Annotated in this window: 103 protein-coding genes (1 of these 103 running past the window's edge); 32 read left to right on the top strand and 71 right to left on the bottom strand. The window is 58.3% G+C overall.

Going from position 1 to position 115,343, the window contains the following annotated elements; translation table 11 throughout:
- Positions 1–619: the 5' portion of an outer membrane protein assembly factor BamC gene (bamC, locus tag AB8804_RS03320; RefSeq protein WP_371183076.1), read on the bottom strand. Its footprint begins 416 nt before the window's first position; 619 of the gene's 1,035 nt are visible here — the first part of the coding sequence; it begins with the start codon at positions 617–619; the stop codon falls past the left edge of the window.
- Between the two features lie 16 nt (positions 620–635).
- Positions 636–1,514, bottom strand: coding sequence for a 4-hydroxy-tetrahydrodipicolinate synthase (gene dapA, locus AB8804_RS03315; protein WP_371183074.1), 879 nt, complete (start codon positions 1,512–1,514; stop codon positions 636–638).
- A gap of 145 nt (positions 1,515–1,659) precedes the next feature.
- On the opposite strand from dapA, the gene AB8804_RS03310 reads away from it, so the two are divergent.
- Both AB8804_RS03310 and bcp read left to right on the top strand, forming a co-directional pair.
- A complete protein-coding gene (locus tag AB8804_RS03310; RefSeq protein ID WP_112010258.1) occupies positions 1,660–2,229 on the top strand; it encodes a glycine cleavage system transcriptional repressor in 570 nt (189 codons plus the stop codon).
- Positions 2,229–2,699 (top strand): thioredoxin-dependent thiol peroxidase, encoded by a 471-nt coding sequence (gene bcp, locus AB8804_RS03305; protein WP_131634760.1) that lies wholly within the window; start codon positions 2,229–2,231, stop codon positions 2,697–2,699. Before AB8804_RS03310 ends, bcp begins: the two co-directional genes overlap by 1 nt.
- A gap of 85 nt (positions 2,700–2,784) precedes the next feature.
- Here the strand turns inward: bcp and AB8804_RS03300 are convergent, their stop codons facing one another.
- Entirely contained in the window at positions 2,785–3,849 is a 1,065-nt protein-coding gene (locus tag AB8804_RS03300; RefSeq protein ID WP_371183071.1) for an AI-2E family transporter, read from the bottom strand.
- A 220-nt stretch (positions 3,850–4,069) separates the two neighbouring features.
- Between AB8804_RS03300 and bepA the strand changes: the two genes are divergently transcribed.
- A complete protein-coding gene (gene bepA / locus AB8804_RS03295; protein WP_371183069.1) occupies positions 4,070–5,533 on the top strand; it encodes a beta-barrel assembly-enhancing protease in 1,464 nt (487 codons plus the stop codon).
- Between the two features lie 18 nt (positions 5,534–5,551).
- Positions 5,552–5,908, top strand: a complete 357-nt coding sequence (gene arsC, locus AB8804_RS03290) for an arsenate reductase (glutaredoxin) (protein ID WP_371183067.1) — start codon at positions 5,552–5,554, stop codon at positions 5,906–5,908.
- Here arsC and AB8804_RS03285 read toward each other — a convergent pair.
- Positions 5,905–6,729 (bottom strand): XRE family transcriptional regulator, encoded by an 825-nt coding sequence (locus AB8804_RS03285; RefSeq protein WP_371183065.1) that lies wholly within the window; start codon positions 6,727–6,729, stop codon positions 5,905–5,907. The genes arsC and AB8804_RS03285 overlap by 4 nt on opposite strands.
- A gap of 146 nt (positions 6,730–6,875) precedes the next feature.
- On the opposite strand from AB8804_RS03285, the gene celB reads away from it, so the two are divergent.
- From celB to AB8804_RS03270, 3 genes are read left to right on the top strand one after another with little or no spacing between them, the layout of a single operon-like run.
- A complete protein-coding gene (gene celB, locus AB8804_RS03280) occupies positions 6,876–8,195 on the top strand; it encodes a PTS cellobiose transporter subunit IIC (protein ID WP_371183063.1) in 1,320 nt (439 codons plus the stop codon).
- A 3-nt stretch (positions 8,196–8,198) separates the two neighbouring features.
- Positions 8,199–9,158, top strand: a complete 960-nt coding sequence (locus AB8804_RS03275) for a N(4)-(beta-N-acetylglucosaminyl)-L-asparaginase (protein WP_371183062.1) — start codon at positions 8,199–8,201, stop codon at positions 9,156–9,158.
- Positions 9,155–10,576 carry a M17 family metallopeptidase gene (locus AB8804_RS03270; RefSeq protein WP_371183060.1) on the top strand — a complete coding sequence of 474 codons (1,422 nt, stop codon included), beginning with the start codon at positions 9,155–9,157 and terminating at the stop codon, positions 10,574–10,576. Before AB8804_RS03275 ends, AB8804_RS03270 begins: the two co-directional genes overlap by 4 nt.
- Positions 10,577–10,664: 88 nt before the next feature.
- Here AB8804_RS03270 and AB8804_RS03265 read toward each other — a convergent pair whose 3' ends face one another.
- The 4 genes from AB8804_RS03265 to AB8804_RS03250 form a co-directional block, all read right to left on the bottom strand.
- Entirely contained in the window at positions 10,665–11,366 is a 702-nt protein-coding gene (locus tag AB8804_RS03265; protein WP_220092922.1) for a DnaA inactivator Hda, read from the bottom strand.
- Between the two features lie 94 nt (positions 11,367–11,460).
- Positions 11,461–12,750 carry a uracil permease gene (gene uraA / locus AB8804_RS03260; RefSeq protein ID WP_371183057.1) on the bottom strand — a complete coding sequence of 430 codons (1,290 nt, stop codon included), beginning with the start codon at positions 12,748–12,750 and terminating at the stop codon, positions 11,461–11,463.
- Between the two features lie 83 nt (positions 12,751–12,833).
- Positions 12,834–13,460, bottom strand: a complete 627-nt coding sequence (upp, locus tag AB8804_RS03255; protein WP_371183054.1) for a uracil phosphoribosyltransferase — start codon at positions 13,458–13,460, stop codon at positions 12,834–12,836.
- A gap of 217 nt (positions 13,461–13,677) precedes the next feature.
- Positions 13,678–15,108 (bottom strand): 6-phospho-beta-glucosidase, encoded by a 1,431-nt coding sequence (locus tag AB8804_RS03250; RefSeq protein ID WP_371183051.1) that lies wholly within the window; start codon positions 15,106–15,108, stop codon positions 13,678–13,680.
- 266 nt (positions 15,109–15,374) lie between these two features.
- Here AB8804_RS03250 and purM point away from each other — a divergent pair, with 266 nt between their 5' ends.
- From purM to ppx, 4 genes are all read left to right on the top strand, one after another.
- A complete protein-coding gene (purM, locus tag AB8804_RS03245; RefSeq protein WP_371183047.1) occupies positions 15,375–16,412 on the top strand; it encodes a phosphoribosylformylglycinamidine cyclo-ligase in 1,038 nt (345 codons plus the stop codon).
- Positions 16,409–17,050: a phosphoribosylglycinamide formyltransferase gene (gene purN / locus AB8804_RS03240; RefSeq protein ID WP_371183045.1), complete on the top strand. Its 642-nt coding sequence runs from the start codon at positions 16,409–16,411 to the stop codon at positions 17,048–17,050. The genes purM and purN overlap by 4 nt, the downstream gene beginning before the upstream one ends.
- Before the next feature lie 229 nt (positions 17,051–17,279).
- The gene (gene ppk1 / locus AB8804_RS03235; RefSeq protein WP_371183043.1) at positions 17,280–19,340 is read left to right on the top strand and encodes a polyphosphate kinase 1; all 2,061 of its coding nucleotides are present in this window, start codon (positions 17,280–17,282) and stop codon (positions 19,338–19,340) included.
- Between the two features lie 3 nt (positions 19,341–19,343).
- Complete coding sequence (gene ppx / locus AB8804_RS03230) at positions 19,344–20,885, top strand: exopolyphosphatase (protein WP_371183041.1); 1,542 nt, start codon at positions 19,344–19,346, stop codon at positions 20,883–20,885.
- Positions 20,886–20,889: 4 nt separating this feature from the next.
- On the opposite strand, the gene AB8804_RS03225 is transcribed toward ppx, so the two are convergent.
- On the bottom strand, positions 20,890–23,130 hold the full coding sequence (locus AB8804_RS03225; protein WP_371183039.1) for an EAL domain-containing protein: 2,241 nt from the start codon (positions 23,128–23,130) through the stop codon (positions 20,890–20,892).
- A gap of 349 nt (positions 23,131–23,479) precedes the next feature.
- Between AB8804_RS03225 and AB8804_RS03220 the strand changes: the two genes are divergently transcribed.
- Entirely contained in the window at positions 23,480–23,671 is a 192-nt protein-coding gene (locus AB8804_RS03220) for a YfgG family protein (RefSeq protein ID WP_371183037.1), read from the top strand.
- Positions 23,672–23,674: 3 nt separating this feature from the next.
- On the opposite strand, the gene AB8804_RS03215 is transcribed toward AB8804_RS03220, so the two are convergent.
- Positions 23,675–24,559, bottom strand: a complete 885-nt coding sequence (locus AB8804_RS03215) for a LysR family transcriptional regulator (RefSeq protein ID WP_371183034.1) — start codon at positions 24,557–24,559, stop codon at positions 23,675–23,677.
- A 97-nt stretch (positions 24,560–24,656) separates the two neighbouring features.
- Here AB8804_RS03215 and AB8804_RS03210 point away from each other — a divergent pair, with 97 nt between their 5' ends.
- Complete coding sequence (locus tag AB8804_RS03210) at positions 24,657–25,886, top strand: MFS transporter (RefSeq protein ID WP_371183031.1); 1,230 nt, start codon at positions 24,657–24,659, stop codon at positions 25,884–25,886.
- 151 nt (positions 25,887–26,037) lie between these two features.
- Here the strand turns inward: AB8804_RS03210 and guaA are convergent, their stop codons facing one another.
- Together guaA and guaB are read right to left on the bottom strand one after the other, a co-directional pair.
- Positions 26,038–27,615: a glutamine-hydrolyzing GMP synthase gene (guaA, locus tag AB8804_RS03205; RefSeq protein ID WP_148242436.1), complete on the bottom strand. Its 1,578-nt coding sequence runs from the start codon at positions 27,613–27,615 to the stop codon at positions 26,038–26,040.
- A gap of 68 nt (positions 27,616–27,683) precedes the next feature.
- Positions 27,684–29,150, bottom strand: a complete 1,467-nt coding sequence (gene guaB, locus AB8804_RS03200) for an IMP dehydrogenase (RefSeq protein WP_371183026.1) — start codon at positions 29,148–29,150, stop codon at positions 27,684–27,686.
- 159 nt (positions 29,151–29,309) lie between these two features.
- Here guaB and xseA point away from each other — a divergent pair, with 159 nt between their 5' ends.
- The 3 genes from xseA to AB8804_RS03185 are packed head-to-tail and all read left to right on the top strand — an operon-like array spanning position 29,310 to position 32,112.
- On the top strand, positions 29,310–30,683 hold the full coding sequence (gene xseA / locus AB8804_RS03195) for an exodeoxyribonuclease VII large subunit (RefSeq protein ID WP_371183024.1): 1,374 nt from the start codon (positions 29,310–29,312) through the stop codon (positions 30,681–30,683).
- Between the two features lie 58 nt (positions 30,684–30,741).
- Positions 30,742–31,761 (top strand): M4 family metallopeptidase, encoded by a 1,020-nt coding sequence (locus tag AB8804_RS03190; protein WP_371183022.1) that lies wholly within the window; start codon positions 30,742–30,744, stop codon positions 31,759–31,761.
- Entirely contained in the window at positions 31,762–32,112 is a 351-nt protein-coding gene (locus tag AB8804_RS03185; protein WP_024908659.1) for a protealysin inhibitor emfourin, read from the top strand.
- Here the strand turns inward: AB8804_RS03185 and AB8804_RS03180 are convergent.
- From AB8804_RS03180 to AB8804_RS03085, 20 genes are all read right to left on the bottom strand, one after another.
- The gene (locus tag AB8804_RS03180) at positions 32,109–32,330 is read right to left on the bottom strand and encodes a zinc ribbon domain-containing protein (RefSeq protein ID WP_371183020.1); all 222 of its coding nucleotides are present in this window, start codon (positions 32,328–32,330) and stop codon (positions 32,109–32,111) included. The genes AB8804_RS03185 and AB8804_RS03180 overlap by 4 nt on opposite strands.
- Positions 32,331–32,378: 48 nt before the next feature.
- Positions 32,379–33,407, bottom strand: a complete 1,029-nt coding sequence (locus tag AB8804_RS03175) for a Gfo/Idh/MocA family oxidoreductase (RefSeq protein ID WP_371183018.1) — start codon at positions 33,405–33,407, stop codon at positions 32,379–32,381.
- A 60-nt stretch (positions 33,408–33,467) separates the two neighbouring features.
- Entirely contained in the window at positions 33,468–35,009 is a 1,542-nt protein-coding gene (locus AB8804_RS03170) for a peptide MFS transporter (protein WP_371183016.1), read from the bottom strand.
- A 314-nt stretch (positions 35,010–35,323) separates the two neighbouring features.
- Positions 35,324–35,596: a hypothetical protein gene (locus AB8804_RS03165; RefSeq protein WP_371183014.1), complete on the bottom strand. Its 273-nt coding sequence runs from the start codon at positions 35,594–35,596 to the stop codon at positions 35,324–35,326.
- On the bottom strand, positions 35,580–36,080 hold the full coding sequence (locus tag AB8804_RS03160) for a DUF2778 domain-containing protein (RefSeq protein ID WP_371183497.1): 501 nt from the start codon (positions 36,078–36,080) through the stop codon (positions 35,580–35,582). Before AB8804_RS03160 ends, AB8804_RS03165 begins: the two co-directional genes overlap by 17 nt.
- 44 nt (positions 36,081–36,124) lie before the next feature.
- Complete coding sequence (locus AB8804_RS03155) at positions 36,125–36,616, bottom strand: Hcp family type VI secretion system effector (RefSeq protein ID WP_371183012.1); 492 nt, start codon at positions 36,614–36,616, stop codon at positions 36,125–36,127.
- A gap of 205 nt (positions 36,617–36,821) precedes the next feature.
- Positions 36,822–38,300 carry a ribosome biogenesis GTPase Der gene (gene der, locus AB8804_RS03150; RefSeq protein ID WP_371183010.1) on the bottom strand — a complete coding sequence of 493 codons (1,479 nt, stop codon included), beginning with the start codon at positions 38,298–38,300 and terminating at the stop codon, positions 36,822–36,824.
- 112 nt (positions 38,301–38,412) lie between these two features.
- Positions 38,413–39,591 carry an outer membrane protein assembly factor BamB gene (gene bamB, locus AB8804_RS03145; protein ID WP_371183008.1) on the bottom strand — a complete coding sequence of 393 codons (1,179 nt, stop codon included), beginning with the start codon at positions 39,589–39,591 and terminating at the stop codon, positions 38,413–38,415.
- A 10-nt stretch (positions 39,592–39,601) separates the two neighbouring features.
- Positions 39,602–40,222 carry a YfgM family protein gene (locus AB8804_RS03140; protein WP_371183006.1) on the bottom strand — a complete coding sequence of 207 codons (621 nt, stop codon included), beginning with the start codon at positions 40,220–40,222 and terminating at the stop codon, positions 39,602–39,604.
- Positions 40,223–40,235: 13 nt separating this feature from the next.
- On the bottom strand, positions 40,236–41,510 hold the full coding sequence (hisS, locus tag AB8804_RS03135) for a histidine--tRNA ligase (RefSeq protein ID WP_371183004.1): 1,275 nt from the start codon (positions 41,508–41,510) through the stop codon (positions 40,236–40,238).
- An 81-nt stretch (positions 41,511–41,591) separates the two neighbouring features.
- Positions 41,592–42,710: a flavodoxin-dependent (E)-4-hydroxy-3-methylbut-2-enyl-diphosphate synthase gene (ispG, locus tag AB8804_RS03130; RefSeq protein WP_020690022.1), complete on the bottom strand. Its 1,119-nt coding sequence runs from the start codon at positions 42,708–42,710 to the stop codon at positions 41,592–41,594.
- Positions 42,711–42,736: 26 nt separating this feature from the next.
- Entirely contained in the window at positions 42,737–43,738 is a 1,002-nt protein-coding gene (gene rodZ, locus AB8804_RS03125) for a cytoskeleton protein RodZ (protein ID WP_371183003.1), read from the bottom strand.
- Positions 43,739–44,031: 293 nt separating this feature from the next.
- On the bottom strand, positions 44,032–45,198 hold the full coding sequence (locus AB8804_RS03120; protein ID WP_371183001.1) for a bifunctional tRNA (adenosine(37)-C2)-methyltransferase TrmG/ribosomal RNA large subunit methyltransferase RlmN: 1,167 nt from the start codon (positions 45,196–45,198) through the stop codon (positions 44,032–44,034).
- A gap of 168 nt (positions 45,199–45,366) precedes the next feature.
- Complete coding sequence (ndk, locus tag AB8804_RS03115) at positions 45,367–45,798, bottom strand: nucleoside-diphosphate kinase (protein WP_371182999.1); 432 nt, start codon at positions 45,796–45,798, stop codon at positions 45,367–45,369.
- 133 nt (positions 45,799–45,931) lie between these two features.
- Complete coding sequence (locus AB8804_RS03110) at positions 45,932–46,795, bottom strand: 4Fe-4S binding protein (protein ID WP_371183495.1); 864 nt, start codon at positions 46,793–46,795, stop codon at positions 45,932–45,934.
- A complete protein-coding gene (locus AB8804_RS03105; RefSeq protein WP_371182997.1) occupies positions 46,792–47,595 on the bottom strand; it encodes a dimethyl sulfoxide reductase anchor subunit family protein in 804 nt (267 codons plus the stop codon). Before AB8804_RS03105 ends, AB8804_RS03110 begins: the two co-directional genes overlap by 4 nt.
- Positions 47,588–48,217, bottom strand: a complete 630-nt coding sequence (locus AB8804_RS03100; RefSeq protein ID WP_371182995.1) for a DMSO/selenate family reductase complex B subunit — start codon at positions 48,215–48,217, stop codon at positions 47,588–47,590. The genes AB8804_RS03105 and AB8804_RS03100 overlap by 8 nt, the downstream gene beginning before the upstream one ends.
- Positions 48,214–50,592 (bottom strand): DMSO/selenate family reductase complex A subunit, encoded by a 2,379-nt coding sequence (locus AB8804_RS03095; protein ID WP_371182993.1) that lies wholly within the window; start codon positions 50,590–50,592, stop codon positions 48,214–48,216. Before AB8804_RS03095 ends, AB8804_RS03100 begins: the two co-directional genes overlap by 4 nt.
- Positions 50,593–50,748: 156 nt before the next feature.
- The gene (gene pbpC / locus AB8804_RS03090; protein ID WP_371182991.1) at positions 50,749–53,076 is read right to left on the bottom strand and encodes a peptidoglycan glycosyltransferase PbpC; all 2,328 of its coding nucleotides are present in this window, start codon (positions 53,074–53,076) and stop codon (positions 50,749–50,751) included.
- A gap of 1 nt (position 53,077) precedes the next feature.
- Positions 53,078–58,030: an alpha-2-macroglobulin gene (locus tag AB8804_RS03085; protein WP_371182989.1), complete on the bottom strand. Its 4,953-nt coding sequence runs from the start codon at positions 58,028–58,030 to the stop codon at positions 53,078–53,080.
- A 202-nt stretch (positions 58,031–58,232) separates the two neighbouring features.
- On the opposite strand from AB8804_RS03085, the gene sseA reads away from it, so the two are divergent.
- Complete coding sequence (gene sseA / locus AB8804_RS03080) at positions 58,233–59,075, top strand: 3-mercaptopyruvate sulfurtransferase (RefSeq protein ID WP_371182987.1); 843 nt, start codon at positions 58,233–58,235, stop codon at positions 59,073–59,075.
- A gap of 34 nt (positions 59,076–59,109) precedes the next feature.
- Here sseA and sseB read toward each other — a convergent pair whose 3' ends face one another.
- The 11 genes from sseB to trmJ all read right to left on the bottom strand — a co-directional run bounded on the left by sseB (position 59,110) and on the right by trmJ (position 68,065).
- Positions 59,110–59,886, bottom strand: a complete 777-nt coding sequence (sseB, locus tag AB8804_RS03075; protein ID WP_371182985.1) for an enhanced serine sensitivity protein SseB — start codon at positions 59,884–59,886, stop codon at positions 59,110–59,112.
- A 112-nt stretch (positions 59,887–59,998) separates the two neighbouring features.
- The gene (gene pepB, locus AB8804_RS03070; RefSeq protein ID WP_371182983.1) at positions 59,999–61,285 is read right to left on the bottom strand and encodes an aminopeptidase PepB; all 1,287 of its coding nucleotides are present in this window, start codon (positions 61,283–61,285) and stop codon (positions 59,999–60,001) included.
- A 180-nt stretch (positions 61,286–61,465) separates the two neighbouring features.
- Entirely contained in the window at positions 61,466–61,666 is a 201-nt protein-coding gene (iscX, locus tag AB8804_RS03065; RefSeq protein WP_003860650.1) for a Fe-S cluster assembly protein IscX, read from the bottom strand.
- A 1-nt stretch (position 61,667) separates the two neighbouring features.
- Complete coding sequence (gene fdx / locus AB8804_RS03060; protein ID WP_371182979.1) at positions 61,668–62,003, bottom strand: ISC system 2Fe-2S type ferredoxin; 336 nt, start codon at positions 62,001–62,003, stop codon at positions 61,668–61,670.
- A gap of 1 nt (position 62,004) precedes the next feature.
- Positions 62,005–63,855 (bottom strand): Fe-S protein assembly chaperone HscA, encoded by a 1,851-nt coding sequence (hscA, locus tag AB8804_RS03055; RefSeq protein WP_371182977.1) that lies wholly within the window; start codon positions 63,853–63,855, stop codon positions 62,005–62,007.
- Between the two features lie 15 nt (positions 63,856–63,870).
- Positions 63,871–64,386 (bottom strand): co-chaperone HscB, encoded by a 516-nt coding sequence (hscB, locus tag AB8804_RS03050; protein WP_371182975.1) that lies wholly within the window; start codon positions 64,384–64,386, stop codon positions 63,871–63,873.
- A 76-nt stretch (positions 64,387–64,462) separates the two neighbouring features.
- Positions 64,463–64,786 carry an iron-sulfur cluster assembly protein IscA gene (gene iscA / locus AB8804_RS03045; protein ID WP_003860659.1) on the bottom strand — a complete coding sequence of 108 codons (324 nt, stop codon included), beginning with the start codon at positions 64,784–64,786 and terminating at the stop codon, positions 64,463–64,465.
- Between the two features lie 13 nt (positions 64,787–64,799).
- Positions 64,800–65,186 (bottom strand): Fe-S cluster assembly scaffold IscU, encoded by a 387-nt coding sequence (gene iscU, locus AB8804_RS03040; RefSeq protein WP_015703172.1) that lies wholly within the window; start codon positions 65,184–65,186, stop codon positions 64,800–64,802.
- Positions 65,187–65,209: 23 nt separating this feature from the next.
- Positions 65,210–66,424: a cysteine desulfurase gene (gene iscS, locus AB8804_RS03035; protein WP_020883022.1), complete on the bottom strand. Its 1,215-nt coding sequence runs from the start codon at positions 66,422–66,424 to the stop codon at positions 65,210–65,212.
- A 183-nt stretch (positions 66,425–66,607) separates the two neighbouring features.
- On the bottom strand, positions 66,608–67,099 hold the full coding sequence (gene iscR, locus AB8804_RS03030; protein WP_006176693.1) for a Fe-S cluster assembly transcriptional regulator IscR: 492 nt from the start codon (positions 67,097–67,099) through the stop codon (positions 66,608–66,610).
- A gap of 237 nt (positions 67,100–67,336) precedes the next feature.
- Positions 67,337–68,065 (bottom strand): tRNA (cytosine(32)/uridine(32)-2'-O)-methyltransferase TrmJ, encoded by a 729-nt coding sequence (gene trmJ / locus AB8804_RS03025; RefSeq protein WP_371182966.1) that lies wholly within the window; start codon positions 68,063–68,065, stop codon positions 67,337–67,339.
- A gap of 131 nt (positions 68,066–68,196) precedes the next feature.
- Here trmJ and suhB point away from each other — a divergent pair, with 131 nt between their 5' ends.
- Positions 68,197–69,000: an inositol-1-monophosphatase gene (gene suhB / locus AB8804_RS03020; RefSeq protein WP_003860668.1), complete on the top strand. Its 804-nt coding sequence runs from the start codon at positions 68,197–68,199 to the stop codon at positions 68,998–69,000.
- A gap of 50 nt (positions 69,001–69,050) precedes the next feature.
- Here suhB and AB8804_RS03015 read toward each other — a convergent pair whose 3' ends face one another.
- Positions 69,051–70,031, bottom strand: a complete 981-nt coding sequence (locus AB8804_RS03015; protein WP_371182960.1) for a nickel/cobalt transporter — start codon at positions 70,029–70,031, stop codon at positions 69,051–69,053.
- The gene (locus AB8804_RS03010) at positions 70,022–70,660 is read right to left on the bottom strand and encodes a DUF1007 family protein (protein WP_371182956.1); all 639 of its coding nucleotides are present in this window, start codon (positions 70,658–70,660) and stop codon (positions 70,022–70,024) included. The genes AB8804_RS03015 and AB8804_RS03010 overlap by 10 nt, the downstream gene beginning before the upstream one ends.
- A gap of 125 nt (positions 70,661–70,785) precedes the next feature.
- On the opposite strand from AB8804_RS03010, the gene csiE reads away from it, so the two are divergent.
- Complete coding sequence (csiE, locus tag AB8804_RS03005; protein WP_371182954.1) at positions 70,786–72,063, top strand: stationary phase inducible protein CsiE; 1,278 nt, start codon at positions 70,786–70,788, stop codon at positions 72,061–72,063.
- On the opposite strand, the gene AB8804_RS03000 is transcribed toward csiE, so the two are convergent.
- Complete coding sequence (locus AB8804_RS03000) at positions 72,064–73,203, bottom strand: 3-phenylpropionate MFS transporter (RefSeq protein WP_371182952.1); 1,140 nt, start codon at positions 73,201–73,203, stop codon at positions 72,064–72,066.
- 230 nt (positions 73,204–73,433) lie between these two features.
- On the opposite strand from AB8804_RS03000, the gene AB8804_RS02995 reads away from it, so the two are divergent.
- Positions 73,434–73,856 carry a DoxX family protein gene (locus AB8804_RS02995; protein ID WP_371182950.1) on the top strand — a complete coding sequence of 141 codons (423 nt, stop codon included), beginning with the start codon at positions 73,434–73,436 and terminating at the stop codon, positions 73,854–73,856.
- 54 nt (positions 73,857–73,910) lie between these two features.
- Here AB8804_RS02995 and glyA read toward each other — a convergent pair whose 3' ends face one another.
- Positions 73,911–75,164 (bottom strand): serine hydroxymethyltransferase, encoded by a 1,254-nt coding sequence (gene glyA / locus AB8804_RS02990; RefSeq protein ID WP_371182948.1) that lies wholly within the window; start codon positions 75,162–75,164, stop codon positions 73,911–73,913.
- A 303-nt stretch (positions 75,165–75,467) separates the two neighbouring features.
- On the opposite strand from glyA, the gene hmpA reads away from it, so the two are divergent.
- Positions 75,468–76,658, top strand: coding sequence for an NO-inducible flavohemoprotein (gene hmpA / locus AB8804_RS02985; protein ID WP_371182946.1), 1,191 nt, complete (start codon positions 75,468–75,470; stop codon positions 76,656–76,658).
- Between the two features lie 81 nt (positions 76,659–76,739).
- On the opposite strand, the gene glnB is transcribed toward hmpA, so the two are convergent.
- From glnB to purL, 5 genes are all read right to left on the bottom strand, one after another.
- Complete coding sequence (glnB, locus tag AB8804_RS02980; protein ID WP_003860685.1) at positions 76,740–77,078, bottom strand: nitrogen regulatory protein P-II; 339 nt, start codon at positions 77,076–77,078, stop codon at positions 76,740–76,742.
- 79 nt (positions 77,079–77,157) lie between these two features.
- A complete protein-coding gene (glrR, locus tag AB8804_RS02975) occupies positions 77,158–78,495 on the bottom strand; it encodes a two-component system response regulator GlrR (RefSeq protein ID WP_371182936.1) in 1,338 nt (445 codons plus the stop codon).
- Positions 78,492–79,253 (bottom strand): two-component system QseEF-associated lipoprotein QseG, encoded by a 762-nt coding sequence (gene qseG / locus AB8804_RS02970; RefSeq protein WP_371182934.1) that lies wholly within the window; start codon positions 79,251–79,253, stop codon positions 78,492–78,494. Before qseG ends, glrR begins: the two co-directional genes overlap by 4 nt.
- Complete coding sequence (gene qseE / locus AB8804_RS02965) at positions 79,250–80,683, bottom strand: two component system sensor histidine kinase QseE/GlrK (RefSeq protein WP_371182932.1); 1,434 nt, start codon at positions 80,681–80,683, stop codon at positions 79,250–79,252. The genes qseG and qseE overlap by 4 nt, the downstream gene beginning before the upstream one ends.
- Positions 80,684–81,216: 533 nt before the next feature.
- Positions 81,217–85,104, bottom strand: coding sequence for a phosphoribosylformylglycinamidine synthase (gene purL, locus AB8804_RS02960; RefSeq protein WP_371182930.1), 3,888 nt, complete (start codon positions 85,102–85,104; stop codon positions 81,217–81,219).
- A 267-nt stretch (positions 85,105–85,371) separates the two neighbouring features.
- Between purL and mltF the strand changes: the two genes are divergently transcribed.
- Positions 85,372–86,922 (top strand): membrane-bound lytic murein transglycosylase MltF, encoded by a 1,551-nt coding sequence (gene mltF, locus AB8804_RS02955; protein ID WP_371182928.1) that lies wholly within the window; start codon positions 85,372–85,374, stop codon positions 86,920–86,922.
- Here mltF and tadA read toward each other — a convergent pair.
- The 4 genes from tadA to murQ are packed head-to-tail and all read right to left on the bottom strand — an operon-like array spanning position 86,810 to position 90,281.
- On the bottom strand, positions 86,810–87,316 hold the full coding sequence (gene tadA / locus AB8804_RS02950) for a tRNA adenosine(34) deaminase TadA (RefSeq protein WP_371183493.1): 507 nt from the start codon (positions 87,314–87,316) through the stop codon (positions 86,810–86,812). The genes mltF and tadA overlap by 113 nt on opposite strands.
- A 56-nt stretch (positions 87,317–87,372) precedes the next feature.
- Positions 87,373–88,008: a phosphatidylglycerophosphatase C gene (gene yfhb / locus AB8804_RS02945; protein ID WP_371182926.1), complete on the bottom strand. Its 636-nt coding sequence runs from the start codon at positions 88,006–88,008 to the stop codon at positions 87,373–87,375.
- A 3-nt stretch (positions 88,009–88,011) separates the two neighbouring features.
- Complete coding sequence (locus AB8804_RS02940; RefSeq protein ID WP_371182924.1) at positions 88,012–89,376, bottom strand: PTS transporter subunit EIIC; 1,365 nt, start codon at positions 89,374–89,376, stop codon at positions 88,012–88,014.
- 11 nt (positions 89,377–89,387) lie between these two features.
- Positions 89,388–90,281 carry an N-acetylmuramic acid 6-phosphate etherase gene (gene murQ / locus AB8804_RS02935; protein WP_371182922.1) on the bottom strand — a complete coding sequence of 298 codons (894 nt, stop codon included), beginning with the start codon at positions 90,279–90,281 and terminating at the stop codon, positions 89,388–89,390.
- Between the two features lie 118 nt (positions 90,282–90,399).
- Between murQ and AB8804_RS02930 the strand changes: the two genes are divergently transcribed.
- Positions 90,400–91,248, top strand: a complete 849-nt coding sequence (locus AB8804_RS02930) for a MurR/RpiR family transcriptional regulator (RefSeq protein WP_371182920.1) — start codon at positions 90,400–90,402, stop codon at positions 91,246–91,248.
- Between the two features lie 56 nt (positions 91,249–91,304).
- Positions 91,305–91,565, top strand: coding sequence for a YfhL family 4Fe-4S dicluster ferredoxin (locus AB8804_RS02925; RefSeq protein ID WP_014071370.1), 261 nt, complete (start codon positions 91,305–91,307; stop codon positions 91,563–91,565).
- Here the strand turns inward: AB8804_RS02925 and acpS are convergent.
- The 11 genes from acpS to rpoE form a co-directional block, all read right to left on the bottom strand.
- The gene (gene acpS / locus AB8804_RS02920) at positions 91,562–91,942 is read right to left on the bottom strand and encodes a holo-ACP synthase (protein WP_371182917.1); all 381 of its coding nucleotides are present in this window, start codon (positions 91,940–91,942) and stop codon (positions 91,562–91,564) included. The genes AB8804_RS02925 and acpS overlap by 4 nt on opposite strands.
- On the bottom strand, positions 91,942–92,673 hold the full coding sequence (gene pdxJ, locus AB8804_RS02915) for a pyridoxine 5'-phosphate synthase (protein ID WP_371182914.1): 732 nt from the start codon (positions 92,671–92,673) through the stop codon (positions 91,942–91,944). The genes acpS and pdxJ overlap by 1 nt, the downstream gene beginning before the upstream one ends.
- 33 nt (positions 92,674–92,706) lie before the next feature.
- Positions 92,707–93,414: a DNA repair protein RecO gene (gene recO / locus AB8804_RS02910; protein WP_371182912.1), complete on the bottom strand. Its 708-nt coding sequence runs from the start codon at positions 93,412–93,414 to the stop codon at positions 92,707–92,709.
- Positions 93,415–93,545: 131 nt separating this feature from the next.
- Positions 93,546–94,451 (bottom strand): GTPase Era, encoded by a 906-nt coding sequence (gene era / locus AB8804_RS02905; RefSeq protein WP_006176722.1) that lies wholly within the window; start codon positions 94,449–94,451, stop codon positions 93,546–93,548.
- The gene (rnc, locus tag AB8804_RS02900; protein ID WP_371183491.1) at positions 94,448–95,128 is read right to left on the bottom strand and encodes a ribonuclease III; all 681 of its coding nucleotides are present in this window, start codon (positions 95,126–95,128) and stop codon (positions 94,448–94,450) included. Before rnc ends, era begins: the two co-directional genes overlap by 4 nt.
- A 227-nt stretch (positions 95,129–95,355) precedes the next feature.
- On the bottom strand, positions 95,356–96,330 hold the full coding sequence (gene lepB, locus AB8804_RS02895) for a signal peptidase I (protein WP_371182909.1): 975 nt from the start codon (positions 96,328–96,330) through the stop codon (positions 95,356–95,358).
- A gap of 16 nt (positions 96,331–96,346) precedes the next feature.
- Complete coding sequence (gene lepA, locus AB8804_RS02890; RefSeq protein ID WP_371182907.1) at positions 96,347–98,146, bottom strand: translation elongation factor 4; 1,800 nt, start codon at positions 98,144–98,146, stop codon at positions 96,347–96,349.
- A gap of 185 nt (positions 98,147–98,331) precedes the next feature.
- On the bottom strand, positions 98,332–98,808 hold the full coding sequence (rseC, locus tag AB8804_RS02885) for a SoxR-reducing system protein RseC (protein ID WP_371182904.1): 477 nt from the start codon (positions 98,806–98,808) through the stop codon (positions 98,332–98,334).
- A complete protein-coding gene (rseB, locus tag AB8804_RS02880) occupies positions 98,805–99,758 on the bottom strand; it encodes a sigma-E factor regulatory protein RseB (protein WP_371182902.1) in 954 nt (317 codons plus the stop codon). Before rseB ends, rseC begins: the two co-directional genes overlap by 4 nt.
- Positions 99,758–100,408, bottom strand: a complete 651-nt coding sequence (gene rseA, locus AB8804_RS02875) for an anti-sigma-E factor RseA (protein WP_371182900.1) — start codon at positions 100,406–100,408, stop codon at positions 99,758–99,760. The genes rseB and rseA overlap by 1 nt, the downstream gene beginning before the upstream one ends.
- 31 nt (positions 100,409–100,439) lie before the next feature.
- Positions 100,440–101,015: an RNA polymerase sigma factor RpoE gene (rpoE, locus tag AB8804_RS02870; RefSeq protein WP_112010182.1), complete on the bottom strand. Its 576-nt coding sequence runs from the start codon at positions 101,013–101,015 to the stop codon at positions 100,440–100,442.
- Between the two features lie 427 nt (positions 101,016–101,442).
- Here rpoE and nadB point away from each other — a divergent pair, with 427 nt between their 5' ends.
- Positions 101,443–103,062, top strand: coding sequence for an L-aspartate oxidase (gene nadB, locus AB8804_RS02865; RefSeq protein WP_371182898.1), 1,620 nt, complete (start codon positions 101,443–101,445; stop codon positions 103,060–103,062).
- Here the strand turns inward: nadB and AB8804_RS02860 are convergent.
- Complete coding sequence (locus tag AB8804_RS02860; RefSeq protein WP_371182896.1) at positions 103,047–103,784, bottom strand: tRNA1(Val) (adenine(37)-N6)-methyltransferase; 738 nt, start codon at positions 103,782–103,784, stop codon at positions 103,047–103,049. The two genes, nadB and AB8804_RS02860, sit on opposite strands and share 16 nt — an antisense overlap.
- Positions 103,785–103,916: 132 nt before the next feature.
- Here AB8804_RS02860 and srmB point away from each other — a divergent pair, with 132 nt between their 5' ends.
- Positions 103,917–105,248 (top strand): ATP-dependent RNA helicase SrmB, encoded by a 1,332-nt coding sequence (gene srmB, locus AB8804_RS02855; RefSeq protein ID WP_371182895.1) that lies wholly within the window; start codon positions 103,917–103,919, stop codon positions 105,246–105,248.
- Positions 105,249–105,300: 52 nt separating this feature from the next.
- On the opposite strand, the gene grcA is transcribed toward srmB, so the two are convergent.
- Positions 105,301–105,684, bottom strand: a complete 384-nt coding sequence (gene grcA / locus AB8804_RS02850) for an autonomous glycyl radical cofactor GrcA (protein WP_112010178.1) — start codon at positions 105,682–105,684, stop codon at positions 105,301–105,303.
- Between the two features lie 316 nt (positions 105,685–106,000).
- On the opposite strand from grcA, the gene ung reads away from it, so the two are divergent.
- A complete protein-coding gene (gene ung, locus AB8804_RS02845; RefSeq protein WP_371182894.1) occupies positions 106,001–106,690 on the top strand; it encodes a uracil-DNA glycosylase in 690 nt (229 codons plus the stop codon).
- A 48-nt stretch (positions 106,691–106,738) separates the two neighbouring features.
- Here ung and AB8804_RS02840 read toward each other — a convergent pair whose 3' ends face one another.
- Positions 106,739–107,854 carry a tRNA/rRNA methyltransferase gene (locus AB8804_RS02840; protein WP_371182893.1) on the bottom strand — a complete coding sequence of 372 codons (1,116 nt, stop codon included), beginning with the start codon at positions 107,852–107,854 and terminating at the stop codon, positions 106,739–106,741.
- A 204-nt stretch (positions 107,855–108,058) separates the two neighbouring features.
- Between AB8804_RS02840 and trxC the strand changes: the two genes are divergently transcribed.
- The 5 genes from trxC (at position 108,059) to AB8804_RS02815 (ending at position 113,779) form a co-directional block, all read left to right on the top strand.
- The gene (gene trxC, locus AB8804_RS02835; protein ID WP_371182891.1) at positions 108,059–108,478 is read left to right on the top strand and encodes a thioredoxin TrxC; all 420 of its coding nucleotides are present in this window, start codon (positions 108,059–108,061) and stop codon (positions 108,476–108,478) included.
- A gap of 69 nt (positions 108,479–108,547) precedes the next feature.
- The gene (locus AB8804_RS02830; RefSeq protein WP_371182889.1) at positions 108,548–109,246 is read left to right on the top strand and encodes a tRNA-uridine aminocarboxypropyltransferase; all 699 of its coding nucleotides are present in this window, start codon (positions 108,548–108,550) and stop codon (positions 109,244–109,246) included.
- A gap of 35 nt (positions 109,247–109,281) precedes the next feature.
- Positions 109,282–111,945 (top strand): protein lysine acetyltransferase, encoded by a 2,664-nt coding sequence (gene pat, locus AB8804_RS02825; protein WP_371182887.1) that lies wholly within the window; start codon positions 109,282–109,284, stop codon positions 111,943–111,945.
- A gap of 110 nt (positions 111,946–112,055) precedes the next feature.
- Complete coding sequence (gene pssA, locus AB8804_RS02820) at positions 112,056–113,411, top strand: CDP-diacylglycerol--serine O-phosphatidyltransferase (protein ID WP_371183489.1); 1,356 nt, start codon at positions 112,056–112,058, stop codon at positions 113,409–113,411.
- A gap of 44 nt (positions 113,412–113,455) precedes the next feature.
- Complete coding sequence (locus AB8804_RS02815; protein ID WP_371182885.1) at positions 113,456–113,779, top strand: YfiM family lipoprotein; 324 nt, start codon at positions 113,456–113,458, stop codon at positions 113,777–113,779.
- On the opposite strand, the gene AB8804_RS02810 is transcribed toward AB8804_RS02815, so the two are convergent.
- A complete protein-coding gene (locus tag AB8804_RS02810) occupies positions 113,776–115,071 on the bottom strand; it encodes an MFS transporter (RefSeq protein WP_371182883.1) in 1,296 nt (431 codons plus the stop codon). The genes AB8804_RS02815 and AB8804_RS02810 overlap by 4 nt on opposite strands.
- Positions 115,072–115,343: the final 272 nt, after the last annotated feature.

Raw genomic sequence — 115,343 nt, 5'->3', positions numbered from 1 at the left:
CCGCAATGACGTTCAGCATTTCAGTGCTGTAACGCTGCAGAGAGGACGCGTCGGCAACCGGTTTACCCGCCTGCTCCAGGTTCAACAGCTTGACGGTCACCGCCTGCTGATAGCCCTGTGGCTTAACGGAGACCTGATAGCGACCGCGGTACTGCTGGTCCTCATCCAGACGGTTCCACTCGATCCAGTCCGTGGTTAACGTCTGGCTGGCGTCGTCGCGCTTATCAATCGTGTAGTTTTTCGACTGAATCACGCTGACAACCTGCGGCCACAGCGAGGTGCCGCGCGCGCTTTCAACCATCAGAGAGGCCGTGTCACCGGTGAACTGGGTACGCGCGCCGCTCACCAGCGCCAGAGGCTGTGCCGGTGGGCGAATATCGAGCGCTTTACCGACCAGACCGCTGCCGTTGGTCACGGGGATGTTGTAATCACCGTTCTGGATCGGCAGGATCATGCCAGCAGGGGCGTGAAGTTCAGCAAGCGGCGTCGCATCCAGATAGGATTCGTCACCGCTCACCTGGCGCTTGTAGCGCGAGTCTGAACTACAGGCAGCGAGCAGCATAATAAGCGAAACACCCGCAACCTTCGCCAGGCGCGACTTCTGTACTGAATAAGCCATCAAATCTCCCTAAACTTTACAGCAAACCGGCATGTTTCAGCGCGCCAGTGACGATGTCGCGACCGTGGTCGGTAATCGGCGTCATTGGCAGGCGCAGCGTATCGGTTGCTACAAGTCCCAACTCCTTACATGCCCATTTCACTGGGATCGGATTGGGTTCGACAAATAATTTATTGTGCAGCGGCATCAGACGCTGATTAATCACGCGAGCGTCATCAAAGTGACCGGCCGCCGCGAGCTTACACATTTCAGCCATATCACGCGCTGCAATGTTGGCAGTGACGGAGATGACGCCGTGACCGCCCAACTGCATAAAGTCCAGCGCCGTCGCATCATCGCCGCTCAGCAGGATAAAGTCGTCTGAAACCAGCTCTTTGATCTGGTGAACGCGGCTTAAGTTCCCTGTCGCCTCTTTAATCCCGATAATATTTTTGACTTTCGAGAGACGGCCAACGGTTTCCGGCAGCATGTCGCAGCCGGTGCGGGACGGCACATTATACAGAATTTGCGGCAAGTCAGTATGTTCAGCGATGGCTTTGAAGTGCTGGAACAGACCTTCCTGAGTAGGACGGTTGTAATACGGCGTGACCGTCAGGCAGCCGACAATGCCGCTGTCGTTGAAACGTTGGGTCAGGCTGATAGCTTCTGCGGTGGCGTTAGCGCCGGTTCCTGCAATGACAGGAATACGTCCGTCAGCCAGTTCGAGGGTCAGCATCACGACGTCGCCGTGCTCTTCATGGCTCAGCGTTGCAGATTCACCGGTAGTCCCTACCGAAACGATCGCCGAGGTTCCATTGGCGACATGATAATCAATGAGCTTCTTCATGCTTGACCGGCAGACATTACCTTTTTCATCCATCGGTGTAACAAGCGCGACAATACTTCCCGTGAACATGGGCCATCCTCTGTGCGAACAAGAGCCTCAATGTTACGTTTGGAACTGTAATAAAAGCAAGCGACCTGAGGCCCTCAGGCGGTTGTATGCATGTTTTTTTTATGCTTTCCTTAGGAAGACTTAACCAAGCAAAGGAAGAACGGGTTTGACAACCTCATCACAACATTACCTGGTTATCACCGCGCTGGGTGCCGACAGGCCGGGTATCGTGAATACCATTACCCGCCACGTAAGCAGCTGCGGCTGCAACATTGAAGACAGCCGTCTGGCTATGCTTGGCGAAGAGTTCACGTTTATCATGCTGCTTTCCGGCACGTGGAACGCCATCACGCTGATCGAATCGACCCTGCCGCTGAAGGGCGCAGAGCTGGATTTGCTGATCGTGATGAAGCGCACAACCGCGCGGCCGCGTCCGGCGATGCCTTCTACCGTGTGGGTGCAGGTTGAAGTGCCTGATTCCCCGCATCTTATCGAACGCTTTACCGCGCTGTTTGACGGCCACGAGATGAACATTGCCGAGCTGGTTTCCCGCACCCAGCCGGGCGATGAAAACGCGATTCCCACGCTGTTTATTCAAATTACCGCTCACAGTCCTGCCTCACAGGATGCATCAAATATCGAGCAAGCGTTCAAAGCCCTCTGTACAGAATTAAACGCGCAGGGCAGTATAAACGTCGTAAATTATTCGCAGCATGAACAGGATGGAGTTGAGTAATGAACCCACTGAAAGCCGGTGACATCGCACCGAAATTTAGCTTGCCGGATCAAGACGGTGAGCAAGTAAATTTGACCGACTTCCAGGGACAGCGTGTTCTGGTCTATTTCTACCCGAAAGCCATGACCCCAGGCTGTACCGTGCAGGCCTGCGGCTTACGCGACAACATGGATGAGTTGAAGAAAGTCGGCGTAGAAGTGCTGGGTATCAGCACCGACAAACCCGAAAAGCTGTCTCGTTTTGCGGAAAAAGAGGTCCTGAACTTCACTCTGCTGTCTGACGAAGACCACCAGGTTTGCGAGCAGTTTGGCGTCTGGGGCGAGAAGTCCTTCATGGGCAAAACCTATGACGGCATTCACCGCATCAGCTTCCTGATTGACGCTAACGGCAAAGTTGAACACGTGTTTGACGACTTCAAAACCAGCAATCACCACGACGTGGTGTTGAAGTGGCTGAAAGAGAGCGCGTGATACTTTTGTGCCGGGTGGCGCTGCGCTTACCCGGCCTACATTCCGTGTGTAGGTCGGGTAAGGCGAAGCCGCCACCCGACAAAATCTACTTCTCTTCCACCGCCGGCACGTCCGGCCACGCGTGAACCACGGCTTTGATCAGCGTCGCCAGCGGAATCGCAAAGAACACGCCCCAGAATCCCCACAGCCCGCCGAAAATCACCACCGATAAAATAATCACCAGCGGGTGCAGGTTTACCGCCTCGGAGAACAGCACCGGCACCAGCAGGTTGCCGTCCAGCCCCTGAATGATCAGGTACACCGCGAAGCAGCTCCAGAACTCGGTGCCAAGGCCGAACTGGAACAGCGCAACGCCCACCACCGGAATGGTCACCACAAAGGCGCCGATGTACGGAATCAGCACCGAAAGCCCCACCAGCACCGCCAGCAGCAGCGAGTAGTTGAGCCCAAAAATCAGGAAGCCAATCCACGTCGCCACGCCCACGACGATCATCTCCAGCACCTTGCCGCGAATGTAGTTGGTGATCTGCTGGTTCATCTCCTCCCACACCTGCCCCGCCAGGCCGCGGTTGCGCGGTAAAATGCGGCGCACGGCGTTAAGCATCTGCTCTTTATCCTTGACGAGGAAGAAGACCATCAGCGGCACCAGCACCAGGTACACCGCCAGCGTCAGGAGCCCCACCAGCGAGGCCAGAGAGTATTTCACCACCGAGTCGCCCATGGTCATGATGCGGGCGCGCATGTTTTCCGCCATCGCGTCTATAATCCCGGCGTCCATCAGCGCGGGATAGCGGCGCGGCAGCGTGGCGGCAAAGTCAGAGAGCTTGTTCAGCATGCCGGGCATGTCGCGGATAAGGTAAATCCCCTGCTGCCAGGCGACGGGCATTACGACGAACGACATCAGCAGCAAAATGCCGACGAACAGTACCAGCACGATGCTGGTCGCCCAGCGGCGGGAGCAGCCGACGCGCTCAAGCCTCGCCGTTGGCCACTCCAGCAGATATGCCAGCACTATCGCCACCAGCAGCGGAGCCAGCAGGCCGCTAAAGAAGAAGAGAATGCCGAACCCGGCAACCAGAATAACCAGCAGAGCAATGGCTTCCGGGTCGCTAAACCGGCGGCGGTACCACTGCATTAACATTTCGAGCATGCAACCCTTCCCTGCAACGGACGGCGGAATGGAAAGGAGGAATTGTATCTAACTGTCACAGAAAAGCCTTTCCTTTTTGACGCTTCGTCACGAAATGCAAAACCCTGATCAATGGGATTTTCTTCACGCGCCAACACGGCTACACTCGCAGAGCAGTGGAGATGAACGTTCGACGGGATCGTCGGTCAAATTAGCACATCCAAAATACAGGACAGTGGTTATGTTCAGGCAGTTGAAAAAAACGCTGGTTGCAACACTTATCGCCGCACTGACGGTTGGCCAGGTTATGCCCGCATTCGCCGACTCGGCCGATTCATTGCCGGATATGGGCACCACGGCAGGAAGCACGCTCTCCATTGGCCAGGAGATGCAGATGGGTGATTACTACGTTCGCCAGCTTCGCGGCAGCGCGCCGCTGATCAACGATCCGCTGCTGGTGCAGTACATCAATGGCCTCGGCATGCGCCTTGTCGCCCACGCCGACTCGGTGAAAACCCCCTTCCACTTCTACTTAATCAATAACGACGAAATCAACGCCTTCGCCTTCTTCGGCGGCAACGTGGTGCTGCATTCGGCGTTATTCCGCTATTCCGATAACGAAAGCCAGCTGGCGTCGGTAATGGCGCACGAAATTTCGCACGTCACGCAGCGCCACCTGGCGCGCGCCATGGAAGACCAGAAGCGCAACGCTCCGCTGACGTGGGTCGGCGCGCTGGGTTCGATTTTGCTGGCGATGGCCAGCCCGCAGGCGGGAATGGCGGCGCTGACCGGCACCCTGGCGGGAACGCGCCAGGGCATGATCAGCTTCACGCAACAAAACGAACAGGAAGCGGACCGCATCGGCATTCAGGTATTACAGCGCTCGGGCTTTGACCCGCAGGCGATGCCAAGCTTCCTTGAGAAGCTGCTCGATCAGGCGCGGTACTCCACGCGTCCACCGGAGATTTTGCTGACGCACCCGCTGCCGGAAAGCCGCCTGTCGGACGCGCGAAACCGCGCCAACCAGATGCGTCCGGTGGTGGTGCAATCCTCGCAGGATTTCTTCCTGGCGAAGGTGCGCACCCTCGGCATGTATAACTCCGGGCGTAACCAGCTCACCAGCGACCTGCTGGACGCGCTGGCAAAAGGCAACGTGCGCGAGAAGAACGCCGCGCAGTACGGTCAGGCGCTTCAGGCTATGGAGGCCAGCCGGTACGACGAGGCGCGCAAAGCGCTCCAGCCGCTGCTGTCCGCCGAGCCGAACAATCCGTGGTATCTCGATCTCTCCACCGATATCGACCTGGGGCAGAAAAAGGCCACCGAGGCGATTAACCGTCTGAAAGGGGCGAAGGATATCCGCACCAACCCGGTGCTGCAGCTTAACCTGGCGAATGCTTACTTACAGGGCGGGCAGGCCAAAGAGGCGGCGACGATCCTCAACCGCTACACCTTTAACAATAAAGACGACCAAAACGGCTGGGACCTGCTGGCGCAGGCCGAAGGGCAGTTGGGCAATCGCGATCAGGAGCTGGCCGCGCGCGCCGAAGGGCTGGCCCTTGCCGGACGTCTGGATCAGGCCATTTCCCTGCTGAGCAGCGCCAGCTCGCAGGTCAAGCTCGGCAGCCTGCAGCAGGCGCGCTACGACGCGCGAATCGATCAGCTGCGCGGCTTGCAGCAGCGCTTTAAGCCGTACGAAAAGATGTAATAAAGGAGACGTTTAGTCATGACAGACGCGGTAAAAATCTACCACAACCCACGCTGCTCAAAGAGCCGCGACACGCTCAGCCTGCTGAAGTCTAACGGCGTTGATCCTGAGGTGGTGCTGTACCTTGAGACGCCGCCGGACGCGCAGACGATTCAGCAGCTCCTGCAGATGCTGGGCATGGGCAGCGCGCGCGAGCTGATGCGCCAGAAAGAGGATCTGTACAAGGCGCTTAACCTGAGCGATGCGCACCTCACCGAAGCGCAGCTGGTTCAGGCGATGGTGGACAATCCAAAGCTGATCGAGCGCCCCATCGTGGTGGCAAACGGCCAGGCGCGCATCGGTCGCCCGCCGGAAAGCGTGCTCGACATCCTCTAATCTTCACGCCGCAGCGCTTCCAGAAAGGCCTGCGGCGTCTTCTCTCCCAGCTTTTTCTGCGCTTTTCCCCGGTTGTAGCACTCGCACAGGCCGATCAGCAGCGATCCGGCCTCCTCTACATTCACGCGCGGAATGATATCGGCTAACGGCAGCGTCACCTGCAGGGTATTCTGTTTTTCCGGGTGCGCGTTAACGGCGATGTTTCGCCCGGTCAAAGCGATTTCGAAACCGAAAGTCTCAATAGATTGTATATCAGCCGGACAGGCCTCCAGCAGCGCCGTCGTCCAGCTAGCCAGCAGCGGCTGCGATACGCCCGCATACAGGCGGGCATAGCACCAGCCGCTGATCGGCTCGCGCGCCCACAGCAGATGCTGCTCGCCGCCGTCATCCATATGCAGCGACAGCGGCACGTGGTGCAGCACCAGCCGGTGCGGCATAACGCCCGCCTTTAGCGCCTTGACGCCCTGCGGCAGCGCGCCCTTCTGCTTCACCGCGACGGGCTTCAGGTAGCGGTTCAGCGTTGCCCGGGAAACGGCGATCCCCAGCCCGTCGTTGACCAGATGCAGCAGCTCATCCAGCGGCGCGCCGGTCGCATCGCGCAGGGCATTGATCAGCGCCACCTGCTCCTGTCTCAGTGCTTTGTGTATCACTTTTGGCGTGGTCAGATTATCAGAAACCTGCCTGCGGTTACGCCAGCGCCGGACCGTGGTCACGGAGATCCCCAGCTCGGCGGCAAGCTCTCTGTCGCTTTTATCCGACTGCTGGAGATAGCGCCGGACCCGCGGCGTGGTGGTTGCATTGGCGTGCAGTTTAATTTCCATCGCAAAAGTCCGTTAACCAATCTTGTGAGATTTATATTGCTGCGGCGAATGCTTTGTGACCGATTTCACCTTTCGCCCGCCGCGCTTCACTGATAATCCACAGACATAACACAAACAACGCCACTCAATCTTGTACGGAGTTCACAATGAACAATGTTCTGGGATTTCTTGAAGCAAAACTGATGCCTCTGGCGGCCAAAACGGCCCAGCAGCGTCATCTGGGGGCCATCCGCGGCGCCTACGTTTCATTCATGCCGTTTATTATCGTCGGCTCCATTCTGCTGGTGATCTCCTCGTTTCCGAACCAGGCCTACCAGCAGTTTATGTCCCGGGCCTTCGGCGAGAGCTGGAGCGCCATTATCGAAATTCCGTTCAACGCGGTGTTCTCCACCATGTCGCTGTTCATCAGCTTCCTGGTGGCGTTTCGCCTGGCGGAACACTACGGCGAGGACCGCATCTCCTGCGGCATTCTGTCGCTGGTCGCCTTCCTGATCCTGACGCCGTTCATCAAGGTGGCGGAAAACGGCGGCATCACCGTGATCCCGGTTGAATGGATTGGCAGCAAAGGGCTTTTCGTCGCAATGATCGGATCGCTGCTGTGGACGGAGCTGTTCTGCTGGCTGAAGCGCAAAAAGCTGGTGATCAAAATGCCGGACGGCGTACCGCCTGCGGTGCAGGAATCTTTCGCCGCGCTGATCCCGGCGCTGCTGGTAATGATTCTGGTGCTGATGATCCGCATCGTCTTTGAAAACACCCACTACAACACCATTCACCAGTTCATTTACGAGGTGGTCGCCACGCCGGTGCGCCACTACGGCACCTCGTATTTCGGCGCGCTGATGACGGTGTTCAGCATCACGATCCTGTGGTCAGTGGGCATTAACTCCGGGTCGATGATCAACGGCATTATCCGTCCGCTGTGGATGGAAAATCAGACCGACAACATCGCCGCCATTCAGGCGGGCGTGACGCCGCCGCACATCATTTCCGAGCAGTTTTTTGACATGATCTGGATGGGCGGCGCGGGCGCAACGCTGTCGCTGGTGATTGCGATGCTGATTTTTGCCCGCAGCAAAAATATGCGCGAAGTGGCGCGCCTCGGCGCGGGCGCGTCGGTGTTTAACATCAACGAGCCAATTCTTTTCGGCCTGCCGGTGATCATGAACCCAATCATGCTCATCCCGTTCAACCTGGTGCCGCTGGTGCTGGTCACCGTGCAGTACGTCGCGATGAAAATTGGCGCGGTCGCCGTTACCACCGGGGTCTTTATCCCGTGGACGCTGCCGCCCGTCATCAGCGGCTTCATCGTCACCGGCCATCTGAGCGGCAGCGTTATGCAGCTCATCAACCTGCTGATTGGCGCGATGCTATACCTGCCTTTCATGCGCATTCTGGACAAACAGTACCGCGCCGCGGAGATTGCCACCGTGACGCAGCCCGATACCACCCTTGCAAAACAGGAGTAAAGCATGTGGGGAATTATCGCCACCTGGCGAATGGCGCTGGAAGGCGTCACGGAATCCGCGTCAGCCCTTTCGGCAGGAAAGCCGGTCGCCGAGGCGGTGGTTGACGCCGTCGCGGCGGTAGAAGACTTTCCGTTTTATAAATCCGTCGGCTACGGCGGCCTGCCGACCGAAAACGGCGAGGTGGAGCTGGACGCGGCCTACATGGACGGCGATACGCTGGCGTTTGGCGCCGTGGGGAATCTGGTGGATATCGCCAATCCGGTGCGCGTGGCGCACGCGCTGAGCCGCCAGCGCTACAACAGCCTGCTGGTCGGCCAGGGCGCGCGCGAATGGGCGCTGAGCCAGAGCTTTGCCGATAAAACCATGCTCACCGACCGCGCCATGCAGCACTATCGCAAGCGCTGTCGGGAAACGCTCGATAAGGGACTAAGCCCGTACGACGGTCACGACACGGTGGGGATTATCGGCCTGGATAAGCGGGGGTCGATGAGCGTCGCCACCTCCACCAGCGGCCTGTTTATGAAAAAGCGCGGCCGCATTGGCGATTCGCCGATTATCGGCTCGGGCTTTTACTGCGACAGCGAAACCGGAGCCGCCACCGCCACGGGCGTCGGCGAAGACCTGATGAAAGGCTGCACCAGCTATGAGATCGTCCGCCGCATGGCGGGAGGCATGTCCCCGCAGCAGGCGGCTGATTCGGTAGTGTTCGAGCTTGAGGACAGGCTGATGTCGCGCTTCGGGCGCGCGGGGGATCTCTCCGTCGTCTGCATGAACAGGCAGGGCGAGTTCGGCGCGGCGACCAATATTAAAACCTTCTCGTTCGTGGTCGCCACCGCGCGCCAGCCGCTGACCGTATTTCGCGCCGAACGCCAGCGCGAGAAAACGCACTATCAGCCCGTGGATGATGAGTGGATGCAGGCCTACGCCGAGCGCATTCGCGCCCCGATCGAGGAGGAAAAATGATGAACTGGCAACTTATTACCGAGCTATCAGAGGCCGAAGCGCACAGCCATCTGATTGCCCGAACGGACTCTGCGCTGCTGCCGGAGACCGCGCTTATCGCCGAAATGCGCCAGCAGACCGCCGTCGCCGACGCGCGGTTTGGCTGCGCGCCTTTTGCCCGCATCACGCTGCTGCCGGAGGCGCTCTGGCACGATAGCCTGACCGAAGGATTGCTCGCCGCGCTGCGCCCGCTGCTGGCCTCCCCCGTCAGCGAGCGCGTCGTGATTGACGTGACCAACGTCGACGATACCGTGCTGGCGCAGCTGCTGCGCTTTCTGTTCAATCAGGCGCATCGCCTGACGGACCTGCAGCTGAAAAAAACAGACGCGTCCGCCGTGCGCCTGCGCCATATCTCGGCGCTATGCCTGCCCGAGCAGCGGGAAAGGCTGACGGAGGTTTTCCGCCAGCAGCACGCCATCGCCAAAGGCATGATTGCCGCCAGGCGGCTGGCGGATCTGCCGTCCGATATCTGCACGCCGCAGCGTGTGGTCGAAGAAGCGCAGCGGCTGTGCGCGGCGTTCCCCGCCCTGTGCTGCGAGGTGCTGGATGAAAAACAGATCGTTGATGAAGGCCTTGGGCTGCTGCACGCCGTGGGGAAAGGGGCAACCTGCCCGCCGCGCCTGCTGGCGATACATTACGAAGGCGCGGCCAACGGTCCGGCGCGCTGCTACGTGGGCAAAGGCATCACCTTCGATACCGGCGGCCTGTGGCTGAAAGAAGGCGCGGGCATGTACACCATGAAGTACGACATGTGCGGTGCGGCCAACGTGCTGGGATTGATGCTCACCGTCGCCTCGCTCGGCCTGCCGGTGCGCATGATGGGCGTGCTGGCGCTGGCGGAAAACGCCATCGGGCCGGACGCTATGCAGCCGGGCACGGTGGCGCGCGCCTGCAACGGCCTGACCGTTGAAATCAATAATACCGATGCCGAAGGGCGGCTGGTGCTGGCCGACGCCATCGCCTGGGCCAGCCAGCGCCATCCGCAGGCGCGCTATATTATTGATTTGGCGACATTAACGGGCGCGGTGGTAAAAGCGCTGGGATATGAGCTGAGCGGCCTGATGACCCAGGACGAGCCGCTGCGTCAGGCGCTAACGCTTGCAGGAAAACGGAGCGGAGACGAGGTGTGGTCCCTGCCGCTGGATGCGAGGCTGAAAAAGCAGACCGAGAGCGCGATTGCCGATCTGTGCAATACGCCGACCAATAACGCGGCGATCAGCGCCTCGGCGGCCTGGCTGCTGCACCATTTCTGCCCGCCGACGATCCCGTGGGCGCATCTGGACATCAGCGGCACGGCGCTGTGGCGAGAAGGCGGCAGAAGCGTGGCGTCGGGACGGCCGATTCCACTTTTGGTTGAGCATCTGATGGGAGATTTTTAAGCCCGGTGGCGCTGCGCTTACCGGGCCTACAAGGCGTGATGGGTTTTCGTAGGCCGGGTAAGGCGCAGCCGCCACCCGGCAAAAAAACTCAAAGCTTAAGAATATCTTTCACAAACGGAATGGTCAGCTTGCGCTGGGCGGTTATTGAGGCGCGATCGAGCTGATCGAGCGTATCAAACAGCGTGCGCATTTCCCTGTCCAGGCGCTTCAGCAGGAAGCGCCCCACGTCCTCGGGGAGCTCAAACCCGCGCTGCTTTGCGCGCAGCTGCAGCGCCTGAAGCTTATCTTCGTCGGAGAGCGGCTGTAGCTTGTAGATTTGCCCCCAGTCCAGACGCGAGGCCAGATCCGGCAGGCCAAGATTAAGCTGGCGCGGCGGACGATCGCCGGTGATCAGCAGCCGGGTTTTGCCCGACTCCAGAATGCGGTTGTAGAGGTTGAAGATCGCCATTTCCCACGGCTCATCCCCCGCCACGCACTCAATATTGTCGATGCAGACCAGCGAGAGATGTTCCATTCCCTCGAGCACTTCCGGTACGAACCAGGTGCGCTTGTCCAGCGGTACATAGCCCACCGCGTCACCGCGGGCGGAAAGCTCCGCGCAGGCGGCATGCAGCAGGTGGCTGCGCCCCGCGCCCTCGCGTGACCAGATATAGATGTATCCGCTGTGATCCTGGCGCAGCACGTTTTGCAGTGCAGCCAGTAAAGAGGGGTTATCGCCCGGCCAGAAACTTGAAAAAGTCTCATCGTCAGGGAGATAAAGTGGCAGAGAGAGCTGTGCCGGTCCGTTCAGAAATACCTCAACCAGATCTGACTAAAAATCGGCAACGAGTTTAACACGGAACCCGCAAGGAGAGAACCGGGCGATCCCTCGCCCGATATTTCGATCAATGCGGTGCTTTTTCGCTTTCGTCAGCGTCCAGTACCACCTCTTCCGGGCGGATCACCGAGATCAGCTTGAAAATCAGGCTCAGGCACACGCCGACGATGGTCGCCAGCGCCATGCCCTTCAGCTCCGCCGCACCGATGTGGACCTTCGCACCGCTCACGCCGATGATCAGGATAACGGACGTCAGGATCAGGTTCTGCGCCTTGCTGTAATCCACTTTAGATTCGATCAGCACGCGGATACCGGATGCGCCAATCACCCCGTACAGCAGCAGGGACACGCCGCCCATCACCGGAACCGGGATGATCTGAATCGCGGCGGCCAGCTTGCCCACGCAGGAGAGCAGAATGGCGATGATTGCCGCCCCGCCGATCACCCAGGTGCTGTATACGCGGGTAATCGCCATCACGCCGATGTTTTCGCCGTACGTGGTGTTGGGCGTAGAGCCAAAGAAGCCGGAGATAACCGTCGAGATGCCGTTAGCGAACATGGAGCGGTGCAGGCCCGGATCGCGAATCAGATCGCGCTTCACGATATTCGCCGTCACCACCAGGTGCCCGACGTGCTCGGCAATCACCACCAGCGCCGCGGGCAGAATGGTGAAAATAGCAAACCACTCGAAGCGCGGCGTGTAGAAGGTTGGCAGCGCGAACCAGTGCGCCTCGGCAATCGGCGTGGTATCAACGACGCCCATCGCAAAGGAGAGCGCATAGCCCGCCAGCACGCCGATCAGAATCGGGATAATCGCCATAAAACCGCGGAACAGCACGGAGCCGAACACCGTCACGCCCAGCGTCACCATGGAGATAATAATGGTTTTGGAATCCGGCGACTGACCGTCTGCGGGCAGCAGGCCCGCCATGTTTGCCGCCACGCCCGCCAGCTCCAGACCGATGACGGCAACGATTGCGCCCATCGCCGCAGGCGGGAACATCACGTCCAGCCAGCCGGTACCGGCTTTCTTCACGATGAACGACACCAGGCAGAAGAGCACGCCGCACATAATAAAGCCGCCCAGCGCCACCTCATAACCCAGCGGCAGCAGCAGTAAAACCGGCGAAATAAACGCAAAGCTGGAGCCCAGATAGGCAGGGATTTTGCCTTTACAGATGAAGAGGTAAAGCAGCGTCCCGATACCGTTGAACAGCAGCACGGTGGCCGGGTTGATGTGAAACAGGATTGGCACCAGCACGGTTGCGCCAAACATGGCGAACAGGTGCTGCAAACTAAGCGGGATCGTCTGTAAAAGCGGCGGTCTTTCACTCACCCCGATAGCACGGCGCGTCATAGCGTTTTCCTCTGAGTATTGTTGTTGGTGTTTTATTCAAAAAAAAGCCGACTATCAAAGTCGGCTTTTTTATCGTTATTCGATTATTTAGTACCAAAAATCTTATCGCCGGCATCGCCAAGCCCCGGGATAATGTACCCGTGCTCGTTAAGCCCCTCGTCGACGGAGGCGGTATACAGCTCTACGTCCGGGTGCGCTTTTTCCAGCGCCGCGATGCCTTCAGGCGCCGCGACCAGTACCAGCACCTTGATGCTGCTGCAGCCTGCGTTTTTCAGCAGGTCGATGGTGGCAATCATCGAGCCACCGGTTGCCAGCATAGGGTCAACGACCAGCGCCATACGCTCGTCGATGTTAGACACCAGCTTCTGGAAGTACGGGACCGGCTCCAGCGTTTCTTCGTTGCGGTAGATACCAACGACGCTGATGCGCGCGCTCGGCACGTGCTCCAGCACGCCTTCCATCATGCCCAGACCCGCACGCAGGATGGGCACAACGGTGATTTTCTTACCCTTGATTTGCTCAACCTGTACCGGGCCGTTCCAGCCTTCGATGGTCACTTTTTCGGTTTCCAGATCGGAGGTTGCTTCGTAGGTCAGCAGGCTGCCCACTTCAGAAGCCAGTTCGCGAAAACGCTTCGTGCTGATGTCATGCTCACGCATCAGGCCCAACTTGTGTTTAACGAGTGGGTGTTTCACTTCCACAATCTTCATTCTCTTTCTCCTCTGAGGTGGCATCCGCAAAAAAATCGCCGGATTATACCGCTTTTTTCGGATTAGGCCATACCCATGTTGCTTGACAGGGATCAAGCAAAGACAAAAAAGCCGGAGGCTGAGCTCCGGCTTTAGTGTGGGGTTCTGCCCGGTGGCGCTGCGTTTACGCGGGCCTACGTGTATTGTAGGTCGGGTAAGCGTTAGCGCCACCCGACAATTACAGGTTATCGCCGTTGCTCGCAATCACCTGCTTATACCAGTCAAACGACTTCTTCTTGCTGCGGTTCAGCGTGCCGTTGCCCTCGTTGTCCTTATCGACAAAGATAAAGCCGTAGCGCTTTTTCATTTCGCCGGTGCCGGCAGATACGAGGTCGATACAGCCCCACGGGGTATAGCCCATCAGGTCCACGCCGTCTTCCACCACCGCTTTTTTCATCTCGCTGATGTGCGCGGCAAGATAATCGATGCGGTACTGGTCGTTCACCGTGCCGTCGCTCTCCTGCACGTCAATCGCGCCAAAGCCGTTTTCAACGATGAACAGCGGCAGCTGGTAGTGATCCCAGAACCAGTTCAGGGAGTAGCGCAGGCCAACCGGGTCAATCTGCCAACCCCAGTCGGACTTCTGCACGTACGGGTTGGAGACCAGGCTTTTGCTCTCGTCGTAGTCCAGCTGCGGGTTGTCCGCCGTCGCCTTGGTCGTAAAGGACATGTAGTAGCTAAAGCCGATGTAATCCACGCAGCCCTGCTTCAGCGCGGCTTTGTCTTCTTCAGTAATATCCAGCGCAAAGCCGCGGCGTTCAAAGTAGTTGAGCAGGTGCTGCGGATACGCGCCGCGCACGTGCACGTCGGTGAACCAGTAGCGACGGTGCATGGCGTTCATCGCCATCATCATATCGTCCGGCGCGCAGGTCAGCGGGTAGATAGGGCACATGGCAATCATGCAGCCAATCTGCAGCGACGGATTAATCTCGCGCCCTGCCTTCACGGCCAGCGCGCTGGCGACCAGCTCGTAGTGCGCCGCCTGGAACATCACCGGCTCGCGGTCTTCACCCGGCGCGTACTTCAGCCCGGAGTTGGTAAACGGCGCGAAGTCCTCGTGGAAGTTGGCCTGGTTGTTGATCTCATTGAAGGTCATCCAGTACTTCACCTTGTGCTGGTAGCGCTGGAACACCACTTTTGCGAAGCGAACGAAGAAGTCGATCAGCTTGCGGTTGCGCCAGCCGCCGTATTCGGTGACCAGATGGAAAGGCATTTCGAAGTGCGACAGGGTAATGACCGGCTCAATGCCGTGCTTCAGGCACTCGTCGAACAGATCGTCGTAGAATTGCAGGCCCGCTTCGTTTGGCTCCTGCTCATCCCCTTTCGGGAAGATGCGCGTCCAGGCGATGGAGGTGCGGAAGCATTTGAATCCCATCTCGGCAAAAAGCTGGATGTCTTCCTTATAGCGGTGGTAGAAGTCGATGGCTTCGTGGTTAGGGTAATTTTTCCCCTCCAGCACGCCCGCCGTAATTTCGCGCGGCACGCCGTGCGCCCCCGCCGTCATTACGTCGGCAACGCTGACGCCCTTGCCGCCCTCTTTCCAGCCGCCTTCAAGCTGATGTGCGGCAACGGCGCCGCCCCACAGAAAACCTGCTTTGAATCCTGACATTCTCATTCCCTCATTCTGCGTTATTTTCTGCAAAAACAGTTACAGAAACCGGTTTCAGAACGATGATGTTCAAAGGGGTAACGGGTTGCAAGCAGAAAACCGAAACCGGTTTCATTTCCGTGAACGGAGTCAACTTTGGCAGCGGTAACAAGGCGTGTAGAAAAAAAATAACGCCTTCCGATAATAGGCTCGCAAACGTTTGCCTGGACTGTTAGAATTGCGCCGATTTTTCTTACAAGCTATGCAATCGCGTGGGGACTTAAGCCGTGACCAACAAAACTTCTCTCAGCTACAAAGATGCCGGTGTTGATATTGACGCAGGTAATGCGCTGGTTGACCGAATCAAAGGTGTGGTGAAAAAAACCCGTCGCCCGGAAGTGATGGGCGGCCTGGGTGGATTCGGCGCACTGTGCGCGCTGCCGCAAAAATATCGTGAACCTGTGCTGGTCTCGGGTACGGACGGCGTGGGCACCAAGCTGCGCCTGGCGATGGATCTTAAGCGTCACGACACCATCGGCATCGACCTGGTGGCGATGTGCGTCAATGACCTGGTGGTGCAGGGCGCGGAGCCGCTGTTCTTCCTCGACTACTACGCGACCGGCAAGCTGGACGTGGATACCGCAGCCAGCGTGATCAACGGCATCGCCGAAGGCTGTCTGCAATCTGGCTGTGCGCTGGTCGGGGGTGAAACCGCGGAAATGCCGGGTATGTATCACGGCGAAGATTATGACGTCGCGGGCTTCTGCGTCGGCGTAGTAGAAAAATCAGAAATCATTGACGGCAGCAAAGTGGCTGACGGCGACGTGCTGGTTGCCCTGGCGTCCAGCGGACCGCACTCTAACGGCTACTCCCTGGTGCGTAAAATCCTCGAGGTCAGCGGCTGCGACCCGCAGACCACCGAGCTCGACGGCAAACCGCTGGCCGACCACCTGCTGGCCCCAACCCGCATCTACGTGAAAAACATTCTTGAGCTTATCGAGAATGTGGACGTGCACGCCATTGCCCACCTGACCGGCGGCGGCTTCTGGGAAAACATTCCGCGCGTGCTGCCGGACAACACGCAGGCCGTTATCGACGAATCCTCCTGGCAGTGGCCGTCCGTCTTTAACTGGCTGCAAACGGCCGGTAACGTGAGCGACCACGAAATGTATCGCACCTTTAACTGCGGCGTGGGCATGCTTATCGCCCTGCCGGCGAGCGAAGCGGAAAACGCAGTTAAGCTGCTGAACGAGAAAGGTGAAAACGCGTGGAAAATCGGTACGATTAAAGCCTCCGATTCCGAACAGCGTGTGGTCATTGAATGAAAAACATCGTGGTGCTCATTTCCGGTAACGGAAGCAACCTGCAGGCCATCATAGACGCCTGCAGGCAGAAGAAAATCAATGGCACCATTCGGGCAGTGTTCAGCAACAAGGCCGACGCGTTCGGCCTTGAGCGGGCGCGGGAAGCGAACATTCCCGCCCACGCGCTGGAGGCCAGCCAGTTCGCCGGTCGCGAAGCGTTCGACCGCGAGCTGGTGCAGGAGATTGACGCCTACGCGCCCGACGTCGTGGTGCTGGCGGGCTACATGCGCATCCTCAGCCCGGCCTTTGTGGCGCACTATGCCGGACGCCTGCTTAACGTCCACCCTTCTCTGCTGCCGAAATATCCTGGCCTGCACACCCACCGTCAGGTGCTGGAAAACGGCGACGAAGAGCACGGCACCTCCGTGCATTTCGTCACCGACGAGCTGGACGGCGGGCCGGTGATCCTGCAGGCCAAGGTCCCGGTCTTTGACGGCGACAGCGAAGATGACGTAACTGAACGCGTGCAGGCGCAGGAACACGCCATTTATCCGCTGGTAGTAAGCTGGTTTGTCGACGGGCGTCTTGAGATGCGCGACGGCGCAGCATGGCTGGACGGCGTGAAGTTACCCCCGCAGGGTCATGCGGCGGAAGAGTAGTCTGTTTGAATTGCCCGGCGGCGCTTCGCTTGCACGGGCCTACGGTCCCGTAGGTCGTGGTAAGCGCAGCGCCACCCGACAATCCCTTCTCCAACCCTCTAAATTCCCCAACAAAAAAAATAACTGTCATACTTTTCTGGCACTGTTGGACATATCGTGGAAATGCTCGCCATAATAAGGACGAGACGGATTTACCACGTCCTGTGATTGAACTGGAGTGTGAGCTGTAATGGGTCAGGAAAAGTTATACATTGAGAAAGAGCTTAGCTGGTTAGCCTTTAACGAGCGCGTGCTTCAGGAAGCGGCGGACAAAACCAACCCGCTGATTGAGCGTATGCGCTTTTTAGGTATCTACTCGAATAACCTGGATGAATTTTACAAGGTGCGTTTTGCCGAACTGAAGCGGCGGATCATCATCAGCGAAGAGCAGGGTTTGAACTCGCACTCGCGCCACCTGCTCGGCAAAATTCAGTCCCGCGTCATGAAGGCCGATCAGGAGTTTGATGGGCTTTACAACGAGCTGCTGCTGGAAATGGCGCGCAACCAAATCTTCCTGATCAACGAACGCCAGCTTTCCGTCAACCAGCAGACCTGGCTGCGTCATTACTTCAAACACTATCTGCGCCAGCACATTACGCCGATTTTGATCAACCGCGAAACCGACCTGGTGCAGTTCCTGAAGGATGATTACACCTATCTGGCGGTCGAAATTATTCGCGGCGAGAGCATCAGCTACGCGCTGCTGGAAATTCCGTCCGATAAGGTTCCGCGCTTTGTGAATCTGCCGCCGGAAACGCCGCGCCGACGCAAGCCGATGATCCTGCTGGACAACATTCTTCGCTACTGCCTGGACGATATCTTCAAGGGCTTCTTCGATTACGACGCGCTCAACGCCTACTCGATGAAGATGACCCGCGACGCCGAATATGACCTGGTGCATGAGATGGAAGCCAGCCTGATGGAGCTGATGTCCTCAAGCCTCAAGCAGCGCCTGACCGCCGAGCCGGTGCGCTTTGTTTATCAGCGCGACATGCCCGACGCGATGGTGGAAATGCTGCGCGAGAAGCTGACCATCTCCCGCTACGACTCCATTATCCCCGGCGGCCGCTATCACAACTTTAAAGACTTTATTGGCTTCCCGAACGTCGGCAAAGCCAACCTGGTGAACAAGCCGCTGCCGCGCCTGCGCCATATCTGGTTCGATAAGTTCCGCAACGGGTTTGACGCCATCCGCGAGCGCGACGTCCTGCTCTATTATCCGTATCACACGTTCGAGCACGTGCTTGAACTGCTGCGCCAGGCGTCGTTCGACCCGAACGTGCTGGCGATCAAGATCAACATCTACCGCGTGGCGAAAGATTCGCGCATCATCGACGCGATGATCCACGCCGCGCACAACGGCAAGAAAGTGACCGTGGTGGTGGAGCTGCAGGCGCGCTTCGACGAAGAAGCCAACATCCACTGGGCGCGACGCCTGACGGAAGCCGGCGTGCACGTGATCTTCTCCGCGCCGGGGCTGAAAATTCACGCCAAGCTGTTCCTGATCTCCCGTAAAGAGGGCGACGAAGTGGTGCGCTACGCCCACATCGGCACCGGCAACTTTAACGAGAAAACCGCGCGCATTTATACCGACTACTCGCTCCTGACCGCCGACGCGCGGATCACCAACGAGGTGCGTCGAGTATTTAACTTCATCGAGAATCCGTACCGCCCGGTGAGCTTCGACTATCTGCTCGTCTCCCCGCAGAACTCGCGGCGCCTGCTGTATCAGATGATCGACAAAGAGATTGCCAACGCGCAGCAGGGCCTGTCGTCCGGCATTACGCTCAAGCTCAACAATCTGGTTGATAAAGGGCTTGTCGATCGCCTGTACGCGGCGTCCAGCTCCGGCGTGCCGGTTAACCTGCTCATTCGCGGCATGTGCTCGCTGATCCCGGAGCTGGAAGGCATTAGCGATAACATTCGCGTGATCAGCATCGTGGACCGCTATCTGGAACACGACCGCATTTATATCTTTGATAATGCGGGCGATAAGCAGGTGTATCTCTCATCCGCGGACTGGATGACGCGTAACATAGATTACCGAATTGAAGTCGCGGCTCCGCTGCTTGATCCGCGCCTGAAACAGCAAATCCTCGACATTATCGAGATTTTGTTTAGCGATACGGTGAAAGCACGCTATATCGACAAAGAACTCAGTAATCGCTACGTGCCGCGCGGCAATCGCCGTAAAGTGCGGTCGCAGCTGGCGATTTACGACTATATCAAATCACTCGAGCAACCCGATTAACCTATGCCGATAAATGATAACGCACCCCGACCGCAGGAGTTTGCTGCGGTCGATCTTGGTTCTAACAGCTTCCACATGGTCATCGCCCGCGAGGTGGATGGCGCGATGCAGATCATCGGCCGCCTGAAGCAGCGCGTACACCTGGCCGACGGCCTGGACGCGCGCGGCATGCTCAGCGAAGAGGCGATGGAGCGCGGATTAAACTGCCTCTCGCTGTTTGCCGAGCGCCTGCAGGGATTTTCGCCGTCCAGCGTCTGCATCGTCGGCACGCACAGCCTGCGCCAGGCGCTGAACGCCGCCGAGTTTCTCAAGCGCGCGGAAAAGGTTATCCCCTACCCGATTGAGATCATCTCCGGCAACGAGGAAGCGCGCCTGATCTTTATGGGCGTTGAACATACTCAGCCAGAAAAAGGCCGCAAGCTGGTGATCGACATCGGCGGCGGATCGACGGAGCTGGTGATTGGCGAAGACTTTGAGCCGCGCCTGGTGGAAAGCCGCCGCATGGGTTGCGTCAGCTTCGCGCAGATGTACTTCCCCGGCGGCGCAATCACCCGCGAGAACTTCCAGCGCGCGCGCATGGCCGCGATCCAGAAGCTGGAAAATCTGGCCTGGCAGTACCGCATTCAGGGCTGGAACGTTGCGCTCGGCGCATCGGGCTCCATTAAGGCGGCGCATGAAGTGCTGCTGGCGATGGGCGAAAAGGACGGGATTATCACCCCTGAACGTCTGACTCTGCTCACCGACGAAGTGCTAAAGCATAAAAGCTTCGATTCGCTGAGCCTGCCGGGGCTTTCTGAAGAGCGGAAATCCGTATTCGTGCCGGGGCTGGCGATCCTCTGCGGCGTGTTTGACGCGCTGGCTATCAAGGAGCTGCGCCTTTCTGACGGCGCGCTGCGCGAAGGCGTGCTGTATGAAATGGAGGGCCGCTTCCGCCATCAGGACATTCGCAGCCGCACGGCGCAAAGCCTGGCAAACCAGTACAACATCGATCGCGAACAGGCTAAGCGCGTGCTGGAAACCACGGTGCAAATGTACGAGCAGTGGCAGGCGCAAAACCCCAAGCTGGACCATCCGCAGCTTGCCGCCCTGCTCAAATGGGCAGCCATGCTGCATGAAGTCGGCCTGAACATCAATCACAGCGGGATGCACCGCCATTCGGCGTATATCCTGCAGAACAGCGACCTGCCGGGCTTTAATCAGGAACAGCAGACCATGATGGCCACCCTGGTGCGCTACCACCGCAAGGCCATCAAGCTTGACGATCTGCCGCGCTTTACGCTGTTCAAGAAAAAGCAGTTCCTGCCGCTGATTCAGCTGCTGCGCCTCGGCGTGCTGCTTAACAACCAGCGCCAGGCCACGACCACGCCGCCGACGCTAAGGCTGACAACGGACGATCACCACTGGACGCTGAGCTTCCCGCACGACTGGTTTAGCCAGAACGCGCTGGTCCTGCTGGATCTGGAAAAAGAGCAGCAGTACTGGGAAGCGGTAACCGGCTGGATGCTTAAAATCGAAGAAGAAAGCTCGCCGGAAGTGGCGGCTTAACGGCTCAGGCGTCCACCCGCGGCGCCTGCTCTTCGAGAAGCGACTCCAGCTCAACCGGCTCGCCAATCAGATTTCCCTGCACATAGTCGATACCCAGCGCATTCACCGCGCTGCGTATCTCTTCCGTTTCAACCTGCTCTGCCACCACCAGCATCTTTTTCATTCGCGCCAGATGGCAGATAGACGCCACGATCTGGTAATCCAGGCTGTTGCTGACGATATTGCGGATAAAGCTGCCGTCAATCTTGAGAATATCGGCATCCACGCTTTTCAGGCGCGCGTAGCTGGCGTAGCCGGTGCCAAAATCATCGATGGCGATGCGCACGCCCATTTTTTGCAGCTGTTTAAGCGTCTGCGTCACCTGCTCGGTGCCGCCAAAGCTGCCGTATTCCGTGATTTCAAAAATCAGCTGCCAGGCTTCAATGCCGTACGTCGTCAAAAGCAGCGACACCTCGTGCGGGAACTGCGCGCGACACACCGTCGACGGCGCAAGGTTGATCGCAAAACGCTGCCCCGGCAGGCGGTCGTGGTGCGTGGCGAGGAATTGCAGCGTGCGTTCAATCACCCACAGATCCACGCGAGACGACAGGCCAAACTCCTGCGCAACGGGAAGGAAGCGGTCGGGAGAGAGAAGCTCACCCTGCTCGTCCGGCATCCGCAGCAGCACTTCATAAAAGCGATCGCCTCGTAACCCGCTGACGGGCTGAACCTTCAGAATAAACTCGTCCTGTTCCAGCGCGCGCTGAAGGCGGTTCATCATGTCGACTTTGCTCCTGAGCGAGCGCTGTAAATGCATCGCGCCGCGCTGCTGCAGATTTTCAGGATGATGCGTGAAAAGCGACAGGTCGGCAATGACGCTCAGCTCGCCCAGCAGCAGGTGAAGATGTTTCACCGGCGAGCGAACGTAGCAGTAGCTCACGCCCACCTGCGGCTGAAGCGGCATGCCGTCCCAGATAAAGCGAAACTCTTTGATGTGCGCGTCCAGCGCCTCAATGCGCTCCTGGTGCGCTTCGGAGGTCATGCGGATCGCCAGATCGTAGCCGGTCAGGTTGTAAACGCCCTCCTCCGGACGTAGCGAATTGTTTATCCATTCCGCCAGCTTTTGCTTGTACTGAATGCGCAGCAGGACGCCATAGTTATGCCCCAGCACCTCCAGCTCGGGAATACGCAGCACGCACAGGGCTGACCAGGGCGTTTTGCTCAGCGAACGGGATAACGCGCGCAGGTTCGGCATATGCAGGACCGGGTCAAGCAGCGCCAGCTTGCGAAAGCGAATATTCACCGCGCGCTGCCGCGTCGCCAGCATCGACATATAGATGATGACGAAGGAGAAAACGAGGTAGCTTGAGGAGGTTATCGCCAGCTGAATGTCATACCCCTGATTCATCGGAATATAACGGTAAAAATAGTGGATCGTCACCAGCAGCACGGGCGTCCAGATGATCGACATCAGCTTATAGCCAAAGCGCATCGCCCCCCAGAGCATGACCGGCATAAGCAGCGACAGCGTATAGTTGGTGCTAAATATCGAGCTATTTTCGTTCATCGGAAGCAGCAGCAGCGAAAGCAATCCGCCCAGAATCGCCGCCCAGATCGTGAATTCGGTCAGCGTAACCTTTTTGTCGATCTGCATGCGGATTTGCGAGACCACCGCGTTGAGGTAGCGCGGGTGGCGAATCAGGCGGATGAGCAAATAGCTCAGCGGGACCGCCGTCAGTCCGCTGACCAGCAGCGCCTGGTAGTTGATCAGGGTATAGATGTTCATGGGGTTGAGCCCCTGCAGGCTCTGCCGGCTGTCATATATGCCCAGGTAGGCCGCAAACTGGAAAAAGAGCAGGAACATCGTTGCCGGGCAGAACACCTGCCAGAATATTCGCTGCCCCATCAGCCGCGCGTCGCCGTAGGCGATCCGGTTACGCTTGGGCGCAAACACGCGATACCCTCCCCAGCTGAGCACCAGGGGAACAACGAAGTGAAGCACGCTCGCCAGCGTTTCAAACAGGCTAACGGTCGGGTAGTAGCGCCAGATCAGCGACACTACAATGCCCGGCAGCGCCGCAAAGTCAAAAATCAGCATCATCGTCAGCAGAAACGAGAGCGGAAAATAGTAGAGGATGACGGTGCCTTCACCCAGGTGCGTATAGGTGTTCGCCACGCTGAGCAGCGGCATCAGCAAAACGGGTAAAACGAGAGGAAGCGCCCACCAGCGATCTTTTTTGCGTTTTAGAAAGGAAATAATAGTCATAGATGCCCGGGTTAGCCTTTTCTCTCCAGAGAGTAATTAAAGACAGGCATCCATCCTGACGCGCATGCGGTACAGATGAAATTTGCCCAACCATGCAGGAGGAGGGATTTTAGTTACTGGTGACGGGAATCCGTTGACCTAAATCAAATTAGATTTATCGCTTTGCGCTTTATGACGATTTTTTTACCCTCTTTTTAATTCCTATCAGAGCGGCCAATATATACAAATCATTAATAAAATAAGCAAATGCATTGAATTGACGGTTTTTTACGCATTCCGTAATTGACCCTTTCCCCTTGCTGTGCCTTAATAGCCGCATCGCCCGGAAGGGTATACCCAGGAAAACAGCGTGAGCCAGACCCCGCCTATGCGCAAACGACATCGATTTAACACTCGGATGACCCGCATCATACTGCTCATCAGCTTCCTGTTTTTCTTTGGCCGCTTCGTTTATTCCTCTATTGGCGCCTGGTATCACCATCAGGACAAAATTCAGTCCCAGCAGTCCAGCCTGACCGTCGAAACAACGCCCGAGCGCTAAGCGCTAGCCCGCGCAGCGGTGCTGCAGCAGGCGAACAATGCCCGCAATCCCCCTGCTGAGGATTTTATCCTGACGCATCACGACGGCCAGCTGTCGCCCCAGTACCGGCCTGAGTGAACGCACGCTTAGCCCCTCACGATCGGCTGAATGCGCGACCGACATGCCCGGCACAATGCTGTAGCCCAGCCCGGCCCGCACCATTCGCTTAATGGCTTCGATACTGCCAAGCTCCATGACCGGCGCGATGGCAAGCCCGCTCGCGGCAAACCAGCCGTCAATCAGCGCGCGCGTGCCGCTTCCCGATTCAAACGCGATTAACGGATGGGCATGCAGCAGCTCGGGCGTCATGCCCGCAAAATCAGCCTGCTGCGAAGCGATAAAGACAAACTCTTCGTCCATCACGGGCGTTACGTTAAGCGCCCGCCCGGCCGCCGGCAGCGTCACCAGCCCCATATCAAGACGGTTTTCCTCCACGGCGCGGACGATATCGCGCGTGTTGCCGGTCGTCACGCCGACGCTCAGCAGCGGATAATCGCTGCGCAGCTGCTGGAGCAGAGGCGGCAGAAGGTGAATGCACGCCGTTGCGCCGGTCCCCAGGGTAATCGTGCCGTTGACCTCGTGGCTGAGCGCGCCCACGGCGCGTATCGCTTCATCCACGGTCTGCTCGATGCGTTCCGCCTGCACCAGCAGCGCGAGCCCCGCGGGCGTCGCCTTGATGCCCCGCCCGGTGCGTTCGAGCAGCCGCGTCTGGAAAAATTGCTCCAGTTGGCGAATTTGCAGGCTGACCGCAGGCTGGGAAATCCCCAGCGCATCCGCCGCTGCGGAAAAGCTGCCGCGCTGCACGACAAGACGAAAGGTTGCAATCTGCCCGAGGTTGAGCGTCGTCATTCAAAGTTTCTCTTATGCCATTCATAAGGTTAAGGCTCTGCCAGCACAATAGCGTGCCGGATATGCTGAGGACAACTGCCTGTCGGAATGAAACCACATGAAAACTGCTCCGCTTCCCCGCAGCCTCGCCCTCCGGGCCGGGTGTAATCAACTCATCAACTGGGGCATTTCCTTTTACATGCCCGGCACGTTTGCATCGGCTATCTCCGCCGACAGCGGCTGGTCATCACCGCAAATCTACCTCGGCCTGACGCTGGCGATGCTGGTCATGGCGGGCGTTTCCCCGTTCGTCGCGTTTCTGCTGGCCCGTTTGGGCGGCCAGCGCGTGGTCATGAGCGGCACGCTAATGATTGCCGCAGGCTGCCTGAGCATGGCGCATGCCTCCTCCCTCGCGGGCTGGTACTGCGCCTGGGTGCTGACGGGGGTTGGCATGCGCCTGTCGCTCTACGATGCGCTCTTCGCCGCGATAGTGAATCTGTACGGCCAGCAGGCGAGACGAACGATCTCCCGCATTACGCTGGCGGGCGGGCTGGCATCGGCGGTCTTTTGGCCGCTGGGGGACTCGCTGCTCCACATTATGAGCTGGCGGAGCGCGCTGCTGGTCTATGCCCTGTTCGGTTTGTTAAGCGCGCTCCTCATTCGCAACCTCCCGCGCCAGCGGCTCGCCGTAAATGCACAGCCTGCGGCCCCGGCCACGAAGAACGATCGCCGCAGCGGCTGGCTTTACGCCCTGTTCATCGCGCTTATCACGTTCGTCTCTAACGGCACCTCCACGCATCTGCCTGAGTTTCTCGTCAGCTTCGGCCTGCCGGTCAGCGCTGGCGCGCTGTGGGGAGTGGGCCAGACCGGCGCTCGGCTGATGGAGGTGCTGGCAGGCGGGCGCTTAACGCCGATAAGGCTGACGCTTTTTACCGCCCTCGCCATGCCAGTCTGCTTTCTTATCGGCCTGAGCAGCTCCGCGTTTGCCTGGAGCGCAGCCGGGTTTGTGCTCGGCTATGGGGCGATTAACGGGCTGATGACCATCGTCAAAGCGACGCTGCCGCTGGAGCTGTTCAGCGCCGAGCGCTACGCCAGCCTCACGGGCTGGCTGTTTATCCCCGGACAGCTGATGGCGGCAATGTCGCCGTTTGCCTATGCGTGGCTCAATAAAACGCTGGGTATTGCCGAAGCCATGTTGGTTTCACTGGGTCTGACGCTGGTCATAGCGGGGTTAGCCATCGCTATCGCGCGCGGTAGAGGCAGGCAAACTGTATCTCAACGTATCCCAGGCGCGATGCTGACACGTCGGTACAAAAAGGCGCGTGCCGCAAACAGCGCGGATACATAGAAATGGTCTTCTGTGGTTGTCGCATGGCTAATCACAGAAGTGAGCCATCCGGAAGAAATCGCCCGGACAATTGAGCAAGCGGTGAAATGATTTAGCGAAAAAAAGCCCGCAGAGTGCGGGCTTTGATAATCACGAGACTATTGGGCGGGAGTTATTCCCACTCAATCGTTGCCGGTGGCTTACCGCTGATGTCATACACCACGCGTGAAATGCCGTTTACTTCGTTGATGATGCGGTTGGACACGCGGCCCAGGAAGTCATACGGCAGATGCGCCCAGTGGGCAGTCATGAAGTCGATAGTTTCTACCGCGCGCAGTGAGACAACCCAGTCGTACTTACGGCCATCGCCCATCACGCCGACGGAGCGAACCGGCAGGAACACGGTGAACGCCTGGCTCACCTTGTTGTACAGGTCGGCTTTGTGCAGCTCTTCAATGAAGATCGCGTCCGCGCGGCGCAGCAGGTCGCAGTACTCTTTCTTCACTTCGCCCAGCACGCGCACGCCCAGACCCGGACCCGGGAACGGATGGCGGTAGAGCATGTCGTACGGCAGACCCAGCTCCAGGCCGATCTTGCGCACTTCGTCTTTGAACAGCTCGCGCAGCGGTTCAACCAGGCCCATCTTCATCTCTTTCGGCAGGCCGCCCACGTTGTGGTGAGATTTGATAACGTGCGCTTTACCGGTCGCGGAGGCCGCGGACTCGATCACGTCAGGGTAGATGGTGCCCTGCGCCAGCCACTTCACGTCTTCCAGCTTCAGCGCTTCTTCGTCGAACACTTCAACGAACACGCGGCCGATGATTTTACGCTTGGCTTCCGGATCGTTCTCGCCTTTCAGCGCGTCCAGGAAGCGCTTTTCACCTTCCACGTGAACGATGTTCAGGCCGAAGTGGTCGCCGAACATGTCCATCACCTGCTGGGCTTCGTTCAGGCGCAGCAGGCCGTTGTCCACGAAGACGCAGGTCAGGTTTTTACCGATGGCGCGGTGCAGCAGCATCGCGGTCACGGAAGAGTCCACGCCGCCGGAGAGGCCGAGGATCACTTTGTCATTGCCAACCTGCTGGCGAATACGCTCTACGGCGTCGTCGATGATTTTTGCCGGCGTCCACAGGGCTTCACACTGGCAGATGTCGCGCACGAAGCGCTCCAGCATGCGCATACCCTGGCGGGTGTGGGTTACTTCCGGATGGAACTGCACGCCGTAGAAGCGTTTCTCTTCGTTCGCCATGATGGCAAACGGGCAGCTTTCGGTGCTGGCAACGGTCACGAAGTCAGACGGGATGGCGGTGACTTTGTCGCCGTGGCTCATCCACACGTCCAGCAGCGGCTTGCCGTCTGCGGTCAGGGAGTCTTCGATGCCGCGCACCAGGGCGCTGTCGGTAACAACTTCAACCTGCGCGTAGCCGAACTCGCGTTCGTTAGAGCCTTCAACGTGGCCGCCCAGCTGCATCGCCATGGTCTGCATGCCGTAGCACACGCCGAATACCGGCACGCCCGCTTCGAATACGTACTGCGGCGCGCGCGGGCTGTTCTCTTCGGTGGTGCTTTCCGGGCCGCCGGAGAGGATTATGCCGCTTGGGTTAAATTCGCGGATCTGTGCTTCCGTGACATCCCACGCCCACAGCTCACAGTAAACGCCCAGCTCACGCACGCGGCGCGCCACCAGCTGAGTGTATTGAGAACCGAAATCAAGGATGAGGATGCGATGTTTATGAATATTTTCCGTCATTGACGCTAATTCCGAGGCAAGTGAAACAGATTAAATAAATCGCCCGACGCGAGGTCGGGCGAAGAAAATCAGGAGCCCAAACGATAGTTCGGGGACTCTTTGGTGATCGTCACGTCGTGAACGTGGCTTTCCTGGATACCCGCACCGCTGATGCGTACGAACTCCGCTTTAGTACGCAGCAGGTCAATGGTACCACAGCCGGTCAGGCCCATGCAGGAGCGCAGGCCGCCCATCTGCTGGTGAATGATCTCTTTCAGACGGCCTTTATAGGCCACGCGGCCTTCGATACCTTCCGGCACCAGCTTGTCGGCGGCGTTATCGGTCTGGAAGTAACGGTCGGAGGAGCCTTTAGACATCGCGCCCAGGGAGCCCATGCCGCGGTATGATTTGTAAGAACGGCCCTGGAAGAGTTCGATCTCGCCCGGGGACTCTTCCGTCCCTGCCAGCATGGAGCCCACCATCACGGCGGCTGCGCCTGCGGCGATAGCTTTGGCGATGTCGCCGGAGAAGCGAATCCCGCCGTCAGCAATTACCGGAATGCCGGTGCCTTCCAGCGCTTCAACCGCGTCGGATACGGCGGTGATCTGCGGAACGCCTACGCCGGTGACGATACGGGTGGTACAGATGGAGCCTGGGCCGATGCCCACCTTCACCGCGCTGCAGCCAGCTTCCGCCAGCGCGCGCGCGCCTGCGCCCGTCGCCACGTTGCCGCCAATGATCTGCAGGTCAGGATATTTTGCGCGGGTTTCACGAATGCGCTGAAGAACGCCTTCGGAGTGGCCGTGTGAGGAATCAATCAGCAGCACGTCTACGCCCGCAGCAACCAGCGCGTCAACGCGCTCTTCGTTACCCGCGCCCGCGCCAACCGCCGCGCCCACGCGCAGACGGCCATGCTCGTCTTTACAGGCGTTCGGCTTACGTTCTGCTTTCTGGAAATCTTTAACGGTGATCATGCCGCGCAGGTGGAAGCTGCTGTCGACAACCAGCGCTTTCTCAACGCGTTTCTCGTGCATTTTTGCCAGCACCGCGTCGCGGGTTTCGCCTTCGCGCACGGTCACCAGACGCTCTTTCGGGGTCATGTAGACGCTGACCGGCTGGTTCAGGTCGGTCACGAAGCGCACGTCGCGGCCGGTGATGATGCCCACCAGCTCGTTCTCTTCGGTCACAACCGGGTAGCCAGCAAAGCCGTTACGCTCGGTCAGGGCCTTCACTTCGTGCAGGGTGGTGGTTGGCAGAACGGTCTGCGGATCGGACACGATGCCGGATTCATGTTTCTTCACGCGGCGAACTTCTTCCGCCTGGCGCTCGATAGACATGTTTTTGTGGATAAAGCCAATGCCGCCTTCCTGTGCCAGGGCAATAGCCAGGCGCGCTTCGGTCACGGTGTCCATTGCCGCTGAGAGCATAGGAATGTTCAGGCGAATGGTTTTCGTCAACTGCGTGCTGAGATCGGCAGTATTCGGCAGAACGGTGGAGTGAGCGGGAACGAGGAGGACGTCGTCAAACGTCAGTGCTTCTTTAGCGATACGTAGCATGGGCAATATCTCTGACCTGGGTGGTTAAATATTGCCGTGGCATTATACAGAGCGTAACCGATTGCATCTACACTTTTTTGCAAAAAATGCTTGCGCTCGCCTCAGGGCAGGTTACTATCGACTGAATAACCTGCTGATTTAGAATTTGATCTCGCTCACATGTTACCCTCTCAATCCCCCTCAATTTATACCGTTAGCCGCCTTAACCAGACGGTGCGTTTGCTGCTTGAGCAGGAAATGGGGCAGGTCTGGATCAGCGGTGAGATTTCGAACTTTACGCAGCCGTCGTCCGGGCACTGGTACTTCACGCTAAAAGACGACACCGCCCAGGTGCGCTGCGCGATGTTCCGCAACAGCAACCGCCGCGTGACGTTTCGCCCCCAGCACGGCCAGCAGGTTCTGGTTCGCGCCAATATCACCCTGTATGAGCCGCGCGGCGACTATCAAATTATCGTCGAGAGCATGCAGCCTGCGGGTGAAGGCCTGCTACAGCAAAAGTATGAGCAGCTAAAAGCGAAGCTCTCCGAGGAGGGCTTGTTCGACCAGCAGTATAAAAAGCCCCTGCCCTCGCCCGCCCACTGCGTTGGGGTGATTACCTCAAAAACCGGCGCGGCGCTGCACGATATTTTACACGTGCTGAAGCGTCGCGATCCTTCCCTGCCCGTCATTATCTATCCAACCGCCGTTCAGGGCGACGATGCGCCGGGCCAGATCGTGCGCGCCATCGAGCTGGCGAACGCGCGTCAGGAGTGCGACGTGTTAATCGTTGGCCGCGGCGGCGGCTCGCTGGAAGACCTGTGGAGCTTCAACGACGAGCGCGTGGCGCGGGCGATCTTTGCAAGCGTTATTCCGGTGGTCAGCGCCGTCGGGCATGAAACGGACGTGACGATCGCGGACTTTGTCGCGGACCTGCGCGCGCCGACGCCGTCCGCGGCGGCGGAAGTGGTGAGCCGCAACCAGCTCGAGCTGCTGCGCCAGATTCAGAACGGCCAGCAGCGTCTGGAAATGGCAATGGATTACTTCCTCGCCAACCGCACTCGCCGCTTTACCCAGATTTATCATCGTTTACAGCAGCAGCATCCGCAGCTGCGCCTGGCCCGCCAGCAAACCGTGCTGGAGCGCCTGCGCCAGCGGATGAACTTCGCGCTGGACGGCCAGCTTAAGCACGCGGTCTCGCGCCAGCAGCGCGTGACGCAGCGCCTTAACCAGCAGAATCCGCAGCCGAAAATTTACCGCGCCCAGACGCGCATTCAGCAGCTCGAGTACCGCCTGGCGGAAAATATCCGCGCCCGGTTGAGCACCACCCGTGAACGCTTTGGCAACGCGGTGACCCATCTGGAAGCCGTCAGCCCCCTCTCCACCCTGGCACGCGGCTATAGCGTGACCACCGCGACGGATGGAAAACTGCTGAAGCAAACGAAGCAGGTCAAATCCGGTGACGTGCTGACCACGCGTCTGTCGGACGGCTGGGTGGAAAGCGAAGTGAAATCAATTAAACCGGTGAAAAAGACGCGTCAGCGTAAAACCGGATAATACTTCGCCGGTTAATTACTATACTGCTGCTATTCCCTTTTTTAATAAGGAGAGCAGCATGCCCCATCTTCACAGCGTTATTCCCCCCTATATTCTTCGCCGTATTATCGAAACCGGCTCAGAGCCGCAGCAGCGCTGCGCCCGTCAGACCTTAACCCACGTCCAGACCCTGATGGCCCATATGCCGGGCAAACCCGCCGCGCCGCACGTCAACAAAGCCGGCCAGCTGGAGCGCGATATTTACGATGCAAAGCAAACCCAGGAGCTGCCCGGCACGCAGGTGCGCTACGAAGGCCAGCCGACAAACGGCGACGTGGCCGTCGACGAGGCCTACGACTATCTGGGCGTCACGCATGATTTTTTCTGGAAGCAATACCAGCGCGATTCCCTCGACAATAAGGGGCTGATTCTGACCGGCACCGTTCACTATGGCCGGGAATATCAGAACGCCTTCTGGAACGGTCAGCAGATGGTGTTCGGCGATGGAGACGGCGAGATTTTCAACCGCTTTACGATTGCTATCGACGTTGTCGCGCACGAGCTCAGCCACGGTGTCACCGAGACGGAAGCCGGGCTTATCTATTTTGAACAGTCGGGTGCGCTGAACGAATCGCTGTCGGACGTGTTTGGCTCGCTGGTCAAGCAGTATCATCTGAAGCAAACCGCCGATAAGGCCGACTGGCTGATCGGCGAGGGGCTGCTGGCGAAAGGCATTAACGGTAAAGGGCTGCGCTCGATGTCTGAGCCCGGTACCGCCTACGACGATCCCCTCCTCGGTAAAGATCCGCAGCCTGCCCATATGAAAGACTTTATTAAAACGCGCGAGGATAACGGCGGCGTGCACCTGAACTCCGGCATTCCAAACCGGGCATTTTACCTGGCCGCGACGGCCATTGGTGGCTACGCCTGGGAAAAAGCGGGTTGTGCCTGGTACGACACGGTTTGCGACCGCAGCCTGGCGCAGGATGCAGACTTTGACGCGTTTGCGAAGCTGACGGTTGCCCACGGCGAAAAACGCTCGGGCAGCGACGTTGGAGCGGCCATTAAACGCGCCTGGGAACAGGTGGGAGTATTGTGAATGCAGGTTCCAGAACTGACGGATGACGCCGTGGTCGAGCTGGCCCGCGAAGGCGGCGTCGCGTTTATCCCCAAGCTGAGCGGCCAGCGCACCATCGCGCTCTCGTCGCTTAACGAGGCCCAGCGCCAGCGCCTGGTCAGCATTCTGGAGCAGGCTTTCCCGCGCGGTCAGCCGCCCGGGCAAGCCTCTTCACCCGGCAGCGGCGACCAGCGCTATTTCCGTATTCAGATAATCTGGACCGGACAAAATCAGGCGCACTACGCCGACATCATCGTGCTGGTGCCGGAGCAGGAAGCGCCCGAGTCGCTGGTCGAGCTGTGGAAAAAAGGCGAAGGCTGCGTATGCGATTAGGCGCCAGGCAGCACAAACTCCACGCGCTTTTTAGAGATCAGCCCGTGGCCGTTCTGGCAGAAGTAGTCCACCGCGCCGCAGGCTTTTAGCACCTGAAGCGGCTGGTGGCAGTCCGGGCAGCGCGCTTCAAGCGCGAAATCTTTGTTGCACCGCTCGCAGTGCGCCGCGCCGTTTTGAGGCTCAAGCGCCGCGCGGCATTCCGGGCAGGTAATGGTCATGGAAGCTCCTTTGCTTAGCTGTAATGCGTTGATCTTATCACGCTGTACTCAGTGTGGACCACGAAGCTGCTGCTGCAGGGTGAGCAGCAGCTCGACCTCCTGAATCCTGCGCTCGGTTGTTCTCCTGACGTCTTGCGAACCGCGCTCGAACAGGCTCCGCGCCCCCAAAATGCATTCTGTCAGGCAGCGCGCATAAAGCGTTCCCGGAAGATGCTCGCATTGGACGTCGCCGTCCGTGCCGTGCTCAAGCACATCCTCTGCGCCACGCCGGTCGTGGTTGATAATGCGCCCGTCGCGCAGGTAAATCCGCAGCCCCTTTTGGCCTCCGGCCGGCCCCGCATATTTATTGAGCCAGATATCCACGGGCACGCCGCCAATCTGCCCCTGAAGATGCGCCTCGCCCTCTGCGGTGACGAAATCCCCTTTCGCAATTTCACGTCCCAGCCGGTCTTTAGCGGCGGCGACCCGCAGCGCCATGTCATCATTACCGCCAATGAGATGCACCGTTTCCCGAAGCATTGCCAGCACGTGGGTGCCGATATCCAGAATGACGCCGTCAGGATGGCGAAGCGTGCGCGTGTCCGGCTCGCCGGTGGCAAAGTTGAGCGCGATCGGTTCTCCCGCGGCGTTAAGCCCGCTCGGCTCCTGCAGAAATCCTTCGATTTTGACGATATCTGACGTCCCGGCGATATGCCTCGCCGCCTGCGTTCGGGCCATCCAGTGGTCGAGCGCCAGCACGCGGGCTGCCGCGCCGGGCGCTGCCAGCAGCCATTTCAGCCTTTCAATCTGGGAAAGCGTGGCGACGACGGGCTTTTCTACCACGATGCGCGGGATAGCGGAGCGGAGCGCCTGCTCCAGAACCTCAAGATGCTGAAGGGATGCGGTGGTGATAAAGAGGATATCAAGCGGTTGAGCGAGCAGCTCGGGGAGTGAAGCGCAGCGCGCTATGCCTGCTGGATGCCGCGCGGGCTGAATGTCGAAGCCCGAACAGCGTAGCGTCTCGCCAAAAATCGTTCTTAGCGCGGGCAGGTATGCGGTTTCAACCACCGCGCCGAGCCCAATAAATCCTATCAGCATATTCTACCTCGAAGATTGCATTGCCGGGGATTGCGTCCGCCCCGGCAATGCCGAGGTTTATCAGGCGCTAGCGACCGGTTTAGTCTGCGCATTTTCCAGCATGCGGCGCACCGGAACAATGAGCACGATCAGCACGGCGGCACAGATCAGCAGCGCAATGGAGCAGCGCGCGAAGAGATCTGGCAGCATGTCCAGCTGATCCGCCTTAACGTGGCCGCCAATCAGGCCTGCGGCCAGGTTGCCCAGCGCGCTCGCGCAGAACCACAGCCCCATCATCTGACCGCGCATTCTTTCCGGTGCCAGCAGGGTCATGGTCGCCAGGCCAATCGGGCTCAGGCACAGTTCGCCGAGCGTCAGCATCAGGATACTGCCCACCAGCCAGAATGGCGACACGCCCGCGCCGCCGCTAGCCAGCACGTTCTGGGCTGCCATCATCATGATGCCAAAGCCCGCGGCCGCGCACAGAATGCCGATAACGAACTTAGTAATGCTGCTCGGGCGAATATTCATGGTCGCCAGCTTCGGCCACGCCCAGCTGAATACCGGTGCCAGCAGGATGATGAACAGCGCGTTGATCGACTGGAACCACACGGCAGGGATTTCAAAATCGCCAATCATGCGGTTAGTGTAGTCGTTGGCGAACAGGTTGAACGAGGTCGGCTTCTGCTCAAACGCGGACCAGAAGAACGCGGCGGAAATCAGCAGGATAAAGCAGACCAGCAGCCTGGCGCGCTCTTTGCGGTTCAGGCCCGCAAAAATAAACAGATAGACAAAATAGAGGGCAACGGAGCCCGCAATCACGTAAACCAGCACGCTGGCGACCGCAACCGGGTTAATCACAATCACGCCCTGCGCGATAAGCGTAACGATAATGGCTACTACGACGGCCAGCGCCAGCAGCCAGGCCCCCACGCCGCGGCGCTTCACGACCGGGCTGTTCCAGGTTGAGTCCAGGCCCACTTCGCTGTCGTAGCGCTTCATCGACGGAACGGCAAACACGCGGAAGATGATCAGCGCCACCAGCATCCCGATGCCGCCGATGCCGAAGCCCCAGTGCCAGCCGTGGGTTTTAATCAGCCAGCCGGAGATCAGCGGCGCGATGAACGAGCCCATGTTGATGCCCATGTAAAACAGCGAGAAACCGCCGTCGCGACGCGCATCGCCTTTTTTGTACAGCGTGCCCACCATCACCGAGATACAGGTTTTGAACAGGCCAGAACCGAGCACGATAAACATCAGCCCGATGAAGAACAGGTTGTCGCCCATAAAGGCCGAGAGCGCAATCGACAGGTGGCCGAGCGCGATCAGAATCGAACCGTACCAGACGGCCCGCTGCTGCCCGAGCCAGTTATCCGCCAGCCAGCCGCCCGGCAGCGCCGCGAGGTACATCGTCCCCGCGAAGATACCGACAATCGCCGACGCGTTTTCACGCGCCAGCCCCATTCCGCCGTCATACACGGTGGCCGCCATAAACAGGATCAGCAGCGGGCGAATGCCGTAAAACGAGAAACGCTCCCACATTTCGGTAAAGAACAGCGAACCGAGCGGATACGGATGGCCGAAGAACGTTCGGCTTTCTTTTTGATTAACAGAGGATTGCATAATTCTCCCGAAAGGTATGTGTCGTGCTTGTAAACACCGGCATGTACGCCGATCAGTTACGTATCTGACCGATTTTTTACATACGGCGAAAATTGGTTAACCATTTGATAACCAGGCGCTAGTTTTGTCTAGTACCAGACCCAGGACTTTAAGACGAAAATTCGATGATTGTCTACTTTTCTGGATTTAAACAAGGTTAAAAACGATTAGTGATTGACATCACAGAGAGAAAACGCACGGTATGAAAGACGTAAAAACCCGCGGCGTGCGCGGGTTTTTAGGGTAGCTCTGCAATGATTATTTGCAAACTGCCTTTAACACTCGATACGGCTTAATTTCACGACCATCTCGCCAATAAATACAGCCATAGCAGATGCCAGCACATTGCAAATGATATAAATCGTGAAATAGGTATCTTCTACGCGGTCTGGGTATGGCCCCTTTTCGTATGGGATGTAATTCAGCAGATCCGTAACGGTGCACTTCAAGCTTTCGGCCAGGGGATCAAAAATACCCGTTAGCATGAGCACGAACGTAACGGCCATAAAACCCAAAACGCGAACAGACCATTTAACCGGACGTGACATTACATCTCCCCGATGTATTCCCAATCACGGTTATATCACCGTACGCCCACAGGTGATCTCCCTGCAGTATACGGTGACGGTGAGCACGCAGAAGCGCAGCTCGCACCGTGTAAAAGTCTCGCGACAGAAAAAAGGTAATGCATCCTTCGCTAATTCCCGATCCATCTGGCCGCGGTGGGTGGAGCCGGAAATGACCGCGGAGATAGTGGTGTTGGGCGTCTATATCGAACCTCATAAAGTCATCCACCACGCCATCCTTACGATATAAAGCGAACCAGTCATAATAATTATTGCCCGTAAAAGCGTGTTTAAACCACGTTTGAGCATGGGAGTACATGCCACCTGCGGGCCTGTCTACAATCCAGTAGCTTCCAGGAGGAACGGTCGCATTCTCCATGAAAGAACACTCAGGCTTATTTACCAGTTCGTCCAGCCCGCTAAATACAGGGAACGAGCCAACGCCGCTAACATCGAGGCGGGCCACGCGGCCATCATCATAAAGATGGTTAAAGTCAACGCGGCAGCTGATCAAGCGTATATCCTCTGATTCCAGGTGTCGGTGTAGGTGATATTCCCGTCGAGATAAAGCCAGGTGATGCTTTCGTATGCCAACGATACCGACTCGGTCGGGTTATTCATTTGCCCTGCGGTATTTTTGAAATTGTGCATAACTGGCGTCACGGCCACCACTTTTACTTTCTTCAAAATGATGTGCATAAACTCCTCCTCCACGCCAGCATCGTTGATTCGATACCACTTGATAATCCCCTGCTGGAGCGTTTCGCCCTGGCATACGGCGCGATTGAGGTATGGTGTTGCCCTGTCCAGCTCCTTGGTAAAGCTCAGCTGATCGTGCACGCGTGTGCCGGTGAGTTTTCCAAAGTTATTATCGTAGGGGATATGGATGCCGTGGTTGAAGCTCTGCATTTCTATAGCGCCTTCACGCAATAAGACGTTAGAGCCCCCCTGTATCAGGGTTCCGGTTGAGTTATAAAGCCAGATATAAGCGGGTACAGACACTTTGATTTCCCTTTTGTCGTTATTCCTCCCGCTTTTCTACACCTGCTTATCCTTTTTTCCTCAGCACTGAGTGCGTCTTTATCTTTAAATATTCCGAAAGTTGAGAAAGGCCCCTTTTAACCAGTGCTTTCGCGCCTTGCTATCACGTATTACAAAGACAAAAAACCCGCGGCGTGCGCGGGTTTTGTAGGAAACTCAGCAATGATTATTTGCTTTTCTTGATGTGCTTAATTAAACGCTTACGCTTACGCATCTGGTTTGGCGTCAGGGTATTGCGCTTGTTGGCAAACGGGTTTTCCCCTTCCTTGAACTGGATGCGGATAGGCGTACCCATCACGTCCAGCGACTTGCGGAAGTAGTTCATCAGGTAACGCTTATAGGAATCCGGCAGATCCTTAACCTGGTTACCGTGAATCACGACGATTGGCGGGTTATAACCACCTGCGTGAGCGTATTTCAGCTTCACGCGGCGACCGCGCACCAGAGGCGGCTGGTGGTCTTCTGCGGCCATGTTCATGATGCGCGTCAGCATCGCGGTGCTCTGACGACGGGTGGAGCTGTCATAGGCTTCACGGACAGATTCAAACAGGTTGCCAACGCCGCTGCCGTGCAGCGCAGAGATGAAGTGCACGCGCGCGAAGTCGATGAAGCCCAGGCGGAAGTCCAGCGTCTCTTTAACCTGCTCTCTCACTTCGTTGCTCAGGCCGTCCCACTTGTTGACGACGATAACCAGTGAGCGCCCACTATTGAGGATAAAGCCGAGCAGCGAGAGGTCCTGATCGGAGATACCTTCACGCGCGTCGATAACCAGCAGCACCACGTTGGCATCTTCAATCGCCTGCAGCGTTTTGATAACGGAGAATTTTTCAACGACTTCGGTGATTTTCCCGCGCTTACGTACGCCAGCGGTGTCGATGAGCACATATTCGCGTTCATCACGCTCCATCGGGATATAGATGCTGTCGCGCGTGGTGCCCGGCATGTCGTATACCACGACGCGATCTTCACCCAGAATTCGGTTAGTAAGCGTGGACTTACCTACGTTCGGACGACCAACAATCGCCAGCTTAATCGGGAGATCCTGTGGATTGAAGTTATCCTCAGGCTCTTCTTCACCCTCTTCATTTTCGCTGGCTTCGAACTGCGCCCAATATTCGGCATCTTCGTCCACTTCTTCCGGCGGGTTCACTTCGTCAACCCACGGCAGCAGAACGGTTTCAAGCAGGCTTGTCACGCCGCGGCCATGAGAGGCAGCGATGGGGTAGATTTCACCGAGGCCTAAAGACCAGAAGTCAGCCACGGCCTGATCGGCATCAATGCCGTCAGTTTTGTTCGCCACCAGGAAGGTTGGCTTTTCACGCGCGCGCAGATGCTTAGCAATCGCGGAGTCCGCCGGCATCAGGCCCGCACGCGCATCCACCATAAACAGAACCACGTCCGCTTCTTCGATCGCCAGCAGCGACTGTTCCGCCATGCGGGTTTCGACGCCGTCTTCTGTTCCATCAATACCGCCGGTATCGATACAGATAAACTCGCGACCTTCCACCTCTGCACGACCGTACTTACGGTCACGCGTCAGCCCCGGGAAATCCGCAACCAGCGCATCACGGGTGCGTGTTAAACGGTTAAAAAGAGTGGATTTTCCAACGTTAGGGCGCCCGACAAGCGCGACCACAGGTACCATGTTTGAAGCCTCATAAAATTCAATATCACGTCGCTATCGCGGCGTTTTTCAAAAAGTCAAAACGGCCCCTGAGCGAACAGGAGCCGTTGAGTATACTACAACCGCCGTGTAATTAACGCGTGATCGCGTACAGCGTGCCGTCTTTTGCCTGAATCAACAGTTTACCGTCGGCAACCACCGGGTCCGTCAGGAAGCCGGAGCTATCAACTTTCTGCTGGGCGGTGAAGCGTCCGTTTTGCGGATCGATCCAGTGCATATAGCCTTCGCTATCGCCTACCACCAGGCTACCGTTGTAAAGTGCCGGTGCGGTCAACAGACGGTGCAGTAGGTCGCTTTGGGTCCACAGCGTCACGCCGCCTTCGATGCTCAGCGCCAGCAGGCGGTCATTCTGATCGACCATATAGATGCGGTTGCCGTCTACGATGAAGTCGTTCACGGAGCCCAGTTCACGCTTCCACATAATCTGGCCGCTGCGCAGGTCCAGCGCGGTCAGGTTGCCGTTGTACGCCAGCGTGTAAACCACGCCATCAACGATAACCGGGGTGGTGTCTACGTCGCTCAGACGGTCAATTTCGGTTGAACCGGTTGCCTGAGAGATACGCTGCTGCCAAATCATCTGGCCCTGCTGCATCAGAACCGCGCTTACGCGACCGTTGTCACCGCCAACAATGGCAGCGCCATATGCAACGGCAGGCGCAGATTCACCGCGCAGAGACAGCGCAGGCATATCCAGGTTAACGGTCCATTTCACCAGACCATCCGCCTCGTTCAGCGCCTGCAGCTGACCGTTGCTGGTGTGAATCAGCACCATTCCGTCACTCACAACGGGACGGGACAGTGCTTCACCGGCGACCGCCGTTTGCCATGCGATAGAACCATCGCTGGCGTTCAGCGCGTACACCTGAGCCTTTTCACTTCCCACGTAAACATGGCCGCCAGACACGGTCAGACCGCCAGAGAGAAGTGCAGGCTTACGGGAGAACCAGCCGTCTTTTTCAGCCAGATTCACGGACCAGACTTCTTTACCGTCATCGGCGTTAACGGCTTTCACCGTGCCTTTGCGGTCAGCCGCATAGACGACGCTGTCAGCAAACGCTGGATGCAGGTTAGAGTAGAAATCGCCGATACCATTCCCCACGGAGGAACTCCATGCGGTTGACGGAGTAAATTGGTTCTCAACCGTCGGCAGCGGGGACATTTTGACAACATCTTCTTCGCCACTGAACAGTGAACAGCCACTCAATAACGTAACGGAAAGCAGTCCTGGCAGAAGTAATTTACGCAATTGCATCGGGTCCCTCTCAGACGGACAAATTATTTATTTTCATCTGCATCATTTCGCTCAGCGCAGGAGACGCTTTGCTATCCACGCCAGCTTGCCACGCCTTACGCGCGCCCTCTTTGTCGCCCTTGCTCAGCAGCGCTTCACCGCGGAGATCGGCAACGATGGCAGCAAAGCCTTCACCTTTGATGGTGTCGAGCGTTTTCAGCGCGTCATCAGCTTTTTTCTGCTGAACCTGAATGCGCGCCAGGCGCAGGTTGATCACCGCTTTCAGATTTTCATCTTTAGCAGCAGCCAGTCCCTGGGACAGCTGTGCAGCCGCTTTATCCAGCTCGTTTTTATCAACGTACTGCTGGGCTACTTCCAGCGCGGCCAGCGCACCGTAGGTATTTTTGTTGTCAGCCGCAAATTTCTCTGCAGCGGCCAGCGTTTGCGGCTGGTCGGCGCGAATTGCACTGACGGTATTTTCATAGCTCAGGGACGAACCGCGAGCGGAGTCAGCCTGATGATTATTCCAGTAGCGCCAGCCCACCAGCGCACCAACGCCTAAAATGACGCCAACAATCAGCGCTTTGCCATTTTCTGCAAAGAAGCGTTTGATCGCATCAACCTGGTCGTGTTCGTTTTCGTAAATTTCCACGCAGTCCTTCTCCTTAGCCCAATAAAGTGCGCAAGTGCGCCGCAACGCCGTCCTGCGTTACCGTTGTTTGCTCTCCAGAGCGCAGGTCTTTTACCACCACTTCCGCGTTCGCCACTTCGGACTCACCCAGAACCAGTGCGATCGTTGCGCCCCACTTATCGGCACGAGCAAACTGTTTTTTAAAGTTGCCGCCGCCATGGTTGGTCATCAGCTTCACGCCCGGCAGCGCATCGCGCACCCGTTCGGCAAGCTGCATCGCCGCAGGTTGCGTATCCGCACCTGAGGCCACCAGGTATATATCGACAACGGAATCTGCTTTAAATTCCGGATTAACCGCCTGAACCAGCAAAACAAGTCGCTCAAGGCCCATGGCGAAGCCTACAGCAGGCGCGGCACGGCCACCCAGCTGCTCGACCAGACCATCGTAACGACCGCCGGCACACACGGTACCCTGTGAACCGAGGCTGGTGGTGACCCACTCAAAGACGGTGCGGTTGTAGTAGTCCAGACCGCGCACCAGGCGCTGGTTCACGGTGTAGGCAATGCCCGCCGCTTCAAGCAGCTTGCACAGCCCAGCAAAGTGCTCGCGAGACTCTTCGTCAAGATAGTCACCCAGCGCAGGCGCGTCGTTCAGCAGCGCCTGCACGTCCGGGTTCTTGGAATCCAGCACGCGCAGCGGGTTGCTGTACATGCGGCGCTTGCAGTCTTCATCAAGCTTGTCTTTGTGCTGCTCCAGGAACGCCACCAGCGCATCGCGGTAGCTAGCGCGCGCGTCCAGAGAGCCAATAGAGTTCAGCTCCAGAGAAACGTGGTCAGCGATGCCGAGCGCGCGCCACCAGCGGGCGGTCAGCATAATCAGCTCGGCGTCAATGTCCGGCCCTTGCAGACCAAAAACTTCCACGCCCAGCTGGTTGAACTGGCGATAGCGCCCTTTCTGCGGACGTTCGTGGCGGAACATTGGGCCGATATACCACAGACGCTGCTCCTGATTGTACAGAAGACCATGTTCGATGCCGGCGCGTACGCAGCCCGCCGTTCCTTCCGGACGCAGGGTCAGGCTGTCGCCATTGCGGTCCTCGAAGGTGTACATCTCTTTTTCAACCACGTCGGTCACTTCGCCGATCGCGCGTTTGAATAACGGGGTCTGCTCTACAATCGGCAAACGGATTTCGCTGTAACCGTAGCTGCCGAGCACCTGTTTTAAAGTGCCTTCAATGCGCTGCCAGATGGCGGTTTCGCCAGGCAGATAATCGTTCATGCCGCGGATGGCTTGAATGTTTTTTGCCACGTTTATTCTCTTTCTATATACAAAAAAGAACCCAAAGAATGGGTTCAATCATACATGGGAAGCTCGCGGCTTCCCAACACGTTATTTTTCAACCTGCTGAACGCTGATGCGCTGCGCTTCATCCATCATGCTGGCTTTGGCACGAATGCGGGCTTCGAGCTGGTCGATCATGTCACTATTATCCAGACGATCTTTACGAACGCCATCTTCATAGAGACCACTTTTCTTGTTGCCGCCGGTTACGCCGAGCGTTGACACCAGCGCCTCGCCCGGACCGTTCACCACGCAGCCGATAATGGAGACGTCCATCGGCGTGATGATATCTTCCAGACGCTGCTCCAGTGCGTTCACGGTGCCGATGACGTCAAACTCCTGACGCGAGCAGGTTGGGCAGGCAATAAAGTTGATCCCACGGGCGCGGATCCGCAGCGATTTCAGAATATCGAAACCGACCTTGATCTCTTCTACCGGATCGGCCGCTAGAGAAACGCGCAGCGTATCGCCGATCCCTTCGGAGAGCAGCAGACCCAGACCGATCGCCGATTTAACGGACCCGCTGCGCAGGCCGCCCGCTTCGGTGATCCCAAGGTGCAGCGGCTGCTCGATCTGTTTTGCCAGCAGGCGATAAGACTCTACCGCGAGGAATACGTCTGACGCTTTCACGCTGACTTTAAACTGATCGAAGTTGAGACGATCCAGATGATCGACGTGGCGCATCGCGGATTCAAGCAGCGCCTGCGGCGTCGGCTCACCGTATTTTTCCTGGAGATCTTTTTCCAGAGATCCGGCATTTACGCCGATACGGATAGGGATATTTTTATCACGGGCGCAGTCCACCACCATGCGGATACGCTCTTCGTTACCGATGTTGCCCGGGTTGATACGCAGGCAGTCGACGCCATATTCGGCAACCTTCAGCGCAATGCGGTAATCAAAGTGGATATCAGCGACCAGCGGAACGCTGACCTGCTGTTTGATCAGCTTGAACGCCTCAGCGGCGTCCATCGTTGGGACGGAAACGCGAACAATGTCCGCGCCCACGCGTTCTAACGCTTTAATCTGATTGACCGTCGCTTCCACATCCGTCGTGCGCGTATTGGTCATCGACTGAACGGCGATAGGGGCACCATCGCCGATTGGCACATTCCCAACGTAAATCCTTTTCGATTTTCTACGTTGAATCGGAGCCTGGTTATGCATGAAAAATCTCCCGCGTTGCCCGTCTGTTACTGTGCTGCTGATTGTTCGGCATTAACGGTAAGACGTGCAACCTGGTTAGTTCTGATAAAGCGGCTCAGATCGACAGGTTTTCCTTGATACTGGATCTGTACCGCGGCCGGAGCGCCGATTTTAAGTTTATAAGGTGCCTGACCGGTTAGGTTTAACGTGCCGTCTTTACGCTGCAGGCCGCTAAACAGCTTTTTACCCGTTGCGTCAGTCACTTCCAGCCAGCAGTCGGCACTAAAATTCATCACCAGCGCGTTGGGATCGGCCGCCGGGGTTGCCACACCAGCCTGACTGGTCGGCAGCGATGCAGCCGCGGTGTCTGCCGGTGCGGCAGTCGCCGGAGCGGCATCAACGTTAGCCTGAGAAGGCGCAACGACCGCGTTCTGATCCTGTGCCTGCGCGGCTGGCGCAGTGTTCGCCGTTGCGGCTGGCGCATCGGTAGCCGGCGTGTCAGTGGCCGCGCTCTGCGGTTCGCTGGAGGACGCTGCGCCGTCGGTGTTCAGCGGCACGCTCTGCGCGCCGTCGTTGCCGGACTGGTTCAGCTCGGCAGAAGACTGGTCGGCCATCGTGGTGATCTCTTCCTGCTGCGCTTTGTGGTTTTGCCACCACCATGCGCCCGTCAGGCCGACGACCACAAACAGCACCAGCCAGGTAAAACTCATCAGCCAGCCGTCACGTTTTTTACGACGCTTGCCCAGCGAGAAGCTCTGCATCGGCGCAACTTTTGCTGCACGGACCGGTGCCTGCTTCTCCATCATTGGCAGTAATTCTTCTTCAGGGATATGCACCAGTTTCGCGTAAGAACGGATATAGCCGCGAAGGAACGTTGAAGCCAGATCGGCTGGGGCCTTATCTTCTTCAATATCGCGAACCGTGGAAACCTTCAGGCACAGGCGTTCTGCAACGGCCTGCTGGCTAAGTCCGAGTTGTTCACGGGCGTTGCGAAGACGAACGCCAGTGGAGAGTGCTTCATGTTGGTCGTGAGTGGCTTCAGTATTCATTCGCTACAACTACTGGTACGTGAAAAATAAGGGTTCAGGTGCCGGTGAGTCACAATGCCGCCCGCACCGCGAAACTTCTGGTCAGTTAACCATAAACAGACAGTATAAGACTGTCACGTCTGAGATGACAGTGCAGTCCTGCCCATGAAGCTAAACTGTTGTTACGTCGTTACATACTGCCCGAAAGTCATATGAAACGCACCGTAATTATTAATCATTCAACATGAATATGACTGTTTATTCAGTAAGATTATGCGTCACGGCGCAGAAAACGCGCCGTGACTGCATAATAATCACACAGCCTTAACCGCAATGGTTTCGCCCTGCATACGTTTACGCATCGTACGCTTGGTGCGGTCGATAACGTCGCCAGCCAGCTGACCGCAGGCGGCATCGATATCGTCACCGCGGGTTTTACGCACGATGGTGGTGAAACCATACTCCATCAGCACTTTGGAGAAGCGATCGATACGGCTGTTTGAGCTACGCCCATACGGGGCGCCCGGGAACGGGTTCCAGGGGATCAGGTTGATCTTGCACGGCGTATCTTTCAGCAGTTCTGCCAGCTGATGCGCATGTTCGGTACCGTCGTTGACGTGATCGAGCATCACATACTCGATGGTCACGCGCCCCTGGTTCGCATTGGATTTTTCCAGATAGCGACGCACGGCGGCGAGGAAGGTTTCGATATTGTACTTTTTGTTGATCGGTACGATTTCGTCACGGATTTCATCGTTCGGCGCGTGCAGTGAGATCGCCAGCGCCACGTCAATCATGTCGCCCAGCTTGTCCAGCGCAGGCACTACGCCTGAGGTAGAGAGCGTAACGCGGCGCTTAGAGAGACCAAAGCCGAAGTCATCCAGCATGATTTCCATCGCGGGCACCACGTTCGTCAGGTTAAGCAGCGGTTCGCCCATGCCCATCATCACCACGTTGGTGATTGGACGCGTGCCGGTGATTTTTGCCGCGCCGACGATTTTCGCCGCGCGCCACACCTGGCCGATAATTTCAGACACGCGCAGGTTGCGGTTAAAGCCCTGCTGCGCCGTAGAGCAGAATTTACACTCCAGCGCACAGCCAACCTGCGAAGAGACGCACAGCGTGGCGCGGTCGTCTTCCGGGATATAAACCGTTTCAACGCGCTGATCGCCCACGGCAATCGCCCATTTGATGGTGCCGTCGGACGAGCGCTGCTCTTCGACCACTTCCGGCGCGCGGATTTCAGCCACTTCCTTGAGCTTGTTGCGCAGCACTTTGTTGATGTCCGTCATGTCATCAAAGTTGTCGCTGCAATAGTGGTACATCCATTTCATGACCTGATCAGCACGAAACGGCTTCTCGCCCATCTCTTTAAAGAACTCGCGCATCTGCTGACGGTTCAGATCCAACAGGTTGATTTTTCCATTTTTATTTGGAACCGCAGGAACGGCGACTTCGGAGGTATTCACTAGTTCAGACATAATATATTCCGGCCTCGTTGTTACACGTTATGGCCCGTGGAGGGTTGAAAAGAAACGCCCCGGAAAGCATCGGCTCGTCCGGGGCGTTGCATTGTACAAAGTCTGACGCAGGGATGCCACGTTTGCACGCGGCATTTACGAAATTAATGTGTAAACGAAACCGCTAAATTAACGGGTACGTGGGCACACTTCGCCTTCTGCGAAGAAGAACGCGATTTCGCGCTTAGCAGATTCAAGAGAGTCGGAACCGTGGGTGCCATTCTCGGTGAAGCTGTCGGCGTAGTCCGCGCGCAGAGTCCCTGCCAGCGCGTTTTCCGGTTTGGTTGCACCCAGCAGATCGCGGTGACGCTGTACCGCGTTTTCGCCTTCCAGCACGGAAACGACAATTGGGCCTGAGGTCATGAACTCAACCAGACCGTCAAAGAATGGGCGGCCGTCGTGCTCAGCGTAGAAACCGCGAGCCTGTTCAACGGTCAGGTGCAGCATTTTGGTGCCAACGATCTTAAACCCTGCTGATTCAAAGCGAGCGAAGATGCTGCCAATAACGTTTTTTGCCACCGCGTTTGGTTTAATGATGGAAAAAGTACGTTCAATAGCCATGATAACCTCTGTCAATGTTCTGTTGTTTTGCATACCGAAGTATGGTGTGGCGCGGATTATAAAGAGCAATAACGCTATTGCCTATGGATTCAGATAACATTTTTTTAAAATGAGATGAAGATTAGCAACAGATTCAGCGCCGCATGCCGTGGTGATGGTGCTGACAGAGGTAGCAGCGCGCGTCTTCACGATTAAAGGTCCAGAACGGGCGGCTGCATTCCTGGCATGTCGACGCATGTGCTGCCCTCTCGCTTCGCCGCGCCGCGCCTTTATCGGGCGTAAGCGTTACCGCCTGATGATGACACACGTTTTCGCATCCGCCGCATCCGGTACAGCGCCCCGGCTCGATCGCTAAAATGCCTGCTTCAAAGCTCAGCGCCTTCTCCGCGCAGCTTCGCCAGCAGGCGCCGCACAGAACGCATTTTTCCGGGTCAATCGTGAGATGACATTCGCTGAAATCGGGAAACGCCGCCCTGAGCTGCCGCAACCCCGGCAGGACGGCGCGCGCGCTCACCGCGTCGCGAGGAACGTGGATTAGCGTTCGACGCGCGGCGTCGATCTCCTTTTTCAGTGCGGGCCTGAAGGTCCAGGTCGGCTCACCGAAACTGCGAAGCGCGAGGTTAAGCCCGGCCAGCGCCACCATCCACGCGGTAAATCCTTCGGCTTCCAGGCTGATTGAGCGAACCCCGCGCTGCGCGTGCCAGAGCAGAAGCTCGTTAACCGTTGGCGCCTTGTGGCTAAACGGCCCCACCAGCGCGTCGTCATGCTGGTAGCGTTTTTGCGGGCTGACGCCCGAAATGGCGTCCGCGGGGCAAACAAACAGGCAGTCTCCGCATTCAATGCAGAGCGAATCATCAACGGAAATCCGCCCGTCAGTCATGGAAAATGCCCGCGCGGGGCATACGTCCGCGCAGGCATGGCAGGAGGCGCTGCGAAAGCGGCGGCGGACGCAGTCCTGCGTCACGCCCACCGCCGAAGCGAACAGGATGTCCATCAGCCAATGCTGAAGAAGACAAAGCGCAGCAGCACTTCGCCGACAACCAGCAGCGCGGTGCCCGCCAGCAGCAGGCTACGCGCCTGCTTAAGGCCGCCAGCCGCGAAGCACAGCATCCCGACTACGGACGCGCACCAGCCCAGAAGATGCACGCTGCGCAGCTGCTCAAGCATGCGCAGCGGATCGTGAGGGAAGGTCACGACGGTATGATCCAGCGCCGCGATATCCGCCAGCCAGACCGGCTGCATCAGCAGGCGAATCAGCACCAGCAGCGTCACCGCGATCGCGGCACCACGCAGGGCGCTGCGCGTTTGCGCCCCGAGCGCCACGACGGCGGAGCCGATAATGCCGACCGAGCCGATAAACAGGACCAGGGTGTTCACGTGCTGCCAGGTGATGACCGACGCGTGCATGTAAATCTGCGCCATGCAGAACACGTCAACCAGGCCGATGATGCCCGCCAGCGCCAGCAGCGCTTTTCCGCCAGGTTTACCGAAGAACAGCAGGAGCACCGCAAGGCCGAGCGCCGCCAGATAAAGGCTGGCAAACACGATCTCGCGGCTGAGCCAGGAGCTGGCAACGTGGCGCAGCGCGTTAAGGGCATTCAGCGGGTAGCCCATATGCAGGGCGGACGCGAGAAGCCCCAGGCTCGCGAGCACGAACGCACCGGCCGCCGCGATGGCCACGCTGCGGCATGAAGCCTGCGCGCCCATCACCTGCTGGCGATCAAACCCGAGCCAGAGCGTAATGCCCACGGAGCCCTGGAGGAAAAGCGTAAAGATCAGCAGCGGTAGCTCATGCATGACATTTGCCCTCCTTTTCTGCCCCCTGATGGGCCTTAACCACCAGGTTTGGCCGCGTGATGGACGAGTCCGGCAGCCCTTTTACGTCGCACAGCGCGCCATATTTAGCGCGCAGCTCGTCAATCGGACCAAACTTGATGGCCTCCAGCGGGCAGGTTGCCACGCAGACCGGCAGCTCACCCTTCGCCTGCAGATCCACGCAGAAGTCGCATTTTGACATTTGTCCGGTCTGTTCGTTGAGCTGCGGCGCGCCGTAAGGGCAGGACCACGCGCAATAGCCGCAGCCGACGCATTTGTCGGTGTCGACGCGCACGATGCCGTCACCCGGCCGCTTGTGCATCGCGGTCGTCGGGCAGTTTTTGGTGCAAATCGGGTCCGCGCAGTGGTTGCAAGAGATAGAGAGCGTATAGGCAAAGACGTTATTGCTCACGCCGCCCTGCCCGGTTGGGATGAAGTTCCCGCCGTTGACCTCATACACGCGGCGAAAACGACGCCCTACCTCAAGGTTATTTTTATCTTTGCACGCCACCTGGCACGCCTTGCAGCCGGAGCAGCGCGAGGAGTCGATAAAGAACCCCAGCTGTTTGTCGCTCACCGGCGGATACTCTTTAAACTGACTCATGCTTTTGCTACCTCCACCAGCATGGTTTGATGTGAATTCCCTTTCGCCAGCGCGGTGATGCGCGCCGAGCTGAGCACGTTTGCGCAGCCGCCCTTATCGACGCCGCGTTCGTCGGGCTGCCACCAGGCACCCGCCTGCATTGCCACAACGCCCGGAATAATGCGCGGGGTGACTTCCGCCGGAACCTCGCAAATGCCGCGCTGGTTATGGATACGGACGGTGTCGCCCTGCGCAATGCCGCGACGCTGCGCGTCCTGCGGGTTGATCCACAGCTTCTGCTGCTGCGCTTCAATCAGCCACGGGTTGGCGTACTGCGTCGAGTTGGCGCGGTTTTTTCCTTTCCAGGTAATCAGCTGCAGCGGGAAGGATTTCGCCAGCGCGTCTTCCGGGCCCTCATGGGCGGGAACGTAGTGCGACAGCGCCGGGATCTCCGGATGGTGCATGTCGTACAGACGCTTGGAAAAGATCTCGATTTTTCCGGACGGCGTCGGGAAAGGATGGTTTTCCGGATCGCGCACGTTTTCTTCAAAGGCGACAAACGGCGCGCTCTTGAACAGATGCTGGCGGGTCTTTTGCAGCGTCGCAAAGTCCGGCAGGTTTTCATCCGGCATCGCCAGGCAGGTCTGCTCCCAGATGTGTTCGATCCACGCTTTTTCATCGCGGCCTTCGCTAAACGCCTGCTCGATGCCGAGCTTCGCGGCCACCTCGCGCAGCCAGTCGTAGTCCGAGCGGCGCTCAAACTCCGGCTCGATCAGCTTTTCGGAGAGGATCAGATAGCTTGCCGTGCCCCAGGTTTCGCCGATGTTCCAGCGCTCCATAAAGCTGGTCTCCGGCAGCAGCAGATCGGCGTATTTCGCGCTTGGGGTCATGAACAGATCGCTTGCCACGATGAACTGGATTTTGGATTCATCCTCCAGCACGCGCGTGGCCTGGTGCAGATCCGGGTTCTGGTTCGCCAGGTAGTTACCGGCAAGGGAGAAGAGAATGCGGATATTGCTGTCCAGCTTGTCAGCCTCCTTCAGCCCGACGTCCGGCGTCACCTGAGAGGCGTCATCCGCGGCCTGCACCCAGTTCATCACCGAGATTTTGGCCTTCACCGGGTTGTCCGGCATTTCCGGACCGGCGGCAAATTTACGGTTGCCGCAGCCGCCGTAGCCTGCCGCCCAGCCGCCCTTCACGCCGACGTTGCCCGTCAGCGTCGCCAGAATGGTCGATCCGCGCGCGGTGCGTTCGCCGCAGTTATGACGCTGCGGGCCCCAGCCCTGGATCAGCGCCGCGGGTTTGGTGTTGGCATAGTCGCGCGCCAGCTGGCGGATCGTCTGCGCGGGCACGTGGGTGATCTTCTCCGCCCATTCCGGCGTTTTCGCCTGACCGTCTTTTGCGCCGGTCAGATAGGCCATCAGCGATTCGTTCGCCGGCACGCCTTCGGGCATTGACGCTTCGTCAAAGCCGATCGCGTGGCGCGACAGGAAGTCGCGATCGTGCAGATTCTCCGTCACGATCGTGTACATCATGGCGTCCATCAGCGCGTTGTCCGTGGTCGGCAGCAGCGGGATCCACTGGTCGGCAAGCGACGACACCGTGTCGGAATAGCGCGGATCGACAACGATGAAGCGGGTGCCGTTTTGCTTCATCTTCTGGAAGTAGTAGTTGGTGTGGCCAAAAATGGTTTCCGTCGGGTTGTGCCCCCACAGGATCACCAGCTTTGTATCCAACAAGGTGTCCAGCGAGCTGCCGCTGGCGGCGGTGCCGTAGGTATAGGGCGTCGCGGCCGCGGTGTTGCCCATGCTCACCGAATGGTAGCTTTCCAGGTAGCCGCCGGTCAGATTCAGCAGGCGGCGCACCATCTTATCCCCGGAGAAGGTGCCGCCGGAGACCGCCGTACCCACGTGAACATAGCGCGACGCAACGCCATATTTTTCGGTAATTGTTTTTAAATTGTTGGCAATCAGCGTGGTCGCTTCATCCCACGAGATGCGCTCAAATTTCCCCTCGCCGCGCTTGCCCACGCGCTTCATCGGATATTTCAGACGGTCAGGATGGTAGACGAATTTCCGATACGCCCGACCGCGCACGCAGGCGCGCATAACGGGCATTTCAGGGTCGAGTGCATCGTCGGGCCGCGTGGAGATACGGGTAACGACCCCTTCGCTGACGTGCGCGCGAATATCGCACTTGCCGCCGCAGTCAAAGGTGCTGCAGGTCTGAACGACGCGTTCCGGGGAGACATTCTCCGCTGCATCGGCGGGCTGCGCCTGCACGCTGCCTGACGTGGTGATAAAAGGGAGCGCAACCAGCGCCGAGCTGGCCTGGATGAAATTGCGCCGGGACACCGAAGGTAATAACCCCTCTCCCTGGTCTGTTATTTTTTTCATGATTGGGTCCTTAACATAAAAACGCATTCTCGCGGTTTTATGGACCCCTATTTTTGATAGGTATCAAGGTAATCCATAAGGATTACCACAATTATAAGTTAATGATAATTATTCCTTTTTTTAGCTAAGCGTTTACTTAGAATGTTGATGAACATCCTAACGAACCAGCGAAAAATTCACTGCCGCAACCTGTCCGGATTGATCCATCACCACCAGCTGGTAGTCATCCGGCTTGCTTAACCCAAGTGACAAATAGCTGCTTCTTGATGAAAGCGGTTCGCCGTTTAAAAACCACCAGCGCTCGCCTTCTCCGCCACCGGCGGTGACCGAAAGCGTCATGGCCTCCTGCCCCGGCAGGCGACGGATGACCGCGCCCTCCCTGACCCCGGACAGCATCAGCGGTGCAGCATTATGATTGTCTAACGGCGGACAGACGGCAGACGCCGCGGGCAGGCGTGCCGCCCTTCTTTCCGACGGCGGCAGCCACGGCTCAAGCGGAAGCGGCCAGACGTCCAGCACCTTCTCTGCCGCATCCGGGCAGTCCGCCGCCACCCGCTTTCCGCTTTTGTCCAGCCAGACGGGGAATCGGATCCCGCGAATGCCCTCCTGCTCCGGCAGCAGCAGCGTAGGCGGCTCGCTTCCGTCCAGCAGCCAGGTCGAGAGGCGGCGTCGACAGTTTTCACTGCCTTCCGGCAGCGACTGGCCGCCCGGCCAGCAGATCGTGCCCCGCCCCACGCTCGCGGGACGCGGGTCGCGCGGAAGGCGCGCCTCGTCGATTGTCGAGCGCGCCTGAAGCACGTTATTGACCTGATTTAAAAGCGGAACGGCACTGGCATAGCCGAACTGCCCGGCGACGGGCGTGCCGTCGGGCCGCCCGGTCCAGATGCCAATCACGTAGCGGGCGTTAAGCCCAATAGCCCAGGCATCGCGATAGCCGTAGCTGGTGCCCGTTTTCCACGCCAGCGGCGCAACCTGCGGCAGCGCGTTATCCGGCAGCGGCTGCGCCTCGTTGGCAAGAATGCGGCGAATAATCCACGCCGCGCCCTGCGACAGCAGCGGCCTTTCCACGAGCGGATCGCCGGGCTGCAGGCGCAACCTCCCCGCCTTGCCGCGGCGGGCAAACGCGCTGTACGCGGCGGTAATATCGGCGAGCCGGGCGCCCGCGCCGCCCAGGATCAGGGATAAATTCGGCTGCGCCCCGGCGGGCAAAATAAGCGGCAGCCCCGCGTTGCTCAGCATGCCCGCAAAGCGTTTCGGCCCGTAGGCCTCCAGCACCTGAACGGCAGGCAGATTGAGCGATCGCACCAGCGCCTCGCTCATGCTTACCGGACCGTGAAAACCGCTGTCGAAGTTGCCGGGCCGATAATCGCCCGTTTTTCGCGGCACGTCCTGCAGCAGTGATGCCGGGTGGATCAGGCCGTCGTCCAGCGCCATGCCGTAAACGAAAGGCTTGAGCACCGATCCCGGGGATCGGATCGCGTTAACCATATCAACGTGGCTAAAGCGGCTGTCGTCGTTAATGTCCACCGATCCCACCCAGCCGCGCACCTTCATGTCGGTGTGATCGACAACGATCATCGCCAGCGAGCTGCGCGCGGGCAGGCGGGATTTCCAGTTCATCGCCAGCTCTTCAAGCTGCCGCTGCAGGGCGGCATCAAGGGTGGTAACGATTTTCGTCTCGCGGCTTTTGCCGAGCATCATGCGTGAAAAGAGCGGCGCGAGCTGCGGCATCTGGCGCGGGGCCAGCCAGACCGGCTCCTCGCGGGATTCCTTCACCTGCTTTGCGGACCAGACGCCCTGCGTCACCATCCTCTCGAGCACCTTATTGCGCGCGGCCTCGGCGCGTTCCGGCCAGCGGTCGGGGCGCAGGCGGCTGGGCGCCTGGGGTAACACCGCCAGCAGCGCCGCTTCGGAATAGCTCAGCTGCGACGGCGGTTTGCCGAGATAGGTCCAGCTTGCGGCCCCGACGCCCTGCAGCGTGCCGCCAAAGGGGGCGCGGTTCAGGTAGAGCGTAAGGATATCGCGCTTGGAAAGGTGCCACTCCAGCTGCAGCGCCCGCCACAGCTGGCGGATTTTGCCGCCGAAGGTGCGCGGATGTGGGTCCAGCAGGCGCGCCACCTGCATGGTCAGCGTGCTGCCCCCGGAGACCACTTTGCCTGACGTCACGTCCTGCCAGGCCGCGCGCAGCACGGAGAACGGGTTAACGCCGGGGTGATCCCAGAACCAGCGGTCTTCATACTGGATCAGGGCCTCGAGATAGCGGGGAGAAACGTCTTCCAGGGTGACCGGATAGCGCCAGATCCCTTCGCCGTCGGCAAAGCGCCAGAGCGGAGTTCCGTTCTCATCCACCACCACCCTTGCGGGGTTGACCTCTTTCAGAGGCAGCGGCCACAGGCGGTCGGCCGCGAGAATCAGCCCCCATAAAACGAGAAGCGCTCCCGCCAGCCGAAGCCAGCGGGAGCGTAAGAGACGCGCGATCGGCATCTTACGGAACAACGATCAGCGGGCCGCTGGCCGCTCCGGTGGCCCGCCACTGCGGCACGTACATGGATTCCACCCTCGGCACAGGCACCTGATAGGTTCCCGGCGTCACGGCGCGCGCCAGATACACCAGCGTCACCGGCTGGCCTTCGCTGACCGGCACGGCGGCTACAAAGCGATCGTCGCGGAACTCCATATGCTGAATATCCGCCTGCTGCATTTGGTTCAGCAGGTTTTGCACCTCGCTGCCGCTGTCCTGCAGGCTGGCGCTGCTGCTTGCCAGATTCTGGTTTTCCAGCTCAAGCCCCGCCGGGAGCAGGTCAACCACCAGCGCGTCCGGCACGTTCTGGCTGGCGTTGATTTCAAGCCATACCAGCACCAGCTCGCCGCTCTTCAGCGAAGAGAGGGATTTGCTGCTGCCGTCCGTCGCCAGAATTTGACGTTCAATTTGCAGCACGTTTGACGCGGGCTGAGGGGCATACTCAGGGTAACCCGTGCTGTCGAGCCGCACCCACAGCGGAGCGGTGCCGGTATTGGTCACCTGCAGCGCGCCAAGCTGGTCGCCATTCAGGTTTTCGACCTTCGCCTTATCGCCGCTTAATGGGGTTTCAGACGTTGACGCTTTCGCCTGCCACGCTCCGCTCAGGGTTTGCAGCGAGCGCCCGGCCAGGAACAGGGCGTTGCTTTCCTGCGTCGACAGCCAGCGCTGGCTGAACGCCTGCTCGGAAAGGGTATTGAGCAGCGCGTTCTGCGCATCCGGCATCAGCTGATACTCTTCGAGCAGCGAGAGCATCAGCGCGTTGTCGCGAAGCGCGCTGCCGTAATCCGCCATCCAGCTTTTCGCGTCGCTGCGCGGTGTTTTGAGCGCCAGATCCAGCGCCTGCTGGCTGCGCGGCGCATCGCCCATCAGCTTCAGCGCCATGCCGAGTTGCATCAGCGGCAGCCCGGATGCCGCCTGCGCATGGCGATCCCAGATTTCACGCAGCGCGCCCAGCGGCGCTTTCTGCTGACGCGCCAGCACCAGCGCGGCGTAGGCCTGCACGGCAAACCGGCTTGCCTGCGCGTTGTCGCTGTAGCGAATAGACATCATGCCCGGATCCTGCAGGTAGCGCAGCAGGCGGGTGTTGGCGTTATTCACCGCGTCCGTCGGCACGCTGTAGCCCTGCTCGCCCGCGCGCACCAGGAAGTCCGTCACGTAGGCCGTCAGCCAGTACTCTTCCGGCCCGTTTTTATCCCACAGCGCAAAGCCGCCGTCGTCGCGCTGCATTTGCAGCAGGCGGGCGATCCCCACCTCAATCGCCCCGCGGCGCTTGTCGTCCGTATCGCCCTTAATGCCAAGCGCCGACAGCTGCGCGGCGTTGGTATAGAGCGACGGGAACAGGCCGCTGGTGGTTTGCTCCAGACAGCCGTACGGATAAGCCTGCAGCTCGCGAATGTAGCGCGCCAGGTTCAGCGGCGGCTTGCCGCTCAGCAGCAGCTGCCCCTGCAGGGTCGCAGGAGAGAAACCGTTAATATGCTGAGCCGGTGCGGTCCAGGATTCGCCCGGATTCAGCATCGCGCCGGTATTGACCGTCTGGGCCGGGAAGGCCGGACGCACGCCGATTTTCCAGCTCTTCTGCTGCGGCGCAAACGTCTCGCCGGGCAGCTGAAGGCCGGTCACCTGCGCCGTCACGTCACCGTCGCCGTAGCCGTCTAGCGCGCGCACCGGAATAAAGATCGTCGTACGTGCCCCCGGCGGTAGCTCGATCGGCTGCGGCTGCGCGCCTTCGAGCGACAGCTTGCCGGAAGCGGTTAGCGCTACGCTCAGCGTCTGCGGCTGGTCCGTCAGGTTAGTGAGATCCAGCGTCAGCCTTGAGGTATCGCCGCTCGCCAGGAAGCGCGGCGTGTTGAGTTCGGCAATAATCGGCGCGGCGACAACCACCTTGCTCTCGCTGCTGCCGAAATCGTCTTCCGTCCAGGCCTGAGCCATCAGGCGCAGCTCGCCGTTAAAATCCCCAATCGGCAGGGTAATCGTGCCTTCGCCGTTGGCGTCCAGCTCAACCGGCTGCGCCTGCTGGGCGATAATCGTGACGTGATTCACCGGCGGCTTGCCGCCGCGCTTCAGCTCGTCGCCGTCGCCGCCGAAGCGCAGCGCGGCCATACGCCCCTGCCCTTCGATAACCTGGCCGTAGATGTCATAGATGTCCGCACCGTAGCGCTTCTGGCCGAAGAAGGCCTGCCAGGGATCGGGCGTGACGTAATCCGTAATGTTCAGCACGCCGCTGTCCACCGCGGAGACCAGCACGTTTACGTTCTGCGGCACGGCCCCGTCCTTCACGCTGGCCTTGACCTTCACGGAGAGGGTCTGGTTTGGACGCATTTTTTGCGGGTTATCCAGCGCAATGTTCAGGCGGCGGTTTTCGTCGCCCATCGGCAGATGCAGCAGCCCTACGGCGCGTTTCGGCGTGGCGGATTTGGATTTGTCGCCGGGGCGAACCACCAGCGTGCTGAGGTAGAGATCGTGGCGCTTCCAGGCTTTATCCACCGGAATGGAGAGATCCAGCCCGTTTGCCGGAACGTCGATCTCTTTCCACCACAGCGGCCCTTCGCTGGACTCGATCATCGCGTAGCCTTTCCCTGCGGCAGGCGCGGCGATATGCAGCTTGATGGTGTCGCCAGGCTGGTATGCCGGCTTGTCGAGCTTCAGGGTTACGCGGTCAGGACGCGCCGCGCCCGTGCCGTCGCTGTTGTCCTGCCAGCTGTAGCCCGCCCAGAAGCGCACGCTGCTGACCTTATTATCAGGCGCTTTCACCTCCAGACGATAGGAACCCCACTCCACCGGGAAGGTCACTTTACCCGTTTCATCGGCCTTGAGGCTGAGCTCCTGCTCGGCTTCGACCAGATCTTTTTGATCGAACTGGGACTGCCAGCCGTCGCTTTCGGACCAGTTCCAGAAGTAGTCGCGGCGCTCGCGGATCAGGCGAACCTGCAGCCCTGAAACGGCTTTTTTCGCGCCGCTGGCGTCGGCATACACCACATCAAAGCTGGCGTTGCCGTTTTCATCCACGATCGGCTGGTTGACGGTGGTATCGGTGCGGTAATCGTAAACCGCCTTGCTGGCGAACTGCGGGCGAATGCCCGGCAGCGCGTCGGCTGGCCAGATGGCCTGTTCGGCGCGGCGCGTCACCGGACGTCCGCCGGACTCCAGCAGGCTGGCCTGCAGGATAAGCTGCAGCGGCGAATGCGCGTCCTTCCACTGGCTTTCAACGGCGACCTGTCCGCGACCCTGCTCGTTAAGCGTCAGCTGAACTTCGTCCAGGCTGCGGCTCAGGTTTTCCTCGGCGATATCGCCAAACTGGAAGCCGGGCAGCGCGGCGACGGCCTCGCGCAGCGGGCGCAGGAACAGCTGGCCCTGCAGAGAATTGCCGTTGGCCGGCGCGCCGTACAGGTAATATCCCACGACGTCGAAGTTCACTTTATCCTCGGGCGACAGTGGCGCTTTTTGCCCCGTCAGGTTGAGCGCCATGCGCTCCGGCATAAAGTCTTCCACGTGGAAGTCCCACAGCCGCTGCAGGTTATCGCCCGCGTTGGCGCGGATGTGCCACATACCGGTCTGGGCACCGCTATCGAGGGGATAGTTGAAGCGGTAGAGGCCGTTTTCAGGCTGTACTACAACGGTGCGCGCCACCTGCCCGTCCGGGCGAAGCACGTCGAGCTTAACCGGCTGCGCGGGCAGCGGTTTGCCATCGCTGTCGCGCAGCAGGCCGTTGAGGATCACCGTTTCGCCCGGACGATAGAGATCGCGCGGGCCAAACATAAAGAACTGTTTGCTGTAGCCAGGGCTACCGGCAATATTAAACTCCGCCAGATCGAGCGCCGGGAGCTTGAGGTCAAGCAGCGTGGTCTGGCCGTCTTTGCTCGCCAGGATCAGCGCCGCCTCTTTATCCGTTTCCAGCTTCGCATGGCCGTCCGCGTCGCTGTTCGCTTCGGCAAGCGTCTGCCCTTTGTCATTCAGCAGCGTGACCTTCACGCCGGGCTGCGCGGCGCCGTTTTCCAGGCTCTGGGTAAAGATATCCAGACGGTTGTGATAGCGGTGAGCGGACAGCCCAATATCGCTCAGGGTAAAGAGCGTGGCGGCGTTGCTGTAGCTGTAGTGCCCGGCCTGATTCATCACCGCGATGTACACGCCGGACTGCTGCAGCGGCTTGATATCGCGCAACGGCAGGAGCAGCTTTTCACGCGTGTTGCGCGCCGGATTGAGATCGAAACGCCCGGTATAGACCAGCTCCGCCATTTTGAGCAGATTGTCCGATTCCCAGTTGGTCAGGGAGTTGCGGTATTCCCACTGGCTGACAAAGGCGGCCAGCGACTCCGGCTTCACCCGGTAGAAGTTGACGTCAACGTTGTTCACGTTGAGCGCCATCACCGGCAGCCCCTCCACAACTTTACCCGGCAGCAGCGATCCGCGGCTGGCAAAACCGACCGTCGGCTCGACGTCACGGGTGGTCAGCGCTTTTTCGTAATCGGTACCAAACGTCGCTTTGTTCAGCGCCTGCAGGTCGCGCTCAACGGTGACGACCAGATTGCGGTTTGGCTCCAGGTGACGCAGGCGCAGCTCTTTCAGATTAGGCGCAAGTTCCCACGCGCCGTCGACTTTGCCACTTTTCTTATCCACCACGTGAACCGTTTTCGCAAAGTCCTGGTCGGGATTGAGCGGAATGGAGAACGTGAGCACCAGCGTAGCCGCGCCGTCCAGCTGCACTTCCGAAGCGTCCTGCAGGGTCAGCGTTTTGCCCTGGCTCTGCGCGGCCAGCTTCGCGAGCCTGTCCGCATCCGGCTTTGCCGGCGTTTTCTGTTGCGTAGTGGTAGACGCCGCGGGTGCCGCAGCCTGAGGTTTTTCGTCGCTATTGTCGCAGCCGACAAGCGTAAAGGTGGTAAGCAGCGCGAGCGAGAGCGCGGCTAAGCGAAACGGTTTCATCCTGTATCCCTGGCCCAAAGAGCCTGTTGGTCATCGTCCGGATAAGTATTATCGCCCTGTTTAATTAATACCAAAAGTACAAATTAAGAATTCAGGAAAGAGAGAGAAAATAAGGCGTTGCTCGCACGTTGAAGAAGGCTGGCTTGTGGGTATTAGCAAAAACGCCGACAATTCAGCTTTACGGATAAAAACGGAGGCAACTATGTCTACCTCATACTTCGTCGCGGCCGACTGGCTGGTTGAACACGGTAACGACCCCGAAGTGCAGATTATTGACGCGCGGATGGCCCCTCCCGGCCAGGAACACCGCGACCTTGCTGCGGAATACCGTGCCGGACATCTGCCTGGCGCGGTCTTTTTTGATATTGAAGCGCTCTCCGATCATACCTCTTCCCTGCCGCACATGCTGCCGCGCCCGGAAGCGTTTTCGGTGGCGATGCGCGAGCTTGGCGTCAGCCGCGATAAGCATCTGGTGGTGTACGACGAGGGCAATCTCTTCTCTGCGCCGCGCGCGTGGTGGATGTTGAAAAGCTTCGGCGTGGAGAACGTGTCGATTCTGGCGGGCGGCCTGGCAGGCTGGAAGCGCGACGAGTTGCCGCTACAGCAGGGCGATGTTGCGCTGCCGGAAGGCGATTTTGACGCTGAATTTAACCCGGACGTGGTGAAACGCCTGACCGACGTGCTGGTTATCAGCCATGAAAAAACGGCGCAAATCGTCGACGCCCGCCCCGCCCCGCGCTTCAATGCCGAGGTCGACGAGCCGCGAGCGGGCCTGAGGCGTGGCCATATTCCCGGCGCGCTGAACGTGCCGTGGGGCGACCTGGTGTTTGAAGGCGAGCTGAAAACCACCGACGAACTGCGGGAGATTTTCGAACGTCAGGGCGTCGACCTCACGCGTCCCATCGTCGCCAGCTGCGGTTCCGGCGTAACGGCCTGCGTGGTGATACTGGCGCTGGCGACGCTCGGCGTCAGCGACGTGACGCTGTACGACGGGGCGTGGAGCGAATGGGGCGCGCGCAGCGATCTGCCCGTTGAACCCGCCTGATAGCGAAGCGGGGTGAATATTCACCCCGCAATATTTAGATAATACGGTTTGTTTTCAGGTCGCGCAGGAAACCGCCCCAGCGACGCTCGTAGAACGGCGTGATGTGCTCGGTAATAAAGTGGCTGATGCCCTTCTCGCCTTTCTTCACCTGGCAGATATCAATCGGCTCGTCGCCCGGCAAGGTGTCGGTCGCCACGCTGCCCGTCGCCTGAATAATCTCGTCGATATCCCCGTCGGACTCGATGCCAATCAGCAGCACGGGCTGCTCGTCCGCCCCTTCTTTGATGGAGCAAAGAAACGCGCGCTTCACCGGCTTGAGGGTTTTGAACAGCGTGGTCAGCGAGTCGATCATCTGCGCGGGCGGCTCGGCCACTTCGGACAGCAGCAGCGTCTCGCCCCCTTCAAGCACTTCCTGGGTGCTGAGCGGGTTACCCTCTTCACCGATCAGATGGCTGATTTCACGCGGCGTGAACTCTTTCCCGGTCGGCAGCTTGGCGTTCAGGAACAGCGTCTGGCCGAGCGTCATTTCAAACAGCGTGCGCACCGGCATCACCACGAACGCCTGTTCGTCTTCCACTGCCTTCTGCAGCGCTTCCAGCGAGGTGAAGAACGGGATCACCGACGCGCCGTCGTCTTTCTCCCAGTGCAGCAGATCCAGCGCGCTGTCTTCGACAACCTGCTCGCCTTCCGCCGCCGTTCCCGGCACCCAGACGGTGGACTCCAGCAGCGTGCGGAAAAATGCCGGACGGTGGGCGGGCTCGGTCGCCGCCTGCTCCAGCAGGGTTTCTAATTCGTTTTTGGTTTCTGACATAATGATTCCAGATGGTGCATTCCACCCCTCACCCTAACCCTCTCCCCAAAGGAGAGAGGGAATTTGAACACCCTCTCCCCTTTGGGGAGAGGGCGGGGGTGAGGGGCAATAATTACTCAGCCGTCAGCAGGTTCGCAATCGTGCGCACGCCGAGACCGGTCGCGCCTGCGGACCACTGCTCCACCGCCGCTTTACGGTAGGTTGCGGAGCAGTCAACGTGCAGCCAGCCTTCGTGATAGTTTTCAACGAAGTGTGACAGGAAGCCCGCCGCGGTACTTGCCCCTGCCGAGTACGCGGCGCTTGCGGTGTTGTTCAGCTCGGCAAAGTTAGACGGCAGCTGGCTGCGGTGGAACTCGGCCAGCGGCAGGCGCCAGAACGGCTCATTCTCCTCGGCAGCGCTTGCCAGTACGCGGGCGGCCAGCCTGTCGTCGAAGCTGAACAGCGCGTGGTAGTCGTTGCCCAGCGCGGTTTTCGCCGCGCCCGTCAGGGTCGCCATGTCGATGATCAGCTCCGGCTTCTGGGCAGAGGCGTCGATCAGGCCATCGGCCAGCACCAGGCGGCCTTCCGCGTCGGTGTTCATCACCTCAACGTTTTTGCCGTTGCGGTAGCGAATGATGTCGCCCAGCTTGAAGGCGTTGCCGCTGACCATGTTGTCCGCGCAGCACAGGTAGAGCTTCACGCGCTTGTTCAGACCGCGGGTGATAGCAAACGCCAGCGCGCCGGTGATGGTGGCCGCGCCGCCCATGTCGGACTTCATGGAGTCCATGAACGCGCTCTGCTTCAGGCTGTAGCCGCCGGTGTCGAAGGTGATGCCTTTCCCGACCAGGCAGGCAAACACCGGCGCGTCTTTATCACCGGTTGGGTTGAAGTCCAGCGCCAGCAGCACCGGCGGGCGCTCGGAGCCGCGGCCCACGGTGTGGAGGCCCATGTAGTTCTGCTCGCGCAGGTCTTCGCCTTTGGTGATGCGGTAGGACATCTTATCGCCCGCCACGCCGCACAGCAGGTCAACGGCGCGCTGCGCCAGCTGCTCGGGGCCGAGATCTTCCGCCGGGGCGTTGATGGTGTCGCGCACCCAGTCGATGATTTTTAGACGGCTTTCCAGCTCTTTCTGACCGGCTTCATCAAGGCTGGCCCACTCGATTTTACGGGTGCCTTTTGGCCCTTTGTAGCCCGCCCAGAACGCCCAGCTGCGGTCGGTGTCCCAGCCTTCGCCCGCCAGGTTCACATGCTTAATGCCCAGACCGTCAATTTTGCGCGCCGCGCGCTGGATCAGGCCCAAATCGTCTTTGACCGTCAGGTGCAGGGTTATGCCGTCGTTATTGATGCTGTAGGTGGCTTTCTCGCCCCAGCGCGCGTCGGCTGGCTGCGTAGAGAGCGTAATCTTCATCGCTTCGGTCATTTTATTTATCCTTATTAGCAAACGGGCCGCCTGAAGGCAGCCCATAGAGTCTCTTTCCACTAAATGATTCGCGTTGCAGGAAGGCGGCAAGCGAGTGAATCCCCGGGAGCAGAGATAACTCTGTGACCGGGGTGAACAAGCGCAGCCAACGCATCGGCAACGTGAAGCATGACGTGGAAATTATTCTGCTTCATCTAACCAGACTAACAGAATCGCCTCCAGAATTTTTTCATTGGATGCGTTGGGATCGTCATCAAAATCTTCTAAATCGCAGATCCACTGGTGCATATCGGTGAAGCGTACGGTCTTCGGATCGAGATCCGGGTTTGCGTCGTACAGCGCTTCGCCGATTTCACGGCTGTCTGTCCACTTCAGTCCCATATCAATGCTCGCGTGCGTGGTTGATGGTGTAGCGCGGGAACTCGACGACCAGATCTTCGTCGGTGACCGCCGCCTGGCAGCTTAAGCGGCTGTCCGGTTCCAGACCCCATGCTTTATCCAGCATGTCGTCTTCGTCTTCGGTGCTCTCGGCCAGCGAGTCAAAACCTTCACGCACGATGCAGTGGCAGGTGGTGCAGGCACAGGATTTTTCACAGGCGTGTTCCACTTCGATACCTGCGCGCAGGGCAACATCGAGAATGGTCTCACCGGCCTTCGCTTCCAGAACAGCGCCATCCGGACACAGGTCCGCATGAGGCAAAATAACAATCTTTGGCATATTAAACCTCGTCCACGGACTGGCCTTTCAGCGCGACGCGGACGGATTTGTCCATGCGGCGAGCGGCGAAGTCCTGGGTTTGTTTATCAACGTTTTTAATGGCTTCTTCTATTGCGTCAGCGTCATTGCCCATGGCTACCAGGCTTAAGTGCGCGGCAGCCTTATCAATCACCTGGCGCTCGGCGGCGCTTAGCAGCGCGGCATCGGCAGTGAGCGCGCCGGTCAGGCTTTCCAGCACGCGTGCGGCTTCGACTTTCTGTTCGGCCAGCATGCGCGCCTTCACGTCCTGTTCGGCGTAGCTCATTGAGTCCTGAATCATGGAGGCGATTTCGCCATCGGTCAGGCCGTAGGACGGCTTCACCTGGATGGACGATTCAACGCCGGTCGATTTTTCCATCGCCGTGACGCTCAGCAGGCCGTCCGCGTCCACCTGGAAGGTGACGCGAATATGCGCTCCGCCCGCAGGCAGCGCCGGAATACCGCGCAGCGCAAAGCGCGCCAGGGAGCGGCAGTCCTGCACCAGCTCGCGCTCGCCCTGCATCACGTGGATGGACATTGCGGTCTGGCCGTCTTTGAAGGTGGTAAACTCCTGCGCGCGCGCCACCGGGATGGTGGTATTGCGCGGGATCACTTTCTCCACCAGGCCGCCCATGGTTTCTAAACCGAGAGACAGCGGGATGACGTCCAGCAGCAGCATTTCGCTGTCCGGCTTGTTGCCGACCAGAATATCGGCCTGGATAGCCGCGCCGACGGCAACCACTTTGTCCGGGTCGATGGAGGTGAGCGGCGTGCGGCCAAAAAATTCGCCCACGCGCTCGCGCACCAGCGGCACGCGCGTCGAGCCGCCAACCATGACCACTTCCAGCACCTCGTCGGCCTCAACGCCCGCATCTTTCAACGCGCGGCGACAGGCCAGCAGCGTGCGCTTGACCAGCGAGGCAATCAGATCGTTGAACTGGTCGCGGGTGATCTCGCCCTGCCAGCCCGCAACGCTCACGGTAACCGTCTGCGCGTCGCTCAGCGCGATTTTGGCGTCGATCGCCGCATCCAGCAGCTCGCGCTGCACGCGCGCGTCGCTGCGATCGGCAATACCCGCCTGCTCGCGAATGTAGTCCGCCAGCAGGTGGTCGAAGTCATCCCCGCCGAGCGCGGAATCCCCGCCGGTGGCCAGCACTTCAAACACGCCGCGGCTCAGGCGCAGGATCGAGATATCAAAGGTGCCGCCGCCGAGATCGTAAACCGCAATCACCCCTTCCTGACCGGAGTCGAGGCCGTAGGCAATTGCCGCCGCCGTCGGCTCGTTCAGCAGGCGCAGCACGTGCAGGCCCGCGAGGCGCGCGGCCTCTTTGGTGCCCTGACGCTGTGCGTCGTCAAAATAGGCCGGAACGGTGATCACCACGCCGTCCAAATCGCCTTTCAGCGTTTCGGTTGCGCGGGCCGCCAGCGCTTTGAGGATATCCGCGGAAACGCGAATCGGGTTCAGCAGACCGGCCGCGGTTGCGATCATCGGCAGGCCGTTTTCACTGGCCTGCAGCTGATACGGCAGATGCGGGTAGCGGGCCTGAATGTCGGCCAGCGAGCGGCCCATCATGCGCTTAACGGAGCTGATGGTGTTGGCCGGGTCGCGCGCGGCGTTGGCGCGCGCGTCAAAGCCGACCGCGTGGCCCTGCTGCTGGTAGTGGACCACGGAAGGCAGCAGATGGCGGCCCTGCTCGTCAGCCAGCGTTTCCGCCTGGCCGCTGCGCACGGTCGCCACGAGGGAATTGGTGGTGCCAAGGTCAATACCGACCGCCAGACGACGCTGGTGCGGTGCGGCGCTCAAGCCAGGCTCACTAATTTGTAATAAGGCCATAATTTGCTTCCGAAATTAAAAGTCGAGCAGCTTTTCTTCGAGTTGTTCAGCGCTGCTTCGCAGTTTATCGAGAAAACGGAGCTTGCGCACGGTGTCCGCCGCCAGATCCCAGGTCTCGTCGTTCAGTTGCTTTACCATCTGCTGATGGCGAGTATCGAACATGCCCTTCACGCGCTTGATAAACGTTTCCAGACGCGCTTCGTCTTTGGCCTGTTCAATCTCATCCAGCTCTTCGCGCAGCTCCAGCTGTTCCATCAGAAACGCCGTGTCGCGCACGGTGTGCTGTTCGCTCGCCAGATCGAAGCCGTGGAGCGAGAGCAGATATTCCGCGCGCGCCAGCGGATGGCGCAGCGTCTGCCAGGCCTGGTTGATGGTCGCAGAGTGTGAGACCGCCGCCAGCTGCTCAGCCTGCGTGCCGCTGGCGAATTTATCCGGATGATACTGACGCTGCAGATCCTGGAAACGGATCGTCAGCGCCTGGAGATCGATCGGGTATTGCGCGGGTAGTCCGAAGAGAGTGAAGTAATCCATAACAATCTCAGGGGTAGCCAGTTAGAACAAACCCCACGCGTAGCATAGCCACGGTGGGGTTTCGGATGACGCGCGGTTAAACGTGGAAGCTTTCGCCGCAACCACACTCGTCTTTGACGTTCGGGTTCGTGAATTTGAACCCTTCGTTCAGGCCTTCTTTAACGAAGTCCAGCTGAGTGCCGTTGAGGAACTGCAGGCTTTTGCCATCGACCACCACCTTCACGCCCTTGTCTTCGAACACGGTGTCATCGGACGCCGGTTCATCAACAAACTCCAGTACGTAAGCCATACCGGAACAGCCGGAGGTACGCACGCCCAGCCGCAGGCCAAAGCCTTTACCACGGTTCGCCAGAAAAGAGCTTACTCGCGCGGCAGCGCTGTCGCTAAGGGTAATCGACATACTCAAACCTCAATTATTTTGCTTCACGTTTGCTTTTATAGTCCGCAATGGCGGCTTTGATCGCGTCTTCTGCCAGGATAGAGCAGTGAATTTTCACCGGCGGCAGTTCGAGTTCTTCAGCAATGTCCGTGTTCTTGATTGCCTGTGCTTCGTCCAGAGACTTGCCCTTCACCCACTCGGTGACCAGGGAGCTGGACGCAATAGCAGAACCGCAGCCGTAGGTCTTGAAGCGCGCGTCTTCAATGATACCTTCATTGTTGACTTTAATCTGCAGCTTCATCACGTCGCCACACGCCGGAGCGCCAACCATGCCGCTACCTACGCTGTCGTCGCTGTTGTCAAAAGAGCCAACGTTGCGCGGGTTCTCGTAATGATCGATGACTTTTTCGCTGTATGCCATGTTAAATTCTCCTTATGTACCGATTAGTGATGTGACCATTCAATGCTGTTCAGATCCACGCCCTGCTTGAACATTTCCCACAGTGGAGAAAGGTCGCGCAGACGGCCAATGGAGTTGCGTACCAGCTTGATGGTGTAGTCAATCTCTTCTTCGGTAGTGAAACGACCTAAAGAGAAACGGATAGAGCTATGTGCCAGCTCGTCGGTCATGCCCAGCGCGCGCAGCACGTAGGATGGCTCGAGGCTTGCAGAGGTACAGGCAGAACCGGAAGAGACGGCCAGGTCTTTCAGCGCCATGATCAGCGATTCGCCTTCAACATAGTTGAAGCTGACGTTGAGGATGTTCGGTGCGCCCTGCTCGAGATCGCCGTTCAGATACACTTCTTCCATATCTTTCACGCCGTCCCACAGACGGTTACGCAGCGTGCGCAGGCGCGCCATCTCGGTTTCCATCTCTTCTTTCGCGATGCGGTACGCTTCGCCCATGCCCACGATCTGGTGAACTGGCAGAGTACCGGAACGCATGCCGCGCTCGTGACCGCCGCCGTGCATCTGTGCTTCGATGCGGATACGCGGTTTACGACGAACGTACAGCGCGCCGATACCTTTTGGGCCGTAGATTTTGTGGCCGGAGAAGGACATCAGGTCCACTTTCAGCTGGCTCAGGTCGATAGGCAGTTTGCCCACGCTCTGGGTGGCATCAACGTGATAGATGATACCGCGCGCGCGGCACATTTCGCCGATGGTAGCGATGTCCTGCACCACGCCGATTTCGTTGTTAACGTGCATGATGGAGACCAGAATGGTGTCGTCGCGCATGGCGGCTTCCAGCTCTTTCAGGTCGATGATGCCGTTGCTCTGCGGCGCAAGGTAGGTGACGTCAAACCCTTCACGCTCGAGCTGGCGACAGGTGTCCAGCACGGCTTTGTGTTCGGTTTTGCTGGTGATGATGTGCTTGCCTTTTTTCTGATAAAAGTTGGCTGCACCTTTGATCGCCAGGTTGTCGGATTCGGTCGCGCCCGAGGTGAAAACAATTTCACGCGGGTCGGCGCCAACGAGGTCAGCAATCTGATTACGGGCGATATCGACCGCCTCTTCAGCATGCCAGCCAAAACGGTGTGAACGGGACGCTGGGTTACCAAAGTTTCCGTCCAGGGTCAGACACTGCATCATTTTCTCGGCAACACGCGGGTCCACCGGCGTGGTTGCGGAGTAATCGAGATAGATCGGTAATTTCATTGCTCTATAAACTCCGTACATCGCTTCAATGCAAGGAATCAGGCAACCGGCTGGATGTACGACCGAGTACGCGGGGCATCAAGCCCCGGCCTGATTCTGAAATCTTATAATTTTTTGTCCTACATAGTTCGTGTTGCAGCAAGTGCGGCCAACGCAGTTGCGGCACGAAATATGACGGGCAAATTAGGCGCGTAATTTGACGTCGATTGCGTCTTGCGCGCGGGTGCTGCGCTGTGATTCATGGCTGTGCTGACGGCCAGAAACGTCCAGAACTTCCTGGTTATTGACCAGTTCACCCAGGGTGATGTTGTTCAGGAAGCCGGTCAGACGGTCGCTCAGATCGCGCCACAGCGCGTGAGTCAGGCACTTATCGCCGCCCTGGCAGCCGCCTTTACCCTGGCAGCGGGTCGCGTCAACGGATTCATCCACTGCGCTGATCACTTCGCCAACCGCAATACTGCCCGCATCTTTACCCAGCAGATAACCGCCGCCCGGGCCGCGCACGCTGGAAACGAGTCCATTTTTACGCAGTCTGGAGAACAGCTGTTCCAGATAAGAGAGGGAGATGCCCTGTCGTTCAGAAATATCAGCCAACGGAACCGGGCCCGCTTCGGAGTTGAGCGCAACGTCCAGCATCGCGGTCACGGCATAACGCCCTTTAGATGTCAGTCTCATGTCTTACTTAACCTCAAACTCGCCCCTGCCCGGGGTTTTTTATTGTAAAATGGGGGTATTGCATAGCAGGGCCAAGTCTGACATTCCTGACTAAAATGGTCAACTATTTACTTGACTGTTTTAGTCAGGTATTTAACCTTCTGTGCCGTATCCTTTTGCCCTGCGGCGCTGCGCTTGCACGGGCCTACGGGTTTTGTAGGCCGGGTAAGCGCAGCGCCACCCGGCGAACAGACGGCACTATTCCTTATTCTTCTGCTCAATCGACGCCAGAATCCCGCGCAGGATGTTCAGCTCCTGGCTTTCCGGGCGCGCGCGGGTAAACAGACGGCGCAGCTTGTTCATTACCTGACCGGGATGGCCTTCGCGGATAAATCCGGTGGACAGCAGCGTCTGCTCCAGGTGGCCGTAGAAGCGCTCCAGATCGTCCACCAGCGGATACGCGGTCTCTTCCTGTGGCTCAGCGCTGCCTTTTTCCTGCGTTGCCAGCCACGCCATGCGCACTTCGTAGGCGATAACCTGCACCGCCATCGCCAGGTTCAGCGAGCTGTACTCCGGGTTAGCGGCAATCGCCACGTGATAATGGCACTTCTGCAGCTCGTCGTTGGTCAGGCCCACGCGCTCGCGGCCAAACACCAGCGCAACCGGCGCCTGTTCAGCCTCCGACACGCTTTTGAGACCGCACTCGCGCGGGTCCAGCATCGGCCACGGCAGCGTGCGGGAGCGCGCGCTGGTGCCGACGACCAGGCTGCATCCGGCCAGGGCTTCATCAAGGGTGTCGACGATCTGCGCGTTGCCGATCACGTCGCTGGCACCGGCGGCCAGCGCGATGGCCTGAGAGTCGGGTTTTACCAGCGGGTTAACCAGCCACAGGTTCGTTAAGCCCATGGTTTTCATAGCGCGGGCAACGGAGCCCATATTGCCGGTATGCGATGTTTCGACCAGCACGATTCGAATGTTTTGCAGCATAGTTTTAGGTATCTGGATTCTGTGTCTGAAGAATATTCCGGCATATTACCATAAACGAGAGACATAATCCGATCCCGCTGCTATACTCTGCGCCGATTTTCCCGTTCTTTAACATCCAGTGAGAGAGACCGATGCATCCGATGCTGACCATCGCCGTGCGCGCAGCGCGCAAGGCGGGTAATGTAATTGCCAAACACTACGAAACACCTGACTCCGTAGAAACCAGCCAGAAAGGCAGCAATGATTTCGTGACCAACGTCGATAAAGCCGCAGAAGCGATTATTATCGAAACGATCCGCAAATCTTACCCGCAGCACACCATCATCACCGAAGAAAGCGGTGAACATGAAGGTACCGATCAGGATGTTCAATGGGTTATCGATCCACTGGATGGCACCACCAACTTCGTAAAACGCCTGCCACACTTCTCCGTGTCTATCGCAGTACGCATTAAAGGCCGTACTGAAGTCGCCGTGGTTTACGATCCAATGCGTAACGAACTGTTCACCGCCACTCGCGGTCAGGGCGCACAGCTGAACGGCTACCGTCTGCGCTGCAGCAATGCACGCGATCTGGACGGCACCATTCTGGCGACCGGCTTCCCGTTCAAGGCGAAGCAGCACGCTACCACCTATATGAATATCCTCGGCAAGCTGTTCACCGAATGCGCGGACTTCCGCCGCACCGGCTCCGCCGCGCTGGATCTGGCCTACGTAGCGACCGGTCGCGTTGACGGCTACTTCGAGCTGTCTCTCAAGCCGTGGGACTTTGCGGCGGGCGAGCTGATCGCGCGTGAAGCAGGCGCCATCGTGTGCGATTTCACCGGCGGCCATAACTACATGTCTACCGGCAACATCGTTGCGGGTAACCCACGCGTGGTGAAAGCCATGCTGGCAAACATGCGTGACGAGCTGAGCGACGCGCTGAAGCGTTAATTCAGTCTGTTAAGCCCGGTGGCGCTACGCTTACCGGGCCTACAATACGGCTAGAAAGGCCGCAATCCCCTTCCCACCGGCACCGCGCTTATCCACATCGTCACCGCCGCCACCAGCAGAATCACCCCGCCCGCCAGTGCGAGCGTCGTCCACCCGACCTGCTTCCACAGTACCGGCGTTTTCGTGCCGCTGAGCCTTACCGCCAGCTGACGGAAGCTGTGTACCAGCACGGCCAGAGATGAAATGGTCAGCGATGTCCCCGCCGCCATCGCCAGCGCCGACAGCATGCCCCAGCCGAACACGCCAATCACCTTGCTAAACAGCAGCACCATGATCGCACCCGAGCACGGGCGCATGCCCATGGACAGCACAATCATCGTGCGGGCGCGCCAGTCGTCTCCGCTTTGAAGCTGCTCCTGCGTGGGCAGATGCTGATGCCCGCAGCCGCAGTGGGCGTCGTGTTCATGATGTAGCGTAAACGCTTTGAATTTGGGCTTTTTCAGCAGCGCGCGCAGCTTTTTCACCGCCCGCCAGCAGAGGATCAGCCCGAGCACGCCCACCAGCGCATAGCTGCCCTTCTCCAGCCAGAAGCTGCTCATGTGAAGCTGGCGCGCGGGAAGCTGTAAAAGCGAAAGCACCACCACGACCAGCGCAATCGCCACGCCGCCCTGAAGTAAAGATGACGCCAGCGTCAGGCCAATGCTCGACTTTAGCTTTGAAGGATGGGTGGCAAGCCAGGTGGTGATAACGATTTTGCCGTGCCCCGGCCCCAGAGCGTGCAGCACGCCGTAGATAAAGCTGAACGCCAGCAGCGAGCCGCCCGCTTTCGCGGGGTTCTCCGCCACCGCCTTTAATAGACCGCTCATCTGCTGGTTAACCTCGCGCTGCCAGACGATGCTTTTCATCATCACCTGCGGCCACGCGTGCCACAGCCACAGCAGGCCGCCAGCGGCCAGCAGCATAAACAGCGCCAGCGGCCAGAACTGCACCCAGCGGCGCGTTTTACGGGTTGGAGAGGCGATTACTGACATTGCAGCGTCACCTCCTGCGCAAACTGTTTGCCCAGCTCCATATCCTCCGGTGGCGCATCGGCTTTATCGAGGGAGAGGGCAAAGTTCAGCGTTTCGTCACTGGGCTTCGGCGTGCGAACGGCGAGTTTGCAGGCTTTTTGCAACGATGCGGGAAGCTGTACGTCGCCGTCCTCGGCGTAGCGCATATCGACGTAGTAGGTCGGGTCGAAGGTGGAAAAAGTATACGTCTGCCCGGCCAGCGGCTGAGGATGCGCCAGCGGAAGCACGAACGTCAGCACCGCCTGGTGGCCTTCGCGCGACATCCCGTACTCGGTCGGGCGGTTAAGGAATTTCACCTTTTGCCCGTTGTGCCAGAACTCGGTGAAGTAGTGCTGCCCGAGCACGTTGGCCATCACTTCTGCCGCCAGCTTCTTCCAGATCTCATCGCCCGGCTTCGCGTTCCCCGCATCGTAAAGCAGATCCGCCGAGGTGATTTCATCCATCGTCCAGCGCATCTTAAGGCCGCTAAGCTGCGTGCCGTCCGAGACGATTTCCGTTTTAAGACTGATGAAACTATGAGGATGCGCGCTAACGGCAGAGGTGAAAACCGCCAAAAATACCGCCATCGCGCTGTGTTTAACTATTTGCATCAATTCCTCACGTCAAAAATTCTGTGATGTTCGCCAGCAATCCTGAGTGAAAGGCCCGCCGGTGCGCTTTTCAGCGCCCATCCTTTAGCTATTCTTATCTGACATTCACACTGGATACCCGACAGATGATGACGACGCTTGAAATTCCATCTGTGCTTTCCAGTTCGCAGCGCCGCTGCCAGGTGCTTTTGATGCTTTACCTGCCCGATGCTGCCGTCACTGCGCAGAGCATTATTGTTGCCAACGGGGTCGATGACGCCATGGCACGGCAAGATATAGCCGAGACGCGCGATGAAATCCAGCGCTATCACCGGCTGGACATCATTACGCACCTCGACGGCAGCTACCGGATTGAAGGCTCGGTTCTCAACCAGCGCCTGTGCCTGCTGCACTGGCTGCGCCGCGCGCTCCGGCTTTGCCCGCAGTTTGTCTCGCACCAGTTTACCCCGGCGTTAAAAACCGCGCTTAAACAGCAGGGCATTGCCCGCCCACTTTACGACGATGCCAACCTGCGGGCGCTGATCGGCTTCTGCTCCCGCAAGCTTCAGCGCCAGTTTGACTGCCGCGACGTCCAGTTTTTGCAGCTCTATCTGCAGTATTGCCTTATCCAGCACCAGCTGGGAAATACTCCGCAGTTCTCGCCGGTTCAGCGCAGCTGGACGCAGTCGCGAGGAGAATACTTTACGGCGCAGGAGATCGTGCGCCACTGGAAGCGCCGCGTCCCGCAGGGCGCCCACAGCGACGAGCAGCTGTTTCTGGCGCTGCTGTTTATGATGCTGCGCACGCCCGATCCGGCGATGGACAAGCACCAGCAGGACCAGCGCCTGCGTCGGGCGATCGTGCGGATGGTGGCGCGCTTCCGCACGCAGACGGGGATGAAGTTCAGCGACGAGCAGGGGCTGACCGATCAGCTGTATGTTCACCTGGCTCAGGCGCTGGATCGCTCGCTGTTTGAGATCGGCATAGATAACAGCCTGCCGGAGGAGATCCACCGCCTTTACCCGCGCCTGCTGCGCACCACCAAGGCGGCCCTGTTTGAGCTGGAGGCGGAGTTTGGGCTGCGTTTTTCCGATGAGGAGATGAGCCTGGTGGCGGTGATTTTCGGCGCCTGGCTGATGCAGGAGACCGACCTGCATGAAAAGCAGGTGATCCTGCTGACGGGCGAAGACAAAGCCTGCGAAGAGATCATCGAGCAGCAGCTGCGCGAGCTTACCCTGCTGCCGCTCAATATTCGCTACCTGACGCTACAGGCGTTTCAGAAAGAAGGCGCTCCGCGCGAGGCGGCGCTGGTCATCACCCCTTACGCCACCGCCCTGCCGCTGTTTTCGCCGCCGCTGATCCACGCTGTAGAGGCGCTGAACGCCCAGCAGCAGGAGCACATCCGCGCCATGCTGGAAGCGTAGCTACGCCCGCGCCACCACTTTCGGGCGCACCACCATCGCCGGCAGCGCAACCAGCGCCATCACCCAGAACACGCCGTGGCCCAGGTGTTGATACAGGAACCCGGCAAAGACCGTCATCACCGCAATGCTGCCGCCCATGGCCACCGCAGAATAAACCGCTTGAAGCCTGATCACGTCCCCGCCCTCTCGCGCCGCAATGTAGCGCATCGCCGCCAGATGACACACGGTAAACGTGCCGCAGTGCAGGATCTGCGCCACGATCAGCCACGGCAGTTCGGTCGTCCAGCCCATGATCCCCCAGCGCGCCACGCCGCAAACGGCGGAGAGCAGCAGCAGATCGCGCGCGCCAAAGCGGCGGAAGAGCTTTTTGCTGAGCGCAAAGACGATCACTTCCGCCACAACGCCGAGCGACCATAGGTATCCGACCGCGGAAGCGGAATAGCCTGCGCCCTGCCAGTAGATGGCGCTAAAGCCGTAGTAGGCCGCATGCGCCCCCTGCAGCAGACACACGCACGCCAGAAAGCGCCAGCTCTGTGCCACCAGGCTCCGCCAGGCGGGCCAGCCCGCGCTCTCCTGGTGGCGGCTTTCGCCCTGCGGCATCACCGACGGACGCAGCAGCATGCCCAGCAGCATCGAGGCGATACCCACGCTCAGCAGAGCCAGAATCGCCCGGTAGTCGTAGAGGCTGACCAGCTTGCCAACCAGCGCCGAGCCAATCACAAAGGCAATCGATCCCCACAGGCGCACGCGCCCGTAGTCCATGGTGATCTGCTTTTGCCAGGTGTTCGCCAGCGCGTCCGTGAGCGGCACCAGCGGCGAGAAGAAGAGGTTAAAGCCCACCATCACCACCATCAGCCAGGCAAGCTGATGGCTCACCCAGAAGCAGGCCAAAAAGACCAGCGTGAGCAGCGCGAGAACGCGCAGGGCTTTAATCAGCAGAGAGGGATCGCTGACGCGCGGGGCGATCAGCAGGCTGCCCAGAAAACGCGCCACCAGCCCGGCGCCGAGCAGGACGCCGATGGTTTCAGGGGTAAGCCCAATGCCCTTTAGCCAGACGCTCCAGAAAGGCAGAAAAATACCGTAGCTAAAGAAGTAGGTAAAATAGCTGAGCGCCAGCCAGCGCGTGGAATGCAAGGCCATGAATCCCTCCCGAATTGGAGGCGATAGTCTGGCGTTAAACAGGGGCCAGCGCAAGCTACGATTAACAAGTAAATAACACTTATGTTTTGCAGGGTTTCATCCAGCGTAAAAATGATTTCCCGCCGCGTTTGCCGTCGTGCTACAGGCTGATTTATGAAGAAAAGCTGAATGGCAGAGTGTTGATTTGTGTATTAGTTTTAAAACGGGATCACCACAAAAACGAGCCACCTATGAACACTCTCCGCTATTTTGATTTTGGCCAGTCGCGCCACCTTATGCTGCTGATTGCCCGCATCGCCATTGTTGTGCTGTTTATTATCTTTGGCTTCCCGAAGCTGACGGGTTTTAGCGGTACGGTACAGTACATGACCTCGCTGGGCGCGCCGATGCCAATGCTGGCCGCCATTATCGCCGTGGTGATGGAGGTTCCTTTCGCGATTCTTATCGTGCTGGGCTTTTTCACCCGCCCTCTGGCCGTGCTGTTTGTCTTCTACACGCTGGGGACGGCGGTGATTGGCCACCACTACTGGAACATGAGCGGAGATGCGGTGCTGCCTAACATGATTAACTTCTACAAGAACGTGAGCATCGCCGGGGCATTCCTGCTGCTGGCGATTGTTGGTCCGGGGGCGATATCCCTTGATCGGCGTTAACCCATAAAAAAAGGCCGCAAATGCGGCCTTTTTTGTTTCTGCAAGGCAGAAGAATTATGCGTACACAGGGAAGCGCGCGCAGATATCCAGAACTTTACCCTTAACGCGCTCGATTACCGCTTCGTCATTGATATTGTCCAGAACGTCACACATCCAGCCCGCCAGCTCTTTCGCTTCCGCTTCTTTGAAGCCGCGACGCGTAATCGCCGGAGAACCGATGCGGATACCGGAGGTCACGAACGGGCTCTTCGGATCGTTTGGCACGCTGTTTTTGTTCACGGTGATGTTGGCGCGGCCCAGGGCAGCGTCAGCTTCTTTACCGGTCAGGTTTTTATCAACCAGATCCAGCAGGAACAGGTGGTTTTCAGTACCGCCGGAGACCACTTTGTAGCCGCGGTTCAGGAACACGTCCACCATCGCTTTCGCGTTTTTGGCAACCTGCTGCTGGTAAACCTTGAACTCAGGCTCCATCGCTTCCTTCAGCGCCACGGCTTTGGCCGCGATAACGTGCATCAGCGGGCCGCCCTGCGCGCTTGGGAACACGGCAGAGTTCAGCTTCTTATACAGCTCTTCGTCACCGCCCTTCGCCAGGATCAGGCCGCCGCGCGGACCCGCCAGGGTTTTGTGGGTGGTGGTGGTGACAACGTGAGCGTGCGGAACCGGGTTCGGGTAAACGCCCGCGGCAATCAGGCCCGCCACGTGCGCCATGTCGACGAACAGGTACGCGCCGATGCTGTCGGCGATTTCACGCATTTTTGCCCAGTCAACCACGCCGGAGTAAGCGGAGAAGCCGCCGATGATCATCTTCGGCTTGTGCTCTTTGGCCTGCTTCGCCATGTCTTCGTAGTCAATTTTGCCGGACTCATCGATACCGTAAGGAATGATGTTGTACAGTTTGCCGGAGAAGTTAACCGGGGAGCCGTGAGTCAGGTGGCCGCCCTGCGCCAGGTTCATACCCAGAACGGTATCGCCCGGCTGCAGCAGCGCGGTGTAGACCGCGAAGTTAGCCTGAGAGCCGGAGTGCGGCTGCACGTTAGCGTAGTCTGCGCCAAACAGTTCTTTAGCACGGTCAATCGCCAGCTGCTCAACGATATCAACGTACTCGCAACCGCCGTAGTAGCGCTTGCCCGGGTAACCTTCAGCATATTTGTTGGTCAGCTGAGAACCCTGCGCCTGCATGACGCGCGGGCTGGTGTAGTTCTCGGAGGCGATCAGTTCGATGTGCTCTTCCTGACGTACTTTTTCCTGCTCCATAGCCTGCCACAGTTCGGCATCATAATCGGCAATGTTCATTTCACGCTTTAACATCCGCATCTCCTGACTCAGCTAACAAGTAAATTTTGGCCTGAAAAGGCAGTCCAGTTGGACAACGCGCAACAGTATAACCGAATAGTCTTGCGATAACAGGTCTTGACAAACGATTTTACGCAAACGTTTTCCTACGCGCCACGCAAGGGTTTGAGCAGCAAAGACCTCGCGGTTTCCAGCGGATTTCTTTTCAGGTTTGTGATGCGTATTTTTCACGTTGCAAAGAACCATTTACAATACAGGGTTATTTTTATAAGATGCATTTAAAATACATCATTAAAGTAACAGATGAAGGAAGTTGCTATGTTAGACGCTCAAACCATCGCTACCGTTAAGGCTACCATTCCCCTGCTGGTTGAAACCGGTCCTAAGCTGACCGCCCATTTTTACGATCGCATGTTCGCGCACAATCCGGAGCTCAAAGAGATTTTCAACATGAGCAACCAGCGCAACGGCGATCAGCGAGAAGCGCTGTTTAACGCGATTGCGGCCTACGCCAGCAATATTGAAAACCTGCCGGCGCTGCTGCCTGCGGTCGAAAAAATCGCGCAGAAACATACCAGCTTCCAGATTCAACCCGAGCAGTACAACATCGTTGGCGCGCACCTGCTGGCGACGCTGGACGAAATGTTCAGCCCGGGCCAGGAGGTGCTTGACGCCTGGGGCAAAGCCTACGGCGTGCTGGCTGGCGTGTTTATCAATCGTGAAGCGCAGATCTACAGCGAGAACGCCAGCAAAAACGGCGGCTGGGAAGGCACGCGTCCGTTCCGCATCGTGGAGAAAACGCCGCGCAGCCAGCTTATTACCAGCTTTGAGTTTGAGCCGGTAGACGGCAAGCCGGTGGCGGACTATCAGCCCGGCCAGTATCTCGGCGTTTGGCTCAAGCCGGAAGGCTTCCCGCATCAGGAAATTCGCCAGTATTCCCTCACCCGCACGCCCAACGGCAAAGGCTACCGCATTGCGGTGAAGCGCGAAGACGGCGGTCAGGTCTCGACCTGGCTGCATAACGACGCCCGCGTGGGCGACGTGGTTCATCTGGCCGCGCCCGCCGGTGATTTCTTTATGGCCGTGGACGCCACTACCCCGGTCACGCTGATCTCCGCTGGCGTGGGCCAGACGCCGATGCTGGCGATGCTGGATACCCTGGCGAAAGCAAACCACAGCGCGCAGGTAAACTGGTTCCACGCTGCCGAGAACGGCGACGTGCATGCCTTTGCGGATGAAGTGAAAACGCTGGCGGCGGGCCTGCCGCGCTTTAGCGCGCATACCTGGTATCGCCTGCCGACAGAGGCCGACCGCGCCGCGGCGCGCTTCGACAGCGAAGGGCTGATGGATTTACGCGCGCATGAAGGGGCGTTCAGCGCGCCGGAGATGCAGTTCTACGTCTGCGGGCCGGTGGCGTTTATGCAGTTTGCCGCGAAGCAGCTGGTTGAGCTGGGCGTGAATAAAGACAACATTCATTACGAATGCTTCGGCCCGCACAAGGTGTTGTAATCGCCCCGGCGGCGCTTCGCTGGCGCGGGCCTACGAAGAGTTTTGTAGGCCGGGTAAGCGCAGCGCCACCCGGCAAGAACGTTAAATCGCCGCGTCGTCTTCTTCGCCGGTACGGATACGGATCACGCGCGCCACGTCGAAGACGAAGATTTTTCCGTCGCCGATTTTGCCCGTCTGCGCCGTGCGGATAATGGTATCCACGCAGGTATCGACGATATCGTCACTGACCACAATTTCGATTTTCACTTTCGGCAGAAAGTCCACCATGTACTCCGCGCCACGATAAAGCTCGGTGTGGCCCTTCTGGCGACCAAAACCCTTCACTTCCGTTACGGTCATCCCGGTGATGCCGACTTCCGCCAGCGCTTCACGCACATCGTCCAGTTTGAAAGGTTTAATAATCGCATCAATCTTTTTCATGGTGGGTCCTTAAACGCTTGCCTGTAAGCTGATCGTAATCGATTGCTCACAGTATCATATTCATTCAAATTTTGCGGTACTACTCTTTAAAATCGTTCGCTTCCAGCTCGTGGCGCGACAGCAGCTTGTAGAACTCGGTGCGGTTGCGTCCGGCCATGCGCGCCGCGTGGGTCACGTTGCCTTTGGTGATCTGCAGGAGCTTGCGCAGATAGTTCAGCTCGAACTGGTTGCGCGCTTCGGCAAAGGTCGGCAGCGCGGTGTTTTCCCCTTCCAGCGCCTGCTCGACCAGCGCGTCGCCGATAACCGGCGACGAGCTCAGCGCAACGCACTGCTCAATCACGTTCACCAGCTGGCGCACGTTCCCCGGCCAGCTCGCCGTCATCAGGCGCTTCATCGCATCCGTGGAAAACGCGCGCACGAACGGCTTGTGCCGGTCGGCGGACTGGCGCAGCAGGTGGTTTGCCAACAGCGGAATATCTTCCGCACGCTCCGCCAGCGCCGGAAGCTTGAGGTTAACCACGTTCAGACGGTAGTAAAGATCCTCGCGGAACTCGTTGCGCGCCATCACCTTCGGCAAGTCCCGGTGGGTAGCAGAAATAATGCGCACGTTAATGTCGATATCGCGGTTGCTGCCCAGCGGGCGAACCTTGCGCTCCTGCAAAACGCGCAGCAGCTTGACCTGCAGCGGCGCGGGCATGTCGCCAATTTCATCGAGGAAAAGCGTGCCGCCTTCCGCCGCCTGGAACAGCCCTTCCCGGCTGCTTACCGCGCCGGTAAACGCGCCGCGGGCGTGGCCGAACAGCTCAGACTCCAGCAGCTGTTCAGGCAGCGCGCCGCAGTTGATGGCAATAAACGCATTTTTACTGCGCGGGCTGGCGTTGTGGATAGCCTGCGCCAGGATCTCCTTCCCGGTGCCGCTCTGCCCGTTAATCAGCACGCTGACGTCAGACTGCGCCACCATTCTCGCCTGCTCCAGCAGCCGCAGCATCAGCGGGCTGCGCGTCACAATCGACTCGCGCCACGCGTCGTCGCCTGACGTCGCCGTGTGCTCAAGGGCGCTGTCGATGGCTTTATAGAGCGCGTCCTTGTCCACCGGCTTGGTCAGGAAGCTGAACACCCCCTGCTGGGTGGCGGCCACGGCATCCGGAATCGATCCGTGGGCGGTGAGGATAATGACCGGCATTCCCGGCTGCTGCTTCTGGATCTCGGTGAACAGCTGCATGCCGTCCATCTCGTCCATGCGCAGATCGCTTATCACCAGATCGATTTTTTCGCGGAAAAGGACCTTCAGCCCCTCCTGTCCGCTTTCAGCGGTGACCACGCTGTAGCCTTCGCTGACGAGGCGCATCCCAAGCAGCTTCAGCAGCCCGGGATCGTCATCCACCAGCAGCAGGTGGGCAGGTTTGCGGCTTGTCATGGCTTAACATCCTCTTGTTTCTGCGCATCGCCGTCCTGCTCCGGCTCGTCGGAGGCGGGCGCGCTCTTTGAACTGTCCGGCAGATAGTTGCCCGCCGGCTTGCGCGTTGAGAGCTGTCTTTCGATATCGGTCAGGTTTTCAAGCTTGCGCGTCGTGGTATCAAGCTGGGCGCGTAAAAATTGCTGCTGCTGGCGAAGCGTGTCCAGCTCGGCGTCTGAGGACTGCTGAAGCCTGCTGTAGCGCGAGCGCTCTTCGGAAAGCTGCAGCTGCAGCACCTGCCCGTCGCGCCAGAGCTGATACACCGGGCGCACCTGCGCAGGGATATTCGCGCTCACGGCATCCAGACGCACGGTATTGGCGCGGCGCTCAACCGGGTTGATTTTGGCGTCGGCCAGCAAAATGGCGCGCTTGAAATTCTCCTGCCAGGTTTCATTGCCCCACAGCGCCGCCTGGGCGCGGGCGGTGGCGGGCGACAGGCGCTGGGAGCAATCCATTCCGCGCAGCCAGTACAGCGGGTTTGACTCAACGTCATGCCCGGAGAGGTTCCAGAGATCGTCACAGCGGGTCGTCAGGAAATCCGCGAGCTGATTCTCCGGCCATTTATCGTCTTGTTTGTCGCTGATCGCGCTTTTCGGCGCATGGGATACGCATCCCGCAAGCAGCAGGCAGGAGACGCCCGCGCGCATCGTTTTGCTGGAAAATACCGCGCGCAGCGCGCGGCTAAAGACGTGTGACATATTCACCAGATAGAGATTCATTTCATTGTTTTTTCCGGCTCAAGAGGCAGTTCAATGCGAAAACAGACGTCGGCGCGTTCGTCGCTAACAATCCTGAGTTCGCCCTGCATGCGTTGTATGCAGTCGCGGGCAATGCTAAGCCCCAGACCGCTTCCTTTTACTGCGCCTTTACGCTGATGGCTACCCTGGTAAAAGGGTTCAAATATCATCTTTTGTTCATCATCAGGTATGGGGGTGCCGGTATTGGCGACGTCGATAAGCACCCGGGAATCCTTCACATAGCTTCGTACATAAATGGTACCGGATTCAGTACCATAGTGCACAGCATTGGAATAAAGATTATCCAGGACGCTCATGAGCAGCATCGGCTCGGCACGACAGGCCTGCACCGTGAGATCAACCTCGGTATGCATCATTTTAGCGCGTGCCGGCAGGCTATGGGCGGAGATCACCATATCGACCAGCGGTTCAATCTCGACCGCCTCCAGCGCCACGGCGCCGTCCGCCAGCTTGCGGTTGTAGTCCAGCAGCTGCTCAATCAGCTTTTGCAGATTGCGGCTGCTGTCGTCGAGAATATCAACAATCTCTTTCTGTTCAGCCGTCAACGGCCCCGCCACCTCATCCGCCAGCAGCTCCGTGCCCTCGCGCATGCTGGCGAGCGGAGTTTTAAGCTCGTGGGAAATATGGCGTAAAAACTGGTGACGCTGCGATTCAAGCCACGCCAGACGCTCAGAGAGCCAGATGATGCGCTGCCCGACGGAGCGCAGCTCGCGCGGGCCGGTAAACGCGACCGTATCGCCCAGCGATTTACCTTCCCCCAGGCGATTGATCATCCGCTGGATCCCCTTCACCGGGCCGATGATCATGCGGGTGAACAGCAGCACCAGCGCCAGGCTCACCAGGAACAGCACCAGCGCCTGCCAGCCGAAGAACTGGCCGCGCTCGGCGATCTCCTGCTGGAGCTGCTGCCCGCGCGAAAAGATCACGGTGCGCGTGGTCTGCACCATCTCGGTATTTGCCGCGGCGAAGGCCTCGAGGCTCGCGGCGGCGGCGGCGTCCGGCCCGCTGTTTTTACACTGCAGCCGCGCCAGCGCGTTCAGGTCCTGACGCAGCGCCTGATAAAGCTTGTCGTCCGGCAGTACGCCCGCGTGCGCGTCCAGCATGTCGCTGTAGCGCTTGCGCTGATTCTGATACACCTTTTCCAGCGTCCGGTCGTCCAGCACGCAGTACTGGCGGTAGCTGCGCTCCATCTCCAGCGCCGCGTTGGTCATCGCCTCGCTGCGCCGCGCGTCGATAAGCGTTGTGCGGTTGGTTAACGCCGCCTGGGCGCTCAGCGCGTTCAGGCTCTGCCACGCCTGCCACGCCAGCACCAGCAGAGGCAGAAGGATAAGCAGGAACGCCATCATGACGAGCTGTCGAAGGGAACGGGGGAAAGCAGGCCAGCGTTTCAAGACGTTACTCTCTTAATGTGGGGATAATGAGAGCCTAACTGAGACTGCCCTTCAGATACAACAAAGCCGGGTAAAAACCCGGCTTTGTTATGGAATGAGGCGGTGCCTAACTCGACGTTTCGCCCTGGCCTGATAAAGCATCGCTATGATCAGTAGTTGGACGGCAGGCACCTTGTTGTGCGTCATTCGAAGTTTATGTAGCACGTCCCGAAGGGGCTGACATAAGAAGGTGAATGAGCCACTAGTTATTATTATGCAACACCCGTGCCAGAATGCAAAACAATAAATCATCTGATTGAAATGCAAGGGTTTTATTCACAAACCAAATCGATTGTTGAACGAATGGTTTCCAGGCTAAGTGTCGCTATTAAGCAACACCTTAACGGGAACTTTTCCTGTCATATATAAATCAATGAGCTAAGTGTCTCCATTTAGAGACAGCTTCATGCCATCTTTGTCGCAATTTTGCGACATGCATAAAAAAGCCCGGCAGCGCTAAGCTTACCGGGCCTACAAAGTACCTGCTTTAAACCTTAACCCAGCTGTTTACGCGCGTTGCGGAAGATACGCATCCACGGGCCGTCCTCACCCCAGTTTTCCGGGTGCCAGGAGTTGCTCACGGTGCGGAACACGCGCTCCGGGTGCGGCATCATGATGGTCGCGCGGCCGCTTTCGCTGGTCACCGCGGTGATGCCGTTGGCCGAGCCGTTCGGGTTCGCCGGGTAGGTTTCAGTCACCTTGCCGGCGTTATCGACGAAGCGCAGCGCCACCAGGCCTTTGCTTTCAAGCGTCGCCAGATGCGCCGCATCGCGGACCTCAACCTGCCCTTCCCCGTGAGAAACGGCGATAGGCATCCGCGAGCCCACCATGCCCTGAAGCAGCAGGGATGGGCTTTGCGTCACTTCCACCAGGCTAAAGCGCGCTTCGAAGCGGTCAGATCGGTTGCGCACGAAGCGCGGCCACGCCTCGCTGCCCGGGATCAGCTCGCGCAGGTTGGACATCATCTGACAGCCGTTACACACGCCCAGCGCCAGCGTTTGCGGACGGTGGAAGAAGGTTTCGAACTCGTCGCGCACGCGGCTGTTGAACAGAATGGACTTCGCCCAGCCTTCACCCGCGCCCAGCACGTCGCCGTAGGAGAACCCGCCGCACGCCACCAGGGCCTGGAAATCGTCCAGCCCGGTGCGCCCTGCCAGCAGGTCGCTCATGTGGACGTCGATAGCGTCAAAGCCCGCGCGGTGGAAGGCGGCCGCCATCTCAACGTGGGAGTTAACGCCCTGCTCGCGCAGCACGGCCACCTTTGGCCGCGCGCCGGTCGCAATGTACGGCGCGGCGATGTCTTCATTAATGTCGAAGGAGAGCTTCACGTTCAGGCCCGGGTCGTTGTCGTTGGCCTTGGCGTCGTGCTCCTGGTCCGCGCATTCCGGGTTATCGCGCAGGCGCTGCATCTGCCAGGTGGTTTCCGCCCACCACATGCGAAGGGTGGTGCGGCTTTCGCTGAACACCGCGTGGCCGTCTGCTTCTATCACAAAGCGATCGCCCTGCACCGCCTTACCGAGATAGTGCACGCAGTCCGCCAGGCCGTGCTGCGCCAGCAGCGCCTCAACGGCTTCGCGATCCGCCGCGCGCACCTGAATCACCGCGCCCAGCTCTTCATTGAACAGCGCCGCCAGACGGTCTTCGCCAAGCGTTGCAATATTGGCTTCCACGCCGCAGTGGCCGGTGAAGGCCATCTCGGCCAGCGTCACCAGCAGGCCGCCGTCGGAACGGTCGTGGTAGGCCAGCAGCTTACGCTGTGCCACCAGCGCCTGGATCGCGTCGTAGAAGCCTTTCAGGTGCGCGACGTCGCGCACGTCGGCTGACTTATCGCCGAGCTGGCGGTACACCTGCGCCAGCGCGGTGGCCCCCAGCGCGTTGTGGCCTTTGCCCAGGTCAATCAGCAGCAGGGCGTTATCTTCAGTGGAAAGCTGCGGCGTGACGGTGCCGCGCACGTCCTCCACGCGGGCAAACGCGGTGATCACCAGCGACAGCGGAGAGGTCATCTCGCGCTGCTCGCTGCCTTCCTGCCAGCGGGTTTTCATCGACATCGAGTCTTTGCCCACCGGGATGGTCAGGCCGAGCGCGGGGCACAGCTCTTCACCGACGGCTTTCACCGCTTCGTACAGGCCCGCATCTTCGCCAGGGTGGCCAGCGGCGGCCATCCAGTTCGCGGAGAGCTTGATGCGTTTGATATCGCCAATCTGGGTGGCGGCGATGTTGGTCAGCGCTTCACCCACGGCCAGGCGGGCGGAGGCGGCAAAGTCCAGCAGCGCCACCGGGGTACGTTCGCCCAGCGCCATCGCTTCGCCGTAGTAGCTGTCGAGGCTGGCGGTGGTGACCGCGCAGTTCGCCACCGGGATCTGCCACGGGCCGACCATCTGGTCGCGCGAGACCATGCCGGTCACGGTGCGGTCGCCGATGGTCACGAGGAAGGTTTTCTCCGCAACCGCAGGCAGGTGCAGCACGCGGTTGACCGCGTCGGCAACGGTAATGCCCTGACGGTCCAGCGCCTTGCCCGCCGCCTGACGGGTTTGCACGTCGCGGGTCATTTTCGGCGTTTTGCCGAGCAGAACGTCCAGCGGCAGGTCGATCGGCTGGTTGTCGAAATGGGTGTCGCTTAAGGAAAGGTGCTGTTCTTCGGTCGCTTCGCCGATGACGGCGTACGGCGCGCGCTCGCGGCGGCACAGCTCGTCAAACAGCGGCAGCTGGTCGGCGGCAACCGCCAGCACGTAGCGCTCCTGGGATTCGTTACACCAGATTTCCAGCGGGCTCATGCCCGGCTCATCGCTCAGGATGTCGCGCAGGTTGAAGCGGCCGCCGCGGCCGCCGTCGCTGACCAGCTCCGGCATGGCGTTGGAGAGACCGCCCGCGCCCACGTCGTGGATAAAGAGGATCGGGTTGGCGTCGCCGAGCTGCCAGCAGCGGTCGATCACTTCCTGACAGCGGCGCTCCATTTCCGGGTTGTCGCGCTGCACGGAGGCAAAATCAAGATCCGCATCAGACTGGCCGGAGGCCATAGAGGATGCCGCGCCGCCGCCCAGGCCGATGTTCATCGCCGGGCCGCCCAGCACGATCAGCTTTGCGCCGACGACGATCTCGCCCTTCTGCACGTGATCGGCGCGAATGTTGCCGATCCCGCCCGCCAGCATGATCGGCTTGTGGTAGCCGCGCAGCTCTTCGCCGTTGTGGCTGTCCACTCTCTCTTCGTAGGTGCGGAAGTAGCCGTTCAGCGCCGGACGACCAAATTCGTTGTTAAACGCCGCGCCGCCCAGCGGGCCGTCGGTCATGATATCCAGCGCGGTCACGATGCGCTCCGGCTTGCCGAAATCCTCTTCCCACGGCTGTTCGAAGCCCGGGATGCGCAGGTTAGAGACGGAGAAGCCCACCAGGCCCGCTTTCGGTTTTGCGCCGCGCCCGGTGGCGCCTTCGTCACGAATTTCACCGCCGGAACCGGTCGCCGCGCCCGGCCACGGGGAGATTGCCGTCGGGTGGTTGTGGGTTTCCACCTTCATCAGGATGTGCGCAGGCTCCTGATGGAAGTCGTAGCGGCCGGTGGCGTGGTCGGCAAAGTAGCGCCCAACCTCGGAGCCTTCCATTACCGCGGCGTTGTCCTTATAGGCAGACAGCACGTGGTCGGGGGTTTGCTCCATGGTATTTTTGATCATTTTGAACAGCGATTTAGGCTGCTTCTCACCGTCGATGACCCAGTCGGCGTTGAAAATCTTATGGCGGCAGTGCTCGGAGTTGGCCTGCGCGAACATGTAGAGCTCGATGTCGTTCGGGTTGCGGTTCAGCTTAACGAACGCGTCCTGCAGGTAGTCGATTTCGTCGTCTGCCAGCGCCAGGCCGAGACGCAGGTTGGCGTCAATCAGCGCCTGGCGGCCCTGCCCGAGCAGGTCCACGCTTTGCACCGGCGCGGGCTGGTGATGGGAGAACAGCTGCTGCGCGTCCTCAAGAGAGGTAAACACGCTCTCCATCATGCGGTCGTGCAGCTCGGCGGCTACCGCCTGCCACTGCGCGTCGGTCAGGGTGGATGCTTCCACGTAGTACGCCACGCCGCGCTCAAGGCGGTTAACCTGGCTCAGGCCGCAGTTGTGTGCGATATCGGTCGCTTTGGAAGACCAGGGGGAGATGGTGCCAGGACGCGGCGTTGCAAGGATCAGTTTACCGGTTGGCGCGTGGCTGCTCAGGCTAGGGCCGTATTTGAGCAGGCGCTCCAGCTGTACGCGCTCCTCTGCATTCAGGGGGGCATTCAGGTCAGCAAAATGGACATACTCAGCGTATATAGTGCTTACCGGAAGGTCGGCTGCCTGAAAACGTGCCAGCAGTTTGTTGATACGGAAGGCAGACAGTGCAGGCGAACCACGCAGAATTTCCATCATAAGTCTCTCGTCTTCGAAGCGCCGGGGCGCTTACAGTGTGCGCAAGGGGGGAAAACGGGCGTCATTATAGAGAATCCTGAGCGCCGACGAAACCGTTTGCGTCGAAATAAAATCCGCGCAGAGGTTTAACAATAGATGTGACCTCTCTCTCTAATTTGTTGCCAAGTGGCGCAAGTTTACGCAAAATGCCGCTCATTCAATGGCAAACCTTATGATTAACATGGCTACAGCGCACTGAGGCAATTGACGTCGCAGAGAATTAACTAATTGAAAAAATTAAAGATTAATTATCTGCTCATCGGCATTGTAACGTTGCTGCTGGCAGTGGCCCTCTGGCCTTCTATCCCCTGGTTCGGTAAACCCGAAAACCGTATCGCCGCCATTCAGGAGCGGGGGGTGCTTCGCGTCAGTACCCTCTCCTCTCCGCTCATTTACAGCGATATCAACGGCAAAACGATTGGCCTCGACTATGAGCTGGCCCAGCAGTTCGCTGACTACCTCGGCGTTAAGCTCGACATTACCGTTCGCCAGAATATCAATCAGCTGTTTGACGATCTTGACCACAACAACGCAGACGTGCTCGCCGCGGGGCTGGTCTATAACTCCGAGCGCAGCAAGAATTACCAGCCGGGCCCGACCTATTATTCCGTCTCCCAGCAGCTGGTGTATCGCGTTGGCAACCTGCGCCCGCGCTCGCTGGAAGGGCTTACGGAGCAGCAACTGACGATCGCGCCTGGGCACGTGGTGATTGAAGATCTGCGCAGCCTCAAGGAAAAGAAATACCCTGACCTCAGCTGGAAGGTTGATCCGAAGCTCGGCACCAACGAGCTGCTGGAGCAGGTGAAAGATAAAAAGCTGGCCTACACGATTGCCGATTCGGTGGCGATCAGCCTTTTCCAGCGCGTTCATCCGGAAATTGCCGTGGCGCTGGACGTGACCGATGAGCAGCCGGTGACCTGGTTTAGCCAGCTGGATGACGATCAAACCCTTTCCGCCGCCATGCTGGATTTCTTCAACACCATTAATGAAGACGGCACGCTGGCGCGGCTGGAAGAGAAGTACCTCGGCCACGGGGATGACTTTGATTACGTTGATACCCGCAGCTTCCTGCGCGCGGTGGACAGCGTGCTGCCGGACCTGCAGCCGCTGTTCGAGAAGTACGCCGAGAAAATTGACTGGCGGCTGCTGGCGGCGATTTCCTACCAGGAGTCGCACTGGGATACCCAGGCCACCTCCCCGACCGGCGTGCGCGGGTTAATGATGCTGACCAAGAATACCGCGCAAAGCCTCGGTGTCGTTGACAGGACCGATGCGGAACAGAGCATCAGCGGCGGCGCGCAGTATTTGCAGGATATGATGACGAAGGTGCCGGAAACGGTGCCGGAAGAGGAGCGGATCTGGTTCGCCCTGGCGGCCTATAACATGGGCTACGCGCACATGCTGGACGCGCGCGCGCTGACGACAAAAACCAAAGGCAATCCCGACAGCTGGTCAGACGTTAAGCAGCGCCTGCCGCTGCTGAGCCAAAAGCCGTGGTACAACAAGCTGACGTACGGCTACGCGCGCGGGCATGAAGCCTACGCCTACGTTGAGAATATCCGAAAGTATCAGATAAGCCTGGTGGGCTATCTGCTGGAGAAGGAAAAAGAGGCGACCGAGGCGCAGCAGATCGCGCAGAGCTATCCGGTGGTCTCGCCGGACGAAGTTAATCGTCCTTCAGCTTCAATTCTGCCTTTTGTTGCTTTTTCTGCTGCCGACGCATACGGAAGAAATCACTTAATAGCCCCGAACACTCTGGTGCAAGCACCCCGCCGATAGTCTCCACCTGGTGGTTCATTCCCGGATGGCCGAGCACGTCCATCAGCGAGCCTGCCGCGCCGGTTTTTTCATCCCGCGCCCCGAAGACCAGCGTACCGATGCGGCTGTGTACCATCGCGCCGGAGCACATGACGCACGGCTCAAGCGTGACGTACAGCGTGGTTTCAAGCAGGCGATAGTTTTGCAGCACCAGGCCGCCCTGGCGTAGCGCCATGATTTCGGCGTGCGCAGTAGGATCGTGGCGGCCAATCGGGCGGTTCCACCCTTCGCCAATCACCTGGTTGTGATGAACCAGCACCGCGCCGACGGGCACTTCACCCTCGTCCCAGGCGCGCTGAGCCAGCGCAAGCGCGTGGCGCATCCAGTATTCATGATCGTGTTCAGTGGTGGACAAGGGCAGATACTCCAGTTCAAAGCGGGCGGCATTATACACACCCGTTCTGGATAAGACTATTCGAGTTGCTGAAGATCGCCCTGCGGCGTGACGCGCCAGCGGTGCTGGCAAAAGTTGAGCAGCGGGTTGTCCTGCTTGCTGTCGCTGTAGCCGCTGTAAAGGTTCAGAGGCGCGCCGATGCGCTTCTCAAGCTGGACCACTTTCTCATGGCCCAGACAGCGCAGGGTGAGCACCCAGCCGCCGTAGGCGCGGGAGATCTGGGTGGCGATGATGTTTACGCGCGGCAGCCAGGGCGTATCAAAATAGACCCGATCCACCAGCGGCTGCGGCGAGCCGGTAATCAGCCAGATGTCCGCATCGTTCGCGTTGAGGTAGTCCGTAAGCCGCTGCTGAACCACGGGAAACGCGGTCACGTGGCCGCGAAACCACTGGACAAAATCGTGTTCAAGCTCCTTGAGCCGGGCTTCGCTGTGGCCAAAGGTGCAGCCCCACAGCAGCAGGCTCATGGGCCAGCGCGCGGCGCGGCCCAGGATCAGCAGCCCCGCGCCGATAAAGGGTAAGAGAGGCAAAACGAGCAGCGCGTTGAGCGGCTGGCGACGAAGCAGGTAGCGTATGAACGTGCCAAACATATCCTGCTGATGCAGCGTACCGTCCAGGTCAAAAAAGACAACGCGACGCTCGTAATTATTCAAACCTTACTCCTCTGGATCGTTGAACCCTATTAGCCAGGTAAAAAAGAACCCGGCGATAACCGCAGCCAGATAGCCTAGCAGATAGAGCGCAACTTTTCCGGTGACGATGGTTAATGCCAGCGGTAAACCGGAGATGCCAAAGGTGATTACGGTCGCCACCTTCCAGTAGCTGATCAGCGCCCCGCCCACCGCGCCGCCGAGACAGGCCGCCAGAAACGGTTTCCCCAACGGCAGCGTCACGCCGAAAATGAGCGGCTCGCCAATTCCGAGTAATCCGACCGGCAGCGCGCCCTTGATCACCTTTTTCAGCCGCGCGTTGCGGGTTTTCATCAGCACCGCTATCGCCGCGCCCACCTGCCCTACGCCCGCCATCGACAGAATGGGCAGCAGCGCGTTGTAGCCGTGAGCCTGTACCAGCTCGACGTGAATGGGCACCAGCCCCTGATGCAGGCCGGTCAGCACCAGCGGCAGGAAGGTGCCTGAGAGCACGGCGCCAACCAGCAGGCCGCCGCGATCGATAGCTAAAGACGCGCCGTGGGCGATCGCCTCAGAAATCCAGCCGCCGAGCGGCTGCAGCGCCACAATCGCCACGCTGCCGGTTATCAGCGTCGTCAGCAGCGGATTGAGGATCAGCTCAATCGAGCCGGGCAGCACGGCGCGCAGCTTTATCTCAATCCAGCACATCAGAATGACCACCAGCAGCACCGCAATGACGCCGCCCCGGCCCGGCTGAAGCGCTTCGCCGAACAGCGTGATCTGCGCGAGCTGCGGGCTGGAAAGAATACCGGCCATCACGCCGCCCATCGCCAGCGAACCGCCGAACACCTTCGCGGCGTTAACCCCCACCAGAATGTTCATAATGGCGAACACGGCGCTGCCGAAAATGCCCAGAATACCGAGCAGGTTAGGATACTGGGTGGCGAAATCGCCGACGATATCCGGGCGCTTGAGGATATTGATAATCCCGGTTATCAGGCCTGAGGCGATAAACGCCGGAATAAGCGGGATAAAGACGTTTGCCAGCTGGCGCAGCGCGTCGCTCATCGGCGCTTTGTATTTCGCCTTTGCCTGGGCCTTGACGCGGTCGGCGTCGTCAACGGAGGCCGTCGCTTCACCGCCGGTCATCAGCGCCCGCATAGCGTCGACGACCTGCGCCGCCTTGCCAGGCCCCACAATCAGCTGGTGCTGCTGGCCCTGCTTGACGTATCCGCTCACGCCGGGAAGCTTTTTCAGGCGAGCCAGATCGAGACGGTCGTCGTCATGCACCTCAACGCGCACGCGCGTCATGCAGTTTTCCAGACGCTGAATATTCTTTTCTCCACCGATCCCCTGTAGGATGTCGCTGGCGAGCGCTGCTGTCTTGTCCATAAACGCCTCTGTTAGTTTTCTAACGCTGCTCTTAAGAATCCATCATGTGCAGCAAGTTTGGCCCGCGCGGCCTCTGCGTCCAGCCCGCTTAAAATCATCAGAATCGCCGGTTTTACGTCGTTATCGGTGAGTTTAAGAGTCGATTCAGCCTCTTCACGGCTTGCGCCCGTGGCCTCGACCACCATGCGGCAGGCGCGGTCCACCAGCTTGATGTTGGTGGCCTGCATATCCACCATCAGGTTCTGGTAGACCTTGCCGAACTTCACCATCGCGCCGGTGGAGATCATGTTGAGCACCAGCTTTTGCGCGGTTCCGGACTTGAGGCGCGTGGAGCCGGTCAGCGCTTCCGGCCCGACAACCGGGGAGATAGCAATCGCGGCCACCTGCGCAATGGGCGAGCCCGGATTGCACGAAATTGCCACCGTGGTGCAGCCGGTTTGGTTGGCGTACTCCAGCCCGCCGATGACGTACGGCGTGCGCCCGGAGGCGGCCAGCCCTACGACCAGATCTTCCGCCTTCAGGTCCAGCGCCTTCAGATCGTCTTCGCCGAGCTGCCTGTTGTCTTCTGCGCCTTCAACCGCTTTCAGCAGCGCGCCGGGACCGCCGGCAATGAGCCCCACCACCAGCCCGTGCGGCACGCCAAACGTTGGCGGGCACTCGGAGGCATCCAGCACGCCGAGACGTCCGCTGGTGCCCGCGCCCATGTAAATGATGCGCCCGCCCGCTTTCAGCGCTTTTGCCGCGGCATCGACAGCCTTCGCCACCTCAGGTAATGTCTCTTTTACTGCCTGCGCTACCAGCGTATCCTGTTGATTAAAACGGTTTACCAGTTCCAGCGTGGAGAGCGCATCTAGATCCATGGTTTGTGGATTACGCGTTTCGGAAACAAGGGAGCCTAGATTCATCTTTTTTACCTCGAGAATTTTTAATTCATAATAATCGCACTATAATGGAATATAAAATTCATTCAGGCGAGCAAAATCCGTATTTGCGCAGGCAATCACATTTTCGCCAGGAGACCGTATGAACTGTTTAATTCGCATTCGCCAGCGTTATCCGGGTTTTGCCCAAAGCGACAAAAAGCTGGCGGACTTTCTGCTTTCGCAGCCCGATCGCGCGCGTCATCTCAGCTCACAGCAGCTGGCGAGCGAAGCCGGCGTGAGCCAGTCGAGCGTGGTGAAGTTTGCCCAGAAGATCGGGTTTAAGGGTTTTCCGGCCCTCAAGCTGGCCCTCAGCGAGGCGCTGGTCAGCAACCCGAACCCGCAGTCGATGCCGGTCCATAATCAGATCCGCGGCGATGACCCTATGCGCCTCGTCGGCGAAAAGCTGATCAAAGAGAACGTCGCGGCGATGCACGCCACGCTTGACGTCAACAGCGAAGAAAAATTACTGGAAAGCGTCGCGATGCTGCGCGCGGCGCGGCGCATCGTGCTGACCGGAATAGGTGCATCCGGCCTTGTGGCGCGCAATTTCGGCTGGAAGCTGACGAAAATCGGCTACAACGCCATTGTTGAACACGATATGCACGCCCTGCTCGCCACCGTTCAGGCGATGGATCCTGACGATCTGCTGCTCCCCATTTCCTACTCCGGCGAGCGGCGGGAGATCAACATGGCCACCGATGAAGCCCTGCGCGTGGGCGGTAAAATTCTGGCGATCACCGGCTTTACGCCCAATGCGCTGCAGCAGCGGGCCACGCGCTGCCTGTACACCATCGCCGAAGAGCAGGCCACGCGCAGCGCGGCAATCTCGTCCACCAGCGCGCAAATGATGCTGACGGACCTGCTGTTTATGGCGCTGGTACAGCAGGATCTGGAGCACGCGCCGGAGCGCATTCGCCACAGCGAAGAGCTGGTAAAAAAACTGGTTTGAGCAACGAATGAGCGTATAATGCCCGCCCTGTTTGTGATGTTTCTGAGAATTTCCTGATGGCGCTGTTAATCACCAAAAAATGCATCAATTGCGATATGTGCGAACCCGAATGCCCGAACGAGGCGATTTCGATGGGTGACAGCATTTATGAGATTAACAGCGACCGCTGCACCGAATGCATCGGCCACTATGAGACGCCGACCTGCCAGAAAGTGTGCCCGATCCCCAATACCATCCTGAAAGATCCGGCGCACGTCGAGAGCGAAGAGCAGCTGTGGGATAAGTTTGTCCTGATGCACCACGCGGACAAACTCTAACTTTCGATAATCACCGTCGCGCTGGCATAGTGGCGTTCATCCGCGATCGTCACGTGGATGTGATTCACGCCCAGTTTCTCAGCCAGCGTTTGCGCCTCGCCCCACAGGCGCAGGCTGGGTTTTCCCAGCTCGTCGTTAAAGACCTCAAACTGGTTAAACGCCAGGCCGTTGCGGATCCCCGTCCCGAAGGCTTTTGCCGCCGCCTCTTTAACGGCAAAACGCTTTGCCAGAAAACGCACCGGCTGCTGATGCGTTTCCCAGATGGCCCATTCGCTGTCGCTCAGCACGCGTCTTGCCAGGCGATCGCCGCTGCGGGCGATCACCGCTTCGATGCGGGCGATTTCAACAATGTCCGTGCCTAAACCCAGAATGGCCATTACCGACGCGCTCCCAGCATCAGGCGCTTCATTTCGGAGACCGCCTCTTTCAGACCGCTCATCACCGCGCGGCCAATAATGGCGTGGCCGATGTTCAGCTCATGCATCTCCGGCAGCGCGGCGATGGCCTTGACGTTGTGGTAGGTCAGGCCGTGCCCGGCGTTAACCTTCATGCCCAGGCTTGCGGCATAGGTTGCGGCTTTGGCAATACGCTCCAGCTCTTTCGCCTGCTCTGCTTCGGTTTCGGCATCGGCATAGCAGCCGGTATGAATTTCAATGTAGGGCGCGCCCACTTCAGCTGCGGCTTTGATTTGCCCGGCGTCCGCATCAATGAACAGAGACACCAGGATACCGGCATCGGCCAGGCGTTTGCAGGCGTCGCGCATTTTGTCGCGCTGGCCCGCCACATCCAGACCGCCTTCGGTGGTCACTTCCTGACGCTTCTCCGGCACCAGGCAGCAGAAGTGCGGCTTCGTTTCGCAGGCAATCGTCAGCATCTCTTCCGTTACCGCCATCTCCAGATTCATGCGCGTATCCAGCGTCTGGCGCAGGATGCGCACGTCACGATCGGTGATGTGGCGACGATCTTCGCGTAGGTGAACGGTAATGCCGTCGGCGCCCGCCTGCTCGGCGATAAACGCCGCCTGTACCGGATCGGGATACGCCGTGCCGCGCGCGTTACGCAGCGTGGCGATGTGGTCGATGTTGACGCCTAACAGTAATTCAGCCATGACAATCCTCGGTTTTCTTTTCGATTCTGTAGTCTAACGTTTCGGTACAAACTGCCTGAATAATTCGCGGCTCTTTAAAGGCTTACCGCCAAGATACGGCTTGAGCGCAATGCGGGTAAAGCGTTTTGCCGCGCGCAGGGTGTCGGCATCGGGAAACTCCCGTTCATACAACGCCCGCAGATGGCGCCCGGTAAAGGTGCTGTTATCCACAACGACGCTGGCGATAAAGCCTTTCTCTTCGCGATAGCGGTAGGTCATGGTGTCCTCAACTTCGTCCCCGCTCCCCGCGCAGTGCAGAAAGTCTACGCCGTAGCCCAGGTGACCGAGCAGCGCCAGCTCAAACCGGCGCAGCGCAGGTTCAGGCGTGCCCGCAGCGCCAGCCAGCGACTGTATACAGTGAAGATAATCGAAGAAAAGTTCAGAGAAGCGCGTCTCATGTTCAAGCACGCGGGAGATAAGCTCGTTGACGTAAAGGCCGCTGTAGAGGGTGATGCCGGAAAGGGGAAGCGCCAGAGAGACGGCTTCGGCGCTGCGCAGGGTTTTGACATCCCCTCGCCCGCCAAAGCGTACCAGCAGCGGCGTGAAAGGCTGCAGCGCGCCTTTCAGATTAGAACGTTTTGAACGTGCGCCTTTTGCCACAAGACGCACGCGACCCGACTCTTCCGTGAAGACGTCCAGCATCAGGCTGGTTTCGCTCCAGGGACGACTATGGAGAACGAAGGCACGCTGCCAACCTTCCATTATACGCGTCGTCTTTCAAGTTGCAGGCGCGTTGGCTGCGCCCGTTCACCCCAGTCACTTACTGGAGTAAGCTCCCGGGGATTCACGGCCTTGCCGCCTTCCTGCACCTCGAAAGCCATAGCGTATGAGAACTACTGGTCTTCGCCGTAACCGAGGCTGCGCAGCGCGCGCTCATCGTCGGCCCAGCCAGATTTCACTTTCACCCACAGCTCAAGGTGAACCGGCGCTTCGAACATCTCCATCATGTCTTTACGGGCTTCGATACCGATAGTTTTAATCTTGGCACCTTTGTTGCCAATCACCATCTTCTTCTGCCCTTCGCGCTCAACGAGGATCAGGCCGTTGATGTCATAGCCGCCGCGCTCGTTGGTCTGGAAACGTTCAATTTCAACGGTCACGGAGTACGGCAGCTCGGCGCCCAGGAAGCGCATCAGCTTTTCACGGATGATTTCAGACGCCATAAAGCGCTGGGAACGGTCGGTGATGTAGTCTTCCGGGAAGTGATGAATCGCTTCCGGCAGATGCTTGCGCACGATGCCCGCGATGGTATCGACGTTCAGTCCGGTCTCTGCGGAGAGCGGGACGATATCGAGGAAGTTCATCTGGCTGCCCAGCCACTGCAGGTGCGGCAGCAGGTCGGCTTTTTCCTGGACGTTGTCAACTTTGTTGACCGCAAGGATCACCGGCGTTTTGCCATCGCGCAGCTTGTTCAGCACCATTTCGTCGTCCGGCGTCCAGCGGGTGCCTTCCACAACGAAAATCACCAGCTCTACGTCGCCGATTGAGCTGCTCGCCGCTTTGTTCATCAGGCGGTTGATCGCGCGCTTCTCTTCCATATGCAGGCCTGGGGTATCGACGTAAATCGCCTGATACGCGCCTTCAGTATGGATACCAACGATGCGGTGACGCGTGGTCTGAGCCTTGCGCGAGGTGATGGAGATCTTCTGCCCAAGCAGATTATTCAACAGGGTGGATTTGCCAACGTTCGGACGTCCGACGATGGCAATAAATCCGCAATAGGTTTTTTCTTCGCTCATTCCAGCTCCAGCATTTTTAACGCCTGTTCGGCGGCAGCCTGTTCAGCCTTGCGACGGCTTGAACCTGTGCCCACCACCGGTTCACTCAGGCCACTGACCTGGCAATGGATGGTAAATTCCTGATCGTGCGCTTCACCACGCACCTGCACCACCAGATAAGACGGCAGCGGCAGATGACGGCCCTGCAGGTATTCCTGCAAACGCGTTTTCGGATCTTTTTGCTTATCGCCCGGGCTGATTTCGTCCAGACGGGTCTGATACCAGTTAAGGATCAGTTTTTCTACGGTCTGAATATCGCTGTCCAGGAACACGCCACCGATTAACGCTTCAACCGTATCGGCAAGGATGGATTCACGACGGAAACCACCGCTCTTCAGCTCACCCGGACCGAGACGCAGACATTCACCCAGCTCAAACTCGCGCGCGATTTCCGCCAGCGTATTTCCACGAACCAGCGTCGCGCGCATGCGGCTCATATCCCCTTCGTCCACGCGTGGGAAGCGGTGATAAAGCGCATTGGCAATAACAAAACTTAAAATTGAATCGCCTAAAAACTCGAGGCGTTCATTGTGTTTGCTGCTGGCACTGCGGTGGGTTAATGCCTGTTGCAACAACTCCTGATGAGTAAAAGTGTAGCCCAGCTTCCGTTGAAGCCGATTAATTACGATGGGGTTCATGCGATACCAATAAATGAATGCGTCAAAAATGCAGCACACGAAACCGACCTGAGAAAACCAACGCGGTTTCGTGTGCCGTGGCACCTTTTCTGTTCAGTGCCAACCTTAAACTTCGGGGGAATATTCTATACACAACGACAGGGGATGTCGTTAGTTCAAACAGATTTATCGCTGAAATAATTCGCATAGCCGCAAATAAATGCGGCTATGCGTTCAATTAATGAGAATTAATGGATTCCGCCAATACGATTCAGGCGAACACCGGTCGGCCATTCGCCTTCCTGTTTCTCAAAACTCATCCAGATAGCGGTCGCTTTACCTACCAGATTTGCTTCCGGCACAAAGCCCCAGTAACGGCTGTCCGCGGAGTTGTCGCGGTTATCACCCATCATGAAGTAGTGTCCCGGCGGCACAATCCAGGTCGCCAGCTGTTGCCCCGGCTGCTGGTAGTACATTCCCACCTGGTCCTGCGCGATCGGTACGGTCAGGATACGGTGGGTAACGTCGCCCAGCGTCTCTTTACGCTCAACCAGGCGAATACCGTTCTCTTTGGATTCGTCTTTAGGTACCTGGAAGAACCCGCTGGTGGCTTCACCGCCGTTACGGCGCGCAAAGGTCTGCACAAAATCGCTTGGCTCAACGTTTGAGTAAGTGATTGGCAGCGCGTTTTCGCACGCGGTACCGGAGCTGCAACCAGGCTGTACGGTCACTTCTTTCGCAACCGGATCGTAGGTGACTTTATCACCCGGCAGCCCCACCGTGCGCTTGATGTAGTCCAGACGCGGATCTTCCGGGTATTTAAATACCACGATGTCACCGCGTTTCGGATGGCCGGTTTCGATCAGCGTTTTCTGGTAAATAGGATCTTTGATGCCGTAGGCAAATTTCTCTACCAGAATAAAATCACCGATCAGCAGCGTTGGCATCATCGAACCAGACGGGATCTGAAACGGCTCGTAAATAAACGAACGTACGATCAGAACAATCGCCAGAACGGGGAATACCGATGCGCCCGTCTCCAGCCAGCCCGGTTTAGGGCCAACCTTTTTCAGGGTTTTCGCGTCCAGAGCCTCTCCGGTAGCGGCCTGCGCGGCAGCCTGACGTTCACGGCGCTTTGGCGCGAAGATAAACTTATCCAGGCACCACAGCAGACCTGTTACCAGGGTAGCAATGACCAGGATCAGGGCAAACATGTTCGCCATGCCAACTCCTTAAGGGTTATTTGCCGTCTTTGCCAACGTGAAGAATGGCAAGGAATGCTTCCTGCGGTAGCTCAACGTTACCGACCTGCTTCATGCGCTTCTTACCGTCTTTCTGCTTCTGCAGCAGCTTTTTCTTACGGCTGACGTCGCCGCCGTAGCACTTCGCCAGTACGTTTTTACGCAGCTGCTTCACGGTTGAACGCGCGATGATGTGGTTGCCAATGGCCGCCTGAATCGCGATGTCAAACTGCTGACGCGGGATCAACTCTTTCATCTTCTCAACCAGCTCGCGACCGCGGTAAGGCGCGTTGTCGTTGTGGGTGATCAGCGCCAGCGCATCCACACGCTCGCTGTTGATCAGCACGTCCACACGCACCATGTTGGAGGCCTGGAAGCGTTTGAAGTTGTAATCCAGCGACGCGTAGCCGCGAGAGGTCGACTTCAGGCGGTCGAAGAAGTCGAGCACCACTTCCGCCATCGGGATTTCGTAGGTCAGCGCCACCTGGTTACCGTGGTAAACCATGTTGGTCTGTACGCCGCGCTTTTCGATACACAGGGTGATCACGTTGCCCAGGAACTCCTGCGGCAGCAGCATGTGACACTCTGCGATAGGCTCGCGCAGCTCCTGAATGTTATTCAGCGGCGGCAGCTTGGACGGGCTGTCGACGTAGATAACCTCTTTTGAGGTGGTTTCGACTTCATAGACTACGGTCGGCGCGGTGGTGATCAGATCCAGATCGTATTCACGTTCCAGACGCTCCTGGATGATCTCCATGTGCAGCAGGCCGAGGAAGCCGCAGCGGAAGCCGAAGCCCAGCGCCGTTGAGCTTTCTGGCTCGTAGAACAGGGAGGCATCGTTGAGGCTCAGCTTGCCAAGCGCATCGCGGAAGTTCTCGTAGTCGTCAGAGCTGACCGGGAAGAGTCCGGCGTAGACCTGCGGCTTCACTTTTTTAAAGCCCGGCAGCGCTTTATCCGCCGGGTTACGGGCCAGCGTCAGGGTATCCCCTACCGGCGCGCCGAGAATGTCTTTAATCGCACAGACCAGCCAGCCTACCTCGCCGCATTTCAGCTCGGTACGGTCAACCTGTTTAGGGGTGAAGATGCCCAGGCGATCCGCATTGTAGACCTGGCCGGTGCTCATCACCTTGATTTTGTCGCCTTTACGCATGGTGCCGTTTTTAATACGCACCAGCGAGACAACGCCCAGGTAGTTATCAAACCAGGAGTCGATGATCAGCGCCTGAAGCGGGGCTTCCGGATCGCCTTCTGGCGGTGGAATATCGCGCACCAGACGTTCCAGCACGTCCGGAACGCCGACGCCGGTTTTGGCCGAGCAGCGCACCGCATCGGTCGCATCAATGCCGACGATATCTTCAATTTCTTCCGCCACGCGCTCAGGATCGGCAGCTGGCAGGTCGATTTTGTTCAGAACCGGCACAACCTCGAGGTCCATTTCCATCGCGGTGTAGCAGTTTGCCAGGGTCTGAGCTTCTACGCCCTGACCGGCATCGACCACCAGCAGCGCGCCTTCACAGGCCGCCAGCGAGCGCGATACTTCATAGGAGAAGTCAACGTGGCCCGGAGTGTCGATAAAGTTCAGCTGATAGGTTTCGCCATCAGACGCTTTGTAGTCGAGCGTAACGCTCTGCGCTTTAATGGTAATACCGCGTTCGCGTTCCAGGTCCATGGAGTCCAGTACCTGGGCTGCCATTTCACGATCAGACAGGCCACCGCAAATCTGGATAATACGGTCAGACAGCGTCGACTTACCGTGGTCAATGTGAGCAATGATCGAAAAGTTACGTATGTTCTTCATATAGTTAAATAATTATGCCTTACGAATTCCTGGAGGCCGCTGTTCTTAGCCTGACGTTTTTCAGTGCGAAAACGCAGCATTCTACACTACATCTCCGTTACCTGGAAATGCACTTAGAGCCAAGCATAGCCGGAAGAAACGGCGTTTTCTTTTTTGAGATGTAAATAATGATAAAGCCCGGTGAATTACCGGGCTTCAGTAGAAAGTGTCTCAACGCGAAGCTGGTCGGGTGCCAACGCGACGCTAAGAATCACGGGCTGCCACTCCTCGCGGGCAGCAAGCCTTGGCGATAAGCCTTTGGCAAGCAAAAATCCGCCTACGCCCCCGAGCGCAGCGCCGAACATGGCGGACAAATCCGTGCCGAACAGCATCTGGAAGACGCCTCCCATGACGAACAGCCCCACCAGCGGAGAGAGATAAACCAGAACGGCGGAAGTCAGCAAACTGCCTTCCGCAATCCCGAGCTCAACCTTCTGCCCTTCCACCAGCGGCTGCTCGCTTGGGACTGAAATCGTGTGCGAGGTTTGCGGCCCAAGCTTATTCAGCACGCGGCTACCGCACCCGGCTCGTGAAGCGCAGCTGTTGCACGATGCTTTCACATCACAGCTTACCAGTGCGATGCCGTTATTCCACGAGACGACCGTGGCCCACTCTTTGATCATTGTGCGGCCCTGAATTTGATGCTGTCAGAAATGCGCTTCGCGGTTTGCGGCGGCAGCTCGCCAACAATGGTGATCTCAGCGTTATCGCGCACCGTGGTGCTCACCGTCCGGCGTCCGGTACGGAGCATTTGCTCGGAGCTGTTTGCCGAGGCGCGGTTAATATTCACTGAGAAGCTAAATAGACCATCGGAATAAAGGCGCGATTCAACCGGCGTTTCAATGGTTGGAAGCTGGCGACGGCTGCTGGAAATTTCGCTGAACCCCTGAGGGATCCACGAAGGCACCCAGTTGAAGTTCACAGAATCCCCTTGGGGAACGGAAAGCAGCGGCGGCAGGCTGGCCTTAGCCAGATTCTGCATGTTAGTCCCGACCTGATTGTTGACGCTGAAGGAGATCACGCGGAACTGTTCCAGCGTTTCACCGTCGCGATCGAGCAGGTCGACGCGCATTGGAAGTTTGGTTTCCGCGTCAATCCAGACAATATAGCTGTAGCGCGTACCATCCCGCGCCACTACGCGAATCACTTCGCAAAGCCTGTCCGCGATGCGCGTGCGCCCTACAGAAATGAAATCGTAGTATGGGGCAAGACGCTTGAAATCGGTGTAAATGAGTGACGGCAGGGAATCAACGATATAGTCGCCATTGAGCGTAAACGGCTCAAGACCCGGCTCGAAATAGCTGATTTCGCTACCACGCTGAACCACTTCGCGACGCGGGCCGTCCATCTGCAAAAGCTGGGCAAGCGGCTGATTATCAAGACGGGCATGGCGATAGCGTAATGACTCAACGCCCTGCTTGTTGATGCTGATAAATGCCAACTCGTAGTTGAGCGACTGGCTGGCCAGGTTCATCTGCTGCAACAACGCCCCGGATGATACATCAGCCGAGGCGTTAGCTGAGAAGAACAGGCCACCAGCCACTAAAGACATGGCGAACCAAAGTTGCTTCATTACTGCGATTGCGTTCCTAGAGTTTGGTTTCCTGGCACCTGCACAGCGGCCTGCTGCGTTTGGGCCTGCTCAAACTGAAGCTGCTCAGAGTGCAGACGACGCTGCAGCTCATAATCCTGGAGCATCGCATTAATGCGACGGCGCTGCTCTTGAACCTGCTGTTGCTGTCCGCCGCTTGCGGAGGCATCAGCTGGAACGCCCAGGCTCACCGGGCTGGCTTTGCCCATCATCGGCATTGTGTTAAACACAGGCGCTTCAGGCTGCTGGCTGGCTTCAGACTGCGTATTATAGTGCTGGACGCCAACGATAACTGCAAGCGATACGCATGCAGCCACACCCATTTGCGTGAGCTGGCTGGCCCATGGACGCACCTTCTGCCAAAACGGCATTTTTTGCCACTGGTGAGGCGCCGGTTGCGCTTCAGGGATCAGTGGAGTGGTCTGATGAACAGGCTCATTTTCGATAGCCGCCATAACGCGTGCTGAGATATCGAAATGGAGAACGTTGCCGGTATCACCGCGCATCGTATCGCGGATGAGATGATAGCTCTCCCAGGTCTCTTGCATTTCGGGAGAATGAGACAGCTCATTAAGCAGCTCACTATCCAGCGTTTCGCCATCCATTAAAGCGGAAAGTTTTTCTTTCTGCATGCCTAATACCTTTTCCAGTATCCCGCTATCGTCAACGCCTGATAAGCGGTTGAACTTTATTATCAATAGCTTCTCGCGCACGGAAAATTCGTGAGCGAACCGTACCGACCGGACAATCCATGATGGCGGCTATCTCTTCATAGCTAAGTCCATCCAGCTCCCGCAACGTAATTGCCATGCGTAAATCTTCCGGGAGCGACTCAATCGTACGAAAAACTATTTGTCTCAGTTCTTCTGACAACATTAAGTTCTCAGGGTTCGAAATTTCTTTCAATGCGCCGCCACTTTCGAAGTTTTCGGCGTCAATGGCGTCCACGTCAGTAGAGGGTGGACGACGGCCCTGAGCGACCAGGTAGTTTTTAGCTGTATTCACTGCAATACGATACAGCCAGGTGTAAAAAGCACTATCTCCCCGGAAAGAATCCAGCGCACGATAGGCCTTAATAAAAGACTCTTGTACAACGTCAGGTACATCACCTGACGGTACATAGCGGGAAACCAGGCTCGCCATCTTATGCTGGTAGCGCACCACCAGTAAGTTAAAGGCTTTCTGATCTCCCTTCTGGACCCGTTCAACCAGGACCTGGTCCGTTAACTGCTCGCTCATCCGAGGTAATGTCTCCCCAAACCTAAATTCCACGCGTTATCGAAACGCCACTCTAAAACATCGTACTTTGAGCAAGCACCGGTTTAGAGAGTCTGTTCTTCAATAAGTTCCGTCACGCCTTTGTTTTTGTTAATCGCGTCGCAGACCGTTCATTTTCTCTCATTATAAGTCTGTTCACGATACGTACCCACTTTCTCACAAGAAACACTACATTTCCCGCCAGAAGAGTAACGCAACACCGGGTTAATTTCACTACAAAATCTGAAGCTAACGACCTGCTTCGCAAAATATTTTCGCCTTTTTAGCGCGTTCTAACGAGCCAATTCATGTTTAGCGGCCACAACAATTAGCAAAAAAAACGTGCGATAACTCTCGCTATAGTGCTACTCTGGCCAAACACTGTTTAGTAAATTAAACAAAATCCATCATGACTACACCATCTGAACTTCATTGTGACGTCTTAATCATCGGCAGCGGCGCTGCTGGACTTTCGCTGGCGCTGCGCCTGGCCGAACATCACAAGGTTATTGTTCTCAGTAAAGGGCCGATAAGCGAGGGCTCAACCTTTTACGCACAGGGCGGAATTGCCGCCGTGTTTGATGAAACGGACAGCGTCGCGTCACACGTTGAAGACACGCTGATTGCCGGAGCCGGTATCGTGGACGCTCGCGCCGCAGAGTTTGTCGCCAGCAATGCCCGCCACTGCGTTCAATGGCTTATCGATCAGGGGGTCTTATTTGATACTCAGGTTCAGCCAAACGGTGAGGAGAGCTATCACCTGACGCGTGAAGGCGGGCATAGTCATCGCCGCATTCTGCACGCCGCGGACGCCACCGGGAAGGCCGTTGAGACCACGCTGGTCGGCAAGGCGCTGGCACATCCCAACATTCAGGTTCTGGAGCGCAGCAACGCGGTCGACCTGATCGTCTCCGACAAGATTGGCCTGCCCGGCACGCGCCGCGCCGTTGGAGCCTGGGTGTGGAACCGAAATAAAGAAGCGGTAGAAACCTGCCGGGCTAAAGCGGTGGTACTGGCAACCGGCGGCGCATCTAAGGTTTATCAGTATACGACCAACCCGGATATTTCCTCTGGCGACGGCATTGCGATGGCCTGGCGCGCCGGCTGCCGCGTGGCAAACCTCGAGTTCAACCAGTTCCACCCCACCGCCCTGTTCCATCCTCAGGCGCGCAACTTCCTGCTGACGGAAGCGCTTCGCGGCGAAGGGGCTTATCTCAAGCGCCCGGACGGCTCGCGCTTCATGCCTGATTTTGACGACAGGGGCGAGCTCGCGCCGCGCGATATCGTCGCCCGCGCCATTGACCACGAGATGAAGCGTCTGGGCGTGGACTGCATGTATCTGGATATCAGCCATAAGCCCGCCGAATTCATTCGTCAGCATTTCCCAATGATTTACGAGAAGCTGCTGAGCCAGGGCATCGATCTGACGCGCGACCCGGTGCCAATCGTCCCCGCTGCCCACTATACCTGCGGCGGCGTAATGGTCGATGAGCATGGTCGTACCGACGTAGACGGGCTGTATGCCATCGGCGAGGTGAGCTACACCGGCCTGCACGGCGCAAATCGAATGGCGTCCAACTCGCTGCTGGAGTGTCTGGTTTACGGCTGGTCAGCCGCGGAAGATATCACCCGGCGCATGCCCTACGCCCGCCTGGCGGAGCAGTTGCCAGAATGGGATGAAAGCCGCGTGGACAATCCGGATGAACGGGTCGTTATCCAGCATAACTGGCATGAGCTGAGGCTCTTGATGTGGGATTACGTTGGGATTGTGCGTACAACGAAACGTCTCGAGCGCGCCTTACGTAGGATTACGATGCTGCAGCAGGAGATTGACGAGTACTACGCTAACTTCCGCGTGTCCAACAACCTGCTGGAGCTGCGCAACCTGGTGCAGGTTGCTGAGCTGATCGTTCGCTGCGCGATGATGCGTAAAGAGAGCCGCGGCCTGCACTACACCCTGGACTATCCCGACCCGCTGGCAGGATCCGGCCCGTCAGTGCTCTCTCCGCAGGTTCACATAAACAGGTAGAACGCCTGGGTCAGCGCAGTATAGTCGTCGGAGTAGCGCTGGTCTGGCCCGCGGATCACCATTCTGTCGTTAAAGGACTCGCCCTCCGTCGGGGAGAGCGCCAGCAGCACGCGGTGCGGCAGGCGGCCTTCGGTATCGGAGATATCAGTACGCAAGCGCAGGTTCCAGCCGATTTCCCGCGCGATAGCAATAAAGGTGTTACCGGTGCTCTCCGGTAATACCACGCAGAAAAAACCCTCTTCAGAGATGAGCTCTGCCGCGCTGGTTAATAGCGCACGGTGGTCGAGCGATCCGGTATAGCGCGCCCGCTCGCGCTCCGGCGTCCCGCACTCTACGCCCGGCGCATAGTAAGGTGGATTGCTTACGATAAGATCGTAACGCGCCGTCTGCTCCGGCGCCCAGGCCAGCACATCGGCACATTCCACCTTAACGCGATTCGCCCACGGGGATTCAGCCGCGTTTTCACCCGCCTGCTCAGCGGCCTCGGCATCCAGCTCAACGGCATCAATAGTGACATGTTCATCCGTGCGTTGCGCCAGCATTAACGCCAGCAGCCCGCTGCCGGTGCCGATATCAAGAATGCGTTTTGCCCCTGCGACAGGTGCCCACGCGCCCAGTAAAATACCGTCTGTACCGACTTTCATCGCACAGCGATCGTGGGCAATAAAGAACTGTTTGAATGTGAAACCATCGCGGCGCAATTGCGCTTTGAGTTGAGACATGACGGGGCAACCTTCTAAGTGAAACTGGAGTAGCATAGGGGAAAGCGAAGTGGTCGAAAAGCGATATCCATACAAACAGATGAAGATTACAGCCGTAACGTCTATAATCAGCGCCCCACACAGAGGTAGAACATGACTGTAACGACATTTTCCGAACTTGAACTCGATGAAAGCCTGCTCAATGCACTTGAGAGCAAAGGCTTTACACGCCCGACCGCCATTCAGGCCGCGGCCATTCCGCCTGCACTGGAAGGCCGCGATGTGCTCGGTTCTGCGCCAACCGGCACGGGGAAAACAGCAGCCTATCTGCTGCCTGTCTTGCAGCATCTGCTCGATTTCCCACGTAAAAAATCTGGCCCGCCGCGCATTTTGATCTTAACGCCAACGCGCGAGCTGGCAATGCAGGTTGCCGAACACGCGCGTGAGCTTGCGGCAAATACTCACCTGGATATCGCCACGATCACCGGCGGCGTTGCGTATATGAACCACGCCGAGGTGTTCAGCGAAAACCAGGACATCGTCGTGGCGACGACGGGCCGCCTGCTGCAGTACATCAAAGAAGAGAACTTTGACTGCCGCGCGGTTGAAACGCTGATCCTCGACGAAGCCGACCGCATGCTGGACATGGGCTTTGCGCAGGATATTGAACACATCGCGGGCGAGACGCGCTGGCGCAACCAGACGATGCTGTTCTCTGCCACTCTTGAAGGGGACGCGATTAAAGACTTCGCAGAGCGCCTGCTGGAAGACCCGGCAGAAGTATCCGCTACGCCTTCAACCCGCGAACGTAAAAAAATTCACCAGTGGTACTACCGTGCGGATAACCTTGAGCACAAGGTTGAGCTGCTTAAGCACCTGCTGAAGCAGGAAGATGCGACCCGCACCATCGTCTTCGTGCGCAAGCGCGAGCGCGTGCATGAGCTGGCAGAGATGCTGCGCAATGCCGGGATCAACAACTGCTATCTTGAAGGCGAGATGGCGCAGGTTAAGCGTACCGAAGGCATCAAGCGTTTGACCGATGGCCGCGTAAACGTTCTGGTCGCAACGGACGTTGCCGCGCGCGGGATCGACATTCCGGACGTTAGCCACGTGATCAACTTCGATATGCCGCGCAGCGGAGATACCTATCTGCACCGCATTGGCCGTACCGGCCGCGCGGGCCGCAAGGGTATTGCGATTTCTCTGGTCGAGGCGCACGACTACCTGCTGCTGCAGAAAATCGGCCGCTACATCGATGAGCCTTTGAAAGCGCGCGTGATTAATGAGCTTCGCCCGGTGACCCGCGCGCCAAGCGAAAAAATGACGGGCAAACCGTCCAAGAAAGCGCTCGCTAAACGCGCCGAAAGAAAAGAGAAAGAAAAAGAGAAGCCGCGCGTGAAGCAGCGTCACCGCGATACCAAGAACATTGGTAAGCGCCGTAAGCCAAGCGCTGCTGCTGCGCCAGAATCAAAAAGCGAAGAGTAAAAAAAAGCCGGGATTATCCCGGCTTTTTTATTCCACCCCGCGGCTGAAAACCTTACAGGCTTTCAGTGAAGGTACGTGCGATAACGTCACGCTGCTGTTCTGGGGTCAGAGAGTTGAAGCGTACCGCATAGCCAGACACGCGGATGGTCAGCTGTGGGTATTTTTCCGGGTGCTCAACGGCATCCATCAGCGTTTCGCGACGCAGAACGTTAACGTTCAGGTGCTGACCGCCTTCAACGCGAACTTCCGGCTTCACTTCCATTGGAATTTCACGGTATTCGATTTCGCCCAGCTTGCTGACCGGTACGATTTCATCTTCAGCAAATCCTGCTTTAGCTACCACGCAGCGCGCTTCGCCTTTCTCGCTGTCCAGCAGCCAGAAAGAGTTCATCAGGTCGTCGTTTGCCGCTTTAGTGATCTGGATACCCGTAATCATGTGTTGCCTCCCTTAGGCTACATTATCTGGATTCGGCCGCTAGCGGCCAATTGGTAAAACCATTGTTGCTTGTGTGTATATATATCACTCAGGCCTGTGTGATTTATTGATTTAAATCAACAAAAACACCAACCACATAAAGAGTGTGGTTTGAATTTATTGCTTTAGATCAATTTAAGCACTTTACCAATTCAAATCATTCCGCGCTTTTTAAAATATAATTGAAGGACTTAGAGAAGAATCTTGCCGTGGGATTTTGCTCATCTGGCGTTAGCGGGTAAGCTAGGCGCAGTTTAAAAATTCGCAGGAGAGCGAGATGACCACACCGCTGACATGGCATGACGTGCTGGCCGACGAAAAGCAGCAGCCCTACTTCATTAACACGCTGAGCACCGTAGCGGCAGAGCGTCAGGCTGGCCAGACGATCTATCCCCCGCAGAAGGACGTTTTTAACGCGTTTCGCTACACCGAGCTGAACGATGTGAAGGTCGTGATTCTGGGCCAGGATCCTTACCACGGGCCGGGCCAGGCGCACGGGCTCGCCTTTTCCGTACGCCCTGGGATTGCCATTCCGCCCTCTTTGTTGAATATGTATAAAGAGCTCGAAGGTACGATACCGGGCTTTACACGTCCCAAACACGGCTACCTTGAAAGCTGGGCGCATCAGGGGGTGCTGTTGTTAAACACCGTGCTGACCGTGCGCGCAGGTCAGGCGCATTCCCACGCCAGCCTGGGCTGGGAAACCTTTACCGATAAGGTGATTAGCCTTATCAACGAGCATCGCGAAGGCGTTGTGTTTTTACTTTGGGGATCTCACGCGCAGAAGAAAGGGGCGATTATCGACCGCCAGCGCCATCACGTACTGAAAGCGCCGCACCCGTCACCGCTCTCCGCGCACCGCGGCTTCTTTGGCAGTAACCATTTTGTTCTGACGAATGAGTGGCTGGAAAAGCGTGGCGAAAAGCCGATTGACTGGATGCCCGTGTTACCGGCAGAGAGTGAGTAAACTGAGTGCGTATGCCCGGCTCGCCGGGCATACGCAAAGCATAAGGGCTTAGGCTTTGTTCTGACGCCACCATTCAGCCAGCAGAACGCCGGTTGCAACGGAGACGTTGAGGCTTTCTACATTGCCCGTCCCGTCAATAGAGACACTCAGATCGGCGCTGGACAGCGCGGCGTCTGACAGGCCATCACGTTCCTGACCCAGCACCAGCACCATCTTACGCGGCAGCGTTGCTTTGAACAGCGGCGTACCGGCGTGGCTTGACGTGGTCACAATGGAATAGCCCGCCTTGCGGAACTGCTCGATTGCATCCAGAACGCTATCACCGGTGATCGGCTGAACGTGCTCGGCTCCGCCTTCTGCGGTACGGATAGCCGCACCGGATTCCAGCAGAGCCGCATCCTGCAGCAGAACGCCCTTCACGCCAAAGTGCGCGCAGCTGCGCATCATTGCGCCCAGGTTATGCGGGTTGCCCACATCCTCCAGCGCCAGCACGCAGTCATCGGCTTCTGCCTGGCTGACCCACTGCTGAACGGTGGTGCCGTTACGCTTTTTAATCAGGAAGCAGACGCCGCCGTGGTGCTCGGTACCGGACGCTTTGGTCAGCTCGGCATCGTCAACCACGTGGTAGGCCTTGCGGTTTGCCGCCATCCAGCGAAGCGCTTCCTTAAAGCGTGGCGTGACGCTCTGGATAAACCATGCGCGAACGATACACTCTGGACGGCTCTGGAACAGGGCCTGGCAGGCGTTTTCACCGTACACGCGGGTCTCTTCCGCACGCTGGCGGCGAAGCACTTCCGGGTCGATAAAGCTTTTACCGCTAATGCCGCCATGATCGGCTTTTTCCGGCGCTTCATCGCCAGGGGCGCGGGACACGGTGCGCCACGGTGAGGCGTTATCACGTGAGAAGTCATCACGCGGACGATCGTCGCGTGGACGGTCACTGCGTGGGCGATCGGAACGCTTACGGTCATCACGTTTGCGGTCATCATCACGGGAATTTCTGTCATCGCGGGCGGGGCGACGGCCACCGTCTGCACGAGAGGACGCCGGACGCCCGCCACCTTTTCCGGTACGCGGATTTTGGGTGCGTTTATCAGAGTCATCATCACTGCGGACATACATCACTTTGACCTTGCCGCTTTTGTTTTTCATTTCGTCGTTCATGCTTTTCTCCACCAGCGCTGCGCGAAGCGCGCAGATTACCCGATGTGCCAGCGCATAGCCATAATTTCGTACAAAAGCCTGTGACTATTGTTCTCATTGAATAAAACGCATTGTCGTTTTAAACAGCCTCATTGATAATATGTAACATATTAGAAACATCCCCGGCATTCTGCCGCTGTCCCACGGCTTTAACAGAGGTTAGTTATGAATACCGTATGTGCCAACTGTCAGGCTCTTAATCGCATTCCGGAAGATCGGATAGACGATGGTGCGAAATGCGGGCGTTGCGGCCATGAACTGTTTGATGGCGACGTCATTAACGCTACGGGTGCTACGCTGGACAAACTCCTCAAGGACGATCTCCCGGTGGTTGTTGATTTCTGGGCACCGTGGTGTGGCCCATGCCGCAGCTTTGCGCCTGTTTTTGAAGATGTGGCCGAAGAGCGCAGCGGCAAAATGCGCTTTGTGAAGGTGAACACCGAAGCGGAACGCGAGCTCAGCGCCCGCTTCCGCATTCGCAGCATCCCGACCATCATGATTTTCAAAAATGGCGAGGTTATCGACATGCTCAACGGTGCGGTACCGAAGGCCCCGTTCGAGAGCTGGCTGAACGAGTCCGCGTAAGATCCCCGGGGCACATCTTGTGCCCCGTTCCCGCCTCTGCGAAAATAGGCTTTTTTCCGCACTTCGCCCATGACTGATAACGCTGTTCTTCAACTCCGCGCCGAACGCCTTGCCCGCGCAACTCGCCCTTTTCTCGCCCGCGGCAACCGCATCCGCCGCTGTCAGCGCTGCCTGCTGCCGCTTAAGGTTTGCCTGTGTGAAACGCTTGCGCCGAGCAGTGCAGAGAGCCGTTTTTGCCTGGTGATGTTTGATACCGAACCAATGAAGCCGAGCAATACCGGGCGCTTGATTGCCGATATTCTGCCCGATACCGCCGCGTTCCAGTGGTCGCGAACGGAGCCTCCCCAGGCGCTGCTCGATTTGGTCGCCAGCGAAGCCTACCAGCCAATGGTCGTGTTTCCTGCCTCCTACGCGGGAGAGCATCGTCAGGTATTGTCCGCTCCCCCTTCCGGTAAACCGCCGCTGTTTATTATGCTGGACGGCACCTGGACGGAAGCGCGCAAGATGTTCCGCAAAAGCCCGTACCTCGACGCCCTGCCGGTCATTTCCGTCGATTTGTCTCGCGTATCGGCCTATCGCCTGCGTGAAGCGCATGCCGACGGGCAATATTGCACCGCAGAAGTGGCGATCGCGCTTCTCGACCTCGCCGGGGACACGCGCGCCGCCGCCGCGCTGGGCGACCATTTTTCCTGCTTCCGCGAACGCTATCTGGCGGGAAAAACCGTTCATAAGGGCAACGTCACAGCATCCGAGACAGAAAGCGTTTAAAATCATCAGGTCGCTTGCATTAACAGGAGACCTGCATGAGCCAGCGAGGGTTAGAAGCGCTACTACGTCCGAAATCCATAGCCGTTATTGGCGCATCAATGAAGCCGGATCGCGCAGGCTATCTGATGATGCGTAACCTGCTGGCCGGCGGATTCAACGGCCCCGTCATGCCCGTCACGCCTGCATATAAGGCGGTTCAGGGCGTGCTTGCCTGGCCGGACGTGCAAAGCCTGCCCTTCGAGCCCGATTTAGCGATCCTCTGTACGCACGCGAAGCGGAATCTGGAGCTTCTGGAATCGCTCGGTCAAAAAGGCTGTAAAACCTGCATCATTCTTTCGTCGCCGCCCGAACAGCAGGCCGAGCTGCTGGCCTGCGCAAGGCAGTATCAGATGCGAATTTTGGGTCCCAACAGCCTGGGCCTGCTGGCACCGTGGCAGGGTTTAAACGCCAGCTTTTCCCCCGTGCCGATTCGCAAAGGCAAGCTGGCTTTTATCTCCCAGTCCGCTGCCGTATCGAACACCATCCTCGACTGGGCCCAGCAGCGGGAAATGGGCTTCTCTTACTTCATTGCCCTCGGCGATAGCCTGGACATCGACGTCGACGAGCTGCTCGACTTTCTGGCCCGAGACGGGAAAACCAGCGCCATTCTTCTCTATTTAGAACACCTGAGCGATGCGCGCCGTTTCGTTTCCGCCTCGCGCAGCGCCTCCCGGAATAAACCGATCCTGGTCATCAAAAGCGGACGCAGCCCTGCGGCGCAGCGCCTGCTCCATTCCCACTCCGGGATGGACCCGGCCTGGGACGCGGCGATACAGCGCGCCGGCCTGCTGCGGGTTCAGGACACGCACGAGCTTTTTTCTGCCGTCGAGACGCTAAGCCACATGCGGCCGCTGCGCGGAGAGAAGCTGATGATCGTCAGCAACGGCGCAGCGCCTGCCGCGCTTGCGCTGGACGAGCTGTGGCTACGCAACGGGAAACTCGCCGCGCTGGGCGAGGAAACGCTCCAGCGCCTGCGTGAGGCGCTCCCTGCAAGCGTATCCCCCGGCAACCCGCTGGATCTGCGCGATGACGCCAGCAGCGAGCGCTACGTTAAGGCAATATCCATCTTGCTCGACAGCCAGGATTTTGACGCGCTGCTTATTATCCACTCGCCCAGCGCCGTCGCGCCCGGCAGTGAAAGCGCGCGGGCGCTCATTGAGGCGGTAAATAACCATCCGCGCGGGAAATACGTCACGCTCTTAACGAACTGGTGCGGCGAGTTTTCTTCGCAGGAGGCCCGACGATTATTCAGCGAGGCGGGGCTACCGACCTATCGTACCCCGGAAGGCACCATCACCGCGTTTATGCATATGGTGGAATACCGCCGCAATCAGAAACAGCTGCGCGAAACGCCCGCCCTGCCCGGCAACCTCACGGCGAACACGCTCGACGTTCACCGACTCCTTCAGCAGGCGCTTGAAGAAGGCGCAACGTCGCTGGATACGCATGAGGTTCAGCCCATTTTGGGCAGCTACGGCATGCAAACCCTGCCAACCTGGATTGCCAGCGACAGCGCGGAGGCCGTTCATATTGCTGAGCAAATCGGCTATCCCGTTGCCCTGAAGCTTCGCTCGCCGGATATTCCGCATAAATCAGATATTCAGGGCGTCATGCTCTATCTGCGCACGGCGGCGGAAGTTCAGCAGGCGGCCGATGCGATTATCGATCGCGTGAAGATGGCCTGGCCACAGGCCAGGATCCACGGCCTGCTGGTGCAAAGCATGGCGAACCGCGCGGGCGCTCAGGAGCTGCGGGTGGTGGTGGAACACGATCCGGTGTTTGGTCCGCTAATTATGCTGGGCGAAGGCGGCATAGAGTGGCGCCCCGAGGAGCAGGCCGTCGTGGCGCTGCCGCCACTTAACATGAACCTGGCGCGGTACCTCATTATTCAGGCGATAAAAAGCAAAAAGATCCGCGGACGCAGCGCGCTGCGACCTCTTGATATTGCTGGCCTTAGCCAGTTTCTGGTGCAGGTATCGAACCTGATAGTCGATTGCGCGGAGATCCAGCGGCTGGATATTCATCCCCTTCTGGCCTCCGGCAGTGAATTTACGGCGCTGGACGTGACGCTTGATATTGCCCCGTTTGAAGGCGACCGCGAAAGCCGGCTGGCGATTCGCCCTTACCCGCTGCAGCTGGAAGAGTGGGTGGAGATGAAAAATGGTGAACGCGCGCTGTTTCGCCCTATCCTGCCGGAGGATGAGCCGCAGCTAAGAACGTTTATTTCTAAAGTCACCAAAGAAGATCTTTATTATCGCTACTTTAGCGAAATCAACGAATTTACCCATGATGATTTAGCCAATATGACCCAGATCGACTACGATCGAGAAATGGCATTTGTGGCGGTGCGACGTTCAGAACGCGGTGAAGAGATCCTCGGCGTCACCCGGGCGATTTCTGATCCGGATAACGTGGATGCAGAATTTGCGGTGCTGGTGCGGTCCGATCTCAAAGGTCTGGGGCTCGGCAGGCGATTACTCGAAAAACTCATCAGTTACACCCGCGATCACGGATTGCGTCGCCTGAACGGCATTACTATGCCAAACAACCGCGGTATGGTGACCCTTGCGCGAAAACTCGGGTTTGACGTGGATATTCAGCTGGATGAAGGCATTGTTTCCCTGACTCTGCGGCTGAGTTCGCCAGAGAAACACGAGTAAGCTACTGGAAATGTTAACCACTTTGGCCAGCACTGGTGGTATCATTATCCGCTTATGTTGTTTGCATGGTACAGACAACCCTTCAATGAACAGAGAAGAAACGCACTGTGATGTTGTCAAAATTTAAGCGTAATAAACATCAACAACACCTTGCTCAACTACCGAAGATTTCTCAGTCAGTTGATGATGTAGAGTTCTTTTACGCTCCCGCTCATTTCCGGGAGACGCTTCTGGAAAAGATTGCCAGCGCGACGCGACGCATCTGCATTGTAGCGCTGTATCTCGAACAGGATGAAGGTGGGCGCGCGATCCTGAACGCGCTCTATGAAGCTAAACGTCAGCGCCCTGAACTGGATGTTCGCGTGCTGGTTGACTGGCATCGCGGCCAGCGCGGTCGTATTGGCGCTGCTGCTTCAAACACCAATGCAGACTGGTACTGCCGCACCGCTCAGGAAAACCCCGGCGTTGATGTTCCCGTGTACGGTGTACCGGTGAATACGCGAGAAGCCTTGGGCGTTCTTCATTTCAAAGGCTTCATCATTGATGACAGCGTACTGTACAGCGGCGCAAGCCTGAATGACGTTTACCTGCACCAGCTCGATAAATACCGCTACGACCGTTACCACCTGATTCGCAACCCGCAGATGGCCGATATCATGTTTAACTGGGTTGATAAAAACCTGGTGCACGGTCGTGGTGTGAATCGTCTTGACGATCCTCAGCGTCCTAAAAGCCCGGAAATTAAAAACGATATTCGTTCGTTCCGCCAGGAGCTGCGTGACGCGGTTTATCATTTTCAGGGCAATGCCAATAACGAAGAGCTGTCCGTTACCCCGCTGGTTGGTTTAGGTAAATCCAGCCTGCTGAATAAAACGATTTTCCACCTGATGCCGTGCGCAGAGCATAAGCTCACCATCTGCACGCCCTATTTCAACCTTCCAGCCATTCTGGTGCGCAACATTATTCAGCTGCTGCGCGACGGTAAGAAGGTCGAAATTATCGTTGGCGACAAAACGGCGAATGATTTCTTTATTCCAGAAGATCAGCCGTTTAAGATCATCGGCGCGCTGCCGTATCTTTATGAAATTAACCTGCGCCGTTTCCTGAGTCGTTTGCAGTACTACGTCAACACGGATCAGCTGGTTGTGCGGCTGTGGAAAGATGAAGACAACAGCTACCATCTGAAAGGGATGTGGGTAGATGACGAGTGGATGCTGCTGACGGGCAACAACCTGAACCCGCGCGCCTGGCGCCTGGATTTGGAAAATGCCATTTTGATCCACGATCCGAAGCACGAACTTGCGGCTAAGCGTGAACGCGAACTTGAGCTTATTCGCACGCATACTACCGTGGTTCGTCACTACCGCGATCTGCAAAGTATTGCCGATTATCCAGTCAAAGTCCGCAAGCTTATTCGTCGTTTACGCCGTATCCGTATCGACCGCCTTATCAGCCGTATTCTGTAATTCTCTGGCCCTGCATCGACAGGGCTTTTTTATGGAGCCTGTTGATGCGTATCCCTCTTCTTCTTACGACTCTTTTACTCACCGGATGCAGCCATATGGCGAACGATAGCTGGTCCGGTCAGGATAAAGCGCAACACTTTCTCGCATCTGCAATGCTGTCCGCAGCCGGTAATGAGGTTGCTCAGCATCAGGGATATAGCCAGGATCGCAGCGCGGCGATAGGTTTTATGTTCTCAGTCAGCCTTGGTGCATCGAAAGAATTGTGGGATAGCCGCCCTTCCGGGAGCGGCTGGAGCTGGAAAGATTTCGCCTGGGACGTCGCCGGAGCGACGACCGGCTACGCCGTGTGGCAGATGGCGCATCATTAAAGACGAATACCTTTTCCTTTACGATGCAGCATCAGCGATACGATAAATGCCAGCGCTCCCATTGCGGTGACATACCAGAAGAAGGTGGTTTCGCTCCCCCACGATTTAAGCGTTAGCGCAACATATTCGGCGGAACCACCGAATAGCGCGTTCGCCACGGCATAAGAAAGCCCAACGCCCAGCGCGCGTACCTGCGCAGGGAACATTTCGGCCTTCAGTATTCCGCTGATTGAGGTATAGAAACTCACAATAAACATTGCGAGCATCACCAGCGCAAACGCTGCGTAGGGAGAGGACACATGCTGAAGTGCGGATAGAATCGGTACCGTACAGAGCGCAGATAAGCCACCAAAAATCAGCATTGATGTGCGTCGACCTATTTTATCAGAGAGTGCGCCAATGACCGGCTGTATGAGCATGAAGACAAACAGCGCCGCGGTCATAACAATGCTGGCGACATTGGCATGCATTCCGGTGGTATTAACCAGATACTTTTGCATATAGGTGGTGAAGGTGTAAAAGCTGAGCGAACCGCCCGCGGTGAATCCCAGAACCATTAAAAATGCTTTGCGGTTGCGCCACAGGCCTTTGAATGTCCCCGCCTCCTTAAGCGCCATAACGTCCTTTTTCGACGTTTCATCCAGCTGGCGACGCAGCCATAGCGCCACAATGGCCAGCACGGCCCCCATCGCAAACGGGATGCGCCAACCCCAGCTGTGCAGCTGTTCGTCTGTCAGGATCTGTTGAAGGATCACCACGACAAGTATCGCCAATAGCTGACCGCCAATGAGCGTGACGTACTGGAAAGAGGCGTAAAACCCCTTACGACCTTCAACGGCAATTTCACTCATATAGGTCGCGCTTGTTCCGTATTCTCCGCCAACGGATAGCCCCTGAAATAAACGGGCAAGCAGCAGCAGGGCCGGAGCCCATGTCCCAATCGTCGCATAGCCGGGTAAGCAAGCAATTACTAGCGAACCAAAACACATCATGCATACCGAAATCAGCATGGAGGTTTTGCGCCCGCGACGATCTGCAATACGGCCAAACAGCCAGCCGCCAATAGGACGCATAAGAAATCCAGCGGCAAATACGCCAGCAGTCTGGAGTAGCTGCGTTGTCGTGTTTCCTGAGGGGAAAAAGATGTGTGCGAAGTAGAGTGAACAAAATGAGTAAACGTAAAAGTCGAACCATTCGACCAGATTTCCTGAAGAGGCGCTGACGATTGCCCATACCCTTCTCCGGGTGTCGCTATGAGTTAGCGCCCCGTTCGATGTAATACTTTCTGTCATTGTGATTATGCTCCTGCCATAAACAGCCGCGTGCAGAGTCCACAGGGCTAAATTGCTTCGTAAATAAAATGTTATGATTTTGTTATATTATGTATTGAGATCAGGATCACAAATTTCATTAGCAGGATAAGTGATTAAGAGAAAGATTAAGAATGGAATAACGCACAAAGCAAAAAACCCCGCACCTTACGGTACGGGGTTCTTCTCAATTGATGCCTGGCAGTTCCCTACTCTCACATGGGGAGACCCCACACTACCATCGGCGCTACGGC

Source organism: Enterobacter sp. KBR-315C3_2022 (assembly GCF_041399425.1).
Taxonomy (GTDB): Bacteria; Pseudomonadota; Gammaproteobacteria; order Enterobacterales; family Enterobacteriaceae; genus Enterobacter.
This window is presented reverse-complemented; position numbering and strand designations above follow the sequence as displayed.

What these genes read in the sequence shown, in the direction of transcription:
- AB8804_RS03225 (WP_371183039.1), bottom strand. Translation starts at nt 23,130, where the DNA reads ATGACTATTATTTCCTTTCTAAAACGCAAAAAAGATCGCTGGTGGGCG.
- AB8804_RS02810 (WP_371182883.1), bottom strand. Translation starts at nt 115,071, where the DNA reads ATGACAGAAAGTATTACATCGAACGGGGCGCTAACTCATAGCGACACC.
- guaB (WP_371183026.1), bottom strand. Translation starts at nt 29,150, where the DNA reads ATGCTACGTATCGCTAAAGAAGCACTGACGTTTGACGACGTCCTCCTC.
- trmJ (WP_371182966.1), bottom strand. Translation starts at nt 68,065, where the DNA reads ATGCTGCAAAACATTCGAATCGTGCTGGTCGAAACATCGCATACCGGC.
- AB8804_RS03210 (WP_371183031.1), top strand. Translation starts at nt 24,657, where the DNA reads ATGAAAACTGCTCCGCTTCCCCGCAGCCTCGCCCTCCGGGCCGGGTGT.
- AB8804_RS03215 (WP_371183034.1), bottom strand. Translation starts at nt 24,559, where the DNA reads ATGACGACGCTCAACCTCGGGCAGATTGCAACCTTTCGTCTTGTCGTG.
- arsC (WP_371183067.1), top strand. Translation starts at nt 5,552, where the DNA reads ATGACAGACGCGGTAAAAATCTACCACAACCCACGCTGCTCAAAGAGC.
- acpS (WP_371182917.1), bottom strand. Translation starts at nt 91,942, where the DNA reads ATGGCCATTCTGGGTTTAGGCACGGACATTGTTGAAATCGCCCGCATC.
- pbpC (WP_371182991.1), bottom strand. Translation starts at nt 53,076, where the DNA reads ATGCCGATCGCGCGTCTCTTACGCTCCCGCTGGCTTCGGCTGGCGGGA.
- rodZ (WP_371183003.1), bottom strand. Translation starts at nt 43,738, where the DNA reads ATGAATACTGAAGCCACTCACGACCAACATGAAGCACTCTCCACTGGC.
- AB8804_RS03250 (WP_371183051.1), bottom strand. Translation starts at nt 15,108, where the DNA reads ATGTCAGGATTCAAAGCAGGTTTTCTGTGGGGCGGCGCCGTTGCCGCA.
- iscA (WP_003860659.1), bottom strand. Translation starts at nt 64,786, where the DNA reads ATGTCGATTACCCTTAGCGACAGCGCTGCCGCGCGAGTAAGCTCTTTT.
- der (WP_371183010.1), bottom strand. Translation starts at nt 38,300, where the DNA reads ATGGTACCTGTGGTCGCGCTTGTCGGGCGCCCTAACGTTGGAAAATCC.
- AB8804_RS02995 (WP_371182950.1), top strand. Translation starts at nt 73,434, where the DNA reads ATGAACACTCTCCGCTATTTTGATTTTGGCCAGTCGCGCCACCTTATG.
- sseB (WP_371182985.1), bottom strand. Translation starts at nt 59,886, where the DNA reads ATGTCAGAAACCAAAAACGAATTAGAAACCCTGCTGGAGCAGGCGGCG.
- rseB (WP_371182902.1), bottom strand. Translation starts at nt 99,758, where the DNA reads ATGAAGCAACTTTGGTTCGCCATGTCTTTAGTGGCTGGTGGCCTGTTC.
- AB8804_RS02840 (WP_371182893.1), bottom strand. Translation starts at nt 107,854, where the DNA reads ATGAACGACGAAATGAAAAACAAAAGCGGCAAGGTCAAAGTGATGTAT.
- AB8804_RS03120 (WP_371183001.1), bottom strand. Translation starts at nt 45,198, where the DNA reads ATGTCTGAACTAGTGAATACCTCCGAAGTCGCCGTTCCTGCGGTTCCA.
- uraA (WP_371183057.1), bottom strand. Translation starts at nt 12,750, where the DNA reads ATGACGCGCCGTGCTATCGGGGTGAGTGAAAGACCGCCGCTTTTACAG.
- iscS (WP_020883022.1), bottom strand. Translation starts at nt 66,424, where the DNA reads ATGAAATTACCGATCTATCTCGATTACTCCGCAACCACGCCGGTGGAC.
- ung (WP_371182894.1), top strand. Translation starts at nt 106,001, where the DNA reads ATGACCACACCGCTGACATGGCATGACGTGCTGGCCGACGAAAAGCAG.
- hscB (WP_371182975.1), bottom strand. Translation starts at nt 64,386, where the DNA reads ATGGATTACTTCACTCTCTTCGGACTACCCGCGCAATACCCGATCGAT.
- rseA (WP_371182900.1), bottom strand. Translation starts at nt 100,408, where the DNA reads ATGCAGAAAGAAAAACTTTCCGCTTTAATGGATGGCGAAACGCTGGAT.
- AB8804_RS02930 (WP_371182920.1), top strand. Translation starts at nt 90,400, where the DNA reads ATGAACTGTTTAATTCGCATTCGCCAGCGTTATCCGGGTTTTGCCCAA.
- nadB (WP_371182898.1), top strand. Translation starts at nt 101,443, where the DNA reads ATGACTACACCATCTGAACTTCATTGTGACGTCTTAATCATCGGCAGC.
- AB8804_RS03085 (WP_371182989.1), bottom strand. Translation starts at nt 58,030, where the DNA reads ATGAAACCGTTTCGCTTAGCCGCGCTCTCGCTCGCGCTGCTTACCACC.
- bcp (WP_131634760.1), top strand. Translation starts at nt 2,229, where the DNA reads ATGAACCCACTGAAAGCCGGTGACATCGCACCGAAATTTAGCTTGCCG.
- srmB (WP_371182895.1), top strand. Translation starts at nt 103,917, where the DNA reads ATGACTGTAACGACATTTTCCGAACTTGAACTCGATGAAAGCCTGCTC.
- glnB (WP_003860685.1), bottom strand. Translation starts at nt 77,078, where the DNA reads ATGAAAAAGATTGATGCGATTATTAAACCTTTCAAACTGGACGATGTG.
- glyA (WP_371182948.1), bottom strand. Translation starts at nt 75,164, where the DNA reads ATGTTAAAGCGTGAAATGAACATTGCCGATTATGATGCCGAACTGTGG.
- AB8804_RS03170 (WP_371183016.1), bottom strand. Translation starts at nt 35,009, where the DNA reads ATGCAATCCTCTGTTAATCAAAAAGAAAGCCGAACGTTCTTCGGCCAT.
- trxC (WP_371182891.1), top strand. Translation starts at nt 108,059, where the DNA reads ATGAATACCGTATGTGCCAACTGTCAGGCTCTTAATCGCATTCCGGAA.
- AB8804_RS03105 (WP_371182997.1), bottom strand. Translation starts at nt 47,595, where the DNA reads ATGCATGAGCTACCGCTGCTGATCTTTACGCTTTTCCTCCAGGGCTCC.
- ndk (WP_371182999.1), bottom strand. Translation starts at nt 45,798, where the DNA reads ATGGCTATTGAACGTACTTTTTCCATCATTAAACCAAACGCGGTGGCA.
- pssA (WP_371183489.1), top strand. Translation starts at nt 112,056, where the DNA reads ATGTTGTCAAAATTTAAGCGTAATAAACATCAACAACACCTTGCTCAA.
- hscA (WP_371182977.1), bottom strand. Translation starts at nt 63,855, where the DNA reads ATGGCCTTATTACAAATTAGTGAGCCTGGCTTGAGCGCCGCACCGCAC.
- AB8804_RS02925 (WP_014071370.1), top strand. Translation starts at nt 91,305, where the DNA reads ATGGCGCTGTTAATCACCAAAAAATGCATCAATTGCGATATGTGCGAA.
- AB8804_RS03285 (WP_371183065.1), bottom strand. Translation starts at nt 6,729, where the DNA reads ATGGAAATTAAACTGCACGCCAATGCAACCACCACGCCGCGGGTCCGG.
- qseG (WP_371182934.1), bottom strand. Translation starts at nt 79,253, where the DNA reads ATGAATCTCTATCTGGTGAATATGTCACACGTCTTTAGCCGCGCGCTG.
- guaA (WP_148242436.1), bottom strand. Translation starts at nt 27,615, where the DNA reads ATGACGGAAAATATTCATAAACATCGCATCCTCATCCTTGATTTCGGT.
- AB8804_RS02860 (WP_371182896.1), bottom strand. Translation starts at nt 103,784, where the DNA reads ATGTCTCAACTCAAAGCGCAATTGCGCCGCGATGGTTTCACATTCAAA.
- rseC (WP_371182904.1), bottom strand. Translation starts at nt 98,808, where the DNA reads ATGATCAAAGAGTGGGCCACGGTCGTCTCGTGGAATAACGGCATCGCA.
- ppx (WP_371183041.1), top strand. Translation starts at nt 19,344, where the DNA reads ATGCCGATAAATGATAACGCACCCCGACCGCAGGAGTTTGCTGCGGTC.
- csiE (WP_371182954.1), top strand. Translation starts at nt 70,786, where the DNA reads ATGATGACGACGCTTGAAATTCCATCTGTGCTTTCCAGTTCGCAGCGC.
- purN (WP_371183045.1), top strand. Translation starts at nt 16,409, where the DNA reads ATGAAAAACATCGTGGTGCTCATTTCCGGTAACGGAAGCAACCTGCAG.
- ispG (WP_020690022.1), bottom strand. Translation starts at nt 42,710, where the DNA reads ATGCATAACCAGGCTCCGATTCAACGTAGAAAATCGAAAAGGATTTAC.
- AB8804_RS03275 (WP_371183062.1), top strand. Translation starts at nt 8,199, where the DNA reads ATGTGGGGAATTATCGCCACCTGGCGAATGGCGCTGGAAGGCGTCACG.
- upp (WP_371183054.1), bottom strand. Translation starts at nt 13,460, where the DNA reads ATGAAGATTGTGGAAGTGAAACACCCACTCGTTAAACACAAGTTGGGC.
- AB8804_RS03185 (WP_024908659.1), top strand. Translation starts at nt 31,762, where the DNA reads ATGCAGGTTCCAGAACTGACGGATGACGCCGTGGTCGAGCTGGCCCGC.
- dapA (WP_371183074.1), bottom strand. Translation starts at nt 1,514, where the DNA reads ATGTTCACGGGAAGTATTGTCGCGCTTGTTACACCGATGGATGAAAAA.
- iscU (WP_015703172.1), bottom strand. Translation starts at nt 65,186, where the DNA reads ATGGCATACAGCGAAAAAGTCATCGATCATTACGAGAACCCGCGCAAC.
- lepB (WP_371182909.1), bottom strand. Translation starts at nt 96,330, where the DNA reads ATGGCGAACATGTTTGCCCTGATCCTGGTCATTGCTACCCTGGTAACA.
- era (WP_006176722.1), bottom strand. Translation starts at nt 94,451, where the DNA reads ATGAGCGAAGAAAAAACCTATTGCGGATTTATTGCCATCGTCGGACGT.
- xseA (WP_371183024.1), top strand. Translation starts at nt 29,310, where the DNA reads ATGTTACCCTCTCAATCCCCCTCAATTTATACCGTTAGCCGCCTTAAC.
- rpoE (WP_112010182.1), bottom strand. Translation starts at nt 101,015, where the DNA reads ATGAGCGAGCAGTTAACGGACCAGGTCCTGGTTGAACGGGTCCAGAAG.
- AB8804_RS03000 (WP_371182952.1), bottom strand. Translation starts at nt 73,203, where the DNA reads ATGGCCTTGCATTCCACGCGCTGGCTGGCGCTCAGCTATTTTACCTAC.
- AB8804_RS03300 (WP_371183071.1), bottom strand. Translation starts at nt 3,849, where the DNA reads ATGCTCGAAATGTTAATGCAGTGGTACCGCCGCCGGTTTAGCGACCCG.
- AB8804_RS02830 (WP_371182889.1), top strand. Translation starts at nt 108,548, where the DNA reads ATGACTGATAACGCTGTTCTTCAACTCCGCGCCGAACGCCTTGCCCGC.
- AB8804_RS02940 (WP_371182924.1), bottom strand. Translation starts at nt 89,376, where the DNA reads ATGGACAAGACAGCAGCGCTCGCCAGCGACATCCTACAGGGGATCGGT.
- glrR (WP_371182936.1), bottom strand. Translation starts at nt 78,495, where the DNA reads ATGACAAGCCGCAAACCTGCCCACCTGCTGCTGGTGGATGACGATCCC.
- AB8804_RS03190 (WP_371183022.1), top strand. Translation starts at nt 30,742, where the DNA reads ATGCCCCATCTTCACAGCGTTATTCCCCCCTATATTCTTCGCCGTATT.
- celB (WP_371183063.1), top strand. Translation starts at nt 6,876, where the DNA reads ATGAACAATGTTCTGGGATTTCTTGAAGCAAAACTGATGCCTCTGGCG.
- pepB (WP_371182983.1), bottom strand. Translation starts at nt 61,285, where the DNA reads ATGACCGAAGCGATGAAGATTACGCTCTCTACGCAGCCAGCCGACGCG.
- AB8804_RS03010 (WP_371182956.1), bottom strand. Translation starts at nt 70,660, where the DNA reads ATGCAAATAGTTAAACACAGCGCGATGGCGGTATTTTTGGCGGTTTTC.
- AB8804_RS03100 (WP_371182995.1), bottom strand. Translation starts at nt 48,217, where the DNA reads ATGAGTCAGTTTAAAGAGTATCCGCCGGTGAGCGACAAACAGCTGGGG.
- murQ (WP_371182922.1), bottom strand. Translation starts at nt 90,281, where the DNA reads ATGAATCTAGGCTCCCTTGTTTCCGAAACGCGTAATCCACAAACCATG.
- purL (WP_371182930.1), bottom strand. Translation starts at nt 85,104, where the DNA reads ATGATGGAAATTCTGCGTGGTTCGCCTGCACTGTCTGCCTTCCGTATC.
- suhB (WP_003860668.1), top strand. Translation starts at nt 68,197, where the DNA reads ATGCATCCGATGCTGACCATCGCCGTGCGCGCAGCGCGCAAGGCGGGT.
- AB8804_RS03270 (WP_371183060.1), top strand. Translation starts at nt 9,155, where the DNA reads ATGATGAACTGGCAACTTATTACCGAGCTATCAGAGGCCGAAGCGCAC.
- bamB (WP_371183008.1), bottom strand. Translation starts at nt 39,591, where the DNA reads ATGCAATTGCGTAAATTACTTCTGCCAGGACTGCTTTCCGTTACGTTA.
- recO (WP_371182912.1), bottom strand. Translation starts at nt 93,414, where the DNA reads ATGGAAGGTTGGCAGCGTGCCTTCGTTCTCCATAGTCGTCCCTGGAGC.
- hmpA (WP_371182946.1), top strand. Translation starts at nt 75,468, where the DNA reads ATGTTAGACGCTCAAACCATCGCTACCGTTAAGGCTACCATTCCCCTG.
- AB8804_RS03180 (WP_371183020.1), bottom strand. Translation starts at nt 32,330, where the DNA reads ATGACCATTACCTGCCCGGAATGCCGCGCGGCGCTTGAGCCTCAAAAC.
- rnc (WP_371183491.1), bottom strand. Translation starts at nt 95,128, where the DNA reads ATGAACCCCATCGTAATTAATCGGCTTCAACGGAAGCTGGGCTACACT.
- ppk1 (WP_371183043.1), top strand. Translation starts at nt 17,280, where the DNA reads ATGGGTCAGGAAAAGTTATACATTGAGAAAGAGCTTAGCTGGTTAGCC.
- AB8804_RS03175 (WP_371183018.1), bottom strand. Translation starts at nt 33,407, where the DNA reads ATGCTGATAGGATTTATTGGGCTCGGCGCGGTGGTTGAAACCGCATAC.
- pat (WP_371182887.1), top strand. Translation starts at nt 109,282, where the DNA reads ATGAGCCAGCGAGGGTTAGAAGCGCTACTACGTCCGAAATCCATAGCC.
- sseA (WP_371182987.1), top strand. Translation starts at nt 58,233, where the DNA reads ATGTCTACCTCATACTTCGTCGCGGCCGACTGGCTGGTTGAACACGGT.
- bepA (WP_371183069.1), top strand. Translation starts at nt 4,070, where the DNA reads ATGTTCAGGCAGTTGAAAAAAACGCTGGTTGCAACACTTATCGCCGCA.
- AB8804_RS02815 (WP_371182885.1), top strand. Translation starts at nt 113,456, where the DNA reads ATGCGTATCCCTCTTCTTCTTACGACTCTTTTACTCACCGGATGCAGC.
- iscR (WP_006176693.1), bottom strand. Translation starts at nt 67,099, where the DNA reads ATGAGACTGACATCTAAAGGGCGTTATGCCGTGACCGCGATGCTGGAC.
- AB8804_RS03165 (WP_371183014.1), bottom strand. Translation starts at nt 35,596, where the DNA reads ATGTCACGTCCGGTTAAATGGTCTGTTCGCGTTTTGGGTTTTATGGCC.
- iscX (WP_003860650.1), bottom strand. Translation starts at nt 61,666, where the DNA reads ATGGGACTGAAGTGGACAGACAGCCGTGAAATCGGCGAAGCGCTGTAC.
- grcA (WP_112010178.1), bottom strand. Translation starts at nt 105,684, where the DNA reads ATGATTACGGGTATCCAGATCACTAAAGCGGCAAACGACGACCTGATG.
- AB8804_RS03015 (WP_371182960.1), bottom strand. Translation starts at nt 70,031, where the DNA reads ATGTCAGTAATCGCCTCTCCAACCCGTAAAACGCGCCGCTGGGTGCAG.
- AB8804_RS03095 (WP_371182993.1), bottom strand. Translation starts at nt 50,592, where the DNA reads ATGAAAAAAATAACAGACCAGGGAGAGGGGTTATTACCTTCGGTGTCC.
- pdxJ (WP_371182914.1), bottom strand. Translation starts at nt 92,673, where the DNA reads ATGGCTGAATTACTGTTAGGCGTCAACATCGACCACATCGCCACGCTG.
- fdx (WP_371182979.1), bottom strand. Translation starts at nt 62,003, where the DNA reads ATGCCAAAGATTGTTATTTTGCCTCATGCGGACCTGTGTCCGGATGGC.
- lepA (WP_371182907.1), bottom strand. Translation starts at nt 98,146, where the DNA reads ATGAAGAACATACGTAACTTTTCGATCATTGCTCACATTGACCACGGT.